99 protein-coding genes and 2 tRNA genes (1 of these 101 running past the window's edge) are annotated in these 115,343 nt (G+C 57.7%); 53 read left to right on the plus strand and 48 right to left on the minus strand.

Features of this window, described 5'->3' with window-relative positions; translation table 11 throughout:
- Positions 1-211: 211 nt before the first annotated feature.
- A complete protein-coding gene (locus GOX63_RS20730; RefSeq protein ID WP_170547060.1) occupies positions 212-2,035 on the minus strand; it encodes a BCCT family transporter in 1,824 nt (607 codons plus the stop codon).
- A 620-nt stretch (positions 2,036-2,655) separates the two neighbouring features.
- Here GOX63_RS20730 and GOX63_RS20735 point away from each other — a divergent pair.
- Together GOX63_RS20735 and GOX63_RS20740 are read left to right on the plus strand one after the other, a co-directional pair.
- Complete coding sequence (locus GOX63_RS20735; protein ID WP_170328534.1) at positions 2,656-3,618, plus strand: alpha/beta fold hydrolase; 963 nt, start codon at positions 2,656-2,658, stop codon at positions 3,616-3,618.
- A gap of 83 nt (positions 3,619-3,701) precedes the next feature.
- Positions 3,702-3,778 (plus strand) — tRNA-Met (locus GOX63_RS20740).
- 1,324 nt (positions 3,779-5,102) lie between these two features.
- On the opposite strand, the gene GOX63_RS20745 is transcribed toward GOX63_RS20740, so the two are convergent.
- Complete coding sequence (locus tag GOX63_RS20745) at positions 5,103-6,899, minus strand: GNAT family N-acetyltransferase (RefSeq protein ID WP_170328535.1); 1,797 nt, start codon at positions 6,897-6,899, stop codon at positions 5,103-5,105.
- A 143-nt stretch (positions 6,900-7,042) separates the two neighbouring features.
- Entirely contained in the window at positions 7,043-7,429 is a 387-nt protein-coding gene (locus GOX63_RS20750; protein ID WP_170328536.1) for a hypothetical protein, read from the minus strand.
- Between the two features lie 101 nt (positions 7,430-7,530).
- On the opposite strand from GOX63_RS20750, the gene GOX63_RS20755 reads away from it, so the two are divergent.
- Complete coding sequence (locus tag GOX63_RS20755; RefSeq protein ID WP_254436052.1) at positions 7,531-7,833, plus strand: FCD domain-containing protein; 303 nt, start codon at positions 7,531-7,533, stop codon at positions 7,831-7,833.
- A gap of 345 nt (positions 7,834-8,178) precedes the next feature.
- Here GOX63_RS20755 and GOX63_RS20760 read toward each other — a convergent pair whose 3' ends face one another.
- From GOX63_RS20760 to GOX63_RS20780, 5 genes are all read right to left on the minus strand, one after another.
- Positions 8,179-8,457, minus strand: coding sequence for a hypothetical protein (locus GOX63_RS20760; RefSeq protein ID WP_170328537.1), 279 nt, complete (start codon positions 8,455-8,457; stop codon positions 8,179-8,181).
- A 329-nt stretch (positions 8,458-8,786) separates the two neighbouring features.
- Positions 8,787-8,924 (minus strand): hypothetical protein, encoded by a 138-nt coding sequence (locus GOX63_RS20765; RefSeq protein ID WP_170328538.1) that lies wholly within the window; start codon positions 8,922-8,924, stop codon positions 8,787-8,789.
- 122 nt (positions 8,925-9,046) lie between these two features.
- Positions 9,047-9,673, minus strand: coding sequence for a transmembrane anchor protein (locus GOX63_RS20770; protein ID WP_170328539.1), 627 nt, complete (start codon positions 9,671-9,673; stop codon positions 9,047-9,049).
- A gap of 12 nt (positions 9,674-9,685) precedes the next feature.
- Complete coding sequence (locus GOX63_RS20775) at positions 9,686-10,411, minus strand: HupE/UreJ family protein (RefSeq protein WP_170328540.1); 726 nt, start codon at positions 10,409-10,411, stop codon at positions 9,686-9,688.
- 56 nt (positions 10,412-10,467) lie between these two features.
- Positions 10,468-10,830, minus strand: coding sequence for a hypothetical protein (locus GOX63_RS20780; RefSeq protein ID WP_170328541.1), 363 nt, complete (start codon positions 10,828-10,830; stop codon positions 10,468-10,470).
- Between the two features lie 78 nt (positions 10,831-10,908).
- Between GOX63_RS20780 and GOX63_RS20785 the strand changes: the two genes are divergently transcribed.
- Complete coding sequence (locus GOX63_RS20785) at positions 10,909-11,160, plus strand: metal-sensing transcriptional repressor (protein WP_170328542.1); 252 nt, start codon at positions 10,909-10,911, stop codon at positions 11,158-11,160.
- 8 nt (positions 11,161-11,168) lie between these two features.
- Positions 11,169-12,488 (plus strand): MFS transporter, encoded by a 1,320-nt coding sequence (locus GOX63_RS20790; protein WP_170328543.1) that lies wholly within the window; start codon positions 11,169-11,171, stop codon positions 12,486-12,488.
- Here the strand turns inward: GOX63_RS20790 and GOX63_RS20795 are convergent.
- Together GOX63_RS20795 and GOX63_RS20800 are read right to left on the minus strand one after the other, a co-directional pair.
- A complete protein-coding gene (locus tag GOX63_RS20795; protein WP_170328544.1) occupies positions 12,477-13,832 on the minus strand; it encodes an ATP-binding protein in 1,356 nt (451 codons plus the stop codon). The two genes, GOX63_RS20790 and GOX63_RS20795, sit on opposite strands and share 12 nt — an antisense overlap.
- Positions 13,832-14,557, minus strand: coding sequence for a response regulator (locus GOX63_RS20800; RefSeq protein ID WP_170547063.1), 726 nt, complete (start codon positions 14,555-14,557; stop codon positions 13,832-13,834). Before GOX63_RS20800 ends, GOX63_RS20795 begins: the two co-directional genes overlap by 1 nt.
- Before the next feature lie 172 nt (positions 14,558-14,729).
- On the opposite strand from GOX63_RS20800, the gene GOX63_RS20805 reads away from it, so the two are divergent.
- The 3 genes from GOX63_RS20805 to GOX63_RS20815 all read left to right on the plus strand — a co-directional run bounded on the left by GOX63_RS20805 (position 14,730) and on the right by GOX63_RS20815 (position 16,266).
- Positions 14,730-15,266: an EF-hand domain-containing protein gene (locus GOX63_RS20805; RefSeq protein WP_170328546.1), complete on the plus strand. Its 537-nt coding sequence runs from the start codon at positions 14,730-14,732 to the stop codon at positions 15,264-15,266.
- 54 nt (positions 15,267-15,320) lie between these two features.
- Positions 15,321-15,821: a cytochrome b gene (locus GOX63_RS20810; RefSeq protein ID WP_170328547.1), complete on the plus strand. Its 501-nt coding sequence runs from the start codon at positions 15,321-15,323 to the stop codon at positions 15,819-15,821.
- 139 nt (positions 15,822-15,960) lie between these two features.
- Positions 15,961-16,266 (plus strand): EF-hand domain-containing protein, encoded by a 306-nt coding sequence (locus GOX63_RS20815; RefSeq protein WP_170328548.1) that lies wholly within the window; start codon positions 15,961-15,963, stop codon positions 16,264-16,266.
- Positions 16,267-16,431: 165 nt separating this feature from the next.
- On the opposite strand, the gene GOX63_RS20820 is transcribed toward GOX63_RS20815, so the two are convergent.
- The 6 genes from GOX63_RS20820 to dctP all read right to left on the minus strand — a co-directional run bounded on the left by GOX63_RS20820 (position 16,432) and on the right by dctP (position 22,683).
- Positions 16,432-16,839, minus strand: coding sequence for a universal stress protein (locus GOX63_RS20820; RefSeq protein WP_170328549.1), 408 nt, complete (start codon positions 16,837-16,839; stop codon positions 16,432-16,434).
- A gap of 126 nt (positions 16,840-16,965) precedes the next feature.
- Positions 16,966-18,480: a malonate--CoA ligase gene (locus GOX63_RS20825; RefSeq protein WP_170547065.1), complete on the minus strand. Its 1,515-nt coding sequence runs from the start codon at positions 18,478-18,480 to the stop codon at positions 16,966-16,968.
- 5 nt (positions 18,481-18,485) lie between these two features.
- Positions 18,486-19,742 (minus strand): malonyl-CoA decarboxylase, encoded by a 1,257-nt coding sequence (locus GOX63_RS20830; protein ID WP_170328551.1) that lies wholly within the window; start codon positions 19,740-19,742, stop codon positions 18,486-18,488.
- The gene (locus tag GOX63_RS20835) at positions 19,739-21,055 is read right to left on the minus strand and encodes a TRAP transporter large permease (RefSeq protein WP_170328552.1); all 1,317 of its coding nucleotides are present in this window, start codon (positions 21,053-21,055) and stop codon (positions 19,739-19,741) included. The genes GOX63_RS20830 and GOX63_RS20835 overlap by 4 nt, the downstream gene beginning before the upstream one ends.
- A 5-nt stretch (positions 21,056-21,060) precedes the next feature.
- On the minus strand, positions 21,061-21,603 hold the full coding sequence (locus GOX63_RS20840; RefSeq protein ID WP_170328553.1) for a TRAP transporter small permease: 543 nt from the start codon (positions 21,601-21,603) through the stop codon (positions 21,061-21,063).
- A gap of 93 nt (positions 21,604-21,696) precedes the next feature.
- Positions 21,697-22,683 carry a TRAP transporter substrate-binding protein DctP gene (gene dctP, locus GOX63_RS20845; RefSeq protein WP_170328554.1) on the minus strand — a complete coding sequence of 329 codons (987 nt, stop codon included), beginning with the start codon at positions 22,681-22,683 and terminating at the stop codon, positions 21,697-21,699.
- 138 nt (positions 22,684-22,821) lie between these two features.
- Between dctP and GOX63_RS20850 the strand changes: the two genes are divergently transcribed.
- Complete coding sequence (locus tag GOX63_RS20850; RefSeq protein WP_170328555.1) at positions 22,822-23,478, plus strand: GntR family transcriptional regulator; 657 nt, start codon at positions 22,822-22,824, stop codon at positions 23,476-23,478.
- A gap of 93 nt (positions 23,479-23,571) precedes the next feature.
- Here the strand turns inward: GOX63_RS20850 and GOX63_RS20855 are convergent, their stop codons facing one another.
- Positions 23,572-24,183: a transmembrane anchor protein gene (locus tag GOX63_RS20855; protein ID WP_170328556.1), complete on the minus strand. Its 612-nt coding sequence runs from the start codon at positions 24,181-24,183 to the stop codon at positions 23,572-23,574.
- Between the two features lie 12 nt (positions 24,184-24,195).
- Positions 24,196-24,876: a HupE/UreJ family protein gene (locus GOX63_RS20860; RefSeq protein ID WP_367646763.1), complete on the minus strand. Its 681-nt coding sequence runs from the start codon at positions 24,874-24,876 to the stop codon at positions 24,196-24,198.
- A gap of 878 nt (positions 24,877-25,754) precedes the next feature.
- Here GOX63_RS20860 and GOX63_RS23885 point away from each other — a divergent pair.
- Positions 25,755-25,973 carry a GDCCVxC domain-containing (seleno)protein gene (locus GOX63_RS23885; protein ID WP_254436053.1) on the plus strand — a complete coding sequence of 73 codons (219 nt, stop codon included), beginning with the start codon at positions 25,755-25,757 and terminating at the stop codon, positions 25,971-25,973.
- Between the two features lie 150 nt (positions 25,974-26,123).
- Here the strand turns inward: GOX63_RS23885 and GOX63_RS20865 are convergent, their stop codons facing one another.
- Positions 26,124-27,464 carry a tetratricopeptide repeat protein gene (locus GOX63_RS20865; protein ID WP_170547068.1) on the minus strand — a complete coding sequence of 447 codons (1,341 nt, stop codon included), beginning with the start codon at positions 27,462-27,464 and terminating at the stop codon, positions 26,124-26,126.
- A gap of 178 nt (positions 27,465-27,642) precedes the next feature.
- Here GOX63_RS20865 and gntH point away from each other — a divergent pair, with 178 nt between their 5' ends.
- The 6 genes from gntH to GOX63_RS20895 all read left to right on the plus strand — a co-directional run bounded on the left by gntH (position 27,643) and on the right by GOX63_RS20895 (position 39,260).
- The gene (gene gntH / locus GOX63_RS20870; protein ID WP_170547070.1) at positions 27,643-28,974 is read left to right on the plus strand and encodes a guanitoxin biosynthesis MBL fold metallo-hydrolase GntH; all 1,332 of its coding nucleotides are present in this window, start codon (positions 27,643-27,645) and stop codon (positions 28,972-28,974) included.
- Positions 28,975-29,667: 693 nt separating this feature from the next.
- Positions 29,668-31,572 (plus strand): hypothetical protein, encoded by a 1,905-nt coding sequence (locus tag GOX63_RS20875; RefSeq protein ID WP_170547072.1) that lies wholly within the window; start codon positions 29,668-29,670, stop codon positions 31,570-31,572.
- A gap of 4 nt (positions 31,573-31,576) precedes the next feature.
- Positions 31,577-32,836 carry a HupE/UreJ family protein gene (locus GOX63_RS20880; RefSeq protein ID WP_170328561.1) on the plus strand — a complete coding sequence of 420 codons (1,260 nt, stop codon included), beginning with the start codon at positions 31,577-31,579 and terminating at the stop codon, positions 32,834-32,836.
- A 130-nt stretch (positions 32,837-32,966) separates the two neighbouring features.
- On the plus strand, positions 32,967-34,424 hold the full coding sequence (locus GOX63_RS20885) for a pyridoxal phosphate-dependent decarboxylase family protein (RefSeq protein ID WP_170328562.1): 1,458 nt from the start codon (positions 32,967-32,969) through the stop codon (positions 34,422-34,424).
- A 144-nt stretch (positions 34,425-34,568) separates the two neighbouring features.
- Positions 34,569-37,643: a response regulator gene (locus GOX63_RS20890; protein WP_170328563.1), complete on the plus strand. Its 3,075-nt coding sequence runs from the start codon at positions 34,569-34,571 to the stop codon at positions 37,641-37,643.
- Between the two features lie 3 nt (positions 37,644-37,646).
- Positions 37,647-39,260, plus strand: coding sequence for an adenylate/guanylate cyclase domain-containing protein (locus tag GOX63_RS20895; RefSeq protein ID WP_217356262.1), 1,614 nt, complete (start codon positions 37,647-37,649; stop codon positions 39,258-39,260).
- A gap of 11 nt (positions 39,261-39,271) precedes the next feature.
- On the opposite strand, the gene GOX63_RS20900 is transcribed toward GOX63_RS20895, so the two are convergent.
- Both GOX63_RS20900 and GOX63_RS20905 read right to left on the minus strand, forming a co-directional pair.
- On the minus strand, positions 39,272-39,640 hold the full coding sequence (locus GOX63_RS20900; RefSeq protein WP_170328565.1) for a response regulator: 369 nt from the start codon (positions 39,638-39,640) through the stop codon (positions 39,272-39,274).
- Positions 39,641-39,736: 96 nt separating this feature from the next.
- On the minus strand, positions 39,737-40,270 hold the full coding sequence (locus tag GOX63_RS20905) for a ZrgA family zinc uptake protein (RefSeq protein WP_170328566.1): 534 nt from the start codon (positions 40,268-40,270) through the stop codon (positions 39,737-39,739).
- 232 nt (positions 40,271-40,502) lie between these two features.
- Here GOX63_RS20905 and GOX63_RS20910 point away from each other — a divergent pair, with 232 nt between their 5' ends.
- From GOX63_RS20910 to speB, 10 genes are all read left to right on the plus strand, one after another.
- On the plus strand, positions 40,503-41,774 hold the full coding sequence (locus GOX63_RS20910; RefSeq protein ID WP_170328567.1) for an imelysin family protein: 1,272 nt from the start codon (positions 40,503-40,505) through the stop codon (positions 41,772-41,774).
- 113 nt (positions 41,775-41,887) lie between these two features.
- The gene (locus tag GOX63_RS20915) at positions 41,888-42,181 is read left to right on the plus strand and encodes a (2Fe-2S)-binding protein (RefSeq protein WP_170328568.1); all 294 of its coding nucleotides are present in this window, start codon (positions 41,888-41,890) and stop codon (positions 42,179-42,181) included.
- Entirely contained in the window at positions 42,129-42,614 is a 486-nt protein-coding gene (gene bfr / locus GOX63_RS20920) for a bacterioferritin (RefSeq protein WP_170328569.1), read from the plus strand. The genes GOX63_RS20915 and bfr overlap by 53 nt, the downstream gene beginning before the upstream one ends.
- Complete coding sequence (locus GOX63_RS20925; protein ID WP_170328570.1) at positions 42,574-44,115, plus strand: di-heme oxidoreductase family protein; 1,542 nt, start codon at positions 42,574-42,576, stop codon at positions 44,113-44,115. The genes bfr and GOX63_RS20925 overlap by 41 nt, the downstream gene beginning before the upstream one ends.
- 3 nt (positions 44,116-44,118) lie before the next feature.
- Positions 44,119-45,129 carry an imelysin family protein gene (locus tag GOX63_RS20930; RefSeq protein WP_170547075.1) on the plus strand — a complete coding sequence of 337 codons (1,011 nt, stop codon included), beginning with the start codon at positions 44,119-44,121 and terminating at the stop codon, positions 45,127-45,129.
- 3 nt (positions 45,130-45,132) lie between these two features.
- Positions 45,133-46,215: a DUF1513 domain-containing protein gene (locus GOX63_RS20935; RefSeq protein WP_170547078.1), complete on the plus strand. Its 1,083-nt coding sequence runs from the start codon at positions 45,133-45,135 to the stop codon at positions 46,213-46,215.
- Positions 46,216-46,315: 100 nt separating this feature from the next.
- Entirely contained in the window at positions 46,316-48,205 is a 1,890-nt protein-coding gene (speA, locus tag GOX63_RS20940; protein ID WP_170547081.1) for a biosynthetic arginine decarboxylase, read from the plus strand.
- Positions 48,206-48,230: 25 nt separating this feature from the next.
- Positions 48,231-49,454, plus strand: coding sequence for a saccharopine dehydrogenase family protein (locus GOX63_RS20945; RefSeq protein WP_170328574.1), 1,224 nt, complete (start codon positions 48,231-48,233; stop codon positions 49,452-49,454).
- A gap of 83 nt (positions 49,455-49,537) precedes the next feature.
- Positions 49,538-50,707, plus strand: coding sequence for a carboxynorspermidine decarboxylase (nspC, locus tag GOX63_RS20950; protein ID WP_170328575.1), 1,170 nt, complete (start codon positions 49,538-49,540; stop codon positions 50,705-50,707).
- On the plus strand, positions 50,704-51,546 hold the full coding sequence (gene speB, locus GOX63_RS20955; RefSeq protein WP_170328576.1) for an agmatinase: 843 nt from the start codon (positions 50,704-50,706) through the stop codon (positions 51,544-51,546). The genes nspC and speB overlap by 4 nt, the downstream gene beginning before the upstream one ends.
- Here speB and GOX63_RS20960 read toward each other — a convergent pair.
- Positions 51,543-52,133 carry an HD domain-containing protein gene (locus tag GOX63_RS20960; RefSeq protein WP_170328577.1) on the minus strand — a complete coding sequence of 197 codons (591 nt, stop codon included), beginning with the start codon at positions 52,131-52,133 and terminating at the stop codon, positions 51,543-51,545. The genes speB and GOX63_RS20960 overlap by 4 nt on opposite strands.
- A 101-nt stretch (positions 52,134-52,234) precedes the next feature.
- Between GOX63_RS20960 and GOX63_RS20965 the strand changes: the two genes are divergently transcribed.
- A complete protein-coding gene (locus GOX63_RS20965; RefSeq protein WP_170328578.1) occupies positions 52,235-53,062 on the plus strand; it encodes a LysR family transcriptional regulator in 828 nt (275 codons plus the stop codon).
- On the opposite strand, the gene lptF is transcribed toward GOX63_RS20965, so the two are convergent.
- Positions 53,059-54,198, minus strand: coding sequence for an LPS export ABC transporter permease LptF (gene lptF, locus GOX63_RS20970; RefSeq protein ID WP_170328579.1), 1,140 nt, complete (start codon positions 54,196-54,198; stop codon positions 53,059-53,061). The genes GOX63_RS20965 and lptF overlap by 4 nt on opposite strands.
- Before the next feature lie 193 nt (positions 54,199-54,391).
- Here lptF and GOX63_RS20975 point away from each other — a divergent pair, with 193 nt between their 5' ends.
- Positions 54,392-54,604 carry a hypothetical protein gene (locus GOX63_RS20975; RefSeq protein ID WP_170328580.1) on the plus strand — a complete coding sequence of 71 codons (213 nt, stop codon included), beginning with the start codon at positions 54,392-54,394 and terminating at the stop codon, positions 54,602-54,604.
- A gap of 64 nt (positions 54,605-54,668) precedes the next feature.
- Here GOX63_RS20975 and GOX63_RS20980 read toward each other — a convergent pair whose 3' ends face one another.
- On the minus strand, positions 54,669-55,127 hold the full coding sequence (locus GOX63_RS20980; protein WP_170328581.1) for a hypothetical protein: 459 nt from the start codon (positions 55,125-55,127) through the stop codon (positions 54,669-54,671).
- Between the two features lie 92 nt (positions 55,128-55,219).
- Positions 55,220-55,295 (minus strand) — tRNA-Trp (locus tag GOX63_RS20985).
- Between the two features lie 143 nt (positions 55,296-55,438).
- Here GOX63_RS20985 and GOX63_RS20990 point away from each other — a divergent pair.
- The gene (locus GOX63_RS20990) at positions 55,439-56,143 is read left to right on the plus strand and encodes a lysophospholipid acyltransferase family protein (protein WP_170328582.1); all 705 of its coding nucleotides are present in this window, start codon (positions 55,439-55,441) and stop codon (positions 56,141-56,143) included.
- Here the strand turns inward: GOX63_RS20990 and GOX63_RS20995 are convergent.
- The 5 genes from GOX63_RS20995 to GOX63_RS21015 all read right to left on the minus strand — a co-directional run bounded on the left by GOX63_RS20995 (position 56,140) and on the right by GOX63_RS21015 (position 63,316).
- A complete protein-coding gene (locus tag GOX63_RS20995; protein WP_170547084.1) occupies positions 56,140-56,385 on the minus strand; it encodes a MoaD/ThiS family protein in 246 nt (81 codons plus the stop codon). The genes GOX63_RS20990 and GOX63_RS20995 overlap by 4 nt on opposite strands.
- Positions 56,378-58,633, minus strand: coding sequence for a xanthine dehydrogenase family protein molybdopterin-binding subunit (locus GOX63_RS21000; RefSeq protein WP_170328584.1), 2,256 nt, complete (start codon positions 58,631-58,633; stop codon positions 56,378-56,380). Before GOX63_RS21000 ends, GOX63_RS20995 begins: the two co-directional genes overlap by 8 nt.
- Positions 58,633-59,112, minus strand: coding sequence for a (2Fe-2S)-binding protein (locus GOX63_RS21005; RefSeq protein ID WP_170328585.1), 480 nt, complete (start codon positions 59,110-59,112; stop codon positions 58,633-58,635). The genes GOX63_RS21000 and GOX63_RS21005 overlap by 1 nt, the downstream gene beginning before the upstream one ends.
- On the minus strand, positions 59,109-59,975 hold the full coding sequence (locus GOX63_RS21010; protein WP_170328586.1) for an FAD binding domain-containing protein: 867 nt from the start codon (positions 59,973-59,975) through the stop codon (positions 59,109-59,111). Before GOX63_RS21010 ends, GOX63_RS21005 begins: the two co-directional genes overlap by 4 nt.
- A 128-nt stretch (positions 59,976-60,103) precedes the next feature.
- Positions 60,104-63,316 carry a reductive dehalogenase gene (locus GOX63_RS21015; protein ID WP_170328587.1) on the minus strand — a complete coding sequence of 1,071 codons (3,213 nt, stop codon included), beginning with the start codon at positions 63,314-63,316 and terminating at the stop codon, positions 60,104-60,106.
- Between the two features lie 75 nt (positions 63,317-63,391).
- On the opposite strand from GOX63_RS21015, the gene GOX63_RS21020 reads away from it, so the two are divergent.
- Positions 63,392-64,303: a LysR family transcriptional regulator gene (locus tag GOX63_RS21020; protein ID WP_170328588.1), complete on the plus strand. Its 912-nt coding sequence runs from the start codon at positions 63,392-63,394 to the stop codon at positions 64,301-64,303.
- Here GOX63_RS21020 and GOX63_RS21025 read toward each other — a convergent pair whose 3' ends face one another.
- The 3 genes from GOX63_RS21025 to GOX63_RS21035 are packed head-to-tail and all read right to left on the minus strand — an operon-like array spanning position 64,304 to position 68,838.
- Positions 64,304-65,575: an NAD(P)/FAD-dependent oxidoreductase gene (locus tag GOX63_RS21025; RefSeq protein ID WP_170547087.1), complete on the minus strand. Its 1,272-nt coding sequence runs from the start codon at positions 65,573-65,575 to the stop codon at positions 64,304-64,306.
- A 39-nt stretch (positions 65,576-65,614) separates the two neighbouring features.
- Positions 65,615-66,649, minus strand: a complete 1,035-nt coding sequence (locus tag GOX63_RS21030) for an ACP S-malonyltransferase (protein ID WP_170547090.1) — start codon at positions 66,647-66,649, stop codon at positions 65,615-65,617.
- On the minus strand, positions 66,646-68,838 hold the full coding sequence (locus tag GOX63_RS21035) for a dehydrogenase E1 component subunit alpha/beta (protein ID WP_170547093.1): 2,193 nt from the start codon (positions 68,836-68,838) through the stop codon (positions 66,646-66,648). The genes GOX63_RS21030 and GOX63_RS21035 overlap by 4 nt, the downstream gene beginning before the upstream one ends.
- Positions 68,839-68,999: 161 nt before the next feature.
- On the opposite strand from GOX63_RS21035, the gene GOX63_RS21040 reads away from it, so the two are divergent.
- Positions 69,000-69,899 carry a LysR substrate-binding domain-containing protein gene (locus GOX63_RS21040; RefSeq protein WP_170328592.1) on the plus strand — a complete coding sequence of 300 codons (900 nt, stop codon included), beginning with the start codon at positions 69,000-69,002 and terminating at the stop codon, positions 69,897-69,899.
- A gap of 157 nt (positions 69,900-70,056) precedes the next feature.
- On the opposite strand, the gene GOX63_RS21045 is transcribed toward GOX63_RS21040, so the two are convergent.
- On the minus strand, positions 70,057-71,214 hold the full coding sequence (locus tag GOX63_RS21045; protein WP_170547096.1) for an acyl-CoA dehydrogenase family protein: 1,158 nt from the start codon (positions 71,212-71,214) through the stop codon (positions 70,057-70,059).
- Positions 71,215-71,323: 109 nt separating this feature from the next.
- On the minus strand, positions 71,324-71,887 hold the full coding sequence (locus GOX63_RS21050) for a TetR/AcrR family transcriptional regulator (RefSeq protein ID WP_170547099.1): 564 nt from the start codon (positions 71,885-71,887) through the stop codon (positions 71,324-71,326).
- A gap of 280 nt (positions 71,888-72,167) precedes the next feature.
- Between GOX63_RS21050 and GOX63_RS21055 the strand changes: the two genes are divergently transcribed.
- From GOX63_RS21055 to GOX63_RS21080, 6 genes are all read left to right on the plus strand, one after another.
- Positions 72,168-72,788 carry a pyridoxamine 5'-phosphate oxidase family protein gene (locus GOX63_RS21055; RefSeq protein ID WP_170547102.1) on the plus strand — a complete coding sequence of 207 codons (621 nt, stop codon included), beginning with the start codon at positions 72,168-72,170 and terminating at the stop codon, positions 72,786-72,788.
- Between the two features lie 42 nt (positions 72,789-72,830).
- The gene (locus GOX63_RS21060; RefSeq protein ID WP_170547105.1) at positions 72,831-72,992 is read left to right on the plus strand and encodes a hypothetical protein; all 162 of its coding nucleotides are present in this window, start codon (positions 72,831-72,833) and stop codon (positions 72,990-72,992) included.
- Positions 72,993-73,094: 102 nt separating this feature from the next.
- Positions 73,095-75,572 carry a heavy metal translocating P-type ATPase gene (locus tag GOX63_RS21065; protein WP_170547108.1) on the plus strand — a complete coding sequence of 826 codons (2,478 nt, stop codon included), beginning with the start codon at positions 73,095-73,097 and terminating at the stop codon, positions 75,570-75,572.
- Positions 75,569-75,958, plus strand: coding sequence for a Cu(I)-responsive transcriptional regulator (gene cueR / locus GOX63_RS21070; protein WP_170328598.1), 390 nt, complete (start codon positions 75,569-75,571; stop codon positions 75,956-75,958). The genes GOX63_RS21065 and cueR overlap by 4 nt, the downstream gene beginning before the upstream one ends.
- 96 nt (positions 75,959-76,054) lie before the next feature.
- Positions 76,055-76,927, plus strand: a complete 873-nt coding sequence (locus GOX63_RS21075; RefSeq protein ID WP_170328599.1) for an NAD(P)-dependent oxidoreductase — start codon at positions 76,055-76,057, stop codon at positions 76,925-76,927.
- Positions 76,928-77,039: 112 nt separating this feature from the next.
- Positions 77,040-80,105 (plus strand): aminotransferase class III-fold pyridoxal phosphate-dependent enzyme, encoded by a 3,066-nt coding sequence (locus GOX63_RS21080; RefSeq protein ID WP_170328600.1) that lies wholly within the window; start codon positions 77,040-77,042, stop codon positions 80,103-80,105.
- Between the two features lie 52 nt (positions 80,106-80,157).
- Here the strand turns inward: GOX63_RS21080 and GOX63_RS21085 are convergent, their stop codons facing one another.
- Both GOX63_RS21085 and hemP read right to left on the minus strand, forming a co-directional pair.
- A complete protein-coding gene (locus GOX63_RS21085; protein WP_170328601.1) occupies positions 80,158-80,634 on the minus strand; it encodes a hypothetical protein in 477 nt (158 codons plus the stop codon).
- Positions 80,631-80,798: a hemin uptake protein HemP gene (gene hemP, locus GOX63_RS21090; protein WP_170328602.1), complete on the minus strand. Its 168-nt coding sequence runs from the start codon at positions 80,796-80,798 to the stop codon at positions 80,631-80,633. The genes GOX63_RS21085 and hemP overlap by 4 nt, the downstream gene beginning before the upstream one ends.
- Before the next feature lie 222 nt (positions 80,799-81,020).
- Between hemP and gph the strand changes: the two genes are divergently transcribed.
- Positions 81,021-81,695, plus strand: a complete 675-nt coding sequence (gene gph / locus GOX63_RS21095; RefSeq protein WP_170547111.1) for a phosphoglycolate phosphatase — start codon at positions 81,021-81,023, stop codon at positions 81,693-81,695.
- A 442-nt stretch (positions 81,696-82,137) separates the two neighbouring features.
- Here gph and urtE read toward each other — a convergent pair whose 3' ends face one another.
- Genes urtE through urtA form a run of 5 tightly spaced genes read right to left on the minus strand, consistent with a single transcriptional unit; the run spans position 82,138 to position 88,100 of the window.
- Positions 82,138-82,833 (minus strand): urea ABC transporter ATP-binding subunit UrtE, encoded by a 696-nt coding sequence (gene urtE / locus GOX63_RS21100; RefSeq protein ID WP_170547113.1) that lies wholly within the window; start codon positions 82,831-82,833, stop codon positions 82,138-82,140.
- A gap of 3 nt (positions 82,834-82,836) precedes the next feature.
- Entirely contained in the window at positions 82,837-83,577 is a 741-nt protein-coding gene (urtD, locus tag GOX63_RS21105; RefSeq protein ID WP_170547116.1) for an urea ABC transporter ATP-binding protein UrtD, read from the minus strand.
- Positions 83,574-84,803: an urea ABC transporter permease subunit UrtC gene (gene urtC / locus GOX63_RS21110; RefSeq protein ID WP_170328606.1), complete on the minus strand. Its 1,230-nt coding sequence runs from the start codon at positions 84,801-84,803 to the stop codon at positions 83,574-83,576. The genes urtD and urtC overlap by 4 nt, the downstream gene beginning before the upstream one ends.
- Positions 84,804-84,806: 3 nt before the next feature.
- Complete coding sequence (gene urtB / locus GOX63_RS21115; RefSeq protein WP_170547119.1) at positions 84,807-86,759, minus strand: urea ABC transporter permease subunit UrtB; 1,953 nt, start codon at positions 86,757-86,759, stop codon at positions 84,807-84,809.
- Between the two features lie 60 nt (positions 86,760-86,819).
- Positions 86,820-88,100, minus strand: coding sequence for an urea ABC transporter substrate-binding protein (gene urtA, locus GOX63_RS21120; RefSeq protein ID WP_170328607.1), 1,281 nt, complete (start codon positions 88,098-88,100; stop codon positions 86,820-86,822).
- A gap of 419 nt (positions 88,101-88,519) precedes the next feature.
- Here urtA and GOX63_RS21125 point away from each other — a divergent pair, with 419 nt between their 5' ends.
- The 8 genes from GOX63_RS21125 to ureG are packed head-to-tail and all read left to right on the plus strand — an operon-like array spanning position 88,520 to position 93,557.
- The gene (locus GOX63_RS21125) at positions 88,520-89,317 is read left to right on the plus strand and encodes an urease accessory protein UreD (protein ID WP_170328608.1); all 798 of its coding nucleotides are present in this window, start codon (positions 88,520-88,522) and stop codon (positions 89,315-89,317) included.
- Position 89,318: 1 nt separating this feature from the next.
- Positions 89,319-89,621, plus strand: a complete 303-nt coding sequence (locus GOX63_RS21130) for an urease subunit gamma (RefSeq protein ID WP_170328609.1) — start codon at positions 89,319-89,321, stop codon at positions 89,619-89,621.
- A gap of 15 nt (positions 89,622-89,636) precedes the next feature.
- Positions 89,637-89,798 (plus strand): peptidase M23, encoded by a 162-nt coding sequence (locus GOX63_RS21135; protein ID WP_170328610.1) that lies wholly within the window; start codon positions 89,637-89,639, stop codon positions 89,796-89,798.
- Positions 89,795-90,100, plus strand: coding sequence for an urease subunit beta (locus GOX63_RS21140; protein WP_170328611.1), 306 nt, complete (start codon positions 89,795-89,797; stop codon positions 90,098-90,100). Before GOX63_RS21135 ends, GOX63_RS21140 begins: the two co-directional genes overlap by 4 nt.
- Positions 90,100-91,809: an urease subunit alpha gene (gene ureC, locus GOX63_RS21145; RefSeq protein WP_170328612.1), complete on the plus strand. Its 1,710-nt coding sequence runs from the start codon at positions 90,100-90,102 to the stop codon at positions 91,807-91,809. Before GOX63_RS21140 ends, ureC begins: the two co-directional genes overlap by 1 nt.
- Positions 91,810-91,826: 17 nt before the next feature.
- Positions 91,827-92,279 (plus strand): urease accessory protein UreE, encoded by a 453-nt coding sequence (gene ureE, locus GOX63_RS21150; protein ID WP_170328613.1) that lies wholly within the window; start codon positions 91,827-91,829, stop codon positions 92,277-92,279.
- On the plus strand, positions 92,263-92,916 hold the full coding sequence (locus GOX63_RS21155; RefSeq protein WP_170328614.1) for an urease accessory protein UreF: 654 nt from the start codon (positions 92,263-92,265) through the stop codon (positions 92,914-92,916). The genes ureE and GOX63_RS21155 overlap by 17 nt, the downstream gene beginning before the upstream one ends.
- Positions 92,913-93,557, plus strand: a complete 645-nt coding sequence (gene ureG / locus GOX63_RS21160; protein WP_170328615.1) for an urease accessory protein UreG — start codon at positions 92,913-92,915, stop codon at positions 93,555-93,557. Before GOX63_RS21155 ends, ureG begins: the two co-directional genes overlap by 4 nt.
- Positions 93,558-94,173: 616 nt before the next feature.
- Here ureG and GOX63_RS23695 read toward each other — a convergent pair.
- Complete coding sequence (locus GOX63_RS23695) at positions 94,174-95,253, minus strand: hypothetical protein (RefSeq protein ID WP_217356265.1); 1,080 nt, start codon at positions 95,251-95,253, stop codon at positions 94,174-94,176.
- A gap of 205 nt (positions 95,254-95,458) precedes the next feature.
- Between GOX63_RS23695 and GOX63_RS21175 the strand changes: the two genes are divergently transcribed.
- Genes GOX63_RS21175 through GOX63_RS21185 form a run of 3 tightly spaced genes read left to right on the plus strand, consistent with a single transcriptional unit; the run spans position 95,459 to position 98,104 of the window.
- A complete protein-coding gene (locus GOX63_RS21175) occupies positions 95,459-96,076 on the plus strand; it encodes a PepSY domain-containing protein (protein WP_170328617.1) in 618 nt (205 codons plus the stop codon).
- Positions 96,077-96,116: 40 nt separating this feature from the next.
- The gene (locus tag GOX63_RS21180) at positions 96,117-96,776 is read left to right on the plus strand and encodes a response regulator transcription factor (RefSeq protein WP_170328618.1); all 660 of its coding nucleotides are present in this window, start codon (positions 96,117-96,119) and stop codon (positions 96,774-96,776) included.
- Positions 96,776-98,104: an ATP-binding protein gene (locus GOX63_RS21185; RefSeq protein ID WP_170328619.1), complete on the plus strand. Its 1,329-nt coding sequence runs from the start codon at positions 96,776-96,778 to the stop codon at positions 98,102-98,104. Before GOX63_RS21180 ends, GOX63_RS21185 begins: the two co-directional genes overlap by 1 nt.
- A gap of 818 nt (positions 98,105-98,922) precedes the next feature.
- Here GOX63_RS21185 and GOX63_RS21190 read toward each other — a convergent pair.
- From GOX63_RS21190 to GOX63_RS21200, 3 genes are all read right to left on the minus strand, one after another.
- Complete coding sequence (locus tag GOX63_RS21190) at positions 98,923-99,093, minus strand: hypothetical protein (protein WP_170547122.1); 171 nt, start codon at positions 99,091-99,093, stop codon at positions 98,923-98,925.
- Positions 99,094-99,170: 77 nt separating this feature from the next.
- On the minus strand, positions 99,171-102,263 hold the full coding sequence (locus GOX63_RS21195) for an efflux RND transporter permease subunit (protein ID WP_170547125.1): 3,093 nt from the start codon (positions 102,261-102,263) through the stop codon (positions 99,171-99,173).
- Positions 102,263-103,330 carry an efflux RND transporter periplasmic adaptor subunit gene (locus tag GOX63_RS21200; protein ID WP_170547128.1) on the minus strand — a complete coding sequence of 356 codons (1,068 nt, stop codon included), beginning with the start codon at positions 103,328-103,330 and terminating at the stop codon, positions 102,263-102,265. The genes GOX63_RS21195 and GOX63_RS21200 overlap by 1 nt, the downstream gene beginning before the upstream one ends.
- A gap of 712 nt (positions 103,331-104,042) precedes the next feature.
- Between GOX63_RS21200 and GOX63_RS21205 the strand changes: the two genes are divergently transcribed.
- On the plus strand, positions 104,043-105,761 hold the full coding sequence (locus GOX63_RS21205; RefSeq protein WP_170547131.1) for a hypothetical protein: 1,719 nt from the start codon (positions 104,043-104,045) through the stop codon (positions 105,759-105,761).
- Between the two features lie 180 nt (positions 105,762-105,941).
- Here the strand turns inward: GOX63_RS21205 and GOX63_RS21210 are convergent, their stop codons facing one another.
- Both GOX63_RS21210 and GOX63_RS21215 read right to left on the minus strand, forming a co-directional pair.
- Complete coding sequence (locus tag GOX63_RS21210; RefSeq protein ID WP_170547134.1) at positions 105,942-107,228, minus strand: MBL fold metallo-hydrolase; 1,287 nt, start codon at positions 107,226-107,228, stop codon at positions 105,942-105,944.
- Positions 107,229-107,747: 519 nt separating this feature from the next.
- Entirely contained in the window at positions 107,748-108,344 is a 597-nt protein-coding gene (locus tag GOX63_RS21215; RefSeq protein ID WP_170547137.1) for a hypothetical protein, read from the minus strand.
- A gap of 234 nt (positions 108,345-108,578) precedes the next feature.
- Here GOX63_RS21215 and GOX63_RS21220 point away from each other — a divergent pair, with 234 nt between their 5' ends.
- From GOX63_RS21220 to GOX63_RS21230, 3 genes are all read left to right on the plus strand, one after another.
- Positions 108,579-110,558 (plus strand): P-loop NTPase fold protein, encoded by a 1,980-nt coding sequence (locus tag GOX63_RS21220; protein ID WP_170547140.1) that lies wholly within the window; start codon positions 108,579-108,581, stop codon positions 110,556-110,558.
- Positions 110,555-114,355 carry an SIR2 family protein gene (locus tag GOX63_RS21225; RefSeq protein WP_170547143.1) on the plus strand — a complete coding sequence of 1,267 codons (3,801 nt, stop codon included), beginning with the start codon at positions 110,555-110,557 and terminating at the stop codon, positions 114,353-114,355. The genes GOX63_RS21220 and GOX63_RS21225 overlap by 4 nt, the downstream gene beginning before the upstream one ends.
- A 721-nt stretch (positions 114,356-115,076) precedes the next feature.
- Positions 115,077-115,343 carry the 5' portion of a hypothetical protein gene (locus GOX63_RS21230; protein WP_170547146.1) on the plus strand. It continues 417 nt past the right edge of the window, so the window shows 267 of its 684 coding nt (coding positions 1-267); its start codon is at positions 115,077-115,079; its stop codon lies beyond the right edge, outside the window.

A 115,343-nucleotide genomic window follows, 5' to 3' on the forward strand; every position in this document is an offset into this window, starting at 1 on the left:
TCCGAGAAATCGGCGCAAACGCAATACTCAGATGGAAAGAATGGAAAGCAAGAGATGAATGACCCGGGCTGGCTAAGCCGGGCCAAATGCCCGTCAGCGACAGAGTAAGTCCGCCCGGTGGCGACACCTGCTTGCAGGTCGCAATACCGGTTTTGGGAACGAAAAACGCCGCCCCAACGGGGCGGCGTCTGGTTTGATCTTTGGGGCGTTCTTACTCGGCGGCCTGCGCCGTGGCGCCGTGCTTGTCGCGCAGGCTGTCGCGATAGAGCGCCTTTGCCAGAGCAACCATCATCAGGCCCATCACCATGGTAAAGGGAAGCGCGCCGATGATCATTGCGTTGCGCAGCGCATCCATCGGGTTGTTTTCACCCGCCGCCAGGATCAGCGCACCGATCACGGCCATCAGGATCAGACCCCAGATGATGCGGTGCTTGATGCCGGTTTCCTGGCTGCCGCCGGACATGATTGTGTTCATCACCAGAATGCCCGAGTCAGCAGAAGTTACCAAGAAGGTCATGATCAGGATCACACACATGACGTTCAGCATGGACAGCAGCCCGCCGTCGATCATGTAGGACAAGGTCACGAACAGTTTGTTGGTGTTCGACGCCCCGATGATCGCACCCTCGGCGGCACCCGCCAGTTCCAGATCGATCGCGGTACCACCCAGAATGGTCATCCAGGCAAAGCACACCAGCGCCGGCGCGAAGACGCAGCCCAGAATGAACTCACGGACCGAACGCCCCTTGGAGATGCGCGCCAGGAACAGGCCTACAAACGGCGAGAACGCGATCCACCACGCCCAGTAGAATGTGGTCCAGCCGGCCTGCCAGCCGAACTGACGGCCCTGCTCGCCAGCGGCGTAGGCCGCGGCCAGAGTCGCTTCGTCCAACTCGGCGGCTGCACCTTCCAGACCGCTCTTGAAGCCGTCAAAGCTGCCCCACGCGTTGGTTGCGCCACCCACCAGGTCTGCCGCATGGGCCTGTGCCTCGGCCGGCAGAGCTGCCGCGAAGGCTTCGGTCGACAGCGGGCCATAGGCGTTAAAGCTGAGCGACAGGAAGTGCAGGATATAGTCGACCATCGCCGTGCCATAGGTCGTCATGGCAAAGACGAACGAGCCGAACACGACAAAGGTACCCAGCAGGATGATCGACAGCACCAGGTTCAGGTTCGACAGGTACTTAACGCCACGGCCAACACCCGACACAGCCGAGATGATCGACAGCCCCATGATGACAATCAGCCCGGAAATCAGGCCCACTTTGCTGGGGGTCGGAACTTCGCCGCCCAGATCCATGATCCACTCCATACCGGTGATAGCGTAGAGACCGTCGATAAACTGGCTGACGCCATAGCCGATGGTCACGGACACGCCGAGGATGGTCGCAACCACGCCCAGAACGTCAACCACGTGGCCCAGGAAGCCGTTCATCAGCTTGCCGAACAGCGGTGTCAGCGCCGCACGGATGGTCAGCGGCATATTGCGGGTATAGGCGTAATAGGCCAGCGACAGGCCGGTGACGACATAGATCGCCCAGGCGTGGAAACCGTAGTGCAGGTAGGTGAAGCGATAGGCAGATGGCAGCGCCTCGGGCGAGTTGGCCTCGACCGCACCGGACACCACAACGGGGTTTGACCCCCACAGGCCCAGCGGCTCAGCTGTGGCAAACACCATCAGACCGACGCCCAAGCCGGCACCAAACATCATCGAAAACCACGAGAAGTTCGAAAACTCGGGCTTTTCCCCGGGCGTCCCCATGATCCGGCGCCCGGTGGCGGGGATGATGGCTACAATGGCCAGAAAAAAGAAGAACAAACCTACGATGATGACGTAGAAGCTGTTGAACACTTCCAGCAGCTTGAAGTTCCAGCTGCCCAGCGTGCTGTTTGCATTCGCCGGGAAAATCAGCGCCCACAGTACCAGCGCAACCATGATCCCCTTGCTGATCAGCGCGATAGGGGTGCTGTAATTCTCATAAAAACCGGCATCCGCCGTTTTTATCTCAAGATCCGTAAATGGTTCGGGTACCGACATATTTTCCTCCGTGTTGATGGTACGCTGGATTGAACTCACCTAATGGCGAGCCTCCAATCTTGACCTTTTTCTTGACCCGTCCCTTGAGGTTCATCACCACTCCTCCGACGGGACAGGTCCCTGAAAACTCCACTTGGGCAAAAAGCCCAAGCTACCGCCGAAACGCGGTATTTTCTGGCCTACCTGCCTATATCGGTGGCATTCAGCTGATTTGCTTGGAACCGACATTATCTGTAGCTTTGCGACACATATCCCCAGACGGGATCAAAAAACACATTATTGACGCGATGAACTCAGGATTTTACCCGGAAAAATTCTAATGTTCGATTTAGTTTCGCTCATGCATCTCTCGACAACTGCCCGCAAATCATGAATTCCGAACGCGGCCCAATCCCACCGTGACCGATCACCCCCCCTTTGGATGTCGCGCAGCATCAGTGGCGTGGGCTCGCCGCAAAAACAGCATCAAGCAGGCAGGCGGGTGTCCATCCCGGCTTCAGAACGACTTGGGTCGCAACGCAACACTTTGGTCAGGGCCCATATCCGAGTATGAAAAGCTTATGCCCGGGCCGGGCCGGAATACGACCCCCCTGCCCCACCCCAAGGCGGAGACCACTGAGATGAATACCTTCCTGACAGTCCTTCTGCTGATCGTTGCATTTTTCGTCGGCATGTACCTGTGGACGCGGAAACTGACTGCCGATGGGCAAAAGCGTGTCCCGCAGCTGGGCGATATCATCCCCGTCAATGGCGGCAGCATTCATTATGTCGAACGGGGTGACCCCTCGAAGCAGACCCTTGTCATGATCCACGGGCTGACAGGGCAACTGCAGCACTTCACCTATGCGCTGGTCGATTTGCTGGCCGACGATTATCACGTCATCGCAGTTGACCGGCCTGGATGTGGGTATTCGACACGGGACAAGGCCGATCTGGGGCGCCTGCCCGAACAGGGGCGGATGATACAGGAGTTTCTGGACGCCAAGGGCATCACTGACGCGATTCTGGTCGGCCATTCCTTGGGTGGTGCGGTATCGCTGGCCATGGCGCTGGACCATCCCGAAAAGATCAAGGCGCTGGCCCTGCTGGCCCCTCTGACGCAAAAGCTGTCATCCACGCCGCAGGTCTTCAAGCCGCTGGAGATTCGCACCGAGTGGCTGCGGAGCCTGATCGGCCATACTCTGGCCGTACCGCTGGCTGCCAAAACTGCTCCGCACACGCTGGACGTTGTTTTTGCTCCGGACCCTGCCCCCGCCGATTTCCTCGACCGCGCTGGCGGTGCACTGGGGCTGCGGCCCTCGGCTTTTGTCACCGGGTCGCAGGATGTTGTGGGTCTTGAGGCCAGCCTTGAGGCACAAATGGCACGGTACGGCGATCTGACCGTACCCGGCGGGATTCTGTACGGAGCGCAGGACGCGATCCTGCGACCTCGGACGCAGGGCGATCCGATGGCCCAGTTCGGCCTGAGCAACGAACGGATCGACGGGGCGGGTCACATGATCCTGATCACAGCGCCAGAGACCTGTGCCGCATTCATTCGCCGAATTGCCAAAACCGCAAGCACCGAGCCCAAGGCGGTTTGATCAGGGTGAAAAAGAATCCGGCTTTGACCATCTTTTCCCTCTTGACCCTCTCCGGCCCCTCCCTTAAATCGCCTCTCACTCATGGCGGAGTAGCTCAGTTGGTTAGAGCAGCGGAATCATAATCCGCGTGTCGGGGGTTCAAGTCCCTCCTCCGCTACCACCAAACCTCCCACCTTTTTGGAACGGTTTGAAACCGAGGCGCTAAGGCGGCCTTCACCTCGACCGGCACACCGTTTTCCTCGGTCGGAGACACAACGATCTCCGAAATCAAGCCGCGCACCGCATCACGTGCTTTTGGATTCGGATTGCCGTCATGCTCCTGCATAGAAGAGATCATTTCATCCAGTGCCGTGACATACTTGAAGCTGTCGCTGGATTGAACTCGAACGCCTGCTCCTTCTCGTCAAAGCTGGCCAACATTGTAGCGCGGCGGCAGCTTTCGGACAATTTGGCGGGATTTCCCGGACAGTTTCAAAAGCCGTGCCGACTTTGCCCAACTCGTCGAAAAGCATGACTTCATCATCCACCCATGTGTAAGTCAAAAGCTATTCGTCGTTCTTGCAGCAAGAGTTGTTTTCTGCAACTTTGCGGGCATGGTTAAAGACAGATATGGAAATACTTTTTTTTCCAGAAAACTCAATCACTGTATTCGACACTTCGCTAGGCTATGACACGGAGTTGTTTGAGGACTATTGGCTTAAAACTCCGTGACTTTGATCGCAGTCGTTACGCATCAGCTTACGAAGCCGATTTCGGATCTGGGGCGGACTGGTCCGCAGTGGTGTGTGAGTTGTTAAACAACCATGTGCCATTCTCGGTAATTGCGTCTGCTTTTTTCTGGGTGATCGGATTGAGAGGTCGGCTATGGCTTGGAAGCGTATGGCGGCGACACTGCTGTCCTGCATTCCAACGGGCGGTTTTTCTGACGCCAACGGCGCAGCGTTGCTAGCCTTAGAGCGCGTTTTTGAGCTCACTGATAGTCAAAACGTTAAGCTGCTGGCCTACACATGGGTAGATAAGAGATCACGTTCCTCGATGAGCCGTACAAAGTTAAGACCGCTTTTGAAACAATTGCAAAGCTGGACGAGATCGAACCCAGAGATAAACAGTTCGGGGCAGGTTTGTTCTCGCCGCCAGTTTTCCTTTTCAAATTCGAGGCCGGCAAAAGACAGATCTTAGTAGCGGTCAGAAATAAGGATGTGCGGTTGACCGCGTTGTAGCCAACGTGAATCTGTGCCTGAACAGTGTAGCGTGGCGGCAGCGTTCGAACAATTTGGCACGATTTCCCGGACAACTCGACGTGACCCGTTGGTAGACTCGGCCACACAACTGACGTTCGCTGCATGTGCGGATAGGGCGGTACTTAATGTCAGCTTTTGGCTGGGTTTGCCAAACATAAGGCATCGCAGGTCCGAGAATACCATTGGCCATCACGTACCCCGCAGTATCGTTGGCGTGCCAAGGTACGATCACGTTAAACGGGCTCATCGCCCTTGCAATATGGGCGATTTCGGCGGCGTGAACCGCATCGGATTGGAGGTGACCATTACGCGCGCCAGCGCGGTTTCCGTTGTCTGCTGGCTCATTGCGTCGAACGCAGGGTAGCTCTGGGCGTCGACGTCCAAAGCTGAGATAATTTTTGCGTTCACATTTGTCTTTGCACCAATCGACGCCGGTATCTTGTCAGTTTTGGTGTCAATGCCTGAAGTCTTAAGCGACGATTGCTCGTCCCGCTGCGTAGCTCTCGGTCTTTTGCTGCGGAGCGCCCTCGCGAGGACTCCCTGCAGGCTCGCGTTATCGGGATCGAGGCGCAACGCAGCCTTGGCTACAGCCAGTGCGTCATCGGCCAGATCAAGCTTCAAAAGCGTACGCCCAAACAGGGAAAAGAGTTTCGCCACGTCCATGGATTTGTTTAGCAACCCGGTACCGGTCTTTTCCGCCTCGCCCGCGTTCTTTTGCCCGGCTACCAGCGCACGCCCCAGTCTGAGCCATATCTTTAGCGAATTTGGCCGGCGCTCCAATAGTTTTACGAACTCCCGGTAGGCAGTACCGTTGTAGCCCTGTCTCGCGGCAATTACCCCGTGCATGTAGCGCACACGTGGATCGTTCGGCTCAGCATTCACGATTTGCGCAAACCCGCGCTGTGCTGCCGCCAGATCTCCGGCGTTATAGAGTGCTTTGGAACGCTTCAACACATAACGCAGACAACGCCGATCAAGCTTGTCACCAAGATTTTTACCGCTTTGCGTGATCAGCAGCAGCGACCGGATTTTTGCGTCCTTTGATCCGAAGGAGTACTTGTAAGGCTCGTCGCCGCGAAGGAAATCATATTTTTTGAAGCCCTGCGAAATGGCGTGTCTAATTGCGTAGGAATGAAGGACCAAACCCGGCGGCGGGCCTTTGAAGGCCGTGTCGCGCGCACCGATATAGAAATTATAAGCCATGCTTTTCTGGTCAACCAATATGCTGAACACGCAAATTGGTCGGTCTTCATGCCAAAGCATTGGCATGAACAACGTATTTGTCGCCCAAGCTGTTCTGAGCATTCTGCGCTGGGTTTTCAGAATGGCGTTCAACCGGTCGCCTTTGCGCTCACCCCATTTATCAGTCCATAGCCGGATAAGAGTTTCAATATCCCGGTCAAACGTTTCGCTGGTTGTGTGCGTAAAACGATACGCGTCCGAGGCTTCTACCTGACGCAGAAAGCGCCGGATCTTTTGGCGGGTGTTTTTGCTGACTCTTTGACTAAGAAACTCGCCCCAATCTCCTGGAAGCATCGTATAGGGGCATACCCCGTTATTGACGCCGTCGGGTTCGACCATTTTCAGGTGCTTCAGCTCGAGGATTTCACCCGAGAATGCCCTGAGGAACAGATTAAGCCGTTTGTAGGAGGTCGGGAGGTTGAGAAGACGGAGGCGCCGCCAGTTCATCTCCTGCAGCTTTTGAGCAAGTGCAGGTATGGCAGTCTCTTCAGATTCAGGTCGGCAGATTAGGCCGTTATAATCCGAAACGTAGTTTCCAGTCAGATAAATCTCATTATAGAACCCGCCGGAATCGTGCTTAGTAGCCAGCCGAACCGGAAGAAAGGCTACATATCCTGGTTCGCCATGAGGCGCCCGGACAGCAAGAACAAAGCTACCGGCACCAGCGCTTTCCGCAGTTCCGAAAAGCCATTCAAATGACAGGAAATAATTGGCCTCGGGATCTGCCTGATATACCGCGTTCCATTGTGAACGCAGCTCAATGATTGCAGTTCGCCCCTCAATTAATTCTACTCGCACAACACCACTCTCTAACACAAAGTACTCAAAAAAACTGACAAGCAGTATATCAGTTTATTCCAAAAAATCTATTCTTGCGGATTTCTGCCCGAAGCATTGCCAAGCTGTTGAGTGGCGATAAGGAAGTGTCGTGGGAGACTGCCTTATCGCCACTCAATCAGATCGCTGTAGCGTTCAGGTACGACGACCAGGCCAAATTGCTCGGCGACAAAACCTAGCAATCCGTGCTGGTTTGTGACGTGGATCAGCGCGACGAACCTCTCCAACGTTATGCGATGGCTTTCCCGCGCCTCACTCGCATAAACATCCAGCATGTTCTTGCTGAACTCCTCGCCCAAATACTCCGACATGGCGTCGGCGATCTGTTCCCGGCTCAGGTCTGAGGCTTTCAGCGCCCGGCTCACAGCGCGGGCGATCTGACTGGACAGATTGCCACCCGTGGCAACCTCCGGCGGAAGCGTTACATATACCTGCGGCAGTTGCCAGTCGCTGAACATATCCAGCGTGTTGGGATCACGGTGACGAGACATCAACGCATACCTCCCACCAATTCGGCCTCAACCTCGGGAAAGCACCCCAATAAGTAAGGGCCAAACAGCAGGGCCAGCATCAGCACCACAAACTGCACTTGATGGAACAGCAGCTTCTCAGAGGAGATGAATCCGAAAAAGAGACTTGGAAAAGATATGATTGGGAGTTTCACCAGGCGATGATCGCGGCCTGCAATTCCAAGAAACTTCTGTCTCTGCACTCGATCATCTACGACAAATATTTGCGGTATCAGATGCTCGTGCTGACCTATCGCGGCGAAGAGGCCGTCAAGGAGCACAAGGGCATGTTCGATGCCGCGCTGGCCAGAGACGCCGACACGGCCAAGAAACTGTTAGAAGATCACATCCGAAACGGCCTCACCCACACATTGGAGGCTATGTAGGCCATTCCCCCTTGCCGCAATTGCGACGGCCTTCAACGTAGGGCAACTCGGTGAAGACCAATTTCTTTTGATCGAATTCGCCAGTCAGGGTACCGCTACGACAATTGACCTTTCTGCTTACCGCTCGAAGATCGCGGCACCCTTATTTTACAGAGGGTTAATGTGTGGGGTTTGCGTCCAAAACGGACCTCCGCTACCACCACCCCCTACTTTAGTTTCTTGGTTTGAGATGAAGGCGCTTAGGTGCCCCTAACCTCGACGGGAATCGCATCATTTTCCACCGGGAAAACGATGACTTCAGAAACGAGGGGCCTGATGATGCCCAGCGCTTCGGCCTTTGATTTTTTAAGCAGGGTTACCCGTTGAGGCCACGAGACCCTGAATAGCGCGGATAAATTGTTTCGGAGTTGCTGGATCAAAAGAGATCGCGTCAGTGCTCGCATCCGGTGAATGCAGTTCTTCTTGCGCCTTCTTCAATTGGCTCTTTGCTTCTCCAACCTTGCCGTCCAGAATGCCTCGATCGATAAGGGTGAGACGTTTTTCAAACAACGCCTTCTGTTTTTTTGGGATTAGAATATGCCTTTGACGCGGGTTACCAATGTCCATCCGCTCATCAGGAGCCATCAATGCGGCGCACCCGGCCCAAAAGTTACATCGCAACTATCGAGGGTGCGCATGAACCAGCCATGCTGAACGTCGAAATCCGTAAGGATATTGCCCCGAACACAGTAGAATCGTGTGCGCTCTTAGATAACTGACTGACCATGGGCATGTCCTTGCAAGACGAAGCATGCGAGGCCACTTCCACGATCAGTCGGCATTGCGTTCCTTAACCAATTGCCTCGATCAGCTTCCATTCCGCCAACTGGCCACGAACAGTCAGTGACTTTCGACGCGCCTAAACGCGCTCTTTCACCAAAGCTCAAAAAGTTGTCGCGTTAGACTTTGCGGGATCAATCATGCGAATGGCCATGCCCACCTGTGGCATCACCGCCGGCGAAGATCGCCATCAATACAACCAGCATCAGGGCAATCACTACGGCCACAAATACGATCTTGGGACCGCTGAGGTTTTGAAGGAAGGTTTTCATCGTTTTGTCCGTTTCTTGAATTCTGCTTGTACTGGCTCCACCCTGCGGTTTCACTTTGCGACCCAACAGAGGTGGCGCGCTGGATGGCCCTGCACATTTGCTGCAGGGCCACCGTTGCAAATTTACGGCCGCAGCATTTCTCCGTAATCGCCGCGAACATAGAGCGTGACCGTGACATCCTGGCTGTCCCGGTTGCGCCAGAACCAGCCGTGCTTGCCAGTAAAGGCCGCTTTCAGCACATCCTCGTCCTGAGGCAGGCCACGGCCCTTTTCATAGCTGATGAATTTGTCGCCAGGAGCGTCGCCATGAAGGTCGAAATTGACGACCCCGTTTTCGGCAACCCACAGGAACTCGACTTCGGCGCCTTCCTCCATGGTCAGTTTGACCTCGGTTCCTTCGCCGGGGGTCAAGACGACACTGAACTGCTCAGCCCATTCAGGGGTTGCAGTTTGCGCATGAGCCGCTCCGACAAACAGGCCGAAGACATCGTCAAGCAGGCTTGTCTGATCCTCGCCCGCCGCTTCCTTTGCTTTGTCGGCCTCCGCTTCTGCCGCGAGTTGGGATTTAATCTCTCCCATCTCTGCAAGGCCAAGCACGCGACCAATGCGTGTGGGGTCGATTCCGTATTCAGCCGGCAGCACGATCGTCGCCAAGATCACGATGGCCGACACAGCGGCAATGATCGTGGATTTCAGAAGTTGTGCCGAGCTTGGCAATTCTTCGAGGCTGGGTTTTTTTGCATTGAACATTTGTTTGTTTCCTTATGCGGCCACAAAATAGCCGGTGATTTGGTAGCCCATGAGGATGAACCCTATGGACATCATGACGACGTTGACCGTGTAGGCTTGACCAAAGAATTTCGGGGATTTTCTCCAAAACCCCATGACGATAAGGATCAGGGATAGCGCCATAAGTTGCCCCAGTTCCACTCCGACATTGAACGCCAGCAGGTTGGGCAACAACCCGTCCGGCGCGATGTTGTAGTCAAGGATTTTGGTGGCAAGGCCGGTGCCGTGGAAGAAACCGAAGACAAGCGTTGCAACCTTGGTGTTTGGCTGGAAGCCGAACCAACGCTGGTAGGCTCCAAGATTGTCGAGTGCCTTGTAAACGACCGACAAGCCGATGATCGCGTCAACGATGTAGGCGTTGACACCCCAGCCGAACCAGACCCCAGCGAGCATGGTTGTGGAGTGACCAATGGCAAAGAGGCTGACATAGACGCCAACGTCCTTCGCGCGGTAGAGGAAGAAGACGACGCCGAGCAGGAACAGGATGTGGTCATAGCCCGTGACCATGTGCTTGGCCCCGAGATACATGAAGGGAATGATGTTCACCCCCCAGATTTCCTGAATATAACCCGCGTCCCCTTCGGTGACATTGTGGGCTGCCGCAGCCGATGCCCAAAGCATCAGGGCTGCAAGCAAAGGTAGGATGGCGGCGGCACGCGTTCCGTGCCACGACGGTCCATCCGCGAAAACGGATTTCATAAGTTTCTCCTTGGATTGTCCGTTATTACGAGTGTGGGCGCCCTTTCGGGCAAACCTCACGCTCGCGGCGGCCTTTCCAATAGGAACAATGGATGCGACCAATCTGTCCTTGCCGGGCTGCGCCACACGGCATTTGCTTCATCGAAAGCATGAACATAACGGATGGGCATGAGAACGGCCTGAGTATGATCGTGGTCTGCCACATCATGGCTATGACCGTGCATGGCCCACATCAGATCTTCTTCAAAACCATGGGAATGGCCATGCTCTGAAACCACCTCGGCGTGATGCTGCAAGGTATCGAAAACGGTCGGGACATGCGATGAACCCGGCGCAACGGCCCAGACGAGTAGCGCAAGGCACGACAGGACAACAAGCACCCGACGCATCACGCGCTTTATCGCCATGACACTGCTCATGGGTCTGCCTGATCCTTTCTGCTCTTGCCTTGCATTCGGCGTCTTGCGCCATCCCCCCCGGGAGGTTAGCTCTGACATATGACAAAACCACATACCCATGCAAGCCATCCCAAAATCATATCCCGTTTGAAACGCGCCGACGGGCATCTGCGTTCGGTTGTCGCGATGATCGAAGAGGGGCGACCCTGCCTTGATGTGGCGCAACAATTGCAGGCCGTCGAAAGCGCCATCCGCAATGCCAAGCAGACCCTGATCCATGACCACCTAGATCATTGTCTGGATGGCGATCACGACCGGGAAGGAATGAAGGCGATCTCCCGCTATCTCTGAGGGGAACCATGTTCGACATTCTGTCTGACCGAACCTACCGCCACCTTTTTCTGGCCCAGATCGTTGCCCTGCTGGGTACCGGGCTCGCCACTGTTGCCCTGGGTCTTCTTGCCTATGATCTGGCTGGCGAAGGCGCGGCGATGGTTCTGGGCACTGTATTTACGATCAAGATGGTCGCCTATGTCGGCATCGCGCCGATTGCGGGGGCGTTCGCGGATCGTGTCAACCGCCGTGTTCTGCTTGTGGCGCTTGATCTGGTGCGTGGAGCAGTGGCGTTGTGCCTGCCTTTCGTAACCGAAGCCTGGCAGGTCTATGTCCTCATCTTTCTGCTGCAATCAGCTTCGGCAGCCTTTACGCCGACGTTTCAGGCCACGATCCCGGACGTTTTGACCGAAGAAAGCCGCTATACACGCGCGCTGTCTCTATCGCGGCTGGCCTATGATCTGGAGAACATCATCAGCCCGACGCTCGCTGCGCTCCTGCTGGCAGTGATGAGTTATAACAGCCTGTTTCTTGGAACCGCTTTGGGGTTTGCGGCGTCTGCGGTTCTGGTCGTCTCGGTCTTGCTGCCCAGTCCCAAGGCTTCCGAACCGCGCGGTGTCTATGACCGAACCACGCGGGGTGTACGTATCTACCTTGCGACACCGCGGTTGCGGGGATTGCTGGGGCTGAGCCTGGCGGTGTCCGGCGCAGGAGCGATGGTGCTGGTGAATTCGGTGGTTCTGGTCCGTAGGCAGTTGGGACTGGACGAAAGTGCTTTGGCTTGGACAATGTTTGCCTTCGGCGCCGGCAGCATGGCCGCTGCTCTCCTCCTGCCGCGCGTGCTGGATCGCGTTGCGGACAGGCCAGTTATGATGGCCGGAGCTTGGATCATGGTCGTAGCGCTGTTGGGGATCGCAGTGACGATTCTGACGGTTGGGCTGAGCTGGCCGCTCCTTCTTGTCGTTTGGCTGATCATCGGCTTGGGGTATTCCACCGTCCAGACGCCCTCGGGACGCCTGCTTCGCCGCTCTGCCCACGCCGAGGATCGGCCTGCCGTGTTCGCCGCACAATTCGCGCTTTCGCATGCTTGCTGGTTGATAACCTACCCGTTGTCCGGCTGGCTCATGACCAGCTTCGGGGCAGTGTCGGCGCTTGTGGTTCTGGCGGGGCTGGCAACGGTTGGGATCGTTGCCGCGCTTTGGCTTTGGCCAGCAGACGACCCGGACGTCGTGGAGCATACGCATGACAATCTGCCGCTGGACCATCCACACCTGCAAGGACGTAAGCGTCATTCCCATGCACTTGTCATCGATGACGCCCATCCGCATTGGGGGTCACAATTCTGACTGGCGCGGCAATGTCACACGCGCTCTGAGCCCCCCTTCAACGCGGTTCACAAGGACAATGTCGCCGCCATGGGCGCGCAGGATGGAACGGGCAATTGGCAATCCAAGCCCAGTGCCTCCGGTTTCAAGGGAACGCGAATCCTCAAGCCGGACAAAAGGGTCGAAGACCCGCTCCAGATCCACATCGGGAATGCCAGGGCCATTGTCGTCGATATCGACCTGCACCTGCCTGTCACCGACAGAAAGTGATATTCGCGCGCCATTGCCATAGCGCTGTGCGTTGCCCATGAGGTTCCGGATGGCCCGCCGTATGGCGACATTGCGCAGCGGCAAAGTGACCGGCTCTGCCTCGACCAACAAAGACGGACCGCTTTCCGACAGATCGTCGGCGATCTCGCACAGCATGGTGCTTATTTCAACCAACTCGGTCGGCTGATCGGTCGACACGCCACGCGCATAGGCCAGCGTTGCCTCGACCATGTCCTGCATTTCGTCGAGTGTTGCAGTCATCCGCACGCGCGTTTCATCATCATCAACCATTTCGACCCGCAACCGCAGAGCCGTAATCGGAGACCGCAAATCGTGGCCAAGCGCGGCCAGCATTCTGGTTCTGTCCGAGACAAGGCGCGCTAGGCGGTCATGCATCCGCGCAAGCGCATCAGACAAAGCCTGCACTTCGAGCGGTCCGCCGTTTGGCATCTCGGGAGGCTCTTTACCCAAACCGAAGCCTTCGGCGGCCTCAGCCAACCGGTGCAGCGGGCCGGTTATGCGGCGCAGCCCGAACCACAGCGCTCCTAGGATGAGCAGTAGCGACAGCATGGCTGACCCCACGACCACAGGCGGCAACTGCAGATCGGGACGCTGGAAACGCGCACTGACGTTCAGCCAACCCCCATTGGCCAGAGGAAGAGAAAGGCGCATTTCACTGGGTGCGATACCGGCACGTAGCATTCGCTGATGCAACCAGGAAACCGGGGTGGGTGGATCCGCACGCCGATCTCCATGAGGCGACACCGCGAAGACTTCGCTGCGGGCGTTTTCGGGCAGGTGTCGGAATAGCGTGTTGAAGTCAGACCTGTCGTCTTCCACCAGCGGCTCGGGCCCATAGGCAAAACGCACGCTGGGCGAATTCGACGCGGCAAGGATCGCATCTCGAGTCTTGGCAGGGGTTTCCGAGAGCGCCTCGGCAAGACCTACGGCGCGCTCGACCGTTTCACGTTGTTGCGCCGCCCGGATTGCTGCACCCCGTTCGTCCGTAAATAGCCATGCGGCGAGAACTTGCGCCGCGACAAATGCCACGAAGATCAACAGGCCCAATTGCGCCCGGATGCTGCGAAAGCGCATCACGGAACCTCACGGACATCTGTTGCGAAGCTATAGCCACCCGCGCGGATGGTGGCGATGATCTTCGGGTGGGCGGGGTCCTCTTCGATCTTGCGGCGCAACCTGCCCACTTGATTGTCGATCGTCCGGTCGAAGACATCCGCCGTACGGCCGGAGGTGATATCCAGCAACTGGTCGCGAGAAAGCACAAAGCGCGGCCGTTCCAGAAAGGCAGTCAACAGTTTGAATTCTGCAGTTGTCAGAGCGGCCTGTCGTCCATCCTCGTGAACCAGATCGCGCGTGTCCGTGTTCAACACCCAACCGGCAAAGCTCAGCCTGCGCCCGCCAAGCGTTCCGGCCATTGGCTCCTTACGTTCAACCCGGCGCAGGATCGCCTTGACCCGCGCAAGCAATTCTCGGGGGTTGAAAGGTTTGGGCAGATAGTCATCGGCACCGACTTCCAATCCGACAATGCGGTCCGTTTCTTCCCCGAGAGCACTCAACATCAGGACAGGCGGGCCGCCCGCGCTCGCCAGTCTGCGCGCGGCCGACAGCCCATCCTCGCCCGGCATCATGACATCCAGGATGACAAGGTCGAACCGTCCTCCCTGCAGCGCCGCGTCCATTTCTGATGCGTTCTTGGCCGGTTGCGCACGCAGGCCATTCTTTTCGAGATAGCGCGTGACCGCATCCCGGATTTCGCTGTGATCATCGACAACAAGGATGTGGGGCGTGTGGTCCGTCATGTCGTTCTCATACCCCGGTTTCGCATTCGAGCGAAAGAATACGTGTCGCGTTCCATGTCAAAACCGGGTTTTGCGACAGACTGATACAATTCTCCCTCCATCCTGGCACATCCCTGCGACAGACCTGCCTCATCTTGGTTTCATCGAAACACCAACCCGATGAGGTAGAGAGATGAAACGCAAAACGATCCTGACCCTTGGTGCAGTTGCAGCCGCCGCCGCGTTTGGTGCCGTCACTATTCCCGCCGTCGCCGGCGGTCCTGGTTGGGGGCCTGGTTGCATGATGGAGACGATGAAAAACCAGCAAAGCGGTTTCATGGGCGTTCATCGCGGTCCGGGCATGATGATGCGCGGCAGATTTGCCGGACCGGGTGCCGGCTTCGGACCGATGCAGGCAATGGCTGCAAACCCTGTCTACAAGTCATTTGACGCTGATGCCGACGGCACTGTTTCAGCTACCGAGCTGGAAGCAGGCATCACCGCACTTCACGCCAAACATGATGTTGACGGCAACGGTGCTCTGTCCGCCGAAGAGTTCGCGGCACTCTTTGCCGAAGCTACGCGCGGCATGGCCGAGCGCCCCTTTGTGATGCTGGATGCCAACAATGATGGCGCGATTGACGCGGATGAAATGACCTTTCCGGCGCAGATGATGGCGAGGATGCAGAAGATGCATGCACCTGCAACGACGGCCACAGAGCAACAATGAAACAACCTGGCTGGTCTGATTTGGGCCGGCCAGATCAACAAAGGGACTTGATCAATGACCGCTCACCAAACCGCGCCCAAAGGCTACTCAACCACACAGATCGCCCTGCATTGGGGTATCGCCGCGCTCGTCGCTGGACAATACTTCTTCAAAGATGCGATTACCGGGGCATGGGCAGCGATCCGTGAAGGCCGCAATTACGATTTCGATCCTTTGATCCTGGCCCATGTGGTTGCTGGCGCACTGATCCTCCTGCTTGTCGTTTGGCGCCTTGCCCTTCGGCTTAAGCGCGGTGCTCCGCCTCCTCCGGAAAATGAACCTGCACCGCTAAAGACGCTGAGTCATGTGGCTCATTGGGCTTTCTATGCCCTGCTGGCCGCGATGTCCGTAACGGGCCTTGTCGCGTGGTTTGGTGACGCCACCGGTGCCGCTCAGGCCCACAATGTTCTGAAGGTCGCGCTTCTGGCGCTTGTTGCCCTGCATATGCTGGCCGTCCCCTTCCACCGTGTGGTGCTGAAGAACAACGTCATGCAGCGCATGGTCCGCCCGAACTGACCCCAGGGTCCACCCGTGACAGATCTCGCGCAAACTCAACACTCCTGAAAGGACAAGACATGACCCATTTTGGCGCTCTTGCCACTGCTGTGCTCTTTGCATCGGCTGCAATCGCTCAGACATCCCCGGTGACCAGTTCATGCAAAACTGGGACTTGAACGGTGACGGCACCGCCGCCCTCGAAGAACTGCAAGGGATGCGCGGAAACGTGTTCTTCACATTTGATGCAAACGAAGATGGATACCTCGATGCCGAGGAGTACGTGATGTTCGACGAGGCAGGCCAGAACGATGTAAACAACTATGAAGCCGATCAGCGTGCACAGATGCAGGCGGTTGCGGACGGATGGTTCGCCGACCTGGATACCGACCATTCGGGCACGATTACGTTGGTTGATTTCAACAGCCGTCACTTAAACATGCAAAGCGACCGTTTGATCAGATGACTGGTCGCAATCCTTGGTCCAATGCGAATATAAGCAATGTATTGGCATGATGCAGCGCAGCATGCCGAAAGCCGCCCTTCGTGTATGATCGTGCCATAGCCGGGGCGTTCGGACAGAGACCACATTTGAATGCGAGTTCAAACGACAACGACAAGATCTGCGACTTTACCTGATCACGTGAACAGCGCAGTGCGCGTGTCGAACAACACGTGCCGCAGTAGATCCAAGCAGGTAATCCTGCAAACCAGGTTGATGGCTTGCGATCACAACGCATTCGACACCGTGTGATGCCGCATAGTCGACGATACCGCGGCCTGCGTGACCTTCGGCGATCTCGATCCGGGCATTCGTCAAACCATTCAACAACGGCGTCAGCTTTTCCGAAGCGACGGCTTTGACACGTTCCAAATGGTCATCAGGAAGCAAGTTATTCGTGTATTGCGGCAGATGTTCGACGACATGCAAGAAGGTGATCTGACCATCGCCGGAATTGAGCGCACGCGCAACTTCAACAGAGCGCGCCGTGTCGCGGTCTCCATCCAGCGAAATCGGAACGAGGATATTTTGATACATTTAAGTTCAAGCTCCTGAAGAATTAAAAATCAACGGCTTAAAGGTAAAGCTATCGTACCTTCAGGCCGTTGAAGTTTAGTCCGCAGCATTGTCGAGAAAAGGGCTGACGGACCGGGGAGTGTCATCTTACGCGGCGACGAACAGGTCCTTGTATCGGTCACGCAGGATGTTCTTTTGAACCTTGCCCATGGTGTTGCGGGGCAGTTCATCCATCACGATCAACTGCCGGGGATGTTTGAACCGCGCGAGGCTGTTGCACACTGCAACTTGCATCTCTTCAAGGTCCGGGGTCTTGCCCGGTTCGGCGACAATCACACCAACGACCGTTTCCCCGAAATCCGGGTGGGGTACTCCGACTACCGCACTCTCCAACACACCGGGCTGATCATCCAGCACAAGCTCAATTTCCTTGGGATAGATGTTGTAGCCACCTGAGATGATCAGATCCTTGTTCCGGCCAACGATCTGGACATAGCCATCCTCGTCAATCCGCCCCAGATCGCCGGTGATGAAGAACCCGTTCCCACGCAGTTCGGCGGCGGTTTTTTCCGGCATCTGCCAGTAGCCCTTGAACACGTTGGGTCCGCGTACCTCGATTTCACCGATCTCGCCCTGCGGCAGGGGGTTGCCGTCTGAATCGCAGATTTGCAATTCGACTCCGGGCAAAGGAAAGCCCACCGTGCCCGCGCGGCGGTCGCCGTCATAGGGGTTCGAGGTGTTCATGTTGGTCTCGGTCATTCCATAGCGTTCGAGGATGCGATGACCAGTACGCTCTTCGAACTGCACATGGGTTTCCGCCAGCAGAGGCGCGGAACCGGAAACAAACAGGCGCATATGTTCGGCCAGTTCGTTTGTGAACCGATCATCATCCAGCAGGCGGGTATAGAAAGTCGGCACGCCCATCATGGTCGTGGCCTGTGGCATCCGCGCGATGATCTCATCCAGATCGAACTTGGGCATGAATATGATGCTGCTGCCCGCAGCCAGTGCGACATTGGTTGCCACAAACAGTCCGTGAGTGTGAAAGATCGGCAGCGCGTGCAGCAACACGTCGTCGGATGTGAAACGCCATTCCATGACCAGCGATTGTGCATTCGACAACAGGTTGTTCTGGGTCAGCATCGCGCCTTTCGACCGGCCCGTCGTTCCCGAGGTATAGAGAAACGCCGCCAGATCATCGCCATCGCGGTCTACGGTTTCATAACTGGCAGGCATGGCCGCGGCCTGATCCATCAGACTTCCGCTGCCATCAGCGTTCAGGGTCTCCACTTGCGCCCCTAGTTGCGCACCGACAGGTGTAAGTTTCTCCTCACTTCTAGCGTCGCAGACGATCAGTGAGGCCCCGCTGTTTTCAATGAAATAGGTCAATTCATCGACCGTGTAGGCGGTATTGAGCGGGAGAAACACGAGGCCTGCCTGCGCGCAGGCGGCATAGAGCGCCAGCGCTTCGGGTGATTTTTCGATCTGCGCCGCGACCCGATCACCGGGTTTCAAACCCAACTGTGTCGCCACATGAGCGATCTGTGCAGCGGTGCTCAGGAAATCCTGATGCGTGATCACCGAACCGTTGAGCAGTTGCAAAAAAGGTGTGTCTTTACCGGCATGGGCGCCGAACAAACCGTCATAGAGAGGATTGGCCATAAGGTTTACCTTTCCTGTGTCGTGGTTAGAGAGGCCGACGCAGCAAGCGATTTGGCCTCGGGCGAGGCGATGACCTCGCGGGTATTGGCGAACTGCTCGTGGTTCTGGGCAACGCGGCCGAGATCGTAGAGGTAGTTGACCATGGTGCCGCCGGACTGGGAGCGCCCCTTGTCCGACGTATCGGCATCAGCATGAACCGCATGAACCAGCGCGCCATTGCCAAGATGGAACCGGGCTACCGGATCGAATGGCATGTTGCCCCGGCCCTTGGCGTTCAGCAGGTAATGCGCCGCCAGCGCCTTCATCTGATCGGGTTCTTCAATGTCCCATTCGATGCCTTCCTGAGACAGCCACTTGGTCAATCCCGGAATCGGCGAGAGGGTGACAAAGGTTTTCAGCCCCGTCAGTTCCGCAGCCAGATCTGACGCCACCTGCTTGATGAGCGAGTTGCCGAACGAGATGCTGGCCAGCCCCGCCTGACAGTTCGAGATCGAGTAGAACACGGCTGTATCAGCCTGCTCTGCGGGCATCGGATCGCGGTCCTCGGCAAGCAGGGCCTGAACCGATCCGGGAATTCCGCTGTTCAGAGCGACTTCGACAAAGATAAGCGGCTCATCAGGCATCGAGGGGTGGAAAAAAGCAAAGCAGCGCCTATCGGTGGGTTCCAGCCTGCGGCGCAGGTCGTCCCAGCTGTCGATGGCGTGCACGGCTTCATAGGCGATGATCTTTTCCAGAATATGGGCCGGGCTTTCCCAATTGATTGGGCGCAGCACCAGAAAGCCGCGGTTGAACCAACTGGCGAACAGGTGGCGGAAGTCCAGATCCAGCGCTTGCAACTCAGGCTCCTTACTGCCCAACCGCAGCAGATCGGCGCGCATCTGAACAAGCGCACCCGTGGCACCCGGCACCCGGTTCAGGCGGCGGATCATCTCCTGCCGCGCGGGTTCAGCTGCAGCCGCGAAAGTGCGATAGGTCGCTTTCGAAGGCGCGCTCTCATACGCGTCCAGTGATGAGCGCACCGCTTCGGGATCGATATTCATGGCGGTGGCGAGATACCGGAAGAACTCCAGCTTTTCGTCATCTTCCATTTTGTCGAAGCGGGTCAAGATCTCTTCCGCCAAAGCCAGCCCTGAGGTCTCGCCCGCTGTCCCAACCAACGCATCTGCCAGTTCGGTTAGCGGGCGGCCATCGAGGGCCGCTGCACCAGCGCGACGATAGCGCCTCTCGAACACGGTTGAGAGAAGGTCGGCAAGCAGGGTCATACCGCCGCCCCCATCACCAGATCAGGCAGCCATGTCGCGAGGCCCGGGAACAGGCACAGCAGGACAATCGCGATCACCATGCAGGCCACGAAAGGCAGCGATCCGGTCAGGATGGTTTTCAGCGAGATGTCCGGCGCGATACCGTTGATCACATAGAGGTTCAGCCCGACGGGTGGCGAGATCAGACCGATTTCCATGTTGATCGTCAGCACAACCGCGAACCAGATCGGGTCAAAGCCAGCAGTGGTAATGATCGGCAGCAGGATCGGCGCCGCCATCAGGATCACCGCAACGGGCGGTAGGAAGAACCCGGCGATCAGCAGGAACACGTTGACCGCGCCCATCAGCACCCAGCGGTTTACGTCCAGCGTACCGATCCACTCGGCGATCGCCTGGGTGATGAACAGCGAACTGAGCATGTACGAGAACACACCGGCGGCGGCAATGATGAACAGGATCATCACGCTTTCCTTGGTGCTATCACGCAGTACGACCCAGATATCCTTGGGGTTCCAAAGTTTGTAGATGATCATCGCAATCATCAGGCACAGCAGCGCACCAACGGCGGCTGTTTCCGAAGGCGTGGCGATGCCGCCATACATGGCGTAAAGCACGCCGAGAATGATACCGAGGAAGGGCAGCACGCGCGGTAGGATCTCGAACCGTTCACTCCAAGTATAGCTGCCTGATCCCAGGCGGGTGGCGTCGCCGGATTTCCAGGTCGAATAAAGCGACCAGGCCATGAACAATCCGACCAGCATCAGGCCCGGGATCACACCGGCCAGGAACAGACGGCCAATCGAGGTTTCGGTGGCGATACCATAAACGATCATGGTGACCGAGGGTGGGATCAGGATACCAAGCGTACCGCCCGCAGCAATCGAGCCTGCAGCAACACCGTCGGGGTAACCGCGTTTGCGCATCTCGGGGATACCCATCTTGCCGATGGCGGCACAGGTTGCAGGCGACGAGCCCGACATGGCCGCAAACAGGGCGCAGGCGCCAAGGTTTGACACGACCAGCCCACCGGGGACACGGGTCAGCCAGCGTTCAAGAGCTTCGTAAAGGTCTGCCCCTGCCCTCGTTGAGGCTATTGAAGCCCCCATAATGATGAACATCGGGATCGAAAGCAGGGCAAAGTTATCGAGCTTACCGAACAGAATTTCCGGCATCAGTTCCAGCGACCGGGGGCCGTCGAAGACGATCAGGAAGCCGGCCGAGACGATCAGCAGACCGATGGCGACCGACACGCCCGAAAACAGAACAAGAATAGTGGCGATGGCGACAATTGCGCCGAGCAGAAGGGGATCCATCGGCTTTACTCCAGACCAAAGGGTTTATCGATGCCAAGCAGGACGGCAACGAGATCGGCAGTCAGTTGCAACAACAGCAGTCCAAAACCGACCGGGATGGACAGGTAGGGAATCCACAGGCGTACTCCCCAAACGGTGTCGGATTTCCAGCCGCGCTCCCATGCGAAGTGCCAGTACTCGTAGCCGTAGAACAGCATGACCGAGACGATGGCGATGGACAGGGCCGAGGTCAGGATCGCCATGAAATACCGCGCGCGCGGCGCCAGCGAGATCGGGATCAGATCTACATTCACATGCCCGCGCAGGCGCTGCACATAAGGCAACCCAACCAGCGTAGCGGCAATGACCAAGTAGATGACCGCTTCGGTCTGCCAGATGGTTGAACCGTTCAGGACAAAGCGCACCACAATCATCTGGCAGGTGATGGCGACGGCGGCGACGATCATGCCTGCGGAACACCATCCGGCCAGAGTTGAAAGCGCAGCGACAAAGCGAAGGAAGGGATTGTTCCCGGTATGGGAAGCAACGGCAGAGCTATGGCCAGCCATTTGCGCCTCCTGTGATTGAGATGCAATTGAGTCTGAAGATCAGAGCTGAGATCGGGTGCCGGGCGGCAACACGGCCGCCCGGGCAAGGGAGGGTCACTCGACCGCCAGAGCCTTGTCCAGCAGGTCCTGCCCGTCAGGAACCTCTTCCACAAAGGCTTTGTAGGATGTCTCGATTGCCAGCGCGCGCCAGGCTTCGAAATCCTCCGGTGTCATTTCGGCGATTTCGACGCCGGCCTCTTCAAACACCTTGGCCGAGTTGGCGTCCTGTTTCTTGGCCTCTTCCAGATAGAAGGCCTGTGCCTTTTCAGATGCGGCCAGCAGTGCGGCCTGCTGATCTTCGTTTAGCCCGTCAAAGGTGGATTTGTTCATTAGCAGCGGCTGATACATGAACCACAGTGCCACATCGCCTGCGGGCGTATAGCAACTGACCTGTTCGTAGATGCGGTAGCTGACAAAGGATGAGGACGAAGTATTGGCCGCCTGCAGAACGCCGGTCTGCATGGCGTTGTAGATTTCCGACGACGCCATCGACGCGATCGAGGCATCGGCTCCGGCCAGCATCTGTTCGAACGACTTGCCTGCCGCGCGGGTCTGTAGACCGGCTACGTCTTCGGGCTTGGTGATGCATTTGTCCTTGCCTGCGAAGCCGCCAGCCAGATAGCCGTGCACCAATACCATCACGTCATCTTCGGCCATCTTAGCCTCAAGCGCTTCCATGAAAGGCGAGTCGGCCAGACGCGCTGCGTGATCGTGGTTTTTCACCAGACCGGGCATCAGGGTCAGGTTATAGGCAGGTTGCTGACCACCGGCATAAGACAGCGGCAGAACCGTCATATCCAGCTGCCCCCGGCTGAGCGGCTTGTACTGCTCGCGCGGTTTGAACAACGATTTTGAGCCGAAAATCTTGATTTCCAGATCGACATCGGCCGCGGCAACCTCATCGGCCACGATCTGTGCAACCTGATGACGGATGTCCTTATTCGACCACTGATGAGATAGGCGCAACTCTTCTGCCGAACCCAGTGTGCCCGCAGACGCAAGCGCCAGAGCAGCGACGGCTGTTTTGAACATGGCTTTCATTTTCTCCTCCCTTTTTCAAACCCGGTCTTGCCGGGGATGAATAGAAGCATAGGGTGGTTATGTTTTTTAAGTCAACATTTTTGTATACAAGATTTGATTTCTTGAGTTCCCACCCGATCGTGATTAAAACAGAAACCTATGGACCAAAGACTTGCCGACACCATTGCTCAGGATCTGGAAGAGCTGATCTTTGACGGGACATTTTCGGACGGGGACCGTCTGGATGAAGTCAAACTGGCCGAGCAATTTGGCGTTTCCAGAACACCACTACGCGAAGCATTTCAGCGGCTTGCCCTGTCGGGGCTGGTCGACCTCATTCCGCGCCGGGGGGCTTTTGTCCGACAGCCCGGGCCTGTGGAACTGATGGAGATGTTCGAGGTCATGGCCGAGCTCGAAGCCGTTTGCGGCCGGCTTGCCGCTTTGCGTATTTCCGATCAAGCTTTGAAAGACCTGACTGACGCCAACGCGAGATGTCAGGAGGCCGTCGATGCCGGTGATCCCGACACGTACTACCTCGAAAACGAGCGTTTCCATCGAATCATATACAACCAGTCTGGCAATTCATTTCTGGAACAAGAGGCGTCCAAGCTACACAGACGGCTCAAACCTTTCCGGCGGCAACAGCTTCGGTTTCGGGGTCGCATGACTCAATCTATGTCCGAGCATGAAGAGATCGTGCGTGCTCTGGACAATGGCAACCCTGAGGAAACGGCAAATGCCCTTCGCGATCACGTCGCGGTGCAGGGGGAAAAGTTTCACAACCTGATGGCCTCTTTAAAGAACACGTCGGAGTAGCACTGCTAGCAACGGCATTTTCAACAATGGCAAACGCGTTGAATGGCGCAAAAGAGCCGCCACACAGAATATCTGCGCGGCGGCCGGTTTTGCTTATTCGATGATCTCGCTGTAGTTGCCGCGGACCTGTACAATCACTGATACATCGCCGGAGTCGCGGTTGCGCCAGAACCAACCATGCTCACCGGTAAAGGCGGCTTGGATGGTGCCTTCGGCACCGGTCGATCCGCGCCCCTTTTCATAGGTGATCGAGTTCCCGCCGCCGTGACCATGCAGGTCGAAGTTGACCCGACCGCCCGTCACGACCATACGATACTCGGCCGCTGCACCTTCCTCCATGACCAGCTTCCACTCAGCCGACTCTCCGGGTGTGAGAATAAAGCTGGTTTCATCCTGCCAGACCTCGGCTTCTTGCGCATGAGCCGACCCGACAAACAGGCCAAGAACGTCGTTCAGCAAGCTCGACTGATCCTGGGTTTCAAGTTGCCGATCGGCTTCGGCCTCGTCTGCAAGCTGCGTTTTGATCTCACCCATCTCTTGCAGCCCGAGCACTCGGCCCATGCCGGTCAGGTCGATGCCGTATTCGGCCGGCAGAACCACCGTAACAAGGATCACTGCGGCGGAGGCACCTGCAATGACGGTCGAGCGGATAAGCTGTGCCGAGCTTGGCAGTTCCTCAAGACTTGGTCTTTCTGTATTGAACATAACTGAACTCCTTTACGCGGCGACAAAATAGCCGGTGATCTGATAGCCCATCAGGATGAACCCGAGGGTCATCATGATGACGTTTACGTTGTAAGCTTGTTGGAAGAAGTACGGGCTTTTACGCCAGAACCCCATGACGATAAGGATGATCGCAAGGGCTGAAAGCTGGCCAAGTTCCACACCCACATTGAACGCAAACAGATTGGCAAGGAGCCCTTCTGGAGCGATATCATAGTCGAGAATTTTAGTCGCGAGACCCATGCCGTGGAACAGGCCGAAAATCAGCGTCGCGGCTTTGGTATTTGGCTGGAACCCCAGCCATCGCTGGAACGCGCCGAGATTGTCGAGCGCCTTGTAGACGACCGAAAGGCCGATAATGGCGTCGACAATATAGGCGTTTACGCCCCAGCCGAACCACACCCCTAGAAGCATTGTCGTTGAGTGTCCGACCGCAAAGAGGCTGACATAGATGCCGACATCCTTGGCTCGATAGAGAAAGAACACGACGCCAAGCAGGAACAGGATGTGATCGTAGCCTGTGACCATGTGTTTGGCCCCAAGATACATGAAGGGGATGATGTTCACGCCCCAGATTTCCTGGATGTAACCTGCGTCGCCTTCGGTGACGTTATGAGCCAGCACCTGAGACGTGCTCAGCGCCAGATTGGTTATGATGAGGGCCAGAAGGAGCATAGCGCGCCTGTCCAGACCCCGAGAGAATGGATTCATGGATGATCTCCGTTGTTATGTGATGTCGAAAACCCCGATTGGGGCGACGTCAAACGCGCGGAGGTCGCTCTATACCGTTGTTTCTGAAAGGCCCGCCTGGCACCCCGTCGAACGCCCAGTCATCTGGAAGCGAGGCCGGTGAAAGCGAATTGCCCGAGTCTGGTATGACCATTTGGCTGTGGTCATGATCTGCACCATCATGACTGTGCCCGTGCATCGCCCACAACAGATCTTCTTCAAAGCCGTGGGTGTGCCCGTGCTCTGCGATTATCTGCATATGCTCTTGCACGGTTTCAATCACAGTCGGCGCGTGGCCCGAATTTGGCTGAAATGACCACACGATCAAAGACAGGCAGAGCAAAGCCGCCATCGCATTTTGCGTATATCTCTGAACTGCCCTCACGCCGTCAGGTACCTTTGCGGTATTCCCATACCCCTTCGGGTTATATCCCGGCACATATGATACCACCTCAAATACACGCAACCCATACATCGCTCATTGTTCGGCTAAAACGCGCCGATGGGCAGCCGCCGTCGGTCATCGGTATTGTTTGCATTCTTTCGAAACTGGGAGTTGATTTAGGTTTTGGACAACACAGAAGACTTGGAGGGCCACTAAAACGAACCTCCGCTACCAATTCCCCAGACGATTCCGGTAGTTGCATCAAGCGGTCAACCCTCCCTTGCGATTTCATTGCCGGGCCTGCAATGGGACTGTATAGGGGGACATTGGCGCGTCTGAAAGGATGGCGTCGGAGCCATCAAACTTGCTATCTTGCCCAGGGTCTGTGTGCTTAACGAAGCCCCTGCAGACGATCACCTCACAACCCAGGTGTGAAAATATGAATGACCTGAATGTGACATTAGAAAGCAAAATCACTTGCCCTGAGTGCGGCCATTCGACGGTCGAAACTATGCCGACAGATGCGTGCCAGTGGTTTTATGAGTGCACCGCTTGCAACACCGTTTTAAAGCCGTTGCCGGGGGATTGCTGCGTTTACTGTTCTTATGGAACCGTCGCCTGCCCGCCGATCCAACAGGGCAAGAGGTGTTGCGGGTGATGCTCGCCCTCGGGCGGGCTGTTGAAATCGAAGCGATCGCAGCATCTCATCAGAGACCCGGTTTTATCCGGACAAAACGACCCAAAGCGGAGATCGGCGGTGTGTTGTCATGGTGCAGAGCAGCATGTCCAAAGCCGCGGTCGCGCCATACTATTGGCTGGTACTGTGTCGCCCTGACGGGCTAATCCAACCCAATCTGATCAACTCTTGGACGACCGCATCTGCATGTTCCGCATTGCTGTGAGTGTTCCTGAGCATCTCGTCGATCGGTGCGTTCGGCCATGCACGTTCAAGCTCAGCGAGCCGTGCGCGGGCGTCTCTATCCCGGCCAAGTGCGGACATCGCGGCAACGGTATAGGCAAGCGACGGTGCACTCAGAGGGTCGCCAAGCTGTTTGGCTTCTTCAAATCTTTCGATTGTTTTGCGGTAGTCACCAAGATGAAAATTGGCTGCACCAGAGATGTTTCGGTTGGCAAATCTCTGATTGCTTGAATCAAGCAAGGACTGCCGGTCCGCAATTTCGACAGCCTCTTCAAATTCGCCACTGAAAAGCGCCACCGCCCCCAGAAAATCCAGGACAGCCCCGTCGTCAGGGTCCAGATGCGACGCGCGCCGACCAAGTGTCAGGGCCGCCTCGTAGTCGCGGTCGGCGAAATAGGCCCAGCTCTTGGCCGATTGGCTCCAGGCCTGATCCGGCGCAAGCCTCACGGCCTCATTTGCCAACTCCATCGCGGCCTTCGCATAGTTGTCCTTGTCTTCTGACGGCGGTGTCAAAACCGCAAGCGTTGCCAATGCCTGCGCGGCACCTGCATAGCCACCGAAATAGTCGGGGTCCAATTCGATCACACGCTCGAAAACTGACAAAACAAGAAGTTGGCGGGGCCGGTCAAAGATCGGGAAAATCATCGCCCTTGCCTGATTGGCGAGGTTGAAGGCCTGCAGTGCCGTCGGCGACTTTTCATAGATTGCCGCGCGTTGCAGCAAATACGGTTCAACTGAAGTCAGGTTGCCAGGCGACGGCTCCTGCACCACAGGCTTCTCATCCTGAATTAGGAAAGCCGCCAGAACTGCGCCGATGATGCCTCCTGACGTGAAGGCGGCGACTGGAAACCAGGCCCCTCGGGCTTTTACCGGGTCCACCATGTCCGGACTGGTCAGGGCAGCCTCAAAGCGAGGGCGATACCCACCGGTATCAATACAAAGGCGAATGGGGTCGTGCTTGCCACTGCCTTCGTAATGCAACTCCAACAGCTGACGAAGACGCCGCGCGTCCACGCGCACGATATTCTCGGGATCGACCCCATCTGCCGTGTCGCGGCCATAAACATCCTGAGCGATGGTCTTTCCGCGAATATCCGCGCCTCTGCCCGAAAGCTCTTCTTCGACGATATACGTCAAAAATGCCCGCAGCCTGTCAGTGCCTTCCAAATGTGAATCATCCAAAAGGCGGGCGAGTGCGTCACGTTTCTGTAGATCTGAAATCTGGCCCATAGAAACTCTCACATTCCGATTTATGCAATTAAATCGGCGTGAGTCACCTTAATTCTCACCGTGAGTCACTTACCTGCTTTCAATTAAAGTCGCACAATTCCATGAGATTTCATCGGCGGAATGATATTTCCTGACTTTTTCCTGCCGCCTTTTCACGCGTCCAAAAGGGGGAAATCCTATGGCACGACGTTCAGACTTTCGGATATTCAGCAAACATTTCGCGATCGGATTGGCTTTGGGGGCTTGGGCTGTTGCGCCGCAGACCGTGACCGAAACAGTAATCGGGATTCTGGCACCTTCCGCGGCCTACGCACAGGAAACAGAGGAAGTGTCCCCGATCATGGTCCGCGACCGCCCGCGGGATGTCTACTATCCCAACACCGAGGACCTTGCCGAAGATGAGATGCGCGTGATTGCCTGCGGGACAGGCATGCCAACGACGCGCGCAGCTCAGGCCGCAGCGTGTTTCCTTGTCGAGCTTGGGAATGGTGACAAGTTCCTGTTCGACATCGGCTCGGGATCAGCCGAGCGGATTTCGTCGTTGCAGATTCCGTATAACTACCTCAACAAAGTCTTCATCGGACACCTGCACACCGACCATTTCGGGGCACTGCACGATCTATTCATCGGCGGCGCACTGATGGGTCGGAATGTTCCGCTGCGCGTCTGGGGGCCAAGTGGTCCAGTCGAGGAACTGGGCACAGCCTACGCGCTGGAAAACATGCGCCGAATGCTGACATGGGACTTGGCTGCGCGCGCCGGAAACACGGATTTTCGAGGTTACAGCCTGGAAATCAACGAGTTCGACTACAAGGGTGAGAACCAAGTGGTCTATGAGGACAACGGCGTGACGATCCGCTCGTTCCCGGCAATCCATGCCATAGACGGATCAGTCAGCTATGCCCTGGAATGGAACGGTCTGAAATTTGTCTTCAGCTCAGATACCTACCCGAACAAGTGGTTCAAGGAATATGCACAGAACGCCGATATCGCGATACATGAATGCTTCATTGCGGTGCCGGAACTGGTCACAAAAATGAAATTCACGCCCGAGTCCGCCCTTCTGGTCGGAACACAGGTACACACAGCCCCCGAAGCGTTCGGAAAAGTCATGAGCGACATCCAGCCGCGTATCGCGGTCGCCTACCATTTTTTCAATGACTTCGACACGGCCAACGGCGTCTATGAACGAATTCGGTCTACTTATGACGGCCCGCTAAGCTTGGCAGATGATTTCATGGTCTGGAATGTGACCAAAGACGACATAACCATTCGTATGGCCGTCACGGAAGAGCGCACATGGGCGCCGCCACTGGCCGCGCCGGCCCAGGCGCCTGACATGCAGGATCGGCTCAATTTCTCAGAAAAAGCTGGTGTTCCGCAGGATGTGATGACGTTTTCTGAATTCACACTTGGTGGCGTAGACGATGTAGATGACGTGCTGCGCCCGATTTACGAGGAGGCGTCAGAAGTTCTGGGACAGGAATTCCCGTATCCCGGCGACAACTGACCAACTGATTGACCGGCGCGCGCAGAACTGCCCGCGCCGGTTCTTTGTAAACTGGTAGGGGCAACACAATGCGGAGTGCTGGATTCAAACTGATCTTGGCTGGTGGATTGGCCCTGACCTTTGGGCAATCCGTAAGCGCGCAATCCTTGGCCCGTTCCGAAGAGGACGAAGGCACGTGGCGGCACTCAATCACGCCGTACCTTTTCTTGCCGTTCAGCACGACGGGTACGTCGACGGTTGATGGCAGCAGCGTCGATCTGGACCTAAGCCTGAGTGACGTTCTGGACCTGCTGCAGGGCGCGGCGTCCGTGCGTTACGAAGGGTGGAACGGCGATTTCGGGATCATATCCGAGGTCTATTACGTAAAGCTCGCTGCGGATGCGGCGTTGCCGGTCGGCGGGGCGAGCGTCGATGCCGATATCCGGCAAACCTTCTTCAACGTTCAGGGCGCCTACCGGTTCGCCAACGGTGTCAACGCCTCGGGCCGCCGTTACGCGGCGGATGCGGCGATTGGCGTCCAATGGAACCGGCTCAAGCAGGAAATCGACATATCGGGTCCGGGGCCGGGCATGACGCTGGGCGGAACGGAAGAGTGGTTCGAGCCGATGATCGCGCTGCGTTACATCACCGAGATCAACGACACCTGGAGTTTCGCCGCCCGCACTGAATTGAGCGGCTTTGGGGTCAATGGCGATGACCTTCAATATCTGGTTCTGGCCGGTTTCGACTGGAAAGGCTGGGAGAACACGTCCTTGCGGTTTGGTTACCAGTTCTATGGAATTGACTATTCCAATGATCGTTCGGGTGGGGAGTTCGCGTATGACGTGGATCAGAATGGTATCTATGCGGCCGTTGCGTTTCATTTCTAAGCAGTGCGCGCGCGGAATCGTCGGTCTCTTTCGTGTGCCAGTGCTCGCGGGTCTTGTTTTTGGTGCGAGCCCTGTCGCTGCAGATCTTGTGTCACCCTACGGCGGTGAAACCGCGCCCAACTTTGTAGAATTGTCGGTTGAAGATGACCACGTCCGGGCGACCCTCGAGATAGACCTGAGCGACTATCCTATTTTTGTTGTTCCCGAGGATGGCTCAAACACGTCACTGGCGGAACGCACTGGGCAGAATTTCCATATCTTGGCGGACGGAGAGGAACTGCAAAGCACAACGCAGACGATTGATGTACGACCCAGAGTTCTCAGGCAGACAGCGGCCAGCACTCTCGTTGCGCCGCGTCCGCGCAGCGAGAAGGTTGTTTTCGTGGATATGGTTTTTCCGTTTCAGGGCAAACCCGAACGGATTACGTTCACCCCTCCGCTGAACCCCGACGGTTTGCCCTTGGCTTCTATTGGCGTGGTTGCCGAGCACATGGACGTTCCGGTCACGGATTATCGGTACCTGTCGCAGGCCGAGACAATGCTGCCCGATTGGGGCGACCCGTGGTTCACCAAATTCGAAAACCCCAATCTGACCCGCCACCACAAATCCCCGATGATGTCGTTTCTGGCGATGGAGCCGCGCGTGGTCCGGCACGAAATCATTTTTCGCCTGAAGGACTTAGAAAAATGGACCAATCTGGGTCTTGGAGAGGCCGAGCGACTGACAGCAGATCAGGTCGCAGACATCAAGGCGACCGCATCGAAGTTTTTTTCTGAACGGAACCCGATCACCATTGATGGCGCACAGGTGAAGCCTGATACGGTGCAGGTCTCCCGCATCGAGGTTGGCGCAGAGGGTTTGCGTCTGATACCGGATCAGGCTGAGGCAAATCGGAACACGATGCTGATGGGTGTCGTCTTGTCTTACCCAACAACGATTTTGCCAGCCCGTGTGGATATGACATGGGAGCTTTTTCCGGACGGCCTTGAAATCATTCCGGTAACGCTCAGCGATCCGGCCGGGGCAGTCCCGTCCCAAATCTATCAATCCGATCCGTCCGTCAGCTGGAACAATCACCTGACCACTTGGCAGGACCCAAGAACAGCTCCTGTCATCGTGAAAACCGCGGGCTTGGCTCAAGCGCCCCTGATTACGATAGGGCTGGGATTGTTGGCTTTGGTTTGTGCTGGTCTTGCAGGGAACAGAACAGCGCGTCAGCGATACGTTGCCCTCGGCATTGCAGGTGCCCTCGGTGTCGCTGCAGCGTTCGCCTATCCAATCAAACATTCCTTACCAATGATGACCGAGCCGCAACCGGACGAGGTCGCCTCGCATCAGGTGATAGAGGGTCTGTTGACCAATATCAGTACGGCGATGCTTGAGACGCAGAACGACAAGGTCACCGCCGCCCTGGAACCATTCGTCGAAGAGGGCAATCGCGACGACGTGCGCGCCGAAATGCGCCGGGGTTTGTCGGTGACATTGCCATCGGGTGCATTGGCACGCGTGGAAGACATCTCGGATTTGAATGTCGAGAGTTTTCTGCCGGAGGGGGGAAAGAACCAGCATCAGGTCCTGGCAAATTGGACAGCCCGCGTCAGCGGTGGCCATTGGGGCCACCTGCACAGACGAGCTGTTTTCTATCGTGGTATGTTCAACGTCTCGCGCCACGGCGAACGGTGGAAACTGGACGGGCTAACGATCCTAAGTGCGAAAACGGAAGGGTAGCTCAATGAAACATGTGAAGCTCTTCTTGATTGCACTGATGGCAGTGGGCGTTTTCTTTTACGCGGATAGCGCAAAGGCGCATTTCAATCTGAACCAGAATGTCCGCATTCATCACGTGGTGCATTCTGAGGACGGTCTTGATGTCTATTTGCGCCTACCGATGCCATACGTAGTGGCCGAGCTTGTCGGCCCCGAAGGCCCGGACGGGCTGCCCGAGCCCGCGCCTTATACGTATAACCAACTCGAAGACGGCGTGCTGATGCACTATCTGGATCAGTCCGCGTTGCGAAGTGATCCACTTGGACTGGCGCGCATCGCGGCTGGTTCTATTTCGCTGGCTGTTGAGGGTCAGAAGCAGGCTGCAGACATTGTTTCGCTGCGTCTGCACACTCTGGGGCAGGAACCCGGCTTTGCGACCCTGGACGAGGCACGCGCTGCGCTTGCCACTGGGGATGTCTTTCCGGTAACCGACGAGACCTATGTCGGCGGCATCATGGTGGATCTGCACCTTCATTTTGCCACCGGGCAAGTGCAGGGCTACAGCATTTCTCATTCCTCGAACCCTGGGCTTGAGGGACAGGAAGATACGGCGAACCTGATCCTGGACTACAACGGGCAGGATGTTCGGACGTACCGTGCCACCGGGTTGATGCACACTCCCGTCAATGTAACGGGATCAGCAACCGCCGCCGCCTCGACCTTTTTGGTTGAAGGGGTTCGGCACATTCTGGAAGGCCCGGATCATGTCTTGTTCGTGCTCTGCATGATCATAGGCGCCCTGAACCTGCACAGCCTTCTCGCTCGTGTCACGGGATTTACCCTGGGCCACACGGTCACGCTGATCCTTGGTTTCTTTGGCATCGCCCCAAGCGGTGCGTGGTTCATCCCGACCGTCGAGTTGGCGATTGCGCTGTCCATCATTTACGCCGCTGCAATGGCTGTTTGGCCGCCAGAGAAAGGGCACGGAGACCTGAAGGCATTCGCAATCACCTCAGGAATCGGATTGCTGCACGGGTTTGGTTTTTCCTTCATGTTGCACCAGATCCTGCGCGTGGATGCGCCAAACGTCTGGCACAGCCTGCTGGCCTTCAATGTAGGTGTCGAGGTTGGGCAAGTGATGATCGTGTTGCTGGTCTGGCCAGTGGTGCTGTTTCTGCGTCGCCAACCGGGCCGTGTCTGGGTAAATTCCCGCGCCGCTGTGGCCGTCTGTGCCAGCCTGATCGCGATGGTTTGGGTCGTTCAGCGGGCAGAGTTCTTCCTGTGATGACTGGGCACAGGTTCCCGAAACCGGTGCACCAGCCCAGAGCCGTCTGCGCGGAAGATCAAAGGCACGAATAGATTGCTCTGAACGCAATTCTCCCGCACGCTTTACTAAGAAAGAGAGGTTGCAGCGCATGAGGAATATTAAGGAAGAAACGCTCGACCCGGAAGATTGGGAGGAAGCCCGCGCTCTTGCGCATGTCGTGGTGGATGAAGCTGTCGATCATTTGAAACAGGTGCGTGAACGTCCCGCTTGGCGCCCCATGCCCGATGACGTTCGCGCACAGCTCAGGACAGGTTTGCCAGAAGCCCCCAGCTCTTTGGAACAGGTCTATGGCGACTATCGGGACCTCGTGCGCGCCTACCCGATGGGCAATATTCATCCCCGGTTCTGGGGGTGGTACATGGGGGCAAGCAACTTCACCGGGGCGTTGGGTGATTTCCTTGCAGCCGTTGAGGGCAGCAATCTTGGCGGAGGGAACACAGGTGCGGCGCAGGTCGAACAGCAGGTTGTCGATTGGTTGAAGGAAATCGCGGGCTTTCCGGAAAGTGCCAGTGGAACCCTGACCAGCGGCGGGTCGATGGCAAACCTCGTCGCACATACAGTCATCCGGAACCTCGCCGCCGGGTTTGATGTGCGCAAAGAAGGTATCGCAGCCTTGGAAAAGCCGCTGAGGTTTTACGCCTCTGATCAGGTTCATAGCTGCCACCAAAAAGCGTTCGAGACCCTTGGCCTTGGTGCAAAAACACTGGTCGAGGTCCCAAGCGACGACCGCCAGCGGATCAGACTCGATGCGCTGGAGTTTGCGATATCCGAAGACCGCGCAAAGGGATTTCAGCCAGCCTGCGTCATCGGCACGGCAGGAACCACAAACACCGGAGCCATAGACGATCTGACCGCCCTTTCCGATCTTTGCGAGCGCGAGCAGCTTTGGTTTCATGTGGATGGGTGTATCGGCGGCGTGCTGCGCCTTGCCCCCGACCACGCGCATCTTGTGTCCGGGATCGAGCGGGCAGGCTCTGTCGCGATCGATCCCCACAAATGGCTACATGCGCCATTTGAGGCCGGAGCTGTTCTGATCAAGGACCGCAGTGCCCATTTCTCGACCTTCGAAATGCACGGCGACTATCTGCAACTCCAGGAACGCGGGATGCTCGCAGGCGAGTTTCTTGCCGACTATGGTTTGGAACTCAGCCGTGGTTTCCGGGCGCTGAAAATCTGGATGTCTCTTAAAGAACAGGGTGCCGCCAAGTTCGGGCGCCTGATTTCCCAAGACATCGCGTTTGCGCGCTACATGGCCCGTCAGATCGAAGCGCACCCGATGCTGGAACTGGTAGCGCCGGTAGACCTCAACATCGTTTGCTTCCGCCATGTGGCGGCGGATGAGGATGCGGCCAAGGCGCTGAACACAGAGATCATGCTGCGGCTTCAGGAACGCGGCCTTGCTGTTCCATCGGACACGACTGTGCAAGGCAAGCATGGGCTTCGCTGTGCCTTCAACAACCACCGAACGCGACATGAGGATATCGACGGCTTCTTGCGCGACGTGGCGCTCGTGGGCGAAGAGATCACCGCAGAACGCGCCCGTTAGGGTATTCCGCGGCCTCCGGCGCGCATGGGCGGGATGCAATAACCTTGTTTTGCCTCTGCATTTCCTTTCAACTGCTAAAAGGTCAGGCAACCATGTACTGGTTTTTCACTGACGTGCTGGTCTCACCAACGGGAGAGCGCATATATGAACCGATCCGACGGTCACGCTGTGTCAAAAGCGGATAGCGCGAAATGGGCGCTGCTGGACGAGATCGCCTCTCTCACGGCTGAGACGCCGGGATCGGATCAGTTGCTTTTCGAAATAGCGCGTCGCATGAAAGCTGCGTTGAATGCAGATGAATGTACTTTGGCGTTGCTCGACACAAGTGGAAGTTCTTTCCGCGAAGCCACCGTTTCAGGGTCCCCCCACGACCGGATTGTTTGGAATGACACTCCGATCCAGGTGTCACCCGGCCCCGTTGGCGAGGTCTTGCAGAGCGGCAAACTGCAACTGCTTCATAACACGCCGATCGATAACAATGCCGCCTCTGCCGTCGCATCGATGGTGCTGCCAATAAAAGCCCTTGGCCGGGTCCTAGGTGCCATCACTTTTCGCACTAGTCACTCTGAGGGTTTTATCGAGGACGATATTGATTTTGCACAACGCGCTGCGGCCCACTGCGCAGTGGCTCTGCTGGACAGTCAGACGCGCTTTGAGGAGCCAGAACGGGCATTGGACCGGATCGTCGATGCCATAAACACAATCCCCGAAGGTTTTGCCCTGTACGATTCCAATGATCGCCTGGTTTTGGCCAACGAGACTTATCGAAAGATGCTGTACCCGGGCCACGAAGATCTGGTCAAACCGGGTATGACCTTTGAACAGGTTGTTCGAAAAGCTCTGTCGCTCAATGTGATCGCGGATGCGGTCGGACGTGAGGAAGAGTGGCTGGCGCAACGGCTGAAACGTCACGACCATCCCCAAGGCACCCAGATGCAAAGCCGGACATCCGGGGGATGGATCAAGATCAGCGAACGCAAGACCCCTGATAACGGAACAGTCGCAATCTACAGCGATGTCACCGAGCTGAAAAAAGTCGAAGCGCGCAATGCCGAGCTTGCCCAGATACCCGAGGAAAACCCCAATCCGGTGATGTGCATCAGCGCAGACGGAAAGCTGCTGTTTGCCAACAAAGCCAGCGAACCGATGTTGGATGCATTGGGTCTCAAAGTCGGGGCGGGAGTCACAGAGGACTGGCTGGCGCGCGTCAAGACAGGATTGCAGGAAAACAAACGGCAAGACTTTGAATGCCATGCCGATGGCATGGTTTACGCGTTATTGCTCTGGCCGGTCCCGGACGCCAAGCACGTCAATCTATACGGGCGGGACGTCACGCAACTTAGGCAGGCCGAAAGGCGGATGCGTGAATTGGCGCGCATTCCTGAAGAAAACCCCAACCCGGTCTTGCGCATCACCGATCAGGGCAAACTGATCTACGCCAACAAGGCCAGCGCTCCTTTGGTCGCAGCGTTGCAGTTGAAGGTCGGCGACCGGGTGGGAACCGGGTGGCGCAAGCGTGTCGCCAAAGGTTTGCACGAGGATCAAAGGCAAGATTTCGAATATGAGGCCGGCGGTCTGATCTATGCCCTGTTGCTGTGGCCGGTTCCGGAAGGCGGTTATGCAAATATCTACGGCCGGGATATCACCGCCCAAAAACAGGTGGAAAGCGAACTGCGGGTGGCAAAGGACATCGCCGAAACGGCCAACAAGACCAAAAGCACATTCCTTGCCAATATGAGCCACGAACTTCGAACGCCGTTGAATGCGATCATCGGATACAGTGAGCTGATGCTGGAAGAAGCCATCGATCAGAATGACGAAGCAAACCTGGGTGACCTGACAAAAATCCAATCTGCCGGTAAACACCTGCTTGCTCTGATCAACGACATTCTGGACCTGTCCAAGATCGAGGCCGGCAAGATGGAGTTCGATCTGGAGCCTTTCGATGTTTTCCAGATGATCAAGGACGTCAGCACCACGGTGCAACCGCTGGCCGAGAAAAATAGGAACAGGCTTGAGGTTGCCTGCCCCGAGGATGTCGGCGAAATGGTCTGCGACCTGACCAAGGTACGTCAGGCACTGCTCAACCTGTTGTCAAATGCCTGCAAATTTACCGAAAACGGAAGGATCACGCTGTCGGTTCGCCGGTCGGCTGAGGCAGACCAACTGGAGTTTGCAGTCGCCGATCAGGGCATCGGCATGTCGCCTGAACAAGTCGACAAGGTCTTTGAAGCCTTCACCCAGGCGGATTCCTCCACCACCCGAAACTATGGTGGAACCGGTTTGGGGCTGTCGATCACCAAGGTCTTCTGCGAGCAACTGGGCGGCGACATACACTGCGCCAGCTCTCTCGGAGAAGGATCGACCTTCACCATCCGTCTTCCGAGTATCTGCCGCGACCCGGCCATTGCTCCCCTTCGTGACGTGACGCTTTCCAGCGGCAATCCGCAAGATGATCCTAATGCTCCTCTGATTCTTATGGTCGATGATGACCCCACAGTGCATGACCTGTTGGAGCGGCGGCTGCGCAAGGAAGGATACAGGGTTCTTTCCTCGACCAAGGGTGAAGACGCACTGAAGCTGGCCCGAGAGGCCAAGCCAGACGCCATTACGCTGGATGTGTTCATGCCCAAGATTGACGGCTGGGCCGTGTTGTCCCAACTGAAAGACGATCCGGAGCTGGCCGACATACCGGTCATCATGCTGACATTCGCAGAAGACCGCACCAAGGGCTTGTCGCTGGGCGCCAGTGAATACCTGGGCAAACCCATCGACACGCTCGAGCTTCTGAACGCTCTGAAAGAGCATTGCCCGACCCGGCCATCCCGCCGGGCTCTGATCGTGGAAGATGAGGCCGCAACGCGTGAAATGATCGGCCGCGTCCTCGGCAAGGAAGGCTGGCAGGTCGAACAGGCTGTCAACGGGCTGGACGCCCTTCAACAACTTGCCAAATCCGTGCCGGACGTCATTCTGCTGGATCTCATGATGCCTGAGATGGACGGGTTTGAGTTTCTCGCGGGGATGAGGAAAAACCCGGACTGGGCGGCGATACCGGTCATCGTTGTCACGGCAAAAACGCTGTCAAACGAGGATCGTGCGCGGCTGAGCGGATCGGTCGAAGCGCTGATCCGCAAGGACGGGGATGAGGTCGAAACCCTCGTTAGCCAGTTGAAGAAACTCCTGGCGACTTCCCGGCCTGCAGCTTCACGGGAAACCTAAGTCGTGAATGGCGGACGCGAAAACCAAGCTCAGCACGCAAAGGCGGTGTGGCTTGCGAATTTGCGCCAAAACCTGATTTCACCGGTCAGCGCAATCGTGGGCTTCAGCGAAATGATTCAAAGCGAAGCCGGCCGTCTGGCGAGGGTCGAAGCTGTTTCGGACCTGAACCGAATTTCCCAAGCGACGACTGAACTGAACACGCTGGTCGACCGGCTTTTGCACCCTGAGATGGCCTTGAAACTGACGGTCGGCGGTGACGAGGGCATAAAACGGCTGCGCCATGATCTGCGAACCCCGATGAATGCGATCAAAGGCTACGGCGAGATGCTGCTGGAGGATCTGGATGATCTGAACGCCAAGCATCTGGAAGCGGACTTGCTTGGGCTTCTCGAACATACCGACGCCCTTCTGAAACAAATCGACGACCTTGCGACACTGTCTGACGTTCCGCCAGACGGAGACGCCGTGGTTCCCTTAGCACCGCCAGACTCCGCTGCGATGTTCGCAAATCTGGTTCAGAGCATGGCTCCCCTCGCCCCAATCGACGACACCGGTGCACTGACCGGCAACATCCTTGTCGTCGATGATGTCGAGGCCAACCGGGAATTGCTGGCGCGCCGGTTAAAGCGGGATGGGCATCAGGTCTGGACCGCTGCTGGAGGGTACTCCGCCCTTGAACTGATGTCTCAATATCCGTTCGATCTGGTTCTGCTTGATCTGATGATGCCGGATATCAATGGCTTTGACGTTTTGACCCGATTGAAACAGGATGACGTCCTTCGGGACATCCCGGTCATCATGATATCGGCCCTGGACGAGATCGAAAGCGTCGCGCGCTGTATTGAGGCCGGCGCCGAAGATTACCTGCCGAAACCCTTTAACCCGATCCTGCTACAAGCCCGGATAAATGCCTCGTTGGAGAAGAACCGCTTTCGCGAGCGTGAACGTCACTACCTTGAGCAGATGGAAGCGGAAAAGCAAAAGTACAAAGACCTATTGCTGAGCATTCTGCCACAGCAAATCGTGACGCGGCTGAATGACGGCGAAGCAACAATCGCCGACCGCCACAACGAAGTCACCGTCCTGTTCTCGGATATCGTTGGCTTTACCGAGATGTCGGCCAAACTGCCGCCTGCGCAGGTGGTGTATTACCTCAACCGGATTTTTTCAGGCTTCGATGAGATCGCGACAGAACTAGGCGTTGAAAAGATAAAGACGATCGGAGACGCGTATATGGTCGCCGCCGGTGTGCCGGATGACCGCACAGACCATGCCGAAGTGATTGTCGAAATGGCCCTACGGATGCTCTCGCAGGTCGAAGCACTGAACATGGAAACGGATTACCCGATGCACATCAGGATTGGCGTACACAGTGGCCCCGTGGTTGCCGGTATAATCGGGTCGCACCGTTTCCTCTACGATGTCTGGGGAGACACGGTTAATTTTGCCAGCCGGCTTGAAACAACCGGCGCGCCGGGCCGTTTACAGATTTCAGAGGCCACCGCCAAACAGGTCGAACATCTTTTTGATGTGTCTGAACCCATCGAAACAAGAATTAAAGGCAAGGGTCGGGTCAGAACCTACTATGTCATCCAACGCAAAATTTCTGCGGATTGAGCGATTTTTCGTCAGGATTCAGGAAGCAATTTTTCCATCTTTTCCAGCAGACGGCTAAACTCAACCGGTTTGGTATCGAAGTCGTCGCAACCTGCCTCCAGCGCTTTCTCGCGATCACTGGCCATCGCATGTGCCGTCAGCGCGACCACCGGGATCGAAGCTGTCTCAGGCGCCCCCTTGATGCGCCGCGTCGCCTCCCACCCATCAATTTCCGGCAAGCTCATATCCATCAATATGATGTCCGGGGTTTCGCTGTCGGCCATCAAAACCCCCTCCAACCCATCTTTCGCGACAACGACAAGGTAGCCTTTGCGCGCCAATCTTCGCGACAGCATATCGCGGTTCATTTCGTTGTCTTCAACCAACAGAACTTTGGTCAAGGCCCCCCCTTGCGCCTTAGCGCCTTTTGACCGCCCAGTGATTCAGGCCACCGTTTCGGTGACCGCCGTCGCTACCAAAACTGTTGCACCATGCGCCTACAAGGGCAAGTTTGGCATGGATCGTGTGAGCTCGTGCATTTGTATCTCGCCGGACCGATCAACCTTTACGGTCAGTTTTTGAGCATTCGGAAACCGCTCGAAATAGGCGAACCCGATGGCCTCGACCATGTCGATCGTTTGGCATTGAATCTGGTAGTCGGCCTGAAATTCGGTGTGCTGGTCCTGATCTGATGCCGAGGCGACATCGGCCTCGGGACCAAGCCCTTCTGCCAGAAGTGTAACATTGGCGGCTGCCGTGAAACACTCTGCGTCTTCTGGCAGGACAAACAATTCCAGCGGCTTGGACAGAACGGAAATCGCACCGGCGACCAGGGTCCGATCCTCATCGGTTTGGGCCGGGCGCTCAAACCCAATGATATCCGCAGCAGGCACCGCAAGCGACAAGGACAACTCGGCCCCTGAGATCGCTATTTCCAGATGACCGGTGCCATGTTCATGCTCAATCCCGGCTTGTGTCTGCGACAGGGCGACCGCGGGGATCAGAGTCAGGGCGAGAGCTGCGCTTCTCATAAACAGGCACCACCTACCAAGGAATCACGGGTTTTATCTTAATATGTTTCAAAAGCGGCGCAATCTCGGCCCGGGCCAAGCCACCCCACCAAATTTGGGGAGGGCGAATATCAGCTAACCCGATAATAAAACTCAGGTTGACATAGCTGACTAAATAACTCAGGTATGCGCCCCATATGCGCCGCACAGGCGGCGTCTGTGAAATTTTATCTGACAGGAAAGCGTCACCCATATGACCCGATTTTTCGCCGCCACCAGCGCCCTGACCCTCGGCATCGCATCCGCAGCCGTTGCGACCGACGCCCCGTCGAAGGCTGATGTTCTGACCACCTATGCGAACATCGCCGAAGCCAAATACGATGACAGCCTGATCGCGGCCAAAGCCCTGCAAGAGGCCGTGAACGCACTGATCGCCGAGCCGTCCGACGCCACTCTGAACGCAGCGCGAGCCGCTTGGGTTGCTGCGCGTGTGCCTTATCAGCAGACCGAGGTCTATCGTTTCGGCAACGCCATTGTTGACGATTGGGAAGGCAAGGTGAACGCATGGCCGCTGGATGAAGGCCTGATCGACTATGTCGACGCGGCATATGGCGGTCCGAGCGATGAAAACGAATTCGCCGCGCTGAACGTAATCGCCAATCCCAGCTTCGAACTGTCGGGAGCAACCATCGACGCCAGCGATATCACACCCGAGCTGCTGGCCGAAACCCTGCACGAAGCCGACGGCATCGAGGCGAACGTCGCCACCGGCTACCACGCCATCGAATTCCTGCTGTGGGGCCAGGACATGAACGGCCACGGCGCGGGTGCAGGCAACCGCCCGTATACCGACTATATCCGAGGTGACGACTGTACTGGCGGCAATTGTGACCGCCGTGCTCAGTATCTGAGCGCCGCAACCCAGTTGCTGGTCAGCGATCTGGAATGGATGGCGGCTCAATGGGCCGAAGGCGGCGAGGCGCGTGCTGCGCTGTCGGCGGATGAAACCGCAGGCGTAAGCGCCATCCTGACCGGCATGGGCTCCCTGTCCTATGGTGAACAGGCAGGTGAGCGGATGCGTCTGGGCCTGATGCTGAACGATCCCGAGGAAGAGCATGATTGCTTCTCGGACAACACCCACAACAGTCACTACTATGATGGGCTGGGCATTCAGAACGTCTATCTGGGCAGCTATACCCGTATCGACGGCACCCCGGTCAGCGGCGCGTCGCTGTCGGATCTGGTGATCGCCTCCGATCCTTCGCTGGATGCCGAAATGAAGGTCAAACTGGCCAACACCATGCAGGCGCTGGGCCGTTTGAAATCGACCGCCGAAGCCGGTTTTGCCTATGACCAGATGCTGGAACGCGGCAATGAAGGTGGAGAACTGCTGATCATGGGCGGCGTCGATGGCCTGGTCGACCAGACCAAAACCATCGAGCGGATCGTGACCACTCTGGGGCTGGACCAGATCAGCTTCGAAGGCTCGGACAGCCTGGATAACCCCGACGCGGTCTTCCAGTAAACTATGGGGCCGGAAGCATGAGGGCTTCATGCTTCCGGCCACAAAAGTTTTGACTGGACAGCAGGACAATACCTTACTAATTAAGTAGGAAATCTACCGGACTTAGAATCGCCATGATCGTCTGTCATTGCACCAACATAACTGACCACGATATTCGCGCTGCAATCGACTGGATGCGTACATCGGACGCGCAGGCGGTTATCACCCCCGGAAAGATCTATCACGCCCTTGGGAAGGCTGCGGATTGCGGCGGCTGTATGCCTCTTTTCCTAGACATGATGCGTTCCAACGATAATCTGGAAGTACCCATGCAGCTTCGTGCGTTACGCACCGGAGCATCACAGGAGAGTGAAGATGAAGGGCGATCCCAAAGTCATAGAATACCTCAACAAATCTCTGCGGCATGAACTTACGGCGGTCAGCCAGTATTGGCTGCACTACCGCCTGCAGGAAGACTGGGGCCTTGGCCACATGGCCAAGAAAAGCCGCGAAGAGAGCATCGAAGAGATGGGCCACGCGGACAAGCTGATCGAGCGGATCATCTTTCTGGAAGGCCACCCCAATCTGCAAAAGCTCGACCCCCTGAGAATTGGCCAGAACCCCAAGGAAACCTTGGAATGTGATCTGGCTGCCGAAAATGACGCGCGGACCTTGTATGTCGAAGCGCGCGAATACTGCCGTGAGGCTGGTGACTATGCGTCGATGTCCCTGTTCGAGGAATTGATCCGCGACGAAGAAGGACATATCGATTTCCTCGAAACGCAGCTTGATCTGTACGAAAGGATTGGCGAAGCCAATTATGCGCAACTCAACGCATCGAAAATGGACGAAGGCGAGTAACCTTGCCATCGTGACGGTGGCCGCCCTTGCGGCCACCCAACCCCTCGCAGCCGAGCTGGAGGATCTCCACCTTAATTTCGAACCCAGAACCGAAGATGAGCGCACCCGGATCGCCAACGTCATCGTTGCGCCCGAGGATTTCAGCGCCCCGCAACGGTTCGAGGATCTGTCCGCCGGGGCCGCCACCGTCCGCGCCCGCACCGACGCCGATGCGTTTTCGCAACCCTCTGGCAACCTGAGCTTTGAGCAGGAGCTGGACTTCAGGGTCGGCAATGGGTTGTTCAAGAAAATCTGGGTGTCTTCGCCCGCGTCCACATTGGCCTCGGACGGGCTGGGGCCGCTTTACAACGCGCGCTCGTGCCAGCGCTGTCACATCAAGGACGGGCGCGGCCATGCGCCCGCCGGGCCCGACGACAATGCGACCTCGATGTTCCTGCGTGTTTCGATCCCCGGCGGCGACAGCTACGACGAGATCGAGGACTATATCGCCACACAGCCCGACCCGAACTATGGCGGACAGATGCAGGATCTGGCCCTGCCCGGCCATCCGGCCGAATACCGGCTGGACATTACCTATGAAGATGTTCCCGTAACCCTGTCCGATGGTGAAATCGTCACACTGCGCAAGCCGACCTATCAGGCGGCGGATCTGGGATACGGCCCGCTGCACTCTGAGGCCATGCTCAGCCCCCGTGTGGCGCCGCAGATGATTGGTCTGGGTCTGCTCGAGGCGATCCCGGTCGAGGATTTGCTGGCCAATGCCGATCCCGATGACGCAGACGGCGATGGTATTTCCGGGCGCCCGAACATTGTCTGGTCGAAGGAATTCGGTGCGCCGATGATGGGCCGTTTTGGCCTCAAAGCCGGGATGCCGACGATCATGGAGCAATCCTCCGCGGCCTTTGCTGGCGATATCGGCATTTCCAGCCCGCTCTACCCTGCGGGTCATGGTGACTGCACCGACGCGCAGGTAGACTGCGTAAGCGCCCCGCATGGTGATGGCGATGACCGCGTGTTTGAAATCGACCAGCTTGGCATGGATCTGGTGGCCTTCTACAGCCGCAATCTGGGCGTTCCGGCGCGTCGGGACGTGGACAATCCGCAAGTATTGCGCGGCAAGCAAGTGTTTCACGACACTGGCTGCGCCTCTTGCCACACGCCCGCTTTCGTCACCCATCGCATGGAAGACCGCCCCGAGCACAGTTTTCAGCTGATCTGGCCGTATTCCGACCTGCTGCTGCATGACATGGGTGAAAACCTGGCCGACAACCGCCCCGAGGCCCGCGCGACGGGCCGCGAATGGCGCACGCCGCCGCTTTGGGGGATCGGACTGACCCGGCAGGTTTCGGGCCATACTCAGTTCCTGCATGACGGCCGCGCGCAAACCTTGCTTGAGGCCATCCTGTGGCACGGGGGCGAGGCTCAGGCCGCCCGCGATACGGTTGTGGCAATGCCCAAGCCAGACCGTGATGCCCTGGTCCGTTTCCTCGAAAGCCTCTGACCCATGCGTTTCCTAGCTTTTGCCCTGGCCTTGACGCTGCCCTTGTCTGCGCTGGCACAAGATCGCGGTCCGATCCTGACCGCGACGGTCAATGAGCATATCCTGCCTAGCTTCGCCGCGCTTTCCGACGCGAGCGGCGCGCTGGCGCAAGCGGCCCAGTCCGATTGCACCGCAACATCGCCCGATCTGCGCGCGGCCTATCACGTGGCCTTTGACAGCTGGATTTCGGTCAGCCATCTGAGGTTCGGTCCTTCGGAAGTTGGCGACCGGGCCTTTGCGCTGGCCTTCTGGCCAGACACCAAAGGCTTCACGCCCAAGGCCCTGTCCGGCCTGATTGCCGCCGAAGACGATGCCGTCAAATCCCCAGACGCCTTTGCGGAAACTTCCATCGCAGGACGCGGGTTCTTTGCACTGGAGCAGATGCTCTACGACACACGCTTTGCGGATCAGGGCAGCGACACCTATCGCTGCGACCTGATACGGGCGATCGCCACAGACATCGATCGGAATGCCCACGCGATGGACGACGATTGGGCAAGCTTTGCAACAGCCCTGACGCAACCAGGCGAGAACAGCCCGTATCGGTCCGGCGATGAAGCGATGCAAGAGCTGTACAAGGCGCTCGTCACGGGTCTGGAATTCACCGGCGACACCCGCCTTGGCCGCCCGATGGGCACTTTCGACCGCCCGCGCCCCAATCGCGCCGAGGCACGCCGCTCTGAACGATCCCTGCGCCATGTGGAACTGTCCCTGATCGCGCTGCGCGATCTGGCGGCGCATCTGTCGGCAGATCACCCTGAAATCGCGGCCGATCTGGATGGCGCGTTCGACAAGGCCATAACCCGCGCGCAGGCGTTGAATGATCCGGCCCTTGCAGGCGTGGCCGAACCTCAGCGTCGGTTCCGGATCGAGGCGCTGCAGCAGTCGATCAACGATATCCGTGCCATCGCGTCAACCGAGCTTGGCCCGACATTGGGCATCAGTGCCGGGTTCAACTCATTGGACGGGGACTGACCCATGCCAAACCGCCGACATTTTCTGGCCGGACTGGCCGCAAGCAGCCTGGTTCCACTTCGCGGCTGGGCCTCGGTCGGCGCACCGGACTATCTGGCGGCAGCCTTGTTTCCGGACGGCAGCTACCGATTGGCGGGCCTGGATACGGGTGGCGATATCCTGTTCGCGCTCCCCCTGCCCGCGCGCGGTCATGCGGCTGCAGCTCATCCCGTCAACGCGCAAGCGGTGGCCTTCGCCCGCCGCCCCGGCACTTTCGCTTTGGTCATTGATTGCGCGACAGGCACCGAGCTGACCCGGTTGACCGCCCCCGAAGGCCGTCATTTCTTTGGCCACGGCGTATTCTCACCCGATGGCACCCGGCTTTTCACCACCGAGAACGATTATGAGGCCGGAGAAGGCGTGATCGGCATCTGGAACGCTGCTGACTACAGACGCTTGGGCGAGTTTCCATCAGGCGGCATTGGCCCCCATGACATGCGGCTGATGCCAGACGGACAGACTTTGGTCATCGCCAATGGCGGCATCGAAACCCACCCTGACATGGGCCGCACCAAACTGAACCTGCCGACCATGCAACCGCGCCTGTCCTATCTGGACCTGAACGGGACGGTTCTGGAACAGGTGGAACTGCCGCAGGCCCTGCACAAGAACTCGATCCGGCACCTGGCCGTGCGCCAAGACGGGCTGGTGGCGTTTGCGATGCAATGGCAGGGGGACAAGGCGCAACATCCGCCGCTACTGGGTCTGCACCGTCGCGGCGAGGCACCGCGCCTGCTGTCGTCTCCTGACGCCGAGCAAAGCACGTTGCAAGGTTATGCCGGCAGCATCGCCTTCTCCGGTGACGGAGAGGCCATTGCCATCACCTGCCCCCGTGGCAACGCCCTGCACCAGTTCAACGTCGCAAGCGGCCTGCTAACCGGTGCCTTCTCGCTGGAGGACGTCTGCGGCTTGGGTCCCGGACCCAGAGGTTTCGTTTTCACCACAGGCACCGGTATCGTCGGCGAACTGACCTCCAAGGTCCAAATTTCCGCCCGCCCGGACTGCCAATGGGACAATCATCTGATCCCAATTCGGCCAGCCGCATAAATTCGGCAAAACCCGTCACATAGATTACACTTGGACGAATCAAACTGCTGCCGTATTGGCGGGCGCTAAACTGGCACCCCTACGTTAAGGACCGACTTGATTGAAACAGACGCCCGACGCACCGCATTCCATCTACGGGGTTGAAAAATGGGGCAAAGGCCTCATCGAGGTGACGGAGGATGGCGAGATCGGTCTGCGCAATCCCATGGCACCCGAGGCAGCGGCGATCAGCCTGCCCGGCATCCTGCACGATCTGGACGAACGCGGCATCAAGGCGCCGATGCTGTTGCGCATCAGCTCTTATCTTGAAAACGAGATCGCCCATATCAACGAAAGCTTTCGCGACGCCATCGCCCGGACTGGGTACAAGGGCACCTATCGCGGCGTGTTTCCGATCAAGGTGAACCAGCAGGCGCAGGTGGTCGACCGGATCGTCGAGTTTGGCAAGAAATACCAATACGGGCTGGAAGCCGGGTCCAAACCGGAACTGGTGATCGCCCTCGCCCACCGCCTGTCACGCGAGGCCCTGATCGTCTGCAACGGCGTCAAGGATGCCGAATTCATCCAACTTGCGATCCTCAGCCGCAAGATCGGATTTAACACGGTCATCGTTCTGGAAAGCCCAAAAGAGGCTGACACGGTGATCGGGGTCTATAACGAACTGGGTATCGAACCCTTGCTAGGCGTGCGGGTCAAGCTGACCAACCAGATCAGCGGTAAGTGGGAAGAAAGCTCGGGCGACCGCTCGGCCTTTGGTATGAATACCGACCAATTGGTCGCGACCGTGGATAAGCTGAAAGACGCTGGCCTGCTGCATTGCCTCAAACTGCAACACTCGCATCTTGGTTCGCAGGTGCAGGACGTCAACGACGTCCGCCGCGCCGTGGGCGAGGCCTGCCGCTACTACACCGAACTGACGCGTGAAGGCGTGCCGCTGACTCATCTGGACCTCGGCGGCGGTATGGGTGTCGACTATACGGGTGAGAAGAAGGCCGCCGAAAACTCGATCAACTACACGGTCGAGGAATACTGCGCCAACGTCGTGGAAACCGTGGCTTATGCAATGGATGAGGCAGAAGTTGCACACCCGACGCTGGTCACTGAAAGCGGCCGTGCGGTGGTGGCGACGTCCTCAATGCTGGTGTTCAACGTGTTGGAAAGCACGCTTTACGACGCGGCAACCGCACCGGCGGTCGAGGCAGACGATCACCATATCCTCTCTGACCTCGCGGCGGTGCAGGGATATCTGTCCTGCGACCGGCTGCAGGAATGTTGGAACGACGCCAACTTCTATCGCAACGAACTGCGCGCCCTATTCCGCCGCGGCTATGTCGACCTGCGCCAGATGGCCCGGGGCGAGCGGATCTATCTGTCTCTGATGGCCCGGATCAAGGCTTTGGCGGCCAGCGACGAGATGGAAACCGATGTGGATGACCAGCTTGAGAAAGTGGCTGACATCTACCACTGCAACTTCTCGCTGTTCCAATCCCTGCCCGACGTCTGGGCCATCGACCAGCTTCACCCGATAGTGCCGCTGCAAAGTCTGAACCAGACGCCGGACCGCCGGGCGGTTCTGTCCGACATCACCTGCGATAGCGACGGCAAGATCGACCGCTTCATTCTGGCTGATGGCGTCTCGCCCAGCCTTCCGGTGCATTCCCTGCCCGAGGACGACGAATACTACATGGGCGTCTTCTTTGTCGGCGCTTACCAGGAAACGCTGGGCGATCTGCACAACCTGTTCGGCGACACCAACGTGGTCACCATCGACCTCCGGGCCGATGGCGGGTTCGATCTGCTGCACGAGCAAGAGGGCGACACGATTTCCGAAGTTCTGTCCTATGTCGAATTCGACCCGCAGGACTGCGTCGCCGCCTTCCGCAAAATGGTGGACGAGGCGATCTCGACCGGTACTCTGAAAGCCAAAGACCGCAAAACCCTGATGAGCGCCTATCGCGACTCGATCAACGGCTACACCTATTACGAATAACCCCCTGTGAGAGGAGATTACCCCCATGGGTACTTTGAGTGGCAAAACACTGGTTGTCGGCGCAGGCGGCGTATCGCACGCCGCCGTGCACAAGATGGCAATGAATTCGGACATCTTTACCGAGATCACTCTGGCCAGCCGAACCAAATCAAAATGCGACGCCATCGCCAAAGCGGTGAAAGAGCGTGTGGGCGTTGATATCGCAACCGCTGAACTGGACGCTTACAAGGTCGAAGACACGGTCAAGCTGATCAAGGAAACCGGTGCGGAAATCCTCGTGAATCTCGCCCTGCCCTATCAGGATCTGGTGCTGATGGATGCTTGTCTAGAGGCCGGTATCCACTATCTCGACACCGCCAACTATGAACCCGAGGATGAGGCCAAGTTCGAATATCACTGGCAGTGGGCCTATCAGGAGCGGTTCAAAGAGGCCGGCCTGACCGCCATCCTTGGCTCGGGCTTCGATCCGGGCGTGACCAGCGTGTTCGCCAAATGGCTGAAGAAACACAAGCTGGACACGATCCGTCAGATCGACGTTCTGGACGCCAATGGCGGCTCGAACGATCAGGAGTTCGCGACCAACTTCAACCCGGAAATCAACCTGCGCGAAGTGCTAGCCGAAGTACGTCACTGGGAAGGTGGCGAGTGGAAGCACTCCCCCGCCATGACCCATAAGGTCGAGTTCGACTTTCCGGCCATCGGCCCCAAGAACATGTACCTGATGTATCACGAGGAACTGGAGTCGCTGTCGACTCACTTCCCCGAGATCGAGCGCGCCCGCTTCTGGATGACATTCGGCGATGCCTACATCACCCACGCCAAGGTGTTGGAAAACGTCGGCATGACCCGCATCGACCCGGTGATGCATGACGGCAAGGAGATCATTCCGATCCAATTCCTGAAAACCCTGCTGCCCGATCCCGGTGATCTGGGCGCGGAAACCAAGGGCAAGGCCTGCATCGGCGACATCGCCACGGGTCAGGCCAAGGATGGCTCGGGCGAGAAGACCTATTACATCTACAACATCTGCGACCACGAAGAATGCTATGCCGAGGTCGGCAGCCAGGCGGTCAGCTACACCACCGGCGTCCCCGCCATGATCGGCGCGGCGCAGGTGCTGAAGGGCAACTGGACTGAGCCGGGCGTGTGGAACATGGAACAGCTCGACCCGGATAACTTCATGGACATGCTGAACGAACACGGCCTGCCGTGGCAGGTCCACGAACTCGACGGGCCGGTCGAATTCTGATCCGCTAGCTTCATCTGGCTGTAGATATCTCGGGGGTCCGGGGGCAGAGCCCCCGGCCTCTCCACTTAACGGAGACGCCGGACATGTCCGACATGATGACCACACAAGCCGGGGACGCCGGAGCCTTCCGCAACTTCGACCTCAGCCGCGTGCCCACCCCGTGTTTCGTGGTCGATGAAAAGGCCGTCGAACGCAACCTGACGGTCCTTGCTGACATCGGCACCCGATCTGGCGCGCATGTGCTAAGTGCGCTCAAGGCGTTTTCCATGTTCTCGCTGGCCCCGCTGGTCCGCCAGCACCTCGGCGGCACCTGCGCCAGCGGCATCTATGAGGCGCGTCTGGGCCGTGAGGAATACGGCGGTGAGGTCGCTACCTTCTGCGCTGGGTACAAAGACGCCGACATGGACGAAATCCTGTCGCTGTCCGACCACATCATCTTCAACTCTCCGGCGCAAAAGGACCGGTTCCTTGCCAAAGCCCAAGCCGCCAATGTTCAGGTGGGTCTGCGCGTCAACCCGGAACATTCCGAGGGTGAGATACCGAAATACGATCCCTGCGCGCCCTGCTCACGCCTTGGCACGCCAGTCAGCCAACTGACCGCCGAGACAATGACCGGCGTGGACGGCCTGCACATGCATACGCTCTGCGAACAGGGGTTCGAACCGCTGCAGCGCACATGGGACGCCGTTGAACCGAAACTCAAACCTTACCTGAGCCAGCTCAAATGGCTGAACTTCGGTGGCGGTCACCACATCACCCGTGACGACTACGACCGCGAGGGACTGGTGGCCTTCATCAAAACCATCCGCGAGACATACGACATCGACGTTTATCTCGAACCCGGCGAAGCTGTGGCGCTGGACGCGGGTATTCTGGTCGGAGAGATCCTCGACCTGCCAACCAATGGCATGAGCCTTGCCATCACCGATATCTCGGCCACCTGCCATATGCCCGATGTGATCGAGGCGCCCTATCGCCCCGCCCTGATGAACGAGGCCGAGGCGGGCCATACCTACCGACTGGGCGGTCCTTCCTGCCTGGCCGGTGACGTGATCGGTGACTACACGTGGGATCAACCGCTTGAGATCGGACAGCGGTTCGCCTTCCTCGATCAGGCGCATTACTCGATGGTCAAGACCAACACATTCAACGGTGTACCCTTGCCGACCATCGCCTTGTGGAACAGCGAAACGGACGAACTGAAGATCATCAAACAGTTCGGCTATGACGACTTTAAGGACAGACTCTCATGAGCATTTTCCTCGACAGTGAACTCACCACATCAGAGCGCACCGAAGACGCCCGGTTCCGCGTGATCCCCGTTCCTCTGGAACGCACCGTGTCCTATGGATCGGGCACCGCCAAAGGCCCCGAGGCTATCATCGAGGCCAGCAACGAACTGGAACGCATCACCGGTCACGCCGAACCCTGCGTCGAAGGTATTTTTACCGAAGAGCCCGTGGATTGTGATGCGTCGCTCTCCGAGATCATGGAGCGCCTCGCCCAGCGCACCGAGGCCGCCGTGCGTGAGGGCAAAGTGCCGGTCACTTTGGGCGGGGAACATTCGCTCAGCTACGGTGCAGTGATGGGGGTTGCACGCGCGCTGAACCAGCCGATCGGCATTGTCCAGATCGACGCCCACGCTGACCTGCGCAATGCCTACCAGGGTGAAAAACACTCTCACGCGTCGGTCATGCACCTGCTGGCCGAGGAAGGTGTCCGTCTGGCGCAATTCGGCGTCCGCGCCTTTTCCACCGAAGAGGCCAAAAGCCGTCTGAAGAACCGCGTGTTCCACGTGGATGCTGAGGACCTGGTGACCGGCAACATCCACGCCGTTGACCTGCCCGAAGATTTCCCCGAGCTGGTCTATGTCAGCTTTGATGTCGACGGGCTGGACCCGTCCCAAATGCCCGCGACCGGCACACCGGTTCCGGGAGGTCTGGGGTACTACCAGGCGCTGCGGCTGGTCGAACACGCCCTGAAGGGCCGCAAATGCGTGGGCTTCGACGTGGTCGAGCTGGCCCCGGACGGCAATGCCGCCTGGGACTTTACTGCAGCTCAGATCGTCTATCGGCTGATGGCCGCCTGTTAATCCTCGGCGGTCTCATTGAGCTCCATGTGCCCCTCGCCCTTGTTCAGGATGCGGCGCAGCATGGGTTCGAAGAACTCCAGCGGTTTGGTCGGGTAGTCCGGGTCGAACGCTTTCTGATCGTATTCATGGCAGAAATAGCGGCAGTCCTCCCAATAGGGGCTGTCGCGATATTTGTCGCGCGCGTTGCGGTCCCCGCCCAGGTGGTGGTTGTAATAGTACCCTTGGAACACGCAGTGATGCTTGAGAATCCAATAGGTCTTCTCGCTGACGTAGGGCTTCATCATCGCCGCTGACAGCTCACCATGATTGTAGGGCGACAGGATATCGCCGGTGTCGTGGATCAGCGCGGCAACAACCAGTTCCTCATCCGCACCATCCTCATAGGCACGCGTCGCGGCCTGCAGACTGTGCTGATAGCGGTTGACCGGGTAAGGCGTCCACTCTTCGTCCAACGAGCGGATTGCGTCCAGAATCCGATCCGGCAAGGCGGCATTGAAGCTCTCTTCATACTCCATAACGGCGTCCCAGTCGGCTTTTGTGGCCTCTTCAAAACTGGTCCAGGTGGGTTTGTGGCTCTTGTCCAGCATGGCGCGTTCCTTTGGCTTATCTGTCGGTGTCAGATTAGCCCGGATCGTATGCTCAAAAAAATGAATTGATTTTATCACTACGATGAAAAAATACTTTCGACATGCAACTCAAGGCAATCGAGACCTTTCTGTGCGTGGCCGAGACCGGCGGCTTTCATGCCGCTGCCCGCAAGCTGAATGTGACCCAGACAGCCGTCAGCGCCCGTATCCGTCTGATCGAAGAGGAAACCGGGAAGCCGCTGTTTACGCGCGGCGCCGGCGGCACCAGCCTGACCGATTTCGGGCGACAGTTCCGGCCATATGCGGAACAGATGTTGTCGCTGTGGTCCTTCGCCTCGCACGATTTGCCTGCACAAACGCAGAACCGCGTCGCCCTGCGCCTCGGCGCGCAGTTGAGCATCTGGGACCCGTTGCTGGTCGATCTTGCCGTGCGGTTCGAAAAGCGCCTGGGGCATCTGCTGCTGACACTGAACTATGACCACGACCTGCATATGGTCGAGGCAGTCGCCACCCATGTTCTGGACGCAGCACTAACACATGAACAGCCATCCGACCCGCGCATTCAGGCCTACGAATTGAACCCCGAACGCCTGATGCTGGTCGAAACTCCGACTACGGACGACCCGGTTTTCATCAATCTCGAACTGGGCGAGGTCTATCAGGATCACGTGCGTTCGGCTGCGCGGCAGGCGGCGGGGCAAACCGTGTTTCTGGGCAATTGCCTGATGGCCCTGCGCTATGTCCTGCGGCGGGGCGGAACGGGGTATTTCCCGGAATATGTCATCAGGGATCACCTGTCAGCGGGTGAGTTGATCCCGGTGGCCGGTGCCATCGATCTGATGCTGCCCCTGTTTCTGGTAACCCGTCGTGACAGCACCACAACCGAGGACATCCTGTCATGCCTGACCGATCTGCGCGCGACAGACTAAGCCCGAGACAGCGCGCCCGGCGCGTCCCTATGCCGTCTTCGTATCAATGGCCGCCCTGCAACAAGTAGGAACACGCCCGAGATGGCAATTCCAATGACCGCCGGCAGGTAAAGCAAGCCCCACAGCTTCGGATCATCGATCACAACAGGGGATACAAAGCCGCGCACGCCTTCCAGCAGGACCAGAATGGTAAAGGCACCCAGGATCTGGGGCCAAAGCCCAAAGCGCGAAAAACTGCCCAGCATCAGGGTCGCGTATCCGGCCATGGCAACGGCGATGCAAATGGCGATCCAGGAAAACCGCTGGTGCAGCTCGTCAACCAGCTCGCCTTCGGTAAACTCTTCCGCGGCGCTGATGGTTTCACGGTCCTGCAAAAGCTCGAGTGTCGAAATGGCCTCAAGGCTGCGCTTGGCCATATTGTTGGTATTGGTCAACTCGGAAATGTCATACGAGGCATCCTCGAACAGGGTCGAGGACAAGGTCAGACCCTGCTGGTTCAGACGCAGCGCAATCCCGTCCAGCATCACAAGGTGGATGCCGGTATCGTTGTTGACCAGATAAGCCGTCTTGGACGAATAGCTGACCGGGTTCAGCGGGTCGCGCCTGTCCGAAACGAAGACCTCGGACAGGGTGCCATCCAGGTCAATCTCACCGATATAGACCGTGACACCATAGGCGGGGTGCAGAAACTCGCCCTCGTTCAGCAGTTGCGCGGTGACGTCGCCGGCAACCTCCGCCTGACGCTGTTCAAGCTGCTCGACCGAAGCCGGGCGCAGAAAGACGCTGATGACGGCCATCATCAGCCCGGCCACCAGACCAAACACAAAGACGGCCCGCGCCAGACGCCACGGGCTTGAGCCGGTGGCCAACATCACTGTCATCTCGCTTTCGCGACTGAGGCGGTTAGTGGCATAAACGGCGGCCGCGAACACCGCCATCGGCATCACCGTCCGGATCAGCGTGGGCAGGGTCAGGGCGGTGAATTCCAGAAACACCATGGCCGATTGCCCGCCACTGATCACGCGGTCGAACAGGCTGACGGACCGTGTGATCCAGAATACGCCGACCAGAACCAGGGTGAAAAAGCCGAACAGAATCAGCAATTGCCGCAGGAAGTATCCATCAAAGCGCGACATGTACCCTCATCCGCGTGTTCGTAATGGACGGGACCTTATGCCATTCCGGTAACAGAGGAAACCGGGTTTGACCCACCCGCGGAGCGATCTGACGGAATCGGAATAAAGGAATGTTAACAACTTGGACATGCACAGTTCAGTCACGCCACCAATCTAACCCTCAGGTACAGGCAATCATGCAAAGGAGGGTGTTATGATGGCATATGCGGACTTCATCACCGGGAACAGTTTCTTTTCCAACCTCTTTGCGTCTGCGGAAGATCGCAAGGCAAAACGGAAAAAGAAGGCCGAATGCAAAAGAAAAAAGCGTGAAATCGACATGATGTCGGATCGCGAATTGATGGATCTGGGCTACTGCAGAGGTGACTTGCACGAGATGGTCTACCGACACCATTTCCGCGGCTGAGGTCTGTGCTTTGCCCTGAAGCGCTCGGTGCGTTTTGCCCAAGCGCCAAACTCGTCATATCGCGCTAGATGGCTGCCGTTTCGTCCGGCAGGAGATGGATGGTCAAATAACACAACAGCTGAAACCCACCTTGAACCATATGGTTTTCTTCCAGATCGAACTTCATGACGGTCTGATCTGCGAGAAAGAACGCCAACCACAAACCCATCGACACGACAAAAGCCATATCAACCCGTTTCAGCCAAACATCTTTACGTGCATAAGGCGTCATCGCCGCAAGCAGGAACATTACTGCTGAAAGTAAAGCCCACAGGATGATGCCGATAAACAGGGTTACATTGATTGCGGTCGTCGACCCGAACTGTTCCAGCGTTTTGACAAGGAACGGGTAGTTGTGGCCATCAAACCAAGGGGTGGAGGTCATGCCCAATAGTTCCAGCCCGCCGACGAAATCGGTCAGGAACGCAATGGCCCACCAGAGAAACCAAAAAATCACCAGACTCTGCTTGAAAAACACCCGCACTGGCCGCTCCCTGCAAATACAACTTCTGAAATACAAAGAGCAGGATAGCGTACTATCCGCAAAATCCGAAATCTGATGCGAACTGTGGGAAATGGCAGGGGCAGCAGGGTTCGAACCCGCGACCTACGGTTTTGGAGACCGTCGCTCTACCAACTGAGCTATACCCCTAAGGTGCGCCTCAGATATGCCAGCCGCGCGGCGGACTCAAGAGGCTTTTTCAGATTCCGCGCGACTAATGCATCTGACAAACAAGTTGCGCGCGGCGTTGAGTTCTATAAGACACGGTTTGGTCAGTACGAGGGACCCCAATCGTGAACATCCGCAAAAAGATCGCCGACAGCGAAGCCGTCCTGAATTGGGCCGCTCGACGGATTGCGAGCTATATCCGGATGGTCAATCGCAACACGACATGGCGGCGCATCGGGTATGAAGAGCTGGACCAGTTGGCCGAACAGGGCGAACCGGTCATCGTTGTCCTGTGGCATCAACGGCTGGCGCAGTCGCCGTATTTCTTCCCGCTGGAAAAGGCACAGATTTGCTCGATCACCTCCTCTGCCCGGGCGGGCAGCATGGTGGGCCGGGTGCAGAAACTGTTCGGTATGGACACGATTGCAATGGCCAGCCAGAAACGCCATGTCGCGCTGTCCCGCGAGGTGCTGGGCAAGATGAAACAGGGGATTTCCATCGGCATAGCCGCTGACGGTCCGCGCGGACCGGAACGGGTGCTGTCCACCGTTCCACTGGTCTGGGCGCGCACCTCGGGCAAGCGGGTATTCGGGATCACATTTTCCGCCAAGCACGGCCGCGAGGCGGGCACATGGGATCGGCTGCTGATGCCGCGCCCCTGGCGGAACGAAGGCGTTTTCCTATGCCGCGAATGGACCGAATCCGTTCCGCGCAAGGCCTCGGAAGAGCAGATCGAAGCCCTGCGCCAAAGCCTTGAGCAGCACATGAACGACATCACCGCCGAAGCCGACCGCATGGTTGGCCGCGAACCGTGGTCGCCAAAGGCTTAACCGCCCCTCAGACGCTGCATCAGGTAAACCTCGCTGCCTTCGGGAATCGGTTCGGTCAATCCGCTGGCAATGACGCGTCCGTCGATGGCGATGGACACACCCGCATCCACGGGCCCCTGAAGCTGCGGGTGCAGCCTTACCAGTTCCCGCAACAGCTCACCGGTGGTTTTGGCCTCAACCTCAACCACCTGCAGGCCCCCGGTCAAAGACCGGAGGCCGGACCAGAGGTGGACCTCAACCATTGTCCTTGAGCGCCGCCAGAATGCGGGGCGGCGACATCGGCAGTTGCTTCATCCGTACACCAGCCGCATGCGAGACCGCATTGGCGATGGCAGCCAGCGGCGGCACGATGCCGGTTTCCCCAACGCCGCGCACACCGAACGGATGGCCGGGGTTGGGCACTTCGACGATCACCGTGTCGATCATCGGCAGGTCACTGGCAACCGGGATGCGGTAGTCGAGGAAGATCGAGTTCTGCAGGCGACCGTCCTCGCCATAGATATATTCCTCGTTCAGCGCCCAGCCGATGCCTTGCGCGGCACCACCCTGATACTGACCTTCCACATAGGTCGGGTGGATCGCCTTGCCTGCATCCTGAATGACCGTATAGCGGGTGACGCTGGTCTTGCCGGTTTCCGGGTCAACTTCGGCATCGACGATATGGGTGCCAAAGGACACACCCGCGCCTTCCGGCGTGGCTTCGAAGTGGCCCGAGATCGGACCACCGGTCGAACCCATATGAGCGGTGATGTCCGCCAGCGGGCGTGGGTCGAAGTCCCCTGCATTTGGGCCAGAAGGAACAGCACAGCCGTTTTCCCATTTCACCGCGTCGGTTGGAATACCCCAGCTGGCCGCCGCGCGTTCGCACAGTTTTTCAACCGCGTGTTTCGCCGCCTTGATCGTCGCCAGACCGCTTGCATAGGTCACGCGCGAGCCGTGGCTGACGTCGTTGTAGCCCAGCGTCGCGGTGTCAGCGATGGTGACACGGATGTTCTCATAGGGAATGCCCAGAACCTCGGCCGCCATCAGCGCCATCGACGCGCGGGAACCGCCGATATCGGGCGTGCCGACCATCAGCTGGGCCGAGCCGTCCTCGGACAGGGCCAGCGAAACGCTGGTCTCACCGCCGTGGTTGAACCAGAACCCGCAGGAGATCCCGCGCCCCTGCCCCGGTTTCAACGGGGCCGTGTAATGCGGATGTGCCTTGGCAGCCTCAAGCGTTTCGACCAGACCGATGCGCTCGTAACGCGGGCCATAGCTGGCTTTGGTGCCTTCGTGCGCGGCATTTTTCAGACGGACGTCGATGGGGTCCAGGCCCAGCTTCTTACACATCTCGTCGATGACCGACTCAACGGCAAAGGCCCCCATCGGTGCGCCGGGCGCGCGATAGGCGGCTTGCTTCGGGCGGTTGGCCATGACGTCATAGCCGATCTGTTTGACGTTGGTCAGGTTGTACGCCGCGAAAGCACACATGGCCGTCATGTCGCCCGGAGCGCCGGGGAATGCCCCACCCTGCAGGCGGAATTCGCCGCGCGCCGCGGTGATCGTGCCGTCCTTCTTCATGCCGATCTTGATGTCCATCGAGGCCGAGGCTGTCGGGCCGGTCGCCCGGAACACTTCGGACCGGCTCATGACCAGCTTGACCGGACGGTTCGCCTTGCGGCTGAGCGCCAGCGCGACGGGTTCGATGAAGACAGTGGTCTTGCCGCCGAAGCCGCCACCAATCTCAGACGCCGTCACCCGCAGTTGCGAGGTCTCGATCCCCAACAAGGCCGCACAGGTCTTCTGCGCGATCCAGTGGCCTTGGGTGGTGCACCACAGCTCTCCCTTGCCGTCATTGCCCAGCATCCCCAGACAGGCGTGCGGTTCAATGTAACCCTGATGGGTCGCCTCGGTGACAAAGCTGTCTTCCATCACCAGATCAGCCTCGGCAAATCCGGCTTCGACATCGCCGTGACCGCTTTCGTGATAGCGCACGACGTTCGGGTGCATCCCTTCGGGCACGGAATAGTCCGCAGCACCTTCGCGGATCACGGGTGCGTCGGGTGCCATAGCCTTGTCCACGTCGGTGACGTGGGGCAGAGCCTCGTATTCAACCTCAATCAGCTTGAGCGCATCGCGCGCCGCCAAGGCCGACGTGGCCGCAACGGCTGCTACCGCGTGCCCGTCATACAAGGCCTTTTCCCCCGCCATGACGTTTTCCAGCACGTTCCAGAACTCGCCTTCCAGACCCGGCTTGAACGGCACTTCGGCGAAGTCCGCACGTGTCACAACGGCTTTGACGTCTTTATGCGCCTCAGCCTTCGAGGTGTCGATCTTCACGATCCGCGCATGGGCGTGGGGCGAGCGCAGAATGGCTCCGTGCAGCATCCCGGGCGCATAGGCGTCGGCCCCAAACTTGGCGCGGCCTGTGACCTTGTCCAACCCATCCGGACGATCCGGGCGGGTGCCAACGAAAGTGAATTCAGATTTGCGATCGTCGAGTGCCATTACGAAGCCTCCCGCAATTCTTCGGCCGTTTCCATCACGGCGCGAATGATCTTGTCATAACCGGTACAGCGGCAGAGGTTGCCTGCCAGCCAGTACCGGGTTTCCTCTTCGGTCGGGTTGGGGTTCTTTTCCAACAGCGACTTAGCTGCAACCAGAATGCCCGGAGTGCAGATACCGCATTGCAGGGCGGCATGTTCGATGAACTTCTTCTGCAGCGGATGCAGAACGTCGCCATCCGCGATACCCTCGACGGTTTCGATGGACTTACCGTCTGCCTCAACGCCCAGCATCAGGCAGGAACAGACCAAGCGGCCATCAACCGTGACCGAGCACGCGCCGCAATCGCCGGTGCCGCAGCCCTCTTTCGCGCCGGTCAGGTTCAGCTTGTCGCGCAGACAGTCCAGCAGGGTTTCGCGCGGGTCGCAGAGGTACTCGACCGTGTCCCCGTTTACGGTGGTGGATACGTGGAACTTGCTCATGCTTGCTCTCCCTTGGCACGGGCATAGGCGATTTTCGCGGCGCGCTTGGCCAGAACGCCAGCGACCTCGGTGCGGAATGCGATCGTGCCGCGTTTGTCGTCGATCGGGTTGCAGGCAGCGGACGCCGCGGCGGCCAAAGCGTCCAGCGCAGCATCATCCAGCGTGCTGCCGATGATCGCCTTGGCGCAGTCTTCGACCAGCAGAACGGTCGGGGCAACAGCACCCAGCGAGACGCGGGCCTCGGTGATGGTGTCGCCCTCAAGACGCAGGTTCACGCCAACGCCGACCACGGCGATGTCCATTTCCGTGCGCGGAATGAAGCGCAGGTAAGCGTCGCCGCCATTCTCGCCGCGCGCGGGAATGTTGACAGCCGAGATCACCTCTCCCTTTGCCAGCGACGTCTTGCCGGGTCCGGTTGGGATATTCTCTACGGCCACCTCGCGGTCTCCGTCCGGGCCAGTCACGGTGACGGTCACACCCGCCGCGACCATCGCAGGCACCGAATCCGCCGCAGGAGATCCGTTGCACAGGTTGCCTGTCAACGTCGCGCGGCCCTGCACCTGAGTCGAGCCGATCAGGTCCATCGCCTCGACCACGCCGGGCCAGTCGCGACCGAGCTCGGGGTGCTCGCTCATCTCGGCACCGGTGGCGACGACGCCCAGCGTCCAGCTGCCATCGGCGTTGCAGGTGATGTCGCGCACACCGTCAATTTTCTTGATGTCGATCAGCGTATCGGGCGTCACAAGTTCCGAGCGCAACTGCACCAGAACATCGGTGCCGCCTGCCAGAAACCGTGTAATGCCCGTCGCATTTGCGGCCAGAGCCGACGCCTCGGCAAAGCTGGCGGGGCTGTGATAATCCATGAAAATACCTCGCACCTGTTGATCAGGATTCACTGGGTTCGCAGGGGACGTTAGTGCAGCAACCCCCCGGCGTCCATGGCAGGAGCGACCAATTTTTTCCTTACTGGATGTCGTTTCTAGACCTTGTGTCAGAGGTCGAGCTCAATCACGCCATCGGGTTGCGCCGCCCGGCTTTGGCACAGGATGATAGCGCTCTCGCGTTGTTTGTTGGACAGAACAAAATCGCGATGTTCGATTTCGCCGGAAACCACACCGCATTTGCAGACCCCGCAGATGCCATCTGCGCATTTCACATCCACGTGAATGCCCGCCTCGTTCAGCACCTGAGCGGCGTCTTTTTCGGATGGGACCGTCAGCTCACGCCCGGACTGCACCAGCTTCAGGGTGAACGGATGATTTTCATAGTCCGGCGGTTCGGGAACCGAGAAGTATTCAAGGTGCCGGGCGTCCTCGGGGAAACCCTGCCGTTCCGCCGCCTGTATGACGCCGTCCATATAGCGGTCCGGGCCGCAGGTGTAGACATGCCAACCGTCCTGATAACCGGACAGGATCGAGTCCAGATCAGCGCGCGTCCCTTCGTCCGAAAAATGGTAATGCACGTGATCTGCCCAGGGCATTGCGGCTAGATCGCCCAAATACCCCGCCCCGGCGCGGGTGCTGGCGGAATAGTGCAGCTCGAACGGTTTGCCTAAGCTGTGCAGGCGGTGGGCAAAAGCGATCATCGGCGTGATGCCGATACCGCCGCCCATCAGAAATGTCTTTGTCGCCGCTTCATTCAGTTCGAAATGGTTGATCGGTTTCGAGACGAAGACCTTGCGGCCCTCATTAAAAATCCGATGCAACAGGGCCGAACCGCCACGCCCTTCATCCTCGCGCAGCACACCGATTTGATAGGTCGCCCGATCCGAGGGGTCACCGGACATGGAATACTGCCGCAGGAATTCGGGCGCGACCAATACATCCAGATGTGCCCCAGCCGTCCACTCCGGCAGCGGCGCACCATTAAGCGCCGAAAACTCGTATTTGGTCACGTCCGACGTCATTTTGTCGACCTTCTTCAACTCGACCCTCATGACAGGCGCGTCGCCAGCGATCTTGTAACGGTGAACCACCGACATATCGCCTGCAGCCTTGCGGGCCTTGTATTCTTCTGCCGTAACCATCGCCTCATAGGCAGCGATTCCAGCCTCACGGTCCATGGCAAAGGGATATGGCCAGGGGTGCGGCGCCAAGTAGGCAGGATAGACGGCCAGCGTCTGGTCCTCATATTTCAGGTCCAGATCGGTTTGCAGGTCGCGCCGGTTCAACGGGTGTTCGGTCGGGCGATAGGCGCCATCCGACCGCAATTCGATATCCCACCACCATTTCTTGACGTCGTTCAGCCCGCCATTGCCGACCGCATCATCGAGGCGTGCCAACGCAGGCGCAGCTTGGGGAATGTTCATCGCCGCCCAACGGAAAGGGCGTTCCTTGAAAATCCCTTCGAGGTTCCACGGGCAGGTCTTCATACACCGCCCGCACATGGCCCCACCCGGCGTGGTCACGCGATAAGTGGCGCATTTCTGGCTGTCGGACTTCCAGATTTCATAGCCGTTGAACATCAGTTTCGGCCCGGCGGTGATCGCGCCCGAGGGGCATTCACGCGCACATTTATTGCAGCTTTCACAGAAGGTCTGCAGACCGAAATCAATCGGCTTGTCGTGCGCCATCGGCATATCCGTCGTCACCGCGCCGGACTTCAGGCGCGGGCCGAGATAGGGGTTCAGGATCACCTCGCCGATCCGGCTGACCTCACCCAGGCCCGAGAGCAGCAACAGCGGAGGTTGCAGCACTTCGCCATCCATCACCGTATGCGCCTTGGCCTTGTAGCCGAGATTGCGGATTTGCTGCGCGATCACCCCGCCCAAAAGGGAAAAGCGCAGATAGGCGCGCATCGACTGGGCGACGCTGATCCAGTCGTCGCCGCTTGCCCCTTCCATCGTTTCATAGCCCTGATCGATGATCATGCTGATGGCCTGATCGTGGGGTGGGGTAATCTCCTCGCCCGTTGCATCATGGGAATACCACGCCCAGTCCGGGCACCGGCTGAGGCCCACTGCGTCGACACCAAGGAAGTAAGTCGCCGCCTTGATATTGGCGGCATTGCGGACGGCATCAGTCGGAGGCGTCGCATCGGCGCTCTCGCCATCCTGCAACAAAACAAACGCGCCCAGCGCGCGGCGTTGGGCGAAGCTCGGTGCGGCCTTGCGCACATAGTACCCGCCCTTCGCCGCATCCTGCAGATGCTTGCCCATGTCCCCGAACTGCGCCCGCGCGAACATGTCGGCGCGCTTGGGAACGCGGGCGACGTTTTCCTCGTCGATATAGGTGGTTGGCGTATCGACCCGCTTGAGGCTCTCGAACGGATGCGCGCCATCCACATAACGCCGCTTGGCATAAGGGTCGCGGTTCAGTGCATTTTTGGCGAACCCCGTGCCCAGCCACCACGCCGGCCCTTGTGTCCGGAACCACGGCTGCTGCGCTATCGATTGCAGGGGCTGATCGTGGGCGATCTCCATCTCGGTGGTCACTGCGGCCAGACCGAACCGCTTGCCCAGCCACGGCGCCACGAGGTCCTCATCCTCTACCGAGGCCAAACCCGCAGCAACCGCCAGCTTGCCCAGATCGACCTCGGTCGACATCACCGAATGCGCCCGCGCGTCAAAGCCCAGCAGGCGGATATAGTTGGCGATCACCACCGCGTTCTCGGTCGCCAATAAACAAGCGCGGTGATCCTGCGCGTCGATGATCCAGTCTGCGCCCGGTTCCTCCGGATCAGGATCACGGTTGTATTCATACAGAAAGACGATGGAATGGCGGTGCGTGCCCATCGGCCTAGGCGCGGCCTCCATGCTCTCCTTCAGATCGGCCATGATCAGGTCGATGCCCGAGGCCAGCGTCTTGGTCTGCCGCGTCTTCAGCGCGTGGGCCAGACGGTCGATATCGGGATTGCGGCGGGGCTCGGGCAGCAAAGCCTCGGGTGGCAGGGGGCCACAGCCCATCATCGAGGCATCGTTGAAATAGCCAAACGCCTTCAGGTGGTTGGCGCGCTCTACCGGATCGGTCGGAATGTCCGAAGCCACAGGGTTTACGAAGCCGTCGCGGATGGTGTCCATCATCGCCTGAAATTCGCCCATCGCATTGACGATACTTTCGGGATGATCCGGGCGATGAAAGCTGAGCGGCTGCATCGGCTTTACCGCAGACAAGTCAGGCAGGGATGTTTGCCGCGACAACCGCTCCAGCGGGTATTTACCCATATGAACCGGTCGGTTCTTGTCCGAGAAAAAACGGATTCCCATCGCGTGCCTCCTGATGATCACTGTCACCTAATGCGCGGTGGACTGCAAATCCATTCATGACTAGTCATAGATGGTATGAGCAAAACTGATTTCACGGACCTGGACGGCAAGGTCCTGCGCACCTTTCTGATTATCCTCGAGGAAAACTCGGTCTCGAAAGCCGCTGACCGTCTGGGTGTTACCCAATCGGCGATCAGCCATACGTTGGCCAAACTGCGGCAGGTTTTGAGTGATCCGCTGTTCGTGCGCTCGGGTCAGGGCCTGACACCGACCGAGCGCGCCCTGTCCCTGAAGGAGCCGGTTCAACAAGTTCTGGACGGGATGCGTGCGTTGACCGACGATCGCCCGTTCGATCCTTTGTCCGAAGAGATCAGCATCCAGATCGCTACCAACGACATGCCGCGCGAGTTGATCTTTCCGCCGCTGCTGCGCGCATTGCGGGCCGAAGGCGTCCGGCTGCGGTTGGGGTTCATACCCTCGGGTGTTCCCGATCCGGACCTGCTGCGCAGTGATCGGTGCCAACTGATGCTGACCCCGCTGCCGCCTGATGGGCCGGATATTTTCCAGAAGCGCGTGCTGATCAGCCCCTTGATGATCTTTTTCGACGCGGCGCGGCGCAATCCGCCGGACAGTTGGCAGAGTTATTGCGAAACCGAACATGTCGAGGTGCGCTTTGCCGACGGCCGCAGCTCGCGCGCAGTGATGCGAGGCGTGGATCAGAGCCAGATCATGCCGCCCACCGTTACACTGCCGCATTTCAATGCCATCCCGTCCTTCGTGAAGGGCAGCGATCTGATCTCGACCGACACGCTGCTGATGAAACAGGGGCCTTTGGCAGCGCTGGATTGCGCGCCGTTGCCCTTCGATTGCGAGCCCGTGTCGATCTACACGGTTTGGCACCAGCGCTCGACCAACGATCCGGCCCATCGTTGGCTGCGTGACCGGATCGAGGCCGTTGCAGCAGCGTTGCAGGACGAGTCTCCGTGATTAGAACCGCGCCTTGACGAAATGGGTCAATGCCGCGCCGGTTTCGAAATAGGCACGTCGTAGCCCGGTCCAGCTTTCGTGGTATTCGGGAACTGCAGGGACGGGCAGCAGCGACGGATCATCTCGCAGCAGGCTTTCCGCCGCAAGACGACCAAAAACGGTGCCCGGGCCGATACCACGACCGGAGTACCCATGCACCGACAAAGCACCGGGACCGATCTGTGTGATCTTGGGAATATGGTCCGAGGTCATGGCAATCCGCCCGTGCCACCCTTCGATCAACCGTTGGTCAGCCAGTTGCGGGAACAGCTCGGACAGTTTGCGCCTGATCCAGGCGGTATGAGCGGCGCGGCCCGCCTGCCCCAGATCGCCCATGGCGCCGAGGATCAAGCGCCCCTCGGCGTCCATGCGGAACGAGGTCATGATCAGGCCGGTATCCCAGCACCCCTCACCGCCCGACAGGATGCTGGCGCGCAGATTGTCCGACAGCGGAGCGGTGGAGAACTGGAAGTAGTAGACCGGCACATATTCGGGGACCGAGGCCTGCAGCCACTGGTGATAGGCGTTGGTGGCCTGGATCACCGATTTCGCACGCACCGTGCCATGATCGGTTTTCAGCGTCCAAACGCCGTCGTTATGCTGTATGGACTGAACTGGGTTTTGGGTCGCGATACACGCTCCGGCCTCGGCGGCGGCGCGGGCAAGGCCCCGGACATAGCTCAGCGGCTGGATTGTCCCCGCGCGGGGATCGAACAGAGCACCCTGGAATGTAGCGCTGCCCGTGCGTTGTTCCGTCTGGCTAGCTGACAGCAATTCAACCGGCGCACCCGTTGCGGACAGCTGTGTGTGCCGGGCCTGCAGGTCTCGCAGTCCTTTGGCGGAGTGCGCGCAGTGGAGTGTCCCATTCCGCACCGGTTCACAATTGATGTCATGATTTTCGATCAAATCAAACACATCGCCGGGCGCAGCGGCCAGCAGGTCGATCAGACGATCCCCGGCCTCACGCCCAAGGTGTTGGCGAATATCTTCGGGCGGCAGCCACAGCCCAGCATTCGCAAGCCCGACATTGCGGCCCGAGCCGCCATGACCGATTTCCTGCGCCTCGAGAAGGCAGACCGACGCCCCGGCCTGCGCCGCCGTCAGCGCGGCGGAGCAGCCCGTATAACCGCCACCGATCACCGCCAGATCGACAGTCAGGTCCCCGGTCAAGGGACGGCTTTCAACATGCTCCTGACAAGTCTTCAGCCAGAGGGACTGATCGTAGCCGCTCATGCAACGCTCCTTGAATTTGCGCGGATCATCGGGGCTGGATCAGCCGGTTGCAAGCGCCCTTTGATCGTCGCGGCCCATGGCGATCAGGAAAGGCTGTGCGTCCTGCTGTGCCTGAAACGCCGCCTTGTCGGACATGCCGCGCCAGTCAGCCAGAACCAGTGATTGCGCCACGGCTCCACCCAGAGTTGCGCCGGGGCCCGTCACGATGAACAAATCGGGTGCAAACTCGCGCGCGGCAGTCTGGATCGCGCGGGTAAAGTCATACGCCTCGGTCACCTGATGGCCCAGCGTATAATCCCAAAGCGCCTGCGTATCTGTCGCTCCCGGCCACCAGATTTTACCGCGCCCATCGATCAGGGGGCGTTTCGGCTGGCCAAACAACTCGGCGCCTAGCCGGGCACGCCCTTCGGCCGCAACGGGGGCCTGCAACGCGGTGTGGAAGGCCGCGTGGTTGGGAAGCCGCATCGGGAAACGGTCCTGAATTGTGGGGTACGCAGCCTCAAACGCCTTGAGACCCGCCTCATTTCCCGCAAGAACCAGCATCCCGCCCAGATCAATGGACAGCGCCAGATCGCACCCATCAGACGCGTTGATCCGTGCCACATCGGCCAGCAACTCAGCCTTGCGGGCGGCGTCGTTTTCCCAGTTCTCCTCCACAAACGGATAGACCAACTGGCCACCGATCAATTGGTCCTGCATCAACGTGCCCATGGTGTTCACCACGCGAAACCCGTCCTGTGGAGACAGGGCGCCACCTGCGGCCAAAGCGATGTACCACCCCATCGAATTGCCTGTGACGGCAACCACTTCGACCTCGTCAGTAATGGTCTGCGCATCTGCCAGCGAGGCCGCATAGATCAGGGGCGAGGCGATGTCTCCGCGGGAATATTTGCTGACCGTGTACCGATTGGCGCCGTCCAGCGCGGTCACGGCCTCCTGCCCGGCCTCGGCGCGGATGGTATCGAAGCTGTGAAACAGGTCCATCCGCTGCGCGTGATGGCGGTGCAGATAACCCAGTTCGGGTTTGTTATAGGTGCCCCGCCCGGGACAGATCACAACGGCAGTGCGGGTCATGCGCGGCCTCCGGTCAAATTCAATGCTGCGGCAACAATGCCGCCCCTCGACGGCAGCGGAGCGGCATAGGCCGGGCCGGTGGCGATGAAACAGTCCTCGGCCACAACGCGGGCGGTTGGGGTATCGGGGCGTTCCTCGGCGAAGAACGTCATCAATGCCTCGGACTGGCTGCCGGTGCGGCGGCATTCATCCACGACCAGAACATGCGCGCAGGCTTTGGTGGCCTCACGCAAAGCGTCGACCGGCAAAGGTGCGAGCCAGCGCATGTCGATGATCCGGGCCTTCACGCCGGCCGCCTCCAGTTCAGGCATGGCCTGTTTCGACAGGTAATGCCCGTTGCCATAGGTCACGATAGCCAGATCGGTCCCGTCGCCATGCACGCCAACCTCGCCCAGCGCGATGCGTTGATCGGGTGAGGGATAGGTGGTCATCCACCCACTATCCTGCGCCTCATGCAGATCTCGCATCGGGTAGAGGGCGATGGGTTCCAGAAACACCACTACCCGCTGCTCTTCCCGCGCCAAACGCACGCATTCGCGCAGCATCTGCGCCGCGTCCGTGCCGGTCGAGGGGCACGCAATGATCACGCCCGGAACATCTCGCAACACGGCCAGAGAATTGTCGTTGTGGAAATGCCCGCCGAACCCTTTCTGATAGCCCAGCCCCGCAATCCGCAGCACCATCGGGTTGGTGAACTGGCCGTTCGAGAAAAACGGCAGCGTCGCGGCTTCTCCCCGGATCTGATCCTCGGCATTGTGCAGATAGGCGAGGAACTGGATTTCAGGGATTGGAATGAAACCGTTATGGCCCATGCCAATCGCCAACCCCAATATGGACTGTTCGTCCAGCAGCGTGTCGATCACCCGGTCCGGGCCGAACCGCTGTTGCAGTTTCTGGGTCACCCCATAGACGCCGCCCTTGCGGCCAACGTCTTCGCCCATGCAGACGACCTCGCCATGTTCCAGCATCAGATCGGTCAGTGCCCAGTTGATGAGGCGGCTCATGGGCTGAGGATCATCCATCGCGCGCATATCGCCGCCAAAGGCCTTGGCCCGTGCGTCGGCGCTGGGGCCGTTGGTAGGTTTGCAGGGACGTTTCGGAGGAATCAGGCTGGCCATGACCTCAGCGGCATTGGACAGATGCGGACGCGTGGCCGCCTCGACCGCGATGCGATCGGTACGGGCGCAGGTATCTTCGTAGATTTTCAGGGACTCCGCAGGTGGCAGCGCACCCGCCTGATCCAGCAGGCGCACGCTGTGCAGCAGGGGATCATTGGCCTCGTCTGCCTCGACCTCGGACTTCGACAGATAGGTGGTCGGCACATCCGCCCCGGCATGACCGTAAAGGCGCACGGTTTTCAGGTGCAGGAAGGCGGGCTTTCGGCGAGTTCGTACATAGTCAGCGGCCTCCTGCGCCACGGCATATGTTTCATAGATGTCTAACCCGTTGGCTTGAAAATACTTGATCCCCGGGCGATGTTCCATCGACGCCTGTATCCAGCCTTTCGGCGTTTTCACCGAAATACCGATCCCGTTATCCTCGCATACAAACAACAAAGGCAGCGGTGTTGACTGAACACTCGTCCAACCCGCGGTGTTAATCGCACCTTGCGCTGTCGAATGGTTGGCCGAAGCATCCCCGAAGGAACACATGGCAATCCCATCCACGGGCAATTCCCTATGTTCAGGGTCATGCCGCCGGGCTGCACCCAGACTGTAGGCCGCGCCGACCGCCTTGGGCAGATGGCTGGCGATGGTCGAGGTCTGCGGTGGAATCATCAGCGCCTTGGAGCCCAGCACCTTATGTCGCCCGCCCGAGGTCGGGTCTTCTTTCGAGCACGCAAAACTGAGCAACATGTCCCAGGCGATCTGCTGGCCGGGCACCTGCTCGGCCCGGGCAATCTGAAACGCCGCATCACGATAGTGAAGGAACGCGATGTCGGTCGGGCGCAGTGCGTGGGCAACAGCCGCCATCCCCTCATGCCCTGATGAGCCGATAGTATAGAATCCCTGCCCCGCCTTCTGCATCGCACGGCTGGTGCGATCCAGCGCCCGGCTCAGAACCTGAGAGCGGAACAGTGATATCGCGTCGGCGTTGCTTAGACCCGGCCGCGGAGCTGCACCATCGGGAAAGTCGCCTTTCGCCACCCGGGTCAGGAAATTTTCGTGAACGATCTGAGCGCGATCCATGGCCTGTTCCCCGGTCTTCCAATTCTTAAGCTGAGCGATTTCATCTTGGATAGCACGCAGGTTCTTAACCGGTCATCCAAAAGAAAAGCCTGTATGTGTATCAGGCTGGCGGACGGCAAATGCCAGTGATATTCCATCCAAAAGGTATGAGGATTCATCATATGATTGCCCCGCGTCGGTTCCTGCCCTCGATCCCATCATTGCTGGCGCTTGAGGCCGTTGATCGCCTCGGCAGCGCCTCTGCTGCCGCCGAGGAGTTGTCGCTGACGCAAAGCGCCATCAGTCGGCAGCTCAAATCGATGGAGGAGCAACTGGGCGTGGACCTGATCCAGCGCAGCCAGATGCGGCTGCACCTGACGCCAGCGGCCAAGGAATACGTACAGGTCGCGCGCACGGCGCTGAACCAACTGGCGCAAGCGTCCCTGAAACTAAAAGCTAACCCGACCGGAGGATCACTGAACCTGTCGATCCTGCCCGCTTTCGGAATGCACTGGCTGGCCCCGCGCCTGCAGGATTTCGCCCGCCGCCACCCGGAGGTCACGGTGAACCTGAACACCCGCCTGCGCCCGTTTGACTTTGACACCGAACGTTTCGACGCGGCCATACATTTCGGCCAGCGCGACTGGGCCGGTGTGAACTACCTGCGCATCATGCGCGAAGATGTGCTGCCTGTGTGCTCACCCGATCTGCTGCCCGATGACGCTGAGGACATCGGTTGGCTGACGGAAGCCCCTTTGCTGCACCTTGAGACACGCCCCGACGCTTGGGAACGGTGGTTTGCCGCGCAAGGCCAAGAGGTGACCGGGATCCACGGAATGCTGTTCGACCAATTCTCGACTATGGGGCAGGCCACGATCCACGGGCTGGGTGTGGCGTTGTTGCCCAGCTACCTGATCGAGGCGGACCTGGCGGCGGGCCGGCTGGTGCCGGCTTGGCGCGGACCGGGGGTGAGCCTCGGGGACTTTTACCTTGTCTGGCCGCAATCTCGCGCGGAATCCGAACCACTCAAGTCGTTTCGTGCGTGGCTGCAAGGGCAGATTGACCAAACGAGCAACGCATAAGAACAGGGTCCGAATATCCTGCGCGGCCTACGGCCTTGCGTCCTGCGGACGGCAGGGGGGCCAGGCAGGCGCGGGCTACGCCCGCGCCTGCCTGGCCCAACGGGAGGAGATGTTTCGCCAGAAACGTCAACGACGGGCGGGAGGAGCGCTGGTTTGGCTAGGTATCCAATGACCGAGCAATGAGTTCCTTCATGATCTCGTTGGTGCCGCCATAGATCATCTGAACCCGCGCATCCGCGTAAAGGCGGGCGATCGGGTATTCCATCATGAACCCGTAACCGCCAAACAGTTGCAGGCATTCGTGCATGACCTCGTTCTGAACTTCCGATCCCCAATACTTCACCATCGAGGCCGTGGCAGCATCCAGTGTCCCCGCCTCAAGCCGCGCGATACAGTCGTTGACGAAGCTGCGCAGGACCTCGGCCTTGGTCTTGCACTCGGCCAGTTTGAAGCGGGTGTTCTGAAAATCCATCACCCGTTGGCCGAATGCCTTGCGCTCTTGCGTGTATTTCACCGTTTCCGCGATGGCGAAATCTATCGCGCCCAGCGCCCCGATGCCGATGGTCAGACGTTCCCACGGCAACTGTTTCATCATCTGATAAAAGCCCTGCCCCTCTTCCGCGCCCAGAAGATTGGTCATCGGCACCTTGACGTCTTCAAAGAACAACTCGGCCGTGTCATTGGCCTTCATTCCCAGTTTTTTCAGGTTCCGCCCCTTGCGGAATCCCTCTGCGCCCTCGGTCTCCACCGCGATCAGCGAGACACCCTTTGAACCCTGCGACTTGTCGGTCTTGCAGGCCACAAGGATCAGGTCCGCCGACTGGCCGTTGGTGATAAAAATCTTGGATCCGTTCAGCCGATAGGAATTACGATCCCTGTCTGCGGTCGTCCGAATGGATTGCACATCCGAACCGGTTCCGGGTTCGGTCATGGCCAGCGCGCCGACCATCTCGCCCGAGGCCAGACGCGGCAGCCATTTCTGCTTTTGATCCTCGCTGCCATAGGTGTTGATGTAGTGAACGACGATGGTCTGGATCGCATAGCCCCACCCGGAATCCCCATGCGAAGCCTGCGTATAGAGCGTCACCGCATCAAACCCGATGCCACCGCCAACGCCGCCATAGGCTTCGGGGATCGCACCGGCCATCAACCCCATGTCGCCCGCCTTGTGCCACATATCACGATCGACAACACCGTTTTCGTTCCAGCGGTCGAGGTTCGGCACCAGTTCATCTTTCATGAACCGGTCCGCCATTTCAGCAAACATCTGATGCTCTTCGGTCACCCAACCCGCAGAAGTGGTAAACAGCGGCATACGACATCCTCCCCTTGCCTGTGCCTGAACAGCCTAGCTTTGGAGGTTTCGCATTCCAATCCATCGAGAGGCATCGCAACGCAACGTCGTTTTGATGATCAGGCCTCGTTTACGTCAGAGCGTTTTCCAGCAGAATCTGCGCCGCCGATTTGGCATCCTGCGCCGGATCGCAGGATTTCAGAAACACCGCCGAGACAATCGCGCCTTCCTGCAACAGCACGATCTGACAGGCCAGATGTTCCGGATCACGCACACCGGCCTGACGGGCCAGATCCGTAAAATGATCCAGCATGATCTGTTTGTGTTCCGCCGACTGCTTATGGATCGGGTGGTCCTCTTCCTGATATTCCGCCCCGGCCTTGATAAACATGCAGCCGCGATAGTCTTCTTCACTGAACCACTCGCCCAGCGCGTCGAAACTGGCGACCAATTGACCCGCCGGGGTGTCCGACAACTCGCTGATACGGTGCAGGAAATCCTTGCGGAAACTCTCGTCCCGCAACTGCAGCGCGGCCAGGATCAGATCCTCTTTGGTGCGGAAATGCTTGTACATCGAGGTTTTGGAAACACCCGTTTCAACCACCAGCTTGTCCATCCCGGTGGCGTGAAAGCCATCACGGTAAAAGACCTGCAAGGCTTTGCGGACCAGTTCGTCACGTTTGTTTGGGCGCATTCACGGGCTCCTGAGTGTACAGATCAGTACATAATAGACGATCGCCGAAATCTCAATATCCGAGAGAGCCCGGACGAGATTTCAAAATAAGACTTGCAAAAGTTTACCGATCAGTACACATTGATCGCAAGATGTACCGATCTGTTAACCTTGGAGCGATCAGATGAGACGCCATGCCAGCCTTTTCTCCCCTCAGTACGTCCCCGTTCTTTTGACCCTCGCGCTGATAGCCGCCGCATTGACGTGAAAGACCGGCCCAAGGGCCTCGAAAGGACAAGCCATGCCACGCGCCTTTTCCGAACTGACCTTTACCCCCGCCGTTCGGGTACATCAGGAAAGAATGGGTTCGGCCAGGACCTACTCCAAGTTCATCGAAGACGGTCCGCAGCAGGGGCATCAGATCGGTCCGGCCGAAAAGGCATTCATCCAGGCACGCGACGGGTTTTACCAATCCACCGTCTCCGAAACCGGCTGGCCCTATGTCCAATACCGTGGCGGGCAGGTCGGGTTCCTGAAGGTATTGGACCCGCAAACCATCGGATACGCCGATTTTTCCGGCAACAAACAGTATATCTCGCGCGGGAATCTGGACGGGAACGACCGCATCGCACTGATCCTGATGGATTATGCCAACCAGCGGCGCCTCAAGATACTGGGTCGGGTCACCTTCACCGAGGGCGAGACCGCAGCTGCCAGCCTGTACCCTGAAGGCGCCGAAGCCCCCGCCGAACGCGCCGCCCTCATCCGGGTAGAGGCGCTGGACTGGAACTGCCCGCGCCACATCACCCCGCGCTTTACCGAGGCCGAACTGCGCCCGCATCTGAACGCGCTAGGGCAGCAATTGGCGCAGCTCCAGGCCGAGAACGAAAAACTGAAACAGCTACTGACCCAACGGTCCTGATCCCCTGACCGGACAGGTCACAACAGACGCAAGGAGCACCCCATGCTGCGATCCGCGCTGAACATTGCCAGCCTTTGTCTGGTTGGCGCTCTGCTGATGGTGACGGGGCTGACGCTGGCCTTTTTCGCCTCGCCGCAATCTGTCCGCAGCTCTCCGCCCGTGATGTACGATTCCCTGTTGTTGGATCAGCTATTGGACCGCTGACAAACGCACTGAGAAATTGAGCAGAAATCTGTCGTGACCCCTTGACCTTCCCGTGACTGGAACCCCCATCTGGAGGGAGAAGTTCTCTACAGGATGAGTCGAATGGCTACGCCGCAGACAATTCAGCTGAAAATCTCGGGCATGGGATGCGCGTCTTGCGTGGGGCGGGTGGAAACCGCGCTGCACGACGTGCCGGGGGTGTCGGAGGCCTCGGTCAATTTTGCAACCGAAACCGCGCAGGTTACCTATGACGGCCAGATCGGCGCGCTGACCGAAGCGCTGAACCGCGCCGGTTACCCGGCAGCGACACGGGAAACGACGCTGAAGATCGGCGGCATGAACTGCGCCTCCTGTGTGTCCCGGATCGAGCGCGCCCTGACCGCCGATCCCGCTGTGGTCGAGGCGCAGGTCAATCTGGCCACGGAAAGCGCCACGGTCTCCTATATTGACGGTGCTACCGATCCGCAGGCGCTGGCGAAACGGTCCGAGGATGCTGGTTACCCGGCACGTGTGGCGGACAATGCCGCCTCACCGACCGACCAGGCTAAAACCGAAAAAGCCCACGCGTTGACCAAAGCGACAGTTTTTGCCGCTGTTCTGGCTTTGCCTGTATTCGTGCTCGAAATGGGCGGTCATATGATCCCGGCCTTTCACCATTGGGTACAGGCGACCATCGGCACGCAAACCAGTCACCTGATCCAATTCGCGCTGACTACGGTGCTGTTGCTGGGGCCGGGGCGAGTTTTCTATGCCAAGGGCATCCCCTCGCTGCTGCGCGGATCACCGGACATGAACGCTCTGGTCGCTTTGGGCACGGGCGCGGCCTATCTGTTTTCTGTCACCGCAACCTTTGCGCCGCAGATTCTGCCGAAAGGCAGCGCCAATGTTTATTTCGAGGCCGCCTCGGTCATCGTAGTTCTGATCCTGTTGGGTCGGGTGATGGAGGCACGCGCCAAGGGCCGCACCGGCGCCGCGATCCGTAAGCTGGTGGGGCTGCAGCCCAAAACCGCACGGGTCGAGATGGACGGAACCTACATAGACCGCCCGATTGCCGACATCACAGTCGGAAATATCCTTCAAATCCGCCCCGGCGAGCGAGTCCCGGTGGATGGAGACGTGCTTGAAGGCACCTCATACGTCGATGAAAGCATGATCACCGGCGAGCCCGTGCCTGTCGGCAAAGCGCCGTCAGATCAAGTCGTGGGCGGAACGGTTAACGGCACCGGAGCATTGAGGGTACGCGCCACGCGGGTCGGAGCTGACACCGTTCTGGCGCAGGTCATCCACATGGTCGAGCAGGCACAAGGGGCCAAACTGCCGATTCAGGGGCTGGTCGACCGGATCACCGCCTGGTTCGTGCCGGTGGTCATTGCCGTGGCCTTGCTGACCATCGCGGTCTGGCTGATCTTTGGACCCGCGCCCGCCCTGCCGATGGCGCTGGTCACCGGAGTTTCCGTCCTGATCATCGCCTGCCCCTGCGCCATGGGCCTGGCAACGCCGACCTCGATCATGGTGGGCACCGGGCGCGCGGCCGAGTTGGGCGTGTTGTTCCGCAAAGGCGACGCATTGCAGCAATTGCAACAGGCCAAGGTGATCGCGCTGGACAAGACCGGAACGCTGACATTGGGCCGGCCCGAATTGGAAGGCATCACCGTCACAAACGGCTTTGACCGTGACACTGTTCTGCGGCTGGCCGCAGCGGTTGAAGCGCAATCCGAACACCCGATCGCCACAGCGATCACCCGCGCAGGACCGGCGAATCTGCCATCGCCGTCAGAGTTTCAATCTTTGACCGGGCTGGGCGTTCAGGCAACGGTCGAAGGGCGTGACATCCTGATCGGCTCACCCCGCCTGATGGCTCAACACGGGGTCGACCTGTCCGACCTGACCGCCGAGGCCGACCAGCGCGCCAACGAAGGGGCCACGCCGCTGTTCGCCGCCATTGACGGTCAGGCTGCCGCACTTCTTGCGGTCTCGGACCCGATCAAACCTGGCACACGGCAGGCGCTGGAGCGGTTGCACGCAATGGGCCTGACGCTGGCGATGGTTACCGGAGACAACGCCCGCACCGCGCAGGCTCTGACCGACCGGCTGGGTATCGACCATGTCACGGCCGAAGTTTTGCCGGATGGCAAGCTGGCCGCAATCACCGCGTTGCGCGAAAAATTCGGCGCGCTGGCCTTTGTCGGCGACGGCATCAACGACGCCCCGGCGCTGGCGGCGGCCGATATCGGTGTGGCAATTGGAACCGGAACCGACGTGGCCATCGAAACTGCGGATGTGGTGCTGATGTCCGGTGACCTGCGCGGTGTGGCGAATGCGGTTGAGATCAGCCGCCGCACCATGCGCAACATCCGCCAGAACCTCGGCTGGGCCTTTGGCTATAACATCCTGCTGATCCCGGTGGCTGCCGGAGCGCTGTATCCGTTCAGCGGGCACCTTCTGTCCCCGGCCCTCGCCGCCGGTGCGATGGCCTTGTCCAGCGTCTTTGTGGTGTCGAACGCGCTGCGCCTGCGCCGCGTGCGGGCCAGCTTGCCAGAAACACAGCATGGCCACGAAACCCATGAGGTCACACCATGAATATCGGAGACGTTGCAACCCAGACCGGCCTGCCCGCCAAGACGATTCGGTATTACGAGGATATCGGCCTGATCAAACCAATGCGCGACGACAACGGCTATCGCCGGTTTCGGGCACAGGACGTGCACAAGCTGAACTTTCTGGGCCGCGCCCGCGCCCTGGGGTTCACGATCGAGGATTGCCGCACCCTGATGGCTCTGTACGAGGATGAAACCCGCGCAAGCGCCGATGTCAAAAAGGTCGCGCGGGCGCACCTGGTGCAAATCGAGGCCAAGATCGCCGACCTCAACGCGATGCGCGACACGCTGGGCCATCTGATCGATGCCTGCGCCGGGGATGACCGCCCAGATTGTCCGATCCTACAGGATTTGGGCGGCAAGCCCTGACGCGGGGTTGCTCTTTGCGCGCGGCTTTGCTTTGTCTCTGCCCAACACTCCGGCCTGCTGAACGAAATGGGACCGGACAGCAGAGAGGATCACCAAATGGCAAAAGTTGCGTTTCTGGGCCTGGGCGTCATGGGCTATCCAATGGCAGGCCACCTGCAGGCGGCGGGTCATGAGGTAACCGTTTTCAACCGCACCACCACCAAGGCCGAGGCCTGGGTTGCCGAACATGGCGGCGCGATGGGCAAGACGCCAGAAGACGCCGCCAAGGGCGCCGAGATTGTCTTTGCCTGCGTTGGCAATGACGACGACCTGCGCAACATCTGCACCGGGGAGGCTGGTGTCTTTTACGGCATGTCCGAGGGTGCAATTTTTGTCGATCACACCACGGTTTCGGCGAAGGTGACCCATGAGCTGTATGACCTCGCCAAGGCCAAAGGGATCGCGTTTGTCGACGCGCCCATCTCGGGCGGTCAGGCCGGGGCAGAAAACGGAGTTCTGTCAATCATGTGTGGCGGTGATCAGGCAGCCTATGATGCGGCCGAGCCGATCATGCAGGTCTATTCCAAAATCTGCCGCCGGATTGGCGACAGCGGCGCCGGGCAATTGACCAAGATGAGCAACCAGATCGCCATTGCCGGGGTGGTGCAAGGTCTGAGTGAGGCGCTGCATTTCGCGGAAAAAGCCGGGCTGGACGGCCGATCGGTTGTTGAGGTGATAAGCCAGGGTGCGGCAGGAAGCTGGCAGATGGTGAACCGGCATGAAACGATGCTGGACGATCATTTCGACTATGGCTTTGCGGTGGACTGGATGCGCAAGGATCTGGCGATCTGTTTGGATGAGGCCAATGACAATGGCACCTCGCTGCCGCTGACGGCGTTGGTCGATCAGTTCTACAAGGATGTGCAAAAACTGGGCGGCGGTCGGTGGGACACATCAGCGCTGATCAAGCGGTTGCGCGCGCTGGACTAACGGAACAAGGGGGCTGTCTGCCCCCCTCTTGGCCTCCAGGGCCAATTCACCACCCCGAGGATTTTTCTAGCCAGATGAAGGGGACCCCGGTGATCGAAGGACAGGGAATCGGATGAGCGACATGACGGAATTCTGGGCGGACGCCCTGCGCACGCATTGGGGACTGGACGCCAAGTTGGAGCGTTTGGACGGTGAATATGACCTGAATTTTATGGTCCGGGCCACCAACGGTCAGGACTACGTACTGAAGGTCATGCGCGCAGGTTGCGAGGCCAAATTCGTGGACCTGCAAGTCAAGGCGCTGGCCCATATCGCAAGCGAGGCACCGGGTCTGCCCTTCCCTCAGGTGTTTCCGGACCTGAATGGAACGCTGCTGCCCGAGATTGCTGATAAGCAAGGAGAGATGCGGCTGGCTTGGTTACTCGAATGCTTGCCAGGGCAATGCTATGCCAAAACGGCACCCAAGTCCGAAGAGCTGATCCTGAAGCTGGGCCGCGTTCTGGGGGCAACCGACAAGGCGCTGGAACGGTTTTCGCATGACGGTTTGCACCGGACGGATTTCAAATGGGATCTGACGCAGGCGGGCTGGATCGCCGATCAATTGGATGCGATTGCTAATTCCGAACGCCGCGCGTTGCTGTCAGGGATTTGCGGCGCATTCGACGCGATTTCCGGGCAACTGGCGGGCTTGCCGAAGCAGGCCATCCACAACGATGCCAACGATTACAACATTCTGGTCGAAGGTGAGTTGGGGCAACGCCAGAGCATCTCGGGCCTGATCGATCTGGGCGACATGTGCGCGGCCCCGCGTATTTGCGATCTGGCGATTGCGGGGGCGTATATCGTTCTGGACCACCCCAAACCCGAGCGCGCCTTGGCGGCGTTGGTACGCGGATACCACGCGGCCAACCGGTTGCGCGCGGATGAGGTCGATCTGATCTGGCCGCTGCTGCGGATGCGGTTGGCTGTGTCCGTCGTGAACTCGACCCTGATGGCGGCTGAAAATCCGGATGATCCTTACGTGACCATCAGTCAGGCCCCGGCCTGGCGGTTCCTTGAGAATACAGACGTGAATGGCGGCCTGATGTCGGCCCGGCTGCGCACCGCCTGCAGCCTGCCAGTCACGAATGGGGCCGAGCGTATCCACGCTTACCTCTCCGAGCATCGCGGTCAGTTTGCCCAGATGTTCGAGCAAGACCTGAGCGACGTGCCTATGGGCTCGCTGTCGGTTGAAAACTCTACCTGGCCGCAGAACCCGTTTCACATGCCGCTGGAAGAGGCCGTCCGCGTGGGTGAGGAATTCGGCGAGGGCCTGTGGCTGGGCTATTACAACGAACCCCGCCTGATTTATGCCGAACCCGGGTTCCGCAAGGGACCGTGGAAGGCCTCGGACCGGCGGACCGTGCACCTGGCGGTGGACGTTTTTGCGCCTGCGGGCACCGTACTGCATGCGCCGATGAGTGGCCGGGTTGAAGCGGTCGAGAACCGAGACTCGCATCTGGACTATGGCGGTGTGGTGATCCTGCACCACGAAACGCCCGAGGGTGATCCGTTCTATACGCTCTACGGCCATCTGGACCCCGAGGTTTGTGACCGGTTGAAACCGGGAGATCCGGTGGCGCAGGGCGCTGCCTTTGCGCGGCTGGGAGACGCCAGCCAGAACGGTGGCTGGGCCCCGCACGTGCATTTCCAACTGGCCCTGACCACGGACGGGATGCAAAACGACTGGCCCGGCGTGGGCGACCCGGACGAGATGGAGCTGTGGCACGCCGTCTGCCCCAACCCGGCGGCGTTGCTGAACCTGCCCGACGACAAGGTGTTCTACCACCCCACCGACAAGCAGGCGATCCTGCAGGGGCGGCACGATCATTTCGGTGGCAATCTCAGCCTGACCTACGACGATCCGGTGATGTTGGTGCGCGGATGGAAGCACCACCTGTTCGACGAATGGGGTCGCCCCTATCTGGACGCTTATAACAACGTCCCCCATGTGGGCCACGCACATCCGCGTATTCAGGCCGTCGCAGCGGATCAGTTGAAGCGGATGAACTCGAACACCCGCTATCTGCACCCGGCCCAGACCGCCTTTGCCGACAAGGTTCTGTCCAAGCTGCCGGATCATTTCGAGGTCTGTTTCTTCGTCAATTCGGGTACCGAGGCGAACGAACTGGCCCTGCGGCTGGCGCGCGCGCATACCGGGGCCAAGGGGATCGTGACGCCGAACCACGGCTATCACGGCAACACCAACGCGGCCGTTGCGATCTCGGCCTATAAGTTCAACAAGCCGGGCGGGATCGGTCAGGCCGATTGGGTCGAACTGGTCGAGGTAGCGGACGACTATCGCGGATCGTTCAAACGCGACGATCCCGACCGCGCCCAGAAATACGCTGACCTCGTGGACCCGGCGATTGCCGCCCTGCAGGACAAGGGACAGGGCGTGGCCGGTTTCATCGCCGAAACCTTCCCCTCGGTCGGCGGTCAGATCATCCCGCCCAAGGGCTACCTACCCGCGGTATATGAGAAAATCCGCGCCGCCGGTGGCGTCTGCATCGCCGACGAGGTGCAGACCGGGCTGGGACGGCTGGGTGAATACTATTTCGGCTTCGAACATCAGGGCGCGCTGCCGGATATCGTGGTCATGGGCAAACCCATCGGCAATGGTCACCCGCTGGGCGTACTGGTCACGACCAAGGAAATCGCTCGCAGCTTTGACAACGGGATCGAGTTCTTCTCGACCTTCGGCGGTTCGACCCTGTCCTGCCGGATCGGCAAAGAGGTGCTGGATATCGTCGACGACGAGGGCCTGCAGGACAACGCCCGCAATATGGGCGCGCGCCTGATGGACGGCCTGCGCCGGATCGAGGCTGATTGCGGCTGCGTCGGGGACGTGCGGGGCATGGGCCTGTTTCTGGGCGTCGAATTGATCAACCCCGACGGGTCCGAGGGCACCGAGATCTGCAAGTACGTCAAGAACCGGATGCGCGACCACCGCATCCTGATCGGCAGCGAAGGTCCAAAGGACAACATCCTGAAAATCCGCCCGCCCCTGACCATCGAGGCCGAGGACGTGGACATGATCCTCTGGGCGCTGCGGGAAGTGCTGTCTGAGGTGGGCGACTATGCCCCTGCCCCGGCCTGCGATCATGACCATCACCACGCCGGGTGCGGGTGCTGCTGACACAAAAAAACCCCGGCGCGAGGGCGGCCGGGGTTTCACGCTTGCCCGCTGCTTAATGCAGCATGGCTGCGGGGGGTTGGTGCCCGGTCGTAGGCATTGGAACAAGCGCTGTCATACGGCGCAGTGCCAGTCCAAGTTCCTCGGACAATGAAGCCAACGCAGGGGCGAAGTCCGCCCGCACAATCAGGGATGCCATCATCATCGCGTCTTCGCGGTCCCCTTCCGAGGCCGCAGCGATCATCTGCGCAAAGCAGTTCTCATCTGCGCCCAAACAGGAACACCCCAAGCCGTGGCGGATCAGCGGACGGCGCCCGTGATGCGCGCATAGCGAACACAACTGGTCCAGTGTCATCATCGCGGCACGCCCGCTTTCTGCGCCCAACGCGATTTGAAAATCACTGGCAGCGTCCGAGCGCCCCTGCGCGCCATCGCCCCAGAGCCGCAGATACATCACGGCACCGGCCTCGACAGGGCTCAGGTCAGCAAGGCGACCAACGGCCGCCCCGCCCCGCGGGGAAGGCGCGCTCATTTGGTCAGGATCAGCTTGCCGGCGCGGGTGATGCGCAGGGTGTACAGCTGGTCGCCCAACTCGATATGGGCTAGATTTCCACCCTTGGTCAGGTCTTCGGCCTTGTGGGCAGGCAGCATGGAAACAGCGTAAGATTGGCTGGGATTCGGGGTCTGCATATTCATCAGGACAACTCCAAGTGGTCTCAGGCGAAATGCCTTGATCTGTTCGCGTTTTTCTTGATCTGGCTGACCCGAAATGGGGTTGGCTGCTCACTTGTCGTTAAGCTGATTAATTTAGTCAGGTATGTCAACCCGGTTCTTACAAAATCTTCAAACCAATGCGATTGCGCCAAAAAATCAGGCGGGATAAGTCGTGTGAGGGATTTTGGGCAGACGAGGTAACCGATGAGCGCGACAATCATGTTCGATCTGGACGGGACGCTGGTGGACAGCCTTGCGGACCTTGCCGCAGCCACCAATAGGATGTTGCAGGACAACGCTGTCGCGCCCCTTCCACAGGAGCAAATCCAACAGTTCGTGGGCAACGGCCTGCCCAAGCTGGTCGAACGCGTGATCCTGCATTGTGACCTGCCGATGGATCGTCATACCGACCTGACCCGACAGACTCTGGCGCATTACAACGCTGGCGCCAGCGACAAAACCGTCGTCTATCCCGGCGTGGTAAAGGCGCTGGAGCAGTTGCGCGATATGGGCTGCGTGCTGGGTGTCTGCACTAACAAGCCCGAGGCCCCGGCTCGTCATGTGTTGGAAGCCATGAACCTGGCACATCATTTCGATGCCGTTCTGGGGGGCGACAGCCTGCACACCCGCAAACCGGACCCGGCCCATCTTGAGGCCAGTTTTGCCGCCGTCACCCCCGCCGGTCCGCACCTGTTTGTGGGCGACAGCGAAGTCGACGCCGAAACGGCCCATCGTGCCCAAGTGCCGTTTCTTCTGTTCACCGAAGGATATCGCAAATCACCCGTAGCCGAGATTCCGCACACCGCCAGCTATGGGGATTCGTCAGAGCTTCCGACGTTGGTCACACAAGTGCTGCAATCGTTGGAAGAAGACGTCTGACGACAAATTAAGGGGGATTGGGACAGATCGCAGCGGTTTGCTGAGGGGCCGGCCGAGGGGGTAAGTAGCCAGCCCCTCACAGGGGAAAAGTGGTATTGTCCGAAATGCTCCGTCCAATAAGTTACAGTTAACGAATTGCCCTATAGACTGATATTGGGGGTTTCCCGTAGGCGGCTAAAAACCGTTGAAATTACGCGATTATTTTTTACTTTTTTGCGCCTCGGATCGGGTATTGAACAGAATATTTCCCGGCAACAACCTGCCCCGCAAGAAAACGGCCGTTTAGGCACCACTCCGCCGTTGCCGCAACAAGGGCAGATGTACCCTGTCCGAAAGCGTTACACCGCCTTACCTGCGGCGCGCGCCCAACCCTGAGAACAGCCCAAAAGGCCGCTCATCACAGTGGTTTCGATTGGGCTTTCTTTACCCTGTGCGCAGAGCTTTAGACCGTGACGCCCTGCAGAACCTGATCACGTGAAAGGTCTGCCTTGCGACCTGACATCAGGATCTCTCCACGGCGCAAGACGACGAACCGGTCGGCCAGATCATAGGCGAAATCAAAATACTGCTCGACCAGAACAATGGCCATGTCGCCCTGCGTTCGCAGATGGCGGATCACCTCTCCGATCTGCTGGATGATGTTGGGCTGAATGCCTTCGGTCGGCTCATCCAGCAGCAGCAGGCGTGGTTTGGTGATCAGCGCGCGCGCGATGGCCAGCTGTTGTTGTTGCCCTCCGGACAGGTCACCACCACGCCGATTCTGCATTTTCTTGAGCACCGGGAACAGTTCGAAAACCTCATCCGGGATGAAGTGCTCGTTGTCAGGCAGACAGGCAAACCCGGTTTCGAGGTTCTCGCGAACAGTCAGCAGCGGGAAAATCTCACGCCCCTGCGGAACATAGGCCACCCCTTTCCACGCCATCTTATGCGCGGGCAGGATGCCCAGTTCCTCACCGTTCAACACCACCTCACCGCCCGAGCGCGGATGGGTTCCGGAAATCGCCTTGATCAGGCTGGTTTTGCCGACGCCATTGGTGCCCATCACGCAGGTCACCTCGCCCTGCGCGGCCTCCATCGAGATACCGTAGAGGATTTGCGAATGCCCGTAGTGCAGGGTCAGATCGTTCAGTGTCAGCATCGCTCAGCGCCCCAGATAGACGTCGATGACGTCCTGATTTGATGTCACATGGTCCAGCGAGCCCTCGGCCAGAACCGCGCCTTCGTGCAGCACAGTGACCTTGCAGTTCAGGCGACGGACGAACTCCATGTCATGTTCGACGACCACAACGGCGCGGGTTTTGGCGGCCTGGACCAGCAGGTCGGTGGTGTGTTCACGCTCCTGCGGGGTCATGCCTGCAGCAGGTTCGTCGACCAGCAACAAGCGCGGTTCCTGTGCCAGCAGCATCCCGATCTCAAGCCATTGCTTCTGCCCGTGGCTGAGTTCGCCGGACTTGCGGATCAGTTCGTCCTTCAGCCCTATTTCAGCGGCCAGTTCCTCGACCTTCTCCAGATCGCCTTCGGAGGGGCGATAGAACAGAACCCCCAGCCAGCCACGTTTGTTCTTGAGCGCCATCAGCAGGTTTTCCTGAACGGTCTGATCTTCGAACACGGTGGGTTTCTGGAACTTCCGCCCGATACCCGCCTGCGCGATCTTGGCCTCGCTCATCCGCAGCAGCGAAACGGATTTCTCACCCCAGATCACCCTGCCCTCGTCGGGTCGGGTCTTGCCGGTGACAATATCCATAAACGTGGTCTTGCCTGCCCCGTTCGGGCCAATCACGGCGCGCAGCTCGGCGTCGCCGATCTGGAAAGACAGGTTGTTGATGGCGCGGAACCCGTCGAAGGTGACCGAAACGCCGCTGACTTCTAGCAGGGTGCTCATTCCGTGGCCTCCTTTTCGCGCAATGCGCTTTCATCAGGCCCAAGGGCTGCGCCGTGGCGCTGCGGCGCGCGGCGGTTGGTCCAGAGGTCGAACAGCCCTCCGATCCCTTGCGGGGCGAACAGCGTGACCAACACGAAGGACACGCCCAACAGCACCTGCCACCAGTCGACCCATTTGACCGTGTAGAACCCCAGCGGAATGTCGGGGGCCTGTCCGCCGGTAAACCACGTGCTGAGCAAGCTGACGACGGCCGCGCCGATGACCGCACCGTACAGACGGCCCCGTCCGCCGATGGCAACCCAAACGGCCAGATAGATCGAAGCGATGGGGGCCATTTCCTCGGGGTTGATGATGCCCGCCTGCGGGTAATAAAGCGCTCCTGCAATGGCCGCGATACACGCAGTCAGGGTGAATACGGCCAGCTTGTAGACCTCGACCGAGTAACCAAGGAACCGCACCCTCGCCTCGTTATCGCGGATGCCGCGAATGACCGAGCCGAATTTGCCCGACACGATCCACGCCGCCAGCATGTAGCCCAGCCCCAAGGCCAGCGCTGAGGCCCAGAGGAACCAGATCGACACCACGTCCTGCGAGGCGGTAACGCCCGGCAGGTTTTGCAGGCCGGACAAACCGTTGTTGCCACGCAGACCACTGTCATTTTGGAACAGATACAGCGCCAGCGCCAAAGTCATCGCCTGCGTCAGGATCGAGAGGTAAACGCCCGTCACCCGGCTGCGGAAGGCAAGCCAACCGAAGATCAGCGCCAGCAGTCCCGGCACCAACACGACCAGCGCCAATTGCAGGAACAGACTGTCCGAGAAGGCCCAGATCAGAGGGAACTCCGACGAACCGACAACGCCGAAGATTTGTGTGCCGATGGCGTCCACGACCTCAGCAGATGTTGGCGGGATGTCGGCTTGCGACAGCGACTCAACCACGATCAGGCGGGTGCGTTCATACATCAACCACATGCCGATCATGTAACCACCCAGCCCGAAGAAAGCGAAATGCCCCAGTGACAGGATGCCGGTGAAGCCCCAGACCAAATCCATTGCCACAGCGATCAGGCACAGGCACAGGGTCTTGCCCAGCGTCTTGACGAAGCTGGTCGAAATCACACCGATCCCGAACCCTTCGGACAGGACGGTCACGGCGATGGTAAACAGGGACAAGATGGCCAGAAAGACCAGCACCGAAGGGTTCTTGGCGACAAAGCTGCGTTCCATGGCTCAATCCCCCGCCGCGCGGCCTTTGAGGGCGATGATGCCCCGTGGCCGGAACTGGATGAAAATGATGATGAAGATGATCATGTAGGTCTGGGCTGCGAGGGTGTTCGACGGGTTCATCCATTCGATCCCCTTTTGCAGGAAGCCGATCATCCCGGCCCCGGCCAACGCACCCCAGATGTTGCCGACACCACCGACAACCACAGTCATGAAGCTTTGCACGATGTAGTCGCTGCCCAGATCGGAGGTGACCTTGGCGAACAAGCCAATCGCGACGCCGGCAATCCCGGCGATGCCGGAACCAAGGCCGAAGGTCAGCATATTCACCCGCCCCGGATTGATGCCCATCGAGCCAGCCATGCGCGGGTTCTGCGTCACGGCGCGCATCTCAAGCCCCAGCCGGGTACGTTTCATGATGTAAAGGAACAGCCCCAGAAAGATCATTGCCAGCACGAAAATTGCGATGCGGATATAGCTGATCGAGACCACGTCGTTCAGCACCCACGCTCCGTCCAGCCAACCGGGCGCGGTCAGTGGGCGGGCCTGCGTGCCAAAGATGTTCTTGGCCAATTGTTGCAGGGCAATCGAAATACCAAAGGTCGCCAACAGCGTTTCTAGCGGACGGGCATAAAGCCAGCGGATCACCAGCCGCTCCATCGCAACGCCCATGGCGAAGGTGACCGCAAAGGCCATCGGGATGGCGACGATGATCGACAGCGTATGGTCGGGGATGAACTGCTGCACCACGTAGCCGGTGTAGGCACCCATCATGATGAACTCACCATGGGCCATGTTGATCACGCCCATCACGCCGAACGTGATGGCAAGGCCGATGGCGGCAAGAAAATAGATCGAGGCCAGCGATATCGCATCCAGTGTCAGGTCGAGCGTCTGGTTTAGCCCCACCTTCAACTCGATCTGTTCCAGCGCCTTTTCGGCAGCGGCAGTTACTTCGGGAGAGGTCTCCACATAGGTTTCAAAGAACACATGCGCGCCCAGCGCCGCGTCAATATCGGCCTGCGTGACCGGAGCGGGAACCACTCCGGCCTCGGCAAGTGCCGCATAGGCCTGCGCACGGGACGTGTCGGAGTTCAACTGCGCAACCGGGATGCCTCCGACCCGTCCGCCATCGATATTGGCCGACAACGCAGCGCGAATTGCATCAGAAGAAACCTGCGGGGCGGCCAGATCGCTGGCAACCAAGAGGTCATACGCCTCGGCCTCACCCAGCGATTCCGAACCAGGGGTAAGGATGGCAGCGATATTGGCATCCGTTGGAATCTCGGCAGCGACCTGCCGCTTCGTCACAACCAGCGGGTTCAACGCCGCGCGAACATCAACGCCCAGATCGTCAGACATTTCCTCAATCGCAGCCACACGCGCCGCTGTATCTTCGTCATAACCGATGGTCAGCAGCCGCTCGAGCCGTTGTTTTTGCGCTTTCAGATCGGCGTCGGGTTCCCCTTCTATCGAGGCCCGCAACGGCGCTAGCAAGGCGCCATCGGGGTCACGCTGAATGGAGCGTAGCGCTGCTGAGCGCTTCGCGCGGTTCGGGTCCATCAGCTGGAATTGCACCAGCGCGGTGCCGATCATCGCGCGGATACCGCTGTTGGGTTTCATCTGTTTCAAGTCGGATTTCTCGAAAGTACCTACAACCTCGCCGGTATCGAAGTCGGTCAGCTCATAAGACCGCCCCTCGGCCTTTTGACCGGCGAAGAACTGACCATCCGACTTGCGCATCCACATGTTCTTGGCGGCCCATGTCTCAAGCATCACTTGCGCCTGCGGCAAGCCACTGGCGGCAATCGCATCAATCGCCGGCTTGATCGTCTTGCGCGAGCTTTTGGCGATGATCTCCTGATGCTCTTGCAGGATCGGTTGCAAACCACCCTCTTGCGCGTTGGCGGTCAGGCAGGCGCACAGGATTGCGAGGCCCGCAAGGAATAGTCGTAACATGTGGTGAAACCCGAATGTCTTTGGGGCAAGGCGAGTGGTCACACCCGCCTTGCGAGAGGATTAGTAGTTCGACAGGGTCTGAACGCAGGTCTCGGTCTCGGTGTTGTACATACCGCAGCCCAGATCTTTCCAATCCGATTTCAGCACTGCCGATTCCGGCAGGAAGTCGGTCCAGGCATCACCCGGCACAACGTCGGTTTCGCTGATGATGTCGAACTGACCATCTTCCTGAATCTCACCGATCAGAACCGGCTTGGCCAAATGGTGGTTCGGCAACATTACTGCGGTACCACCCGTCAGGTTCGGGAATTCCTGCCCGTACATCGCAGCGCGCACGGCATCGACTTCGGTCGAGCCAGCCTCGGTCGCGGCGTTCACCCACATGTTGAAGCCGATATAGTGCGCTTCCATCGGGTCGTTGGTCACGCGCTCTTCGCCCATGGCGGCTTTCCATGTTTCGACGAATTCCGCGTTGGCCTCGGTATCCGCCGACTGGAAGTAGTTCCACGCCGCCAGGTGACCAACGAGGTTAGCGGTATCCAGACCGGACAGTTCTTCCTCACCGACCGAGAAGGCCACGACCGGAATGTCATCCGCCGATACGCCTGCTGCCGCCAGCTCCTTGTAGAAGCCAATGTTGGCGTCACCGTTGATGGTCGAGATTACGCCGACCTTCTTGCCATCCGCGCCCAGCGCGACCACGTCCGCCACGATCTTGGACCAGTCGGAATGACCAAAGGGCGTGTAGTTGACGAAGATATCCTCGTCCGAGATACCCTTACCCTTCAGATAGCTTTCCAGAATGTTGTTGGTGGTGCGGGGATAAACATAGTCGGTGCCCAGCAGCGCGAATTTCTCGACTCCCAGCTCATCCAGGAAATAGTCAGTAGCCGGGATCGCCTGCTGGTTCGGCGCGGCACCTGTGTAGAAGACGTTCTTCGAAGATTCCTCGCCCTCATACTGAACCGGATAGAACAGCAGGCCATTCAGCTCTTCGATCACCGGCAGAACCGATTTCCGGCTGACCGAGGTCCAGTTACCAAAGATCACGTCCACCTCGTGCACGGTCAGCAGCTCGCGCGCTTTTTCGGCGAACAGGGGCCAATCCGAGGCCGGATCGACCACGACGGCCTCAAGCTGCTTGCCCAGCAGGCCACCCTTGGCGTTCTGCTGGTCGATCAGCATCAGCATAGTGTCTTTCAGCGTGGTCTCTGAGATCGCCATGGTGCCCGACAGTGAATGCAGCACGCCAACCTTGATCGTGTCTTCGTCCGACAGGACAGCTGTGGCCATGGCCGCGAAAACCGCCGAACCGGCGAGTGTGGCTTTGAGAGATTTCATGTAATCCTCCTGGCGGGTTCCGCGGCAGAAGGCTTGCGCATGGACGCAATCTTCTTCTACCTGATCCCCGCAACTGTTGTTGCGTTCCGTGTGGCGGTTGTGTCCGAGGTCCAATTCGCGCAGCCGTCACACACCCTCGGGGTTCGTCCCCGTGGTGGGCACCCATACGGTTTCTGCATTGCGGCAAACTTGGCAAATTTCGGTCGCTGCCAATTCGTTAATTTGACCCCAGCTGCTTAATTTTTGACCTGCCGTCGCGACCTGCGCCTAAAAATTAATCTCGCACATCGGAAAATCTCCTAAATGCGGCATCGCGGAATAGAGTTCCGACGCCCCAGCGGTGAAACAAGTGGCAGAAGCTTGAAATCCGCAGGTGCGCCATTACTCAACATGCCTCCATATTGCCCAAGCAGGACACGATGCCGCCGCGGGCCAAGGGCGCGATTCGCCTGAGTGCCAAGCAATTGGGCGACAGATCGGTTCTGGACGGGTTTCGCCAGTCGGGGTCTTTCAAGTGCCTGTTCCCTCGGTCTGACGACTCCGGTCTGGATGCGGTTTTGCTGAACACTGCGGGCGGGATCACCGGAGGCGACTCGTTCCGGTTCACCGGGCACGCCGCCGCGGGCACAACCCTGACCCTGACGACCCAAGCCTGCGAGCGCGCCTACAAGGCCCAGCCCGGCCCCCACGGTCAGATCACCAACCACCTGCAGGTCGATGCCAGGGCCCGGCTGAACTGGCTGCCGCAGGAAACCATCCTGTTCAATGGCAGCGCCTTGGACCGGCGCCTGCTGATCGAACTGGCCTCAGAGGCCACTGCGCTGATGGTCGAACCACTGGTCTTTGGTCGTGCCGCGATGGGCGAGACGCTGACCAATATCCGCCTGCGTGACCGGATCGAGATCCGGCGCGACGGCATCCCGGTCTTTCTCGATACCACCCGGTTTGCGGGCGATCTAAACGCCCATCTGGCCAAGCCGCATATCGCCAATGGCGCTGGAGCTATGGCGCTGGTCGTCTTTGCCTCCGCTACGGCAGAGGGGCAGCTGGAGCCGGTCCGCCGGATGCTGCCCAACAGCGCCGGCGCAACTCTGATCCAGAACGATCTTCTGGTGATCCGGATGCTGGCCGAAAACAGCTTTGCCCTGCGCCGCGCGCTTATGCCGGTGCTGCAGCGACTGAACAACGACACTCTTCCCCGATGCTGGATGATCTGACATGAACCTGACCCCCCGCGAAAAAGACAAGCTGCTGGTCGCCATGGCCGCCGAGGTCGCTCGAAAGCGGCTGGCGCGCGGCGTCAAACTGAACCACCCGGAGGCGATCGCCCTGATCACCGACGCCGTGGTCGAAGGTGCGCGCGACGGGAGGTCTGTGGCCGACATGATGCAGGCCGGGGCCGAGGTGATCACCCGTGACCAATGCATGACCGGCGTGCCCGAGATGATCCACGAGGTTCAGGTCGAGGCCACCTTTCCCGACGGCACCAAATTGGTGACCGTTCACAACCCTATTCGCTGAAAAAGGAACACTGACATGACCCGTATGCTCTTCCCAGCCCTGATCCTTGCTGGCCCCGCCGCCGCGCACACCGGGACACACGTCCACGCCCATGGCACAGACTATGCCGCGTTGGGCGTTGGCCTGGCTGTGATCGCACTGGCCGCAATCATCCTGATTTCAAAGCTGCCGAAATGATCCCCGGAGAGCTGTTCCCGGCCAAAGGCGAGATCACCCTGAACGCCGACACAGAAGCCGTGACGCTGATGGTCGCCAATACCGGCGACCGCCCGGTTCAGGTCGGTTCGCACTATCACTTCGCCGAAACCAACCCAGCGTTGAAATTCGACCGCGCCGCCGCCCACGGTTTGCGCCTGGACATTGCACCGGGCACCGCTGTGCGGTTCGAGCCAGGGCAAGAGCGAGAGGTCTCGCTGATCGCGATCGGTGGGGCACGGAAGGTCTACGGCTTCAATCAAAAGGTCATGGGGGCGCTCTGATGCCAGCAACAATCATACGCACTGATTACGCCGCCATGTTCGGCCCCACCACGGGCGACAAGCTGCGGTTGGCGGACACCGACTTGATCATCGAGGTTGAACGTGACCTGACCACCTATGGCGAAGAGGTCAAATTTGGCGGCGGCAAGGTGATCCGCGACGGGATGGGGCAATCTCAGGTCACACGGGCCGAGGGTGCAGTGGATACGGTGATCACCAATGCGTTGGTCGTGGATCACTCGGGCATCTACAAGGCGGATGTGGGTCTGAAGGACGGGCGCATCGCCAAGATCGGCAAAGCCGGGAACCCCGACACGCAACCCGGTGTCGATATCATCATCGGCCCCGGCACTGAGGCCATTGCGGGCGAGGGGCGCATCCTGACCGCAGGCGGGTTTGACAGCCATATCCATTTCATCTGCCCACAACAGATCGAAGACGCTCTGCATTCCGGCCTGACCACAATGCTGGGTGGCGGCACGGGGCCAGCGCATGGCACTCTGGCGACCACCTGCACCCCCGGCCCCTGGCATATCGGGCGAATGCTACAAGCCGCCGACGCCTTCCCTATGAATCTGGCCTTTGCGGGCAAAGGCAACGCCTCACTGCCTGCCGCGCTGGAGGAACAGGTCAAGGCCGGGGCCTGCGCCCTGAAACTGCATGAGGACTGGGGCACCACCCCCGCCGCCATCGACTGCTGCCTCTCGGTGGCTGATGCGATGGACGTTCAGGTGATGATCCACACCGACACATTGAACGAATCCGGCTTTGTCGAAAACACCGTCGCCGCCATGAAAGGCCGCACCATCCACGCCTTTCACACCGAGGGCGCAGGCGGTGGCCATGCCCCGGACATCATCAAGATCTGCGGTGAGAACCATGTTCTGCCCTCGTCGACCAACCCGACGCGGCCCTTCACCGTGAACACGGTCGAGGAGCATCTGGATATGCTCATGGTCTGCCATCACCTCGACAAATCGATCCCCGAGGACGTGGCCTTTGCCGAAAGCCGCATTCGGCGTGAGACCATCGCGGCCGAGGATATTCTGCACGACATGGGCGCGTTCAGCATCATCGCGTCCGACAGTCAGGCCATGGGCCGGGTCGGAGAGGTGCTGATCCGCACCTGGCAAACCGCCGACAAGATGAAGAAACAGCGTGGGCGTCTGCCCGAGGAAACCGGTGAGAACGACAACATGCGCGTTCGCCGCTACATCGCGAAATACACCATCAACCCGGCGATTGCGCACGGCCTGAGCCACGAAATCGGCAGTATCGAAGAAGGCAAACGCGCCGATCTGGTGCTGTGGAACCCAGCTTTCTTCGGCGTGAAGCCCGAGATGGTTTTGCTGGGCGGCACCATAGCCTGCGCGCAGATGGGCGATCCCAATGCCTCGATCCCAACACCGCAGCCGGTCTACAGCCGGCCGATGTTCGGGGCCTATGGCCGCTCGGTCGAGCATTCCGCGATCACTTTTGTTTCCGAGGCGGCGCAGGCCGAGGGGATTGGTGATACACTGGGCTTGGCGAAACAGACCCTCGCCGTTCAAAACACCCGCAACATCGGCAAGCGCGATCTGCTGCTGAACGACGCGACACCCCATGTCGAAGTCGACCCCGAAACTTACGAAGTCCGTGCCGATGGCGAATTACTGACCTGCCAACCCGCCGAGGTTCTGCCGATGGCGCAACGCTATTTCATGTTCTGAGATTACAGGAGGCCCCGATGACCACCGCGATCAAAACCGCCCGTATCTATCACGACCACCACCACTCACAGGCCCATGCGCAGGTGTCGCTGGACTATGACGGGCGGTTCCTGCGCCGCAAGATGCTGGCGACCGATGACGGAGAGGCCTTTCTGGTCGATCTGGCTCAAACCAAGTCGCTGGACCACGGTGGCGTGCTGGTGCTGGAAGACGGACGCGCAGTCGAGATTGTCGCCGCCCCCGAAGACCTGCTGGAAGTGACCGGAGACAACCTGCTGCGGCTGGCCTGGCATATCGGAAACCGCCACACCCCCTGCCAGATCGAGGCGGACCGACTGCTGATCCAACATGACCACGTTATCCGCGACATGCTGATGAAACTCGGCGCAGGGATCCGGGAAACCGTCGAACCCTTCACGCCCGAAGGGGGCGCCTATGGTCACGGCAGGACTCATGGCCACGCCCACTGACGCGGATATCCTGACCCTGACGCAATGGCTGTCGCCAGCCTATCCGGTGGGCGGCTTTGCCTATTCGCACGGGTTGGAATGGGCGATTGAATGCAGCGCAGTCACCAGTGTTTCAGAGGCGGGCGATTGGATCGCAGACGTGGTCGAGCATGGATCAGGACGAAACGACTGTGTGTTTCTTGCTGCGGCTTATCGGGCAGACACACCCGATAAGTTGGCCGAAATCGACCGGACCGCACAGGCGCTTTCCGCCTCATCCGAACGGTTGATGGAGACCCGACTGTTGGGCGAGGCGTTTTGCAGCGTGACCTCAGACGTCTGGGCGGTGGAGATGGACAGCCTGACCTACCCCATCGCCATCGGCCATGCCGCAGCCGCGCGCAACCTGCCTCTTGGCCTTACAGCGCAAATGTTCCTTCAGGCTTTCATGGCCAATCTGGTGGCCTGCGCGACCCGGCTGGTGCCGCTGGGCCAGACCGATGGACAACGGCTGATCCGCGATCTGACGCCTCTCTGCCAGCGGATCGCAAGCGAAGCGATTGAGACAGGGCTGGACGATCTGGGATCAACCGCTTTCCTGTCCGACATCGCGTCGATGAAACACGAAACTCAGTATTCAAGGATGTTCCGAACATGAGCAGTATGAACGGCCCTCTGCGCGTTGGCATCGGTGGCCCGGTGGGCGCAGGCAAAACCACTCTGACTGCGGCACTATCCGAGGCGCTGCGCGACAATGTCTCGGTCGGGGTGATAACCAATGACATCTACACTCGCGAGGATGCCGAAGCGCTGATGCGGATGCAGATCCTGCCACAGGACCGGATCATCGGTGTGGAGACCGGTGGCTGCCCGCATACGGCGATCCGCGAGGACGCCTCGATCAATCTGTCCGCCGTAGCTGAAATGCAAAAACGCCATCCGGATGTCGAAGTGGTGCTGATCGAAAGCGGCGGCGACAACCTGTCCGCCACGTTCAGCCCCGAACTGGCGGATGTCACGCTCTATGTGATCGACGTGGCAGCTGGTGAGGAAATCCCCCGCAAGGGCGGCCCGGCGATCACCAAATCCGACGTGCTGATCATCAACAAGACCGACCTAGCCCCCCATGTCGGCGCCTCGCTCGAGGTTATGGACCGCGATGCCACCCGGATGCGCAACGGACGGCCCTTTGTATTCTCATCCTTACGGCAGAGGCAGGGTGTCGATGCCATTGTGACCCTTCTTGCGCAAATCGGCGGGTTGAACATACCGGTGAAAGAGGAATCGGCCGCATCCTAGGTTCAGAGAATGTCCGGAACCATTCTTTCCGAAACCAAACGGCAATCCGCGCAGCCCCGCCCGCACCCTCACGACATCATGAACCGAACATGAACAGTGTATTCGAGAAGTGTTCAACCACTTTGGCGCATACTTGGTCACGTAGCCTTTGGCCGAATACGAAGGGCCTGATTCCACGAAAGGGGAAACAGCATGATCAAAACTGCCATTGAAGTTACTTCCAATCGTGCTTCAGCAGCCATGCACTCCTGTCGCACCGCTCTGCAACGTGAGACGTCTAAATCTGCTCGTGCAAGCAGCGGACGCTTCCCACCAATTGAGAGTGCGTTGTTGGACATCATCAAGAATACACGACTTGAAGAGGCTAAGAGGGACGTCTGATTGGTTACCCAGATGCCCTGGTTTTCCCGGGCGTCGTCCTGCCCGGGAAACACCTTAAGGTCAAAGCCCGCTCCATCCCGGAGCGGGCTTTTCTTCTGCCTGCAAGGGTTCGGGCAGCGTGTAATCTGATCGCCTGACCCTGTTGAAAGCAAAAGGGCCAGCCACATGCCTCCTCATGCATGGCTGGCCCCAGTCGCCTTGTCTCCGTGAGTGTCTGGCGCCCCCCCCCCCGAGATCAAAGCCCGAGGAGCGATTTCACCGCAGCCTCGACCTCGTCAGTGACGGTTTTGTTGGCGGCGGCCTCAAGAGCTTCACGCTCTTTCTGAGGTTGGTTTTCGACCGCCTCGTTCAGTTCATCAACCGCAGCGACGGCATCGTCATAATCTTGCGCGGCCTGCTGTTCGGCGCTCAGGCTTTCGGCCGTATCGATCGAACCCTGCAAATCCGCCTTGGCTTCGTCCAATTGCGCCTCGATATCCGGGTCGGTCCCGCCGGCCTCAGCAAGGGCTTTTTCAAGGTCGTCCACACGATCCTGTTTTTCCTGTACATCCGACAGTGCGGCCTCAAGATCCTCTTCGATCTCGGGGATCGTCCGGTCTGGCGGGGTCATCTCGTCCAGCAGGCCCTGTTTTTCTTCAAGATCTGCACGCAGGTCCTCGCCGGCCAGAACCGTATCGCGGTAATGTGCAATGCGGCCCACACGGGAATTGGGCGCGGCGTTTTTCAGAGCGGTTGCACTGGCATTGGCCGCATTCAACGCGCCCAGATCGGATGGGGACACGCCCAGAAGGTCAGCTATCTTGCTGCGCTTCGGCCGTGGCTCGGGGCGAAGGGATTCCGTGACAGGGACGGGTTCCTCAGTCTTGCGCGCCACTCTAACGCTTTTAGGCGATTTTTCCCTGGCCAGAGCTTTCTTGCCGCCGAACAAACCCTTCAGGGAAAATCCTTTCTCACTGGAGGATTTCGTTCGCCCACCACCAAAACCCGTGTTCTTGCGGCCCGATTTACCCGCAGATTTCTGGCCTTCACCCTTGGAGGCACCAAATCCGCCCCCCTTACCTTTGCCGCCGCCGTCATTGCCGCCGCCGTTTCCACCCCCATTGCCGCCGCCATTTCCGCCGCCATTTCCGCCGCCGTTGCCACCACCTTTTCCACCGCCGTTGCCACCACCATTTCCGCCGCCGTTCCCGCCACCTTTGCCTTCCTTCGCAAAGGCAACATCAGGAAAAGCTACGGCGCCAACGATCGCCGTTGACCCAAGCATGGCAATAGCAATGGCTGTGGCCTTCATCAGGCTGGTTGTCTTGGTTTTCATAACGGCCCTCATCTACCGAAAACAGGTTTCATTTCTCCGGGCAACTCAGTCTGCCGAATATGCAGACAGGCCAAGCAGGTCGGAATCAGCCCCCACAACCATTTGAACCGATGGGCGTTTAACCCACGCGTAACTGACTGTTCACCGCCAGTTCATGTTGAAAGAGATAGATTGAAGTGCATTTGCCCGGTAAAGAGTACTAGGTATGAAAAAGCTGTTGGTCATAGTTTGTTTAGCCGCCCTTCTTCAGACGACTGAAGGGCACGCGGCAGCGCGTGAACTGAAACAGGCCGAGCTGCGCATGGCGACCACCTCGGGCGGCGCTATTCGATTGAAGAAGGTCATAAAGGGGGTCGAAAAAGCCTTTGGCGGGACCCCGGTCGATGCGCGCGCCTTCCGGGCGGACCAAGTTTACTACCGAATTCTGGTCAAGAAGCCCAATGGCAAGATCATCAGCGTTATCGTCAACGCGAAAACCGGTACCGTCGTGCCCAACCGATCCAGCATCGGTCGCCAGATTTCTGAAGCCGCCCGATCCAGCCCCGGCAATTCAGCCAATGCGAAATCCAAAGAGAACTCCAGCAGCAACAGCAACAAGGGGAATAGCAGCAACCGCGGCGGGAACTCCGGCAACAATGGGGGCGGAAACTCTGGCGGCAATGGCGGCGGAAACTCTGGCGGCAATGGCGGCGGAAACTCTGGCGGCAACGGCGGCGGAAACTCCGGCGGCAACGGCGGCGGAAACTCAGGTGGCAATGGCGGCGGAAATGGGGGTGGAAACGGCGGTGGCAATGGCGGCGGCAACGGAGGCGGTAAGAAGTAATGGTTGAACTGCCGCCCATACGCGCCGATAGGTCCTGAATATGAGAGTCCTTCTGGCAGAAGATGAGCCGCACCTGTGCGAACAGATCAAGAAACTTTTGAACGCGGAAGGCCGCGTTGTGGATGTGGTCCACAACGGGCTCGACGCATTGCATCTGGGTTCGACCGAACCTTACGACATGATCATTCTGGATATCGGCCTGCCCGAACGTGACGGCCTGTCCGTCCTGCGCGGCTGGCGCAACGCAGGTGTGCAAACTCCGGTGCTGATCCTGACCGCCCGCGATGGCTGGAGCGAACGTGTCGACGGTCTGGATGCAGGCGCCGATGACTACATGACCAAGCCGTTCCACATGCCCGAGCTTGCGGCACGTGTGCGGGCCATCCTGCGGCGCCAAAGCGGACAGCTGAACCCGGTGATCGAGATGGGGAACGTCATCCTCGATACCCGGAACGGACGGGTTACCGTGGATGGTATCCCGGTCGTTCTGACCGCGCAGGAAATCGCCGTGCTGACCTATCTGGCGCATAACGCCGGGCGCATGATCTCGCGAACCGAACTGTCCGAGCATATCTATGAATATGACGGCGACCGGGATTCAAACACTATCGCCGTCTTCATCACCCGGCTGCGCAAAAAGCTGGGCCCCGACCTGATCACCACGGTCCGCGGGCGTGGATACATGATCGATTCAGCCTGATGTTATCTCTACGTCAACGGGCATTGCTGGGTGGCATCGCATCGGGCGCCGTGTCTGTTGGCTTGGGGACATTGGCGGTGTTTTCCTACATCGATTCCCGGGTGTCCGAGCAATTCGACACCACGCTGCGTGACCGCCACACGCAGGTTGTCGTCGGGCTAAGTGTTACGACCCAGGACCCCGATGCGTTGCGCGATCTCATGTTCGACCCGGCTTATGGCACGCCCTATTCCGGACGTTATTGGCAGGTCACCAGTAGCGACGGAGAGATTTTCACATCGGCATCCCTTTTTGACGAGACACTCGCGGAACCGCAGGGCGCGCCCGAGGAGGCTGTCCTCTGGAACACGCTCGGCCCGGAAGACGAGGCCTTGCGCAGCGTCTACCAGGAAATCTCTTACGAAGATGGCACGGTCTGGGGCGTCAGCGTTGCCGAATCCCGGGCCCAGCTTCGCAATGAAAGGCGGGCCGCGCAGAAAAGCCTGTTGCCCGTCTTTGCGCTGGTCGGGCTGATTGGGGTTGCGGGCTCTTTGCTGCTGACGTCTGTCATCCTGGGGCCGCTGCGCAAGCTGCGGTCGGATGTGGCGCACCGTTGGGACCGGGATGAGGACCTCAGGCCCGCCGATTACCCCGAAGAAGTGTCTCCGCTGGTTGAAGATCTGAACCAGTTGCTGCGGCGCAACCGGGATATCGTCAGCGGCTCGCGCCGACAGGCCGCCGACCTTGCGCACGCTTTGAAAACCCCGGCCGCTATCCTGAGGAATGAGTTGCAGAACCTGTCGGAAACGGGCGCGGAAACCGAGACAGCCCGGGAAGCGCTGGACCGGATCGACGCGCAGCTCGGCCGCTCGCTGGCCCGGATGCGAGCGATGAACACGGCCGAGCTGACCCATTCCCGCACCGATCTATCCAACTCGGTTGACCGGCTTACGCGTTTGTTTTCCCTCATGGCCGAGCGCGAGGACAAGACGCTCGATGTGACAAGGGAAACCAACCTCTGGGTGCGGATGGACACGCAGGATATCGAAGAGATTCTGGGCAACCTTCTGGACAACGCAATCAAGTGGTGCCGACAGTCGGTACGTCTGACGGCGGCACGCAAAGACAACTGTATCGACATCTGTATCGAAGATGACGGGCCGGGAATCCCGCAGGAGGCCATGCGCGAAGCCCTGCGCTCGGGTGGGCGGCTTGACACGTCCGTCACCGGTAGCGGGTTGGGGCTGGCAATCGCCGTCGACTTGCTGAACGCTTATGGGGCGCGTCTGGATCTGAGTACATCACCGTCCCTTGGCGGCTTGAATTGCCGCATAGCCATCCCGATTTGACCAAAAACCCTATAAAGGCATTTGCGCAAGCGTAACGGCCTACGCAGATAGGTCCCGACTTAGCGTTGCGCGTTCGCATACCTCATTTGAACCAACTCATAAGCGTTAGAAAAGCCGTTTTTGCATCGCCCGTTCAAGCGATATTCAGAACCTCAAATTCTGGTTCACTTGGGGCGCGCATTAGGCATTGGAGGAAGACATGAAAAAAGATTGCATACGTTTCTGCATTGGCATTGTGTTTCGGCGCCCCAGCGGCTTTCGCAGACGGCGGTTTGGCCATTGGTCAGGATCCATATGCATTGGCTGCAACCAAATGTGCCAACAACGGCCCCGGCAATGATGGCGAATACCTCGTCAAAGGCGAGTGCATTAAAGGTGTCGTTGCAGAGGACAAGCTACGGAGCACCCCCTTCCCATCGCCACTTTCAGAAATAAGGCCCTTTCCCCAATTCTAAAAACAACACTATTCCCAATTAATCAAATAGCCATTTGATGATTTATTTATTTAATTCAATACCTTCAGTAAATTAGTCAAGACGTCATAATTCGAGCGGGACGCCACCATAGCGAGTGCACATACACCTATCCTGAGAGAGAAAAAAGCCGTCGCCCTCCACCCGTATCGTCGTCGGGAAGCCAATTCACCGAGCCCCCTACCTCAGCTCCAATTCGAGTTCTTATTAGGCGTAAAATAATCCATCATAATAGGAAATTAGATTTTTTCACACCGATCCAGTTGAAAATTAATGAAGCCTTACCTCGACTTCACCTGGCGTTTTCATTAACTGAAACGTGGCTTCAACAACATCTTTTCAACCTCATTTTGGAGCTTCGCCAAGGTAACCCCCAAAAAATGCGATCATTGCCAATAACACGCCTGCCAGTATCGCAATCACAAACAGTGCTCCGCTTCCTTTGGCAAAATACCCCATCGAAATGAGGCCAACCACAAAGATGCCAATCAAAAAGTACAGTATTGTATTGTCCAACTTGTCCCCCGAATAAGCTGCTTAGTTTATAGAACTGCCTGCTTCGCTCCTGCGAAAGACCGCTTTAAAAGGCGCGGTCATGCGACCTTTGGTGATTGTCGGATGCCATTCAGCGTGGCGAACAAGACCGGGACGAGTATCATTGTGAGCATCGTGCCCACGGTCAATCCGCCCATGATCGTGACGGCCAATCCCACCCAAAATACGTCTGGCAACAGCGGGATAACACCCAGAACCGTTGTAGCTGCGGCCAGAACAACTGGGCGAAGCCTTGATGCACCGGCATTCAAAACCGCATCGTAGCCCGGTTGACCCTCGGCCAGGTTATCGTTGATCTGATCAATCAGAACGATTGCATTTTTGATCATCATACCCGCCAGGCTCATACCCCCGAGCAAGGCAACGAATCCAAACGGTGTATTCGTAAGAAGCAAGCTCGGCACAATACCGATCAGCACGAACGGGACGGTCAGGAAAATGACCAGCGGTCTGCGGTATGAGTTGAATAGACCAACGACGATAAGTGCCATGATCGAAAACGCAGGTATCATGCCCGGTATCAAGGACGCTTGCGCAGACACGGTGTCCTCGTACTCTCCGCCCCACTCCATGCTGTAGCCCGGCGGGAGGTCAGCCTCCAAAGCGTCAAAATCAGCAAGAACTGCGGTGCGATAGCTTGGCAGCGTTACACTGTCGGTCGGATTGGCCTGGACGGTCAGAACCCGGCGCCGGTCGCGGCGGTTGATCGTGGGGTCTTCCGGCTGGACATTCACGCTGCGAACAACCTGCGCCAAGGGGACAGGCTCGGTTGAAAACGGGGACTGCAGTTGCAGCAGTTCAAAATTGTCAACCGCGGCGACGTCTTCCGCACCGGGCCGGACGATGATTGGCAGCAACTCATCGCCTTCGCGGTAGAGGCCGACCGAACGTCCGTCAAAGGCACGTTTCGTCGTGTTACCCAGATCTTCATAGGTGATGCCGGTCCACCGTGCTCGATCCTGATCATAATCGGGGACGGTTTTCAAAACGCGATTGCGCCAATCGGTACGCGCCACCTTGGTCCATTGGTGCTGATCCAGGATCGCAACGGCTCTGTCGCCAATTTCGCGCAAGGTCTCAGGATCGGCATCCGCTGGGCCGATGATGCGGTTTTCGAACGCCCAGGTATTGCTGGGGCCCACACCGAATTGGCGCGTGAAAGAGGTCGCCTCGGGCATATTGGCCGAGATCCACAGCGAGATCGCCTTGGTCATCTCGGGAATGTCGCGGTAATCCTCGACGTTCACTATGACTTGCGCGTAGGACGGGTTTGTTCCTTCCGGGTCGACGGGCAAGTAGAAACGCGGCGGGCCAGCCCCGATGAAGCTGGCGATACCCGTTACCCGGTCGTCCATCTCCACTTGCTCTTCGATCCGCGTGATCGCCTGGGATACGGCTTCGATCCGGGTCCCCTCGGGTGCGTAGTAGTCGATCATGTATTTGGTCATCGACGACGTCGGGAAGAACAGCTGTGTGACGGAGCCAAAGCCAACCCCTGCAATGACCAGAGCGCCCACGGCCACTCCGATCGTCAGGAAACGAGCACGGATCGCGGCAGCCAAGAAGCGGCGGTAGACGGCGTAGAAACCGGTGTCGAAGGTCTCGCTGGCCCCGCCCTTTGGCTCTGGCAGCATGGCAACGCACTGCAGCGGCGTGACCGTCATAGACAACAGCCAACTGACCAACAGCGCAATCCCAACAACTGAGAAGAGCGTCCGGCAATACTCTCCGGCACTCTCGACGGAAGCAAAGATCGGGTAGAACGCCATGACCGCAACGAACGTGGCCCCAAGCAGTGACATGGCCGGGCGCGTGGCGGCATCGATTGCGGCTTTCGCGCGATCCATACCTTGCGACATCCGAACCATAGCGCCATCGGCAACGACGATTGAGTTGTCGACCATCATGCCAAGCGCGATGATCAATGCCCCCAAGGACATGCGCTGCAGGTCTATGCCCAGTGCTGCCAATGGTATGAAAGTGGTAAGGATTGTCAGGATCAGCCCGCTGCCGATGATGATCCCCATGCGAACACCCATCGCCAGAGTCAAAACGACCAGAACGATCGCGACGGCTTGCCCAAGGCTGACCAGAAAACTGCTGACGGCGAGGTTTACGTCATCGGACTGCCAATGAACCCGTTCGACCTCAATTCCCACCGGCAGGCCTGCGATCAGTTCAGATACTTTCGCGTCTACGGCCTCGCCAACGCTGACGACATTGACGCCGGACTGAAAGGATATCGCCAAGCCAATAGACGGAAGACCGTTATAGCGCATCATCGTCGTCGGTGGATCGGCGTAACCTTCCTTGACCTCAACGACTTCACCAAGCCGCAGCAGTTCGGGTCCACGTGCCTGACCACTTTGGGCCTGATCCAGACCACTTGGACGTACAACCAGATCCGCGATGTCCGTTGGACTGGTGAAGGTACCGCTGGGCGCAATGCGCATTCGGTAGTCACCGATATTCACGCGCCCGGCATCCACAATCGCGTTCTGGGTCTGCAACGTGTTGAGAATAGTCTGAGCTGAAACGCCCAATGCGGCCAGCGCTTCTTCGCGCGTTTCCAGATAGATGACCCTGTCGCGCTCTCCCCACAGATCGACGCGTCCTACACCGTCGATCAAGGAAAGCTCGCGCTTAAAGTCTTCGGCGAACCCGTCAAGTTCCTGAGCAGAAAACCCATCTGAGGTCATCGCCAACAGAAGACCGAAGACATCGCCGAAATCATCGTTGATTGCGGGACGACCTGCGCCCGGTGGCAGGTCTGTTTCAACGTCTCTGACTTTGCGGCGCAGCGTATCCCAGATTTGCGGCAGTTCGTCGGACCAATAGTTCGGACGAATCTCGACTTTGATGGTCGACACCCCGGCCCTGCTTTCGCTCGAGATGTAGTCGATTTCTTTGATCTCTTGCAGCTTCAGCTCGATCCGTTCCGTGACCTCCTGCTCAACTTCTTCAGGACTGGCCCCCGGATAGGGAGTGGTCACGACCGCGGTTTTTATGGTGAATTCGGGATCTTCCAGCTGTCCAAGGCTAAAGAACGCTGAAACACCGCCCAAAGTGAGCATGACCACCGTGAACCAAACGAATTTGGCATTGCGGATGGCGAACGCCGCGAGACCCATTACTCCTTATCCTCAGAAAGTAGCGAAACTTTCTGACCTTCTCGCAAAGAGTTCGCTCCGGCAGTGACAACCACGTCGCCAAATTCCAGACCTTCGCTGACGGCCACCCCTTGCGACCGGGGTGTGCCAAGCGCAACTTTCCGCGCGGTCACGGTTTCCGAGCCGGTGTCAAAGACCCAGACATGAGGATCGGTTTCCCCTTCGGGCACGAAAACCGCGCTGGCAGGAACCATGATCGCATCAAATGGCTCATGCCCTTCCTTTGGTTGGCCACGGACGCGCCCTGCCATACCTGGAAGAACAAGAGCATCTTCCGGTTGCTCCATAAACAACGTGACGGGGAAGGTTCGGGTCGTCGCCGAAGCCTCTGATCCAATCTCACTGATTTCCGCTGGCAGAACAACGTCCCCTAATGCATCAAAAGTGACGGTTATGTCCTCGACATGTGGGATCAGGGCGATGTAGCGCTCGGGGATATCGATCACTACTTCGATGTGCTCGGCATCCAGAATGCGCAGTACCGGAGTCTGCGCTGCGACTTCTTCAAAGTCCTCGATGTATTTGGCAACCACCCTGCCATCGAACGGTGCAGCCAGACTTGTATAGGTTAAATCCAGAGTGGCACGGTCCAATGCGCCTTGAACAGAATTGATTGCGGCCAGAGCTGATGTTTCCCCTGCAACAAAGCGATCAAGTGTTGCCTGCGCGGCGACATCTTTCTCAACCAATGAACGTTGGCGATCCGTTTGAAGTTTGGCATTGTCGAACGTCGCCTGAGCACTTTCAAGTTCTGCAGTAAGTCGATCAACCTCAGCCTGGTACGGGGCGGGATCCAAGGCAGCGACAACATCACCCTTCGCCACCAGATCGCCAACCTGAACGTCTACACCAACAACATTACCCGGAACACGAAAAGCCAGGGACACCTCGCGCGCGGCTTTGGCTGTTCCGACAAAGTACCGGTCATGCAAACTGGACAGGTCGGAAATCTCGGTTGCCCTAACAGGACGGACGACCGTTTCGGCCGCTTCCTCTTCCTTCTCCCAGCACCCGGTGAGCGACAACAAGGCAATAAGCCAAACAGATAATCTCTTCATTTCCCCCTCCCGTACTGACCGCTTTCCTCTCGTCGTCTCTATGAAGGTGGCCTAACTTGCAAATTTGGCACCAAAATCTATTCGAATTGTACGCGCTTATAAAACAAAGTCAAAAATCGGAATTTGTTGGGATAGGGGGATCAAAGGAAACCTGTTCACATCTTGTCAGATTCCCACCGGATTGCGGCCTTACCCCTCCAGAACACCGGACCAACGCCCAATGTCGGGAAACTATACGGGGTCGCCTTCTTTGGGGTGAGTTCCAGCATCGCCCCAGTCTTTGACCTGAGCGGACCATTTGGTTGCCTGATGCAATGCTTGCGCGGGTTCGACCGACCTAGTTGCGGGAGGGCGCAACCACCGTTGTCGAACGCAATTGAGATGTCAGGTTTAGGCGCGACCCGACATACACCACTCATCACTAAACTTCTGCTATGCGGGCGCTGGCCGACATTCGCCGCGCCTGCGATCTGTTGGGCACGGCAAGGAAAGGCGGCCACAGAGCTGCCGTTCGCTGTGCTTACAGCACTGGCGTCCATTGTCGGCGGCTGAACGCGGAAAGCGGACTCAAAACAGGCACAATATTTCTGAACTCAAAGACCAATAGTTGAGCTTGAAAGCACGCCATGATTCACCATCTTGAGCTAAGGGTGTCTTCCAAAATTTTCATCCAAGAGGCGTTATGTCACGCACTTCAATTATCGACGAGGAAATCCACCGCTTCCTTGATGGCGATGATGCAGAGATCCTCTGCATCAAAGGGAAATGGGGGGTCGGGAAAACAACGAAGTGGAGCCAAACTCTGGATGACTTTGCAGAGACTGGCAAGCTTCGCAAACAACGATATAGCTATGTCTCTCTATTCGGCTTGAATTCACTAAGTAGTTTTCGAAATGCCATTTTTGAGCAGACTGTTGGGATTGATGACTCAGTGGCGTCACCTAGTAGCGAAACACTCATTGATCTCTTTAAGAACCTTCCGACGAACTGGAGGAAGCTGACAAATACGACTAGAGGCCTTTTGGAGAAAAACACGCGGCTGAATGATAACGTAGTTGCAAGTTCAACGTTCTTTTTTGTTCGCAACCAACTCATTTGCATAGACGATATTGAAAGAGCAGGTGATGGTTTGCGGGTGCAAGACGTGCTCGGGTTGGCTTTGTTCCTGAAGGAAGAGCGCAAATGTAAAGTTGTGCTATTACTCAATGATGAGGAAATCAAAGATGGCGAAAAAGGTGACTTTGCGGCGGCGATAGAAAAAGTTGCGGACGTCGCGCTGCAATTCGAGCCTTCGATTGAAGAAGCGCTGGACATTGCGTTTCGAGAGCCTTCAAAAGAGGCCTCATTGATTAGGCCAAAGGCAGAACTACTCAATATCACGAACATTCGTGTGTTGAAGAAGATTGAGCGATTGGTCTCGCAGCTTCTCCAAACGCTCGTTGGGTACGATGACGCTGTATTGGAACAGGCAGTACGCTCTGCTGTTTTGGGATGCTGGAGCACTCTTCAACCCCAGTTTGCTCCGCCTTTAGATTTCGTCCGAAAACACAACAGCTATTCTCGATTGTTTGAGGATGACATCGATCCGCAAGTTGGGGGCGAAGAGCAGGAGTGGCGCAGCATTCTTAGAAAGTACCAGTATGACTACTCAGATGAACTAGACCTAGCCATTTTCGACGCTGTTGAGGCCGGGTACTTGTCCAAAGAAGAAATAACAGTTTGCGCGAAGAAAGTTGAACAACAGATATTGCATGCTCAAGGCGGCGCCAGTTTTTCGGCAGTATGGAGGGACTTATATCACGGATCGCTAGCAACAAGCGATCAAGAGTTTGGACAAGCGTTATTCGACGCGGCAACTAATGAAGCCGAATACATAACGCCACTGAACCTGAACTCTGCAATACGGGTGCTAAGGCAAATTGGTGAGAATCAGAAAGCCGACGACCTTGTTGATTGGTATGTCGAGGCCCGTTCAGGAGAAGGCCTCGCTTTCTTCGACCTTAAATCACAACATTTTCTGCAAGATGAGCAGATAGACAAAAAACTAGAAGATGCGTTCAATATGTATCGAGAAGATTATCAGGACACTAGAGATCCTCTTTTGGTACTTTTAAACGCTGCACCCGAACGCAATTGGACAGATGAAGATAAGATCTTCATTTCAAAGATGACCTCCAAACAAATTGAGGACACCCTTGAAGGGTTGTGTGGTCCCAACTTGCATGTAGCCATTGATACGATCCTGATGCTCTGTCGAGGAAACTACCCTGAAGCTCAAAAGCTGAAAGATGAAGCGCAAACCGCTTTTGAGAACATAGCCAACAAACACTCACTCAACCGGGAAAAGCTAAATCGGTTAGGTGTACAGTTTCCGCAAGAAATCCAAGTTGCCGCTGACTAGCATAACACTGGGAAGGTCCGCTTTGTGTCGCAAGAGCAGCACCACTGAGTGCATTATTTGAAGTTAGAATGACCGACTTTTAAAGCGGGAGTCGAATAAACGCTTTGACCTTAAGGGCTTGCTTGAACGTCCCTTGGCATCCGTATTGCGGGATAGTTCTTGGGGTGGCAGCTTCACCGATCAAGCCTTGCGGGAAATAGAACAGTCGCAGCGCCGTCCAAGGGCAATTAAGTTCGACCACCGGTACGGCGCTGCGGCAAAAACGCCTGTTAGCATTGGAACATGCCCCGCCTTTGGGCATTTGGTGCAAAGCCGAAGTTGACGATGCTGTTCAAGAAACGTAGGGCCCGGTTGTTTAGTGCTGCCCCCTGCGCGTAGGAGAACTTCAACGTTCGCCCACTTCTGCAAATGATCATAGGCGATACTGTTAGACTCCGAACCATGATGCGGTGCGGTAGCAACTATTGGCGACCATCTTAACCGCCGAGGCAAATGCGGCAAGAAAGACTGGCTAAAATCTGAGCCGTCCCCTAGTGGCGAGTCTGCACAAAACAGAATACCGAACCGGCTTCGAGTCGGTGGCGCAAGAAAGACAAGACTCTCACGGTTTATCTGGGTCAAGTGCATGTATCGTGCGAGCAAAGTCGGTGGTGTTGCTTGCTCAACGGCGTTGATAGGTACGAGGAAACCGCGAGCTCCTCCAGCTGCTTTTCGCGTTTTCGCAAACCCTTCATAGTCGAACCAACGAGTTGGAATCTTGTGTCGAATAGCGGCAACCGCGAGATTGCGTATGGCTTGGGCGGTTTCGATTAGACCTAACCAGTGGAGGGCAATCTGGATTTCCAAGCCTGAACTTTTCCGCTTCTGACGATACTTCACCCTTCGGCGTGCCGATTTGAAGGCGCGATTTGCAAACTCGTCACTTGCTAGTTGTTCCTCCGCTTGACGAAGCGCGTGAAACCACTCGGGTTCAGGCAATATATCTTTGGGATCAAGTGATTGGTCATAACCGTCAAGCCATTCGCTGATTGCCGGCTCATCGTTGGTCTCGGGAAGAGATGCGGTATCCCGCCAATCGTTGTGTTTGATCCCCTCGTTTTCTGCATGCCGCACCATGGAAACAACTTCTTCAGAAGGTTTCTTCAGTTCTGCATCTAGTTCAAGCACTAACTGATTGAGGAATTCGGCTGGGTCGCGAGCGAGTTGCGGGACCACATTGACCCAGCGCCCTGGTAGCCACAACTGGCCTACACGTCCAACCCAATCTTCGAGCAGGGCGGATAGGCCCCCAACATGATCACCGTCGCCGTGGGTGCAAACAACGACATCCAAATACTGCACATCCCGAATTTGATGCTCCAGCACATGTGCAATCTCGTCCTTCTTGTAGCCGCCATCAACAAGCACATTTTTGCCTGCACGACGGAGAAGGAAAGACTCGCCGCTTATAGGTAGTGCCAGCAACATATCCGCTTTCTCTGGTATAGCAGCTGTCATTTTCCCTTATTTCTCTCTCTTTTTTGCTGTGACCTACCGAAGTACTTGGCCGAAAACTGAATTGATACGGAAATACTCACGACCGAAGACCCACAAAGTTCTTGTAGGGCTCTGAGGACACGAAGAAAACGCGGAAGCGGATCTGCAAGAAAGAAAATCGAAGGACCGCTCGGTTTCGCTTTCCGGGATTTTCGAAGCTCGGTTTTGAATGTCTGCTTTGGGCTGCGACCTGCCGAATGCGTACGCGGCGCCCTGTTGGATCAGCAATGACGGATTAGGGCTCTTTCGATCTGTTGATGCCCACCGCAGAGAAAGTCTGCAACGAGCCCAACCGCATCAAAGTTCCAGGAGATTTGGATTCGAGTACGAGTTTTGAGAATGGCTGCGGCGATTTGAGACTACTTTCCGGGGGGCTGAAATTTCCTCCTCACAAACTACCGTTTTTGATAGGTTCAGACTAAGGCAAAGTCTGAAAGGTGATGCATACAGCTATCGCCGAACACCCAGAGCATTCAACATGATAGATACTGACACATTCGCCAGTCCGACAGAAACCTTAGTCATGTCAACTGGGTTAACCTCCTTGACGACAACATTGGGAAGCGGGCATCTAAAATGCGGCATCTCAGCTGGCACCTCATCCATGAGGATAGTCGCTTTAACGACTTGACCTGGATTGATATGGGCCAGCCTGATCTCGCACTCATCGGCATCAGTTCTCTCGATCTCCCATAGGTCTTCGTAGCCTGGTTCGATATCCTCGATTTGAACGGGTATGATGTAGGTGGCGTCCTTTGACGTTGCTATTGAGATTGGAGGATTCTCCAAAGCTACATTTCCTAAATTGAATATTTCAACAGTTAGCAGCATCGGTTCTGGAAGCTCTTCACCATCAAACTCAATTTTAAGCCCAGCGGTTTGAAGGGATGTTGTCATCAATGGGGTAGAGTCCATCCTGTATCCCAGCACACGTTTTTCAATTGATTTTCGCGTCAATGCAGCGGAAACAAACCAACTGACTACGCCTACAATGACAGTCGCTGCAATCGCAGCCATGGCGATCCAGTCAGATGTTGAAAATTCCATGGTATCTCCAAAATAATTTTGACTGCCACATAAAGGTAGTATCGCAGGACCTCACTTGGTCCGTTAGTCGGCCCTTGGCATAAGTGATGGATATGCACTTGTAAGGTTACCCTGTCCAGTAGCAACGGAACTGATAAAATCTAACGTTTTCAATGTTTGAATCCAAACAATGATCGACGTGATTGTCTGCGCCTGCCATACAGAGGCATTCAATTTAATGGCGAGTAGTTTGTGATGGGCATTGATCGAACCGAAGTACGAGATTTTTTGAAGGATTGGGCAAACACCAATTCCAAACCTCACTTTGCAGTATTGATTGAAGGCCGCTGGGGCTGTGGGAAGACACACTTCGTCACCAGGCTTCTGGAAGATGAGACATTCACAGATCGCAAACCGATATACCTTTCTGTTTTTGGTATCGCTGACATCCAATCTCTTGAGACAAGTCTCTTCTATGCCAGTGCCAGCACGGCTACCAAGACATTGCACAAAAGCGTAGGGCTTGCTGGATCAATATTCAGCGGTGCGCTCACGCTGGGAACAGGTGGAATACTGGGAGGCACTGCAAACCTTAACAAGGTTGTTGATGCCGCCACTTCACAACTCGAACAATCGGCCAAGAACATGGATGGAGCCCTTTTGGTTCTTGATGACTTGGAACGCTGCCAAATCCCGATGTCAGAGCTACTAGGTGTCGTGAACCGCTTTGTGGAGCATGGGGATACTCGCGTGATCCTATGCGCGAACACCGACAACCTGGATGACAAACACTTCAGTGCCTTTAAGGAAAAGGTTGTTGGGCAATCTTTCTTACTGGCAAGCGATCCTGACAGTGCATTGGCATCATTCATAACTGAGATTGGACAGACTGAAGCTCGTGAACTCTTGTTGAAGCACCAAGGTGATATTCTCTATCTTTACGGTAAGTCGGGGTTTCACAACCTAAGGGCGTTGCGTCAGTTTATCTGGCAGTTGGCCTCCATTCTGGAGAAAATGAAACGGGAGTACCGTCAGAACGACAAACTAGTTCAAAACCTTATCACTCAATTCTTCATCTTCTTCATCGAGTTCAAGCTCGACCTGGCGGATGAAACATCATCTCTGAAACCTCAAGATTTGTTGGGAAAGTATGATGAAGATAGGGATGAAGTTCGTCATGTTTATGAGTTTTCATTCGACAAAGATAAGGAACCCACACCTAAAAGGCGGGTCTTCGAAAAATACGAACAACATAACGGGATCAGGACCGTCATTACTGTCCAAAATTGGATATCGATCTTGACCTCTGGAGTTGTTGATGCCGACAGATTGAACGCTGAACTGGCCCAATCGGATGAAGTTGCTGGCGTTGCAGCATGGCCATCTTGGCGGCGGCTTTGGCACCTCTATGACTGGGATTTTTCAGATGGTTCTGAAACAGAATTTTGGTCTGATGTTGAAGACATGCAATCGAACCTGAAGGATGGCCGTTACGTCGAAGTTGGTGAGTTTCTTCATGTTGTTGGCGTTTCCATTATGTTGGCAGATCACAAGCTGATTGACCAAACCGTTCCTACGACGATTGCACAGTTGAAGACATACATTGATGAAATGTTCGTCACCCAGCTAACGGATGAGCGTTGTCGTGGTGTCACGGAAAGTTTCGGTCGTCATTTTGACTCGTATGACGGCCTAGGATTTATCGGGCGAGAGGATGCGGAATTTAAGGATGTGATGAAGTACCTAGTCGGGAAAATGGATGCCTGGCACCACACTTGGATGAGTGAGGATGCTGGCAAAGAACTCCTGAAATTCCTTGCCGAAGATTGGGTACGTTTCTTTGGAAACCTAACCATAATCAACCACGCGCCAGAACAGCGTTACTTGGATGTGCCAATATTGGCGACCATTGATGTTAAAACCTTTGTTGATGCGTGGTTCAGCCTATCGCGTCATGACGAACGGCTTGTCGTTGGAAGCATTAAGAACCGCTATGAGTATCGGACTGAACTCTTGGATGCAGAGGGTTCTTGGTGGCGCGATATTCAAGTTGAACTGTCACATCGGATTGCAATCTCAAAGAGCAAGCCAAGGAATGTTCAGATAAAAAATCTTATTAACCACATCAATTCATCAATTATTGAGAAATGGGAACTGCGGCAGTTCTCAGAGTTCTCAAGTGGCAATTCAACTGACCTTAGCTGGATGACAAGAAAGCGGGTCGGTAACAAATGAGATTTCACGTAAACGGTCCAATCATCCCAGATGTCCTACTTGAACGTAGTGATACTGGCCGTGTCGTATTCCTCTGCGGCGCTGGTGTGTCATTGCCATCTGGTATGCCGAGCTTCATCGGTCTTACCCAACATGTGATTGACTTCTTTGATCCACCAGAAGACTCCGAAATTATGCGGGCGTTCCAGCCTTGGATTGATGATCCAACTGGTACAAACATGCCACTGGATCAAATCTTTAATCTTCTTCACCTGGAATATGGTCGCGATGAGGTGAATGCTCTCGTAACAGAGCGCCTTCAGGCTTCTACTGGTAGCGGTCAAGTCGGCCATCACCACAACTTGGTAAAACGTATCTCAACCAGCCCAAACGGCGTCCCACAGATCGTCACGACCAACTTTGACCTGTTGTTCGAACTGGATGTTGATCTCCCCACGTTTGCACCTCCAGCTTTCCCTGATCTTACATTTGGAAACTCGGTTGAGGGCATCACATACCTGCACGGACGACTTGCGAACCAAGCTGCGGATCAACACCCATATGTCCTTAGTAGTGCTGATTTTGGTCGTGCATACCTTTCAGAGGCGTGGGCCACAAATTTCATACGGAACTTACTGGAACACTACACTGTGGTACTGGTGGGATATCAGGCTGAAGACCCTCCAATTAAGTATCTGCTGCAAGGGTTGAACCACGATGGGCAGTTTGACCGCACCCGAATATATGCTTTTGATAAGGGAACACCTGAGGACATCGAAGCTAAGTGGCGCGACCGTGGTGTTACGGCAATAGCCTATCCTGATCATCCAGACCTCTGGGAGACTATGGAGGCATGGGCAGATCGGGCTGATGATCCCAGAAATTGGCGTAAGTCGGTAATTGCTACGACAGAACATGATCCCAAATCACTGGCACCATATCAGCGAGGTCAAGTAGCACATGTTCTACGATCCGTGGCTGGTGCCAAATTACTAGCTGATGCAGAGCATACAACGCATCCAGAGTGGGTATGTGTTTTCAGCGGGTCCATTCGCTCCGCTAAACGTGTCAGCGGGTATGGTGATGATGCTGAAGTCTTTGAGCCGATTGAAGCTTATGGGCTGGATGATGATCGTCCGAGCCTTTCAGATGAAGACTACCGTCGTGGTATCTTCAATGATGATTTGTTGTCTTGGCGGCACGGTGATGAAAACCCATCTGGCGCACATCGTTTAGGTGGTCGAACTCCCGATAGTCATACCAGTGTTCCCCCGCGACTGTGGCATCTGTTGAGGTGGATAGGGGATAATGTGTCCAGCCCTGTCATCGCTTGGTGGGCTATTAGGCAGAACGGGTTGCACCCGCGCCTTTTGAATCACATTGAATGGTGCTTAGATCAGAAGAAAGAGCTTCCTGACAAAGCGCGACATACTTGGGCTTTGATTATTGATCACCACAAAGACCCCAGGAACCGTGAATGGGATGGCGACTGGTTTGATCTGAAGAGACGGGTTGCGAACGAGGGTTGGTCCCCAAGTGTTCTGCGTGAGTTTGGTCGCGTTGCTGCGCCTAAGCTGGATATCAAACCACCCTACAGTTTGGCAGGTGCGCGTCCTCCAACAGAGGATTGGCAAGACATAGAACTTGGTCACCTGGGGCGGTTCGAAGTGAAGTTCCTTGAACGTCACAATGATGATCTGTCCATACCTGACGACGTTCTTCCGCAAGTGTTTGGAATGTTTGAAGGTGCGATGAAGGCAACCTCAGGTATGCTGTCAGATATTGGTACGACCTATTTTGACACGCCGACGTGTTACCCTGATCGTGAGGTGGATGGCGAAGATCGGCACAATGAAGCTGCCGACGCGATGAAGTTCTTCGTTGAGCTATTCGAACGACTGGTACAGGTGTCTCCTGATATTGCACTGGGGCACTTCCTGACCTGGCCAATTGAGGACCAATTCTTCTTCAAGAAACTGTCCCTCTACGCTCTGTCCAAGGAAGACCTGTTTGAGCCTGAAGAGGTCGGTCAGCGCGTTCTTGTACTGAGCCAAAGTACCTTCTGGAACATTGATGTAGCACGGGAAGTGATATTTCTGCTGGTTGACAGGTGGTCAGCATTTCCAGAACCACTTCGTTATCAACTAGGTGAACGACTTCTCAGCGGCCCAGATCAAGAAAGCTACTGGTCCGATGATGAGTATCCAAGTACGCGCGATGAGTTCATTGCAAGATATGCGCGTTACCTGGAAATGCAGGGGTGTGAACTTGTAGGTGATCAAAGTGAACGCCTTGCTGCTATCATTCATCGCATTCAGGACTGGAGCGATGGATGGGCGACCTCAACAGTCACCGAAAATGGTACTCATGTTGGGTGGGTTGGAACAGATGAAGCACCTGATGCTGTGGTGGACCTCGCCGTTGATCAGATCATTCCACGCGCAAAAGAGGACCTTCAACGTGACTTTGGAAGTTTCACAAACAAACGCCCATTCACGGGTCTGGTAAAGGCCAATCCGCGTAAAGCTTTGTCAGCACTATCGGTTGCAGCCAGACATGACGATTACCCACAGGCATTTTGGTCGGCAATGATCAACGAGTTACCTGGTGACATTACACCGAGGCTTAGAAAGGTGTTTCTGCATCGTCTAATGCGCCTTCCTCATCCCGTTATTGTAGAGTTGAGGCATACCTTATGTCGATGGTTAGAGCAGAACATCTCAAAGCTAGTTGAGTTCGATGAAAGACTCGCATGGTCTGTGTTTGATAATGTTGTGGACGGAGTTTTTAGTGGTGGGGAAGCTGCCAATAAGAGTGGTATCGGCGAAATAAGGCGTGGAGATGAAGTCATTCCTAAATCACGTCGCACATATCATCATGCCATCAATGGGCCTGTAGGAATGTGCGCAGAAGCTGCGTTCCGCGCAGTGCCTGGTGAAGAACAAGAACAAAACTCGCTAATCCCAGCCTATATCAAGAACCGTATTGAACGCTTGTTCGCCGCACCAGGCGAAGGTTCTGACCACGCTGTTTCAATCACTTTCAGCAAGTTGAATTGGTTGATGCACGTTGATCCAGAATGGGTTGAGCAACGACTGGTTCCAATGCTTGCATTTGATCACTCTGCCGCTGAATCAGCGTGGAATGGCTTCCTGAGCAGAGGTCGTAATCCTTCGTCAAAACTTGTGGTTCTAATCAAACCGCTGTTGTTAGAGTTGCCACCTTGGATCGCACGGCAAGCCTGGGACCGCGACTTGGCCAAAGTTGCGATAAGATGGTTGGGCTGGTTGTGCATTTTTAGGCGTGACAAGGAAGACGGGCTGTCCAAGAAACAAATGCGTCGTGTACTGCGCGATATGTCTGGTGATACTCGTAACCAGCTAATCTGGTGGTTGGGAAAAGTCGGCCAAGGTAACGACAACGGTTGGGAGGAGCTAGTAGTACCATTCTTGAATGATGTTTGGCCAAGAGAACGTATCTTTCGTACCGCCTCATCAGTCGAATCTTGGATTGGTATGCTTGACGATACTGGTGCAAGTTTTCCTGTGGTGTACAGGGCGTTAAAGCGGTTCCTGGTACCAGTTGAAACTGACCGTCATCCATTCTACCGATTTACTCGTGAGGTCGGTGACGATGACCCCATAACAGTACAGTTTCCAGAGGAAACACTTGACCTACTGGACACAGTAACGCCGCGCGTCTTGAGCCAGCCACCCTATGAACTGCCAAAGATACTGGCATTGATAACAGAAGCCTCACCAGAGCTTAAAGCAGATAGACGGTATCTGAGACTCATTGACCTGGTTGAGAGTAACTAGCTTCATGAAGTACACATGCAAACCAATGGGGAACTGGCTTTAGGCGTCAGTTCCCTAATGGTTACCGTAACGGGTTTGGCAAAAGTCAAAGAAATTTGCGAAGCAACTTCGTGTCGAGATTGCTGGAAGTGATAAGCCCTAGGCATCAGTGGGTTTACAGCAGCGAAGTAGCGAACGATCGCTTTGTCCGCTAACCAGCCAGCTCATTCTTGGTTTTAAACGTCTGGAATGTGCGGTTCGCGACTTGCTGCACAAGCGAGACGTTGGGTGTTGTCGAAGGTCCGGTAAGGGCTCTTATTATCAATCGGCACGTCTGGCACAGAAAGGCGGCAGCTACTGCAGGTGCTGAGACCGTTCGAATACAATTACAACATCTAGACAAACTAACCGGACCGCTTCAAGGTCGACCCAAACCACCATACAATTGAGACTAAACACCTAGCAGAGCCAACGCGATATCTTATTTGTAAGTAAGTTCTTCCTTGTTTCAACCAGCAAAAAGAACAACAAAAAAGACGTCCCGCTACTGTTTGAGGGGTGCAACGGAGCAGTCGAACGAATGTCATCAGATGATAGCTCATCTGGCCCTGACCACACCCGGGCCGAAGTGCAATTCACACATATTCCATCGCGACCGCCACCCAAAAGGAAGTTTCCCGTTGGCGTTCTTCTGATCTGGGGTGCGTTAGGCCTTCTGGTCGTGTTGGGCAAACCCTACTTAATGAGCGATCCAGTAGTAAGTAAGGCAGGACCCAAATACACCAGCGGTACTTTCACTTGGCAGAGCTACGATCCCACTTGGTCCACCTTGTTAGGCGAGTATGCGCTCGACGTTAAAGTGAACCCCTTGCGGATTAGTGGGTCGGACAAAGATACATTCACTGTTACCGGCGCGTTGCTTCGTTCTCTATGTGGCTCTGTACTGACAAAGTTGCCGGACCCGCCCGGTGGGGTCACTCGGGACGATATTTACCGACTGGGTTTTCGG

The sequence above is a fragment of the Ruegeria arenilitoris genome, from assembly GCF_013031355.1.
GTDB classification, from domain to species: Bacteria; Pseudomonadota; Alphaproteobacteria; order Rhodobacterales; family Rhodobacteraceae; genus Ruegeria; species Ruegeria arenilitoris_C.

What these genes read in the sequence shown, in the direction of transcription:
- speB (WP_170328576.1), top strand. Translation starts at nt 50,704, where the DNA reads ATGAGCATTTTCCTCGACAGTGAACTCACCACATCAGAGCGCACCGAA.
- GOX63_RS20830 (WP_170328551.1), bottom strand. Translation starts at nt 19,742, where the DNA reads ATGACCCTGCTTGCCGACCTTCTCTCAACCGTGTTCGAGAGGCGCTAT.
- GOX63_RS21045 (WP_170547096.1), bottom strand. Translation starts at nt 71,214, where the DNA reads ATGCCGCTGTTTACCACTTCTGCGGGTTGGGTGACCGAAGAGCATCAG.
- GOX63_RS20925 (WP_170328570.1), top strand. Translation starts at nt 42,574, where the DNA reads ATGCGCAACTCAACGCATCGAAAATGGACGAAGGCGAGTAACCTTGCC.
- GOX63_RS20935 (WP_170547078.1), top strand. Translation starts at nt 45,133, where the DNA reads ATGCCAAACCGCCGACATTTTCTGGCCGGACTGGCCGCAAGCAGCCTG.
- GOX63_RS20885 (WP_170328562.1), top strand. Translation starts at nt 32,967, where the DNA reads ATGAGGAATATTAAGGAAGAAACGCTCGACCCGGAAGATTGGGAGGAA.
- GOX63_RS20995 (WP_170547084.1), bottom strand. Translation starts at nt 56,385, where the DNA reads ATGGTTGAGGTCCACCTCTGGTCCGGCCTCCGGTCTTTGACCGGGGGC.
- GOX63_RS20930 (WP_170547075.1), top strand. Translation starts at nt 44,119, where the DNA reads ATGCGTTTCCTAGCTTTTGCCCTGGCCTTGACGCTGCCCTTGTCTGCG.
- GOX63_RS20880 (WP_170328561.1), top strand. Translation starts at nt 31,577, where the DNA reads ATGAAACATGTGAAGCTCTTCTTGATTGCACTGATGGCAGTGGGCGTT.
- nspC (WP_170328575.1), top strand. Translation starts at nt 49,538, where the DNA reads ATGTCCGACATGATGACCACACAAGCCGGGGACGCCGGAGCCTTCCGC.
- GOX63_RS20945 (WP_170328574.1), top strand. Translation starts at nt 48,231, where the DNA reads ATGGGTACTTTGAGTGGCAAAACACTGGTTGTCGGCGCAGGCGGCGTA.
- GOX63_RS21220 (WP_170547140.1), top strand. Translation starts at nt 108,579, where the DNA reads ATGGGCATTGATCGAACCGAAGTACGAGATTTTTTGAAGGATTGGGCA.
- GOX63_RS20750 (WP_170328536.1), bottom strand. Translation starts at nt 7,429, where the DNA reads ATGTCTCGTCACCGTGATCCCAACACGCTGGATATGTTCAGCGACTGG.
- GOX63_RS21125 (WP_170328608.1), top strand. Translation starts at nt 88,520, where the DNA reads ATGCCGCCGCGGGCCAAGGGCGCGATTCGCCTGAGTGCCAAGCAATTG.
- GOX63_RS20770 (WP_170328539.1), bottom strand. Translation starts at nt 9,673, where the DNA reads ATGTTCAATGCAAAAAAACCCAGCCTCGAAGAATTGCCAAGCTCGGCA.
- GOX63_RS21080 (WP_170328600.1), top strand. Translation starts at nt 77,040, where the DNA reads ATGAGCGACATGACGGAATTCTGGGCGGACGCCCTGCGCACGCATTGG.
- GOX63_RS20755 (WP_254436052.1), top strand. Translation starts at nt 7,531, where the DNA reads ATGGAACAGCAGCTTCTCAGAGGAGATGAATCCGAAAAAGAGACTTGG.
- GOX63_RS23885 (WP_254436053.1), top strand. Translation starts at nt 25,755, where the DNA reads ATGAATGACCTGAATGTGACATTAGAAAGCAAAATCACTTGCCCTGAG.
- ureE (WP_170328613.1), top strand. Translation starts at nt 91,827, where the DNA reads ATGACCACCGCGATCAAAACCGCCCGTATCTATCACGACCACCACCAC.
- GOX63_RS20915 (WP_170328568.1), top strand. Translation starts at nt 41,888, where the DNA reads ATGATCGTCTGTCATTGCACCAACATAACTGACCACGATATTCGCGCT.
- GOX63_RS20850 (WP_170328555.1), top strand. Translation starts at nt 22,822, where the DNA reads ATGGACCAAAGACTTGCCGACACCATTGCTCAGGATCTGGAAGAGCTG.
- GOX63_RS20785 (WP_170328542.1), top strand. Translation starts at nt 10,909, where the DNA reads ATGACAAAACCACATACCCATGCAAGCCATCCCAAAATCATATCCCGT.
- urtC (WP_170328606.1), bottom strand. Translation starts at nt 84,803, where the DNA reads ATGGAACGCAGCTTTGTCGCCAAGAACCCTTCGGTGCTGGTCTTTCTG.
- GOX63_RS20805 (WP_170328546.1), top strand. Translation starts at nt 14,730, where the DNA reads ATGAAACGCAAAACGATCCTGACCCTTGGTGCAGTTGCAGCCGCCGCC.
- hemP (WP_170328602.1), bottom strand. Translation starts at nt 80,798, where the DNA reads ATGAATATGCAGACCCCGAATCCCAGCCAATCTTACGCTGTTTCCATG.
- GOX63_RS21085 (WP_170328601.1), bottom strand. Translation starts at nt 80,634, where the DNA reads ATGAGCGCGCCTTCCCCGCGGGGCGGGGCGGCCGTTGGTCGCCTTGCT.
- GOX63_RS20860 (WP_367646763.1), bottom strand. Translation starts at nt 24,876, where the DNA reads ATGCTCCTTCTGGCCCTCATCATAACCAATCTGGCGCTGAGCACGTCT.
- GOX63_RS21000 (WP_170328584.1), bottom strand. Translation starts at nt 58,633, where the DNA reads ATGGCACTCGACGATCGCAAATCTGAATTCACTTTCGTTGGCACCCGC.
- GOX63_RS21180 (WP_170328618.1), top strand. Translation starts at nt 96,117, where the DNA reads ATGAGAGTCCTTCTGGCAGAAGATGAGCCGCACCTGTGCGAACAGATC.
- GOX63_RS20835 (WP_170328552.1), bottom strand. Translation starts at nt 21,055, where the DNA reads ATGGATCCCCTTCTGCTCGGCGCAATTGTCGCCATCGCCACTATTCTT.
- GOX63_RS21010 (WP_170328586.1), bottom strand. Translation starts at nt 59,975, where the DNA reads ATGGATTATCACAGCCCCGCCAGCTTTGCCGAGGCGTCGGCTCTGGCC.
- GOX63_RS20865 (WP_170547068.1), bottom strand. Translation starts at nt 27,464, where the DNA reads ATGGGCCAGATTTCAGATCTACAGAAACGTGACGCACTCGCCCGCCTT.
- GOX63_RS21035 (WP_170547093.1), bottom strand. Translation starts at nt 68,838, where the DNA reads ATGGATCGCGCTCAGATCGTTCACGAAAATTTCCTGACCCGGGTGGCG.
- GOX63_RS20820 (WP_170328549.1), bottom strand. Translation starts at nt 16,839, where the DNA reads ATGTATCAAAATATCCTCGTTCCGATTTCGCTGGATGGAGACCGCGAC.
- GOX63_RS21060 (WP_170547105.1), top strand. Translation starts at nt 72,831, where the DNA reads ATGCTGCGATCCGCGCTGAACATTGCCAGCCTTTGTCTGGTTGGCGCT.
- GOX63_RS20765 (WP_170328538.1), bottom strand. Translation starts at nt 8,924, where the DNA reads ATGAAAACCTTCCTTCAAAACCTCAGCGGTCCCAAGATCGTATTTGTG.
- GOX63_RS21195 (WP_170547125.1), bottom strand. Translation starts at nt 102,263, where the DNA reads ATGGGTCTCGCGGCGTTCGCCATCCGCAATGCCAAATTCGTTTGGTTC.
- GOX63_RS20815 (WP_170328548.1), top strand. Translation starts at nt 15,961, where the DNA reads ATGCAAAACTGGGACTTGAACGGTGACGGCACCGCCGCCCTCGAAGAA.
- GOX63_RS21215 (WP_170547137.1), bottom strand. Translation starts at nt 108,344, where the DNA reads ATGGAATTTTCAACATCTGACTGGATCGCCATGGCTGCGATTGCAGCG.
- GOX63_RS21185 (WP_170328619.1), top strand. Translation starts at nt 96,776, where the DNA reads ATGTTATCTCTACGTCAACGGGCATTGCTGGGTGGCATCGCATCGGGC.
- gntH (WP_170547070.1), top strand. Translation starts at nt 27,643, where the DNA reads ATGGCACGACGTTCAGACTTTCGGATATTCAGCAAACATTTCGCGATC.
- GOX63_RS20780 (WP_170328541.1), bottom strand. Translation starts at nt 10,830, where the DNA reads ATGAGCAGTGTCATGGCGATAAAGCGCGTGATGCGTCGGGTGCTTGTT.
- dctP (WP_170328554.1), bottom strand. Translation starts at nt 22,683, where the DNA reads ATGAAAGCCATGTTCAAAACAGCCGTCGCTGCTCTGGCGCTTGCGTCT.
- GOX63_RS20965 (WP_170328578.1), top strand. Translation starts at nt 52,235, where the DNA reads ATGCAACTCAAGGCAATCGAGACCTTTCTGTGCGTGGCCGAGACCGGC.
- GOX63_RS21175 (WP_170328617.1), top strand. Translation starts at nt 95,459, where the DNA reads ATGAAAAAGCTGTTGGTCATAGTTTGTTTAGCCGCCCTTCTTCAGACG.
- GOX63_RS21015 (WP_170328587.1), bottom strand. Translation starts at nt 63,316, where the DNA reads ATGGGAATCCGTTTTTTCTCGGACAAGAACCGACCGGTTCATATGGGT.
- lptF (WP_170328579.1), bottom strand. Translation starts at nt 54,198, where the DNA reads ATGTCGCGCTTTGATGGATACTTCCTGCGGCAATTGCTGATTCTGTTC.
- GOX63_RS20905 (WP_170328566.1), bottom strand. Translation starts at nt 40,270, where the DNA reads ATGAGAAGCGCAGCTCTCGCCCTGACTCTGATCCCCGCGGTCGCCCTG.
- urtD (WP_170547116.1), bottom strand. Translation starts at nt 83,577, where the DNA reads ATGAGCACCCTGCTAGAAGTCAGCGGCGTTTCGGTCACCTTCGACGGG.
- GOX63_RS20810 (WP_170328547.1), top strand. Translation starts at nt 15,321, where the DNA reads ATGACCGCTCACCAAACCGCGCCCAAAGGCTACTCAACCACACAGATC.
- GOX63_RS21050 (WP_170547099.1), bottom strand. Translation starts at nt 71,887, where the DNA reads ATGCGCCCAAACAAACGTGACGAACTGGTCCGCAAAGCCTTGCAGGTC.
- GOX63_RS21055 (WP_170547102.1), top strand. Translation starts at nt 72,168, where the DNA reads ATGCCACGCGCCTTTTCCGAACTGACCTTTACCCCCGCCGTTCGGGTA.
- ureG (WP_170328615.1), top strand. Translation starts at nt 92,913, where the DNA reads ATGAGCAGTATGAACGGCCCTCTGCGCGTTGGCATCGGTGGCCCGGTG.
- urtA (WP_170328607.1), bottom strand. Translation starts at nt 88,100, where the DNA reads ATGAAATCTCTCAAAGCCACACTCGCCGGTTCGGCGGTTTTCGCGGCC.
- ureC (WP_170328612.1), top strand. Translation starts at nt 90,100, where the DNA reads ATGCCAGCAACAATCATACGCACTGATTACGCCGCCATGTTCGGCCCC.
- cueR (WP_170328598.1), top strand. Translation starts at nt 75,569, where the DNA reads ATGAATATCGGAGACGTTGCAACCCAGACCGGCCTGCCCGCCAAGACG.
- GOX63_RS23695 (WP_217356265.1), bottom strand. Translation starts at nt 95,253, where the DNA reads ATGAAAACCAAGACAACCAGCCTGATGAAGGCCACAGCCATTGCTATT.
- GOX63_RS21225 (WP_170547143.1), top strand. Translation starts at nt 110,555, where the DNA reads ATGAGATTTCACGTAAACGGTCCAATCATCCCAGATGTCCTACTTGAA.
- GOX63_RS20795 (WP_170328544.1), bottom strand. Translation starts at nt 13,832, where the DNA reads ATGCGCTTTCGCAGCATCCGGGCGCAATTGGGCCTGTTGATCTTCGTG.
- GOX63_RS20840 (WP_170328553.1), bottom strand. Translation starts at nt 21,603, where the DNA reads ATGGCTGGCCATAGCTCTGCCGTTGCTTCCCATACCGGGAACAATCCC.
- GOX63_RS21075 (WP_170328599.1), top strand. Translation starts at nt 76,055, where the DNA reads ATGGCAAAAGTTGCGTTTCTGGGCCTGGGCGTCATGGGCTATCCAATG.
- urtE (WP_170547113.1), bottom strand. Translation starts at nt 82,833, where the DNA reads ATGCTGACACTGAACGATCTGACCCTGCACTACGGGCATTCGCAAATC.
- GOX63_RS20875 (WP_170547072.1), top strand. Translation starts at nt 29,668, where the DNA reads ATGACCTTCAATATCTGGTTCTGGCCGGTTTCGACTGGAAAGGCTGGG.
- GOX63_RS21135 (WP_170328610.1), top strand. Translation starts at nt 89,637, where the DNA reads ATGACCCGTATGCTCTTCCCAGCCCTGATCCTTGCTGGCCCCGCCGCC.
- GOX63_RS20800 (WP_170547063.1), bottom strand. Translation starts at nt 14,557, where the DNA reads ATGACGGACCACACGCCCCACATCCTTGTTGTCGATGATCACAGCGAA.
- GOX63_RS21030 (WP_170547090.1), bottom strand. Translation starts at nt 66,649, where the DNA reads ATGACCCGCACTGCCGTTGTGATCTGTCCCGGGCGGGGCACCTATAAC.
- bfr (WP_170328569.1), top strand. Translation starts at nt 42,129, where the DNA reads ATGAAGGGCGATCCCAAAGTCATAGAATACCTCAACAAATCTCTGCGG.
- GOX63_RS20890 (WP_170328563.1), top strand. Translation starts at nt 34,569, where the DNA reads ATGAACCGATCCGACGGTCACGCTGTGTCAAAAGCGGATAGCGCGAAA.
- GOX63_RS21140 (WP_170328611.1), top strand. Translation starts at nt 89,795, where the DNA reads ATGATCCCCGGAGAGCTGTTCCCGGCCAAAGGCGAGATCACCCTGAAC.
- GOX63_RS21005 (WP_170328585.1), bottom strand. Translation starts at nt 59,112, where the DNA reads ATGAGCAAGTTCCACGTATCCACCACCGTAAACGGGGACACGGTCGAG.
- GOX63_RS21205 (WP_170547131.1), top strand. Translation starts at nt 104,043, where the DNA reads ATGTCACGCACTTCAATTATCGACGAGGAAATCCACCGCTTCCTTGAT.
- GOX63_RS20960 (WP_170328577.1), bottom strand. Translation starts at nt 52,133, where the DNA reads ATGCTGGACAAGAGCCACAAACCCACCTGGACCAGTTTTGAAGAGGCC.
- GOX63_RS20760 (WP_170328537.1), bottom strand. Translation starts at nt 8,457, where the DNA reads ATGGCTCCTGATGAGCGGATGGACATTGGTAACCCGCGTCAAAGGCAT.
- GOX63_RS21040 (WP_170328592.1), top strand. Translation starts at nt 69,000, where the DNA reads ATGATTGCCCCGCGTCGGTTCCTGCCCTCGATCCCATCATTGCTGGCG.
- GOX63_RS20825 (WP_170547065.1), bottom strand. Translation starts at nt 18,480, where the DNA reads ATGGCCAATCCTCTCTATGACGGTTTGTTCGGCGCCCATGCCGGTAAA.
- GOX63_RS20855 (WP_170328556.1), bottom strand. Translation starts at nt 24,183, where the DNA reads ATGTTCAATACAGAAAGACCAAGTCTTGAGGAACTGCCAAGCTCGGCA.
- GOX63_RS21130 (WP_170328609.1), top strand. Translation starts at nt 89,319, where the DNA reads ATGAACCTGACCCCCCGCGAAAAAGACAAGCTGCTGGTCGCCATGGCC.
- GOX63_RS21025 (WP_170547087.1), bottom strand. Translation starts at nt 65,575, where the DNA reads ATGAGCGGCTACGATCAGTCCCTCTGGCTGAAGACTTGTCAGGAGCAT.
- GOX63_RS21210 (WP_170547134.1), bottom strand. Translation starts at nt 107,228, where the DNA reads ATGTTGCTGGCACTACCTATAAGCGGCGAGTCTTTCCTTCTCCGTCGT.
- GOX63_RS20975 (WP_170328580.1), top strand. Translation starts at nt 54,392, where the DNA reads ATGATGGCATATGCGGACTTCATCACCGGGAACAGTTTCTTTTCCAAC.
- GOX63_RS20730 (WP_170547060.1), bottom strand. Translation starts at nt 2,035, where the DNA reads ATGTCGGTACCCGAACCATTTACGGATCTTGAGATAAAAACGGCGGAT.
- GOX63_RS20735 (WP_170328534.1), top strand. Translation starts at nt 2,656, where the DNA reads ATGAATACCTTCCTGACAGTCCTTCTGCTGATCGTTGCATTTTTCGTC.
- gph (WP_170547111.1), top strand. Translation starts at nt 81,021, where the DNA reads ATGAGCGCGACAATCATGTTCGATCTGGACGGGACGCTGGTGGACAGC.
- GOX63_RS21155 (WP_170328614.1), top strand. Translation starts at nt 92,263, where the DNA reads ATGGCCACGCCCACTGACGCGGATATCCTGACCCTGACGCAATGGCTG.
- GOX63_RS20790 (WP_170328543.1), top strand. Translation starts at nt 11,169, where the DNA reads ATGTTCGACATTCTGTCTGACCGAACCTACCGCCACCTTTTTCTGGCC.
- GOX63_RS20910 (WP_170328567.1), top strand. Translation starts at nt 40,503, where the DNA reads ATGACCCGATTTTTCGCCGCCACCAGCGCCCTGACCCTCGGCATCGCA.
- GOX63_RS20775 (WP_170328540.1), bottom strand. Translation starts at nt 10,411, where the DNA reads ATGAAATCCGTTTTCGCGGATGGACCGTCGTGGCACGGAACGCGTGCC.
- GOX63_RS21065 (WP_170547108.1), top strand. Translation starts at nt 73,095, where the DNA reads ATGGCTACGCCGCAGACAATTCAGCTGAAAATCTCGGGCATGGGATGC.
- urtB (WP_170547119.1), bottom strand. Translation starts at nt 86,759, where the DNA reads ATGTTACGACTATTCCTTGCGGGCCTCGCAATCCTGTGCGCCTGCCTG.
- GOX63_RS21020 (WP_170328588.1), top strand. Translation starts at nt 63,392, where the DNA reads ATGAGCAAAACTGATTTCACGGACCTGGACGGCAAGGTCCTGCGCACC.